The sequence below is a fragment of the Paractinoplanes rishiriensis genome, from assembly GCF_016862375.1.
GTDB lineage: Bacteria > Actinomycetota > Actinomycetes > Mycobacteriales > Micromonosporaceae > Actinoplanes > Actinoplanes rishiriensis.
In genome coordinates this window covers 1-113,359 of the sequence record NZ_BOMV01000061.1, presented here as the reverse complement: position 1 = coordinate 113,359, position 113,359 = coordinate 1, and the positions used below count along the sequence as shown (strand labels likewise).

Annotated in this window: 109 protein-coding genes, 1 tRNA gene and 2 riboswitches (1 of these 112 cut by a window edge); of the genes, 44 read left to right on the top strand and 66 right to left on the bottom strand. The window is 71.0% G+C overall.

Annotation, left to right across the window (positions count from 1 at the left end):
• Positions 1-2,191, top strand: partial view of a putative bifunctional diguanylate cyclase/phosphodiesterase gene (locus Ari01nite_RS29200; RefSeq protein ID WP_239163117.1) — the 3' portion only. The gene continues 20 nt to the left of window position 1, outside the view; the window shows 2,191 of its 2,211 coding nt (coding positions 21-2,211); its start codon lies off the left edge, out of view; its stop codon occupies positions 2,189-2,191.
• A 107-nt stretch (positions 2,192-2,298) separates the two neighbouring features.
• Here Ari01nite_RS29200 and Ari01nite_RS29195 read toward each other — a convergent pair whose 3' ends face one another.
• Positions 2,299-4,593 carry a putative bifunctional diguanylate cyclase/phosphodiesterase gene (locus Ari01nite_RS29195; protein ID WP_203785409.1) on the bottom strand — a complete coding sequence of 765 codons (2,295 nt, stop codon included), beginning with the start codon at positions 4,591-4,593 and terminating at the stop codon, positions 2,299-2,301.
• 135 nt (positions 4,594-4,728) lie between these two features.
• On the opposite strand from Ari01nite_RS29195, the gene Ari01nite_RS29190 reads away from it, so the two are divergent.
• The 3 genes from Ari01nite_RS29190 to pseI are packed head-to-tail and all read left to right on the top strand — an operon-like array spanning position 4,729 to position 7,247.
• Positions 4,729-5,766 (top strand): glycosyltransferase family 2 protein, encoded by a 1,038-nt coding sequence (locus Ari01nite_RS29190; protein ID WP_203785408.1) that lies wholly within the window; start codon positions 4,729-4,731, stop codon positions 5,764-5,766.
• A 4-nt stretch (positions 5,767-5,770) separates the two neighbouring features.
• Positions 5,771-6,226, top strand: a complete 456-nt coding sequence (locus tag Ari01nite_RS29185) for a GNAT family N-acetyltransferase (protein WP_239163116.1) — start codon at positions 5,771-5,773, stop codon at positions 6,224-6,226.
• The gene (pseI, locus tag Ari01nite_RS29180; RefSeq protein ID WP_203785406.1) at positions 6,219-7,247 is read left to right on the top strand and encodes a pseudaminic acid synthase; all 1,029 of its coding nucleotides are present in this window, start codon (positions 6,219-6,221) and stop codon (positions 7,245-7,247) included. The genes Ari01nite_RS29185 and pseI overlap by 8 nt, the downstream gene beginning before the upstream one ends.
• Here the strand turns inward: pseI and Ari01nite_RS29175 are convergent.
• Positions 7,244-9,055 carry a class I SAM-dependent methyltransferase gene (locus tag Ari01nite_RS29175; RefSeq protein ID WP_203785405.1) on the bottom strand — a complete coding sequence of 604 codons (1,812 nt, stop codon included), beginning with the start codon at positions 9,053-9,055 and terminating at the stop codon, positions 7,244-7,246. The two genes, pseI and Ari01nite_RS29175, sit on opposite strands and share 4 nt — an antisense overlap.
• Complete coding sequence (locus tag Ari01nite_RS29170) at positions 9,055-9,888, bottom strand: hypothetical protein (protein ID WP_203785404.1); 834 nt, start codon at positions 9,886-9,888, stop codon at positions 9,055-9,057. The genes Ari01nite_RS29175 and Ari01nite_RS29170 overlap by 1 nt, the downstream gene beginning before the upstream one ends.
• A gap of 330 nt (positions 9,889-10,218) precedes the next feature.
• Here Ari01nite_RS29170 and Ari01nite_RS29165 point away from each other — a divergent pair, with 330 nt between their 5' ends.
• Both Ari01nite_RS29165 and crcB read left to right on the top strand, forming a co-directional pair.
• Positions 10,219-10,596 (top strand): fluoride efflux transporter FluC, encoded by a 378-nt coding sequence (locus Ari01nite_RS29165; RefSeq protein ID WP_203785403.1) that lies wholly within the window; start codon positions 10,219-10,221, stop codon positions 10,594-10,596.
• Positions 10,593-10,946, top strand: coding sequence for a fluoride efflux transporter CrcB (gene crcB, locus Ari01nite_RS29160; RefSeq protein WP_203785402.1), 354 nt, complete (start codon positions 10,593-10,595; stop codon positions 10,944-10,946). Before Ari01nite_RS29165 ends, crcB begins: the two co-directional genes overlap by 4 nt.
• Positions 10,947-10,954: 8 nt before the next feature.
• Here the strand turns inward: crcB and Ari01nite_RS29155 are convergent, their stop codons facing one another.
• The 4 genes from Ari01nite_RS29155 to Ari01nite_RS29140 all read right to left on the bottom strand — a co-directional run bounded on the left by Ari01nite_RS29155 (position 10,955) and on the right by Ari01nite_RS29140 (position 15,763).
• Positions 10,955-13,135 carry an MMPL family transporter gene (locus Ari01nite_RS29155; RefSeq protein WP_203785401.1) on the bottom strand — a complete coding sequence of 727 codons (2,181 nt, stop codon included), beginning with the start codon at positions 13,133-13,135 and terminating at the stop codon, positions 10,955-10,957.
• 72 nt (positions 13,136-13,207) lie between these two features.
• Positions 13,208-13,852 (bottom strand): response regulator, encoded by a 645-nt coding sequence (locus Ari01nite_RS29150; protein ID WP_203785400.1) that lies wholly within the window; start codon positions 13,850-13,852, stop codon positions 13,208-13,210.
• 28 nt (positions 13,853-13,880) lie between these two features.
• The gene (locus Ari01nite_RS29145; RefSeq protein ID WP_203785399.1) at positions 13,881-15,185 is read right to left on the bottom strand and encodes a sensor histidine kinase; all 1,305 of its coding nucleotides are present in this window, start codon (positions 15,183-15,185) and stop codon (positions 13,881-13,883) included.
• Positions 15,186-15,256: 71 nt separating this feature from the next.
• The gene (locus Ari01nite_RS29140) at positions 15,257-15,763 is read right to left on the bottom strand and encodes a MarR family winged helix-turn-helix transcriptional regulator (protein WP_203785398.1); all 507 of its coding nucleotides are present in this window, start codon (positions 15,761-15,763) and stop codon (positions 15,257-15,259) included.
• 82 nt (positions 15,764-15,845) lie between these two features.
• Here Ari01nite_RS29140 and Ari01nite_RS29135 point away from each other — a divergent pair, with 82 nt between their 5' ends.
• Positions 15,846-16,757, top strand: a complete 912-nt coding sequence (locus Ari01nite_RS29135) for an NADP-dependent oxidoreductase (protein ID WP_203785397.1) — start codon at positions 15,846-15,848, stop codon at positions 16,755-16,757.
• Here Ari01nite_RS29135 and Ari01nite_RS29130 read toward each other — a convergent pair.
• The 6 genes from Ari01nite_RS29130 to Ari01nite_RS29105 all read right to left on the bottom strand — a co-directional run bounded on the left by Ari01nite_RS29130 (position 16,742) and on the right by Ari01nite_RS29105 (position 23,467).
• On the bottom strand, positions 16,742-19,057 hold the full coding sequence (locus Ari01nite_RS29130; protein ID WP_203785396.1) for a hypothetical protein: 2,316 nt from the start codon (positions 19,055-19,057) through the stop codon (positions 16,742-16,744). The two genes, Ari01nite_RS29135 and Ari01nite_RS29130, sit on opposite strands and share 16 nt — an antisense overlap.
• Complete coding sequence (locus Ari01nite_RS29125) at positions 19,054-20,241, bottom strand: acyl-CoA reductase (protein WP_203785395.1); 1,188 nt, start codon at positions 20,239-20,241, stop codon at positions 19,054-19,056. The genes Ari01nite_RS29130 and Ari01nite_RS29125 overlap by 4 nt, the downstream gene beginning before the upstream one ends.
• Entirely contained in the window at positions 20,238-21,272 is a 1,035-nt protein-coding gene (locus tag Ari01nite_RS29120; protein ID WP_203785394.1) for a LuxE/PaaK family acyltransferase, read from the bottom strand. The genes Ari01nite_RS29125 and Ari01nite_RS29120 overlap by 4 nt, the downstream gene beginning before the upstream one ends.
• Complete coding sequence (locus Ari01nite_RS29115; protein ID WP_203785441.1) at positions 21,269-22,429, bottom strand: AMP-binding protein; 1,161 nt, start codon at positions 22,427-22,429, stop codon at positions 21,269-21,271. The genes Ari01nite_RS29120 and Ari01nite_RS29115 overlap by 4 nt, the downstream gene beginning before the upstream one ends.
• Positions 22,430-22,491: 62 nt before the next feature.
• Positions 22,492-23,229, bottom strand: coding sequence for an SDR family NAD(P)-dependent oxidoreductase (locus Ari01nite_RS29110; RefSeq protein WP_203785393.1), 738 nt, complete (start codon positions 23,227-23,229; stop codon positions 22,492-22,494).
• Positions 23,222-23,467, bottom strand: a complete 246-nt coding sequence (locus Ari01nite_RS29105) for an acyl carrier protein (RefSeq protein WP_203785392.1) — start codon at positions 23,465-23,467, stop codon at positions 23,222-23,224. Before Ari01nite_RS29105 ends, Ari01nite_RS29110 begins: the two co-directional genes overlap by 8 nt.
• A gap of 199 nt (positions 23,468-23,666) precedes the next feature.
• On the opposite strand from Ari01nite_RS29105, the gene pseB reads away from it, so the two are divergent.
• The 6 genes from pseB (at position 23,667) to Ari01nite_RS29075 (ending at position 29,955) form a co-directional block, all read left to right on the top strand.
• Positions 23,667-24,647, top strand: a complete 981-nt coding sequence (gene pseB, locus Ari01nite_RS29100) for a UDP-N-acetylglucosamine 4,6-dehydratase (inverting) (RefSeq protein WP_203785391.1) — start codon at positions 23,667-23,669, stop codon at positions 24,645-24,647.
• Complete coding sequence (locus tag Ari01nite_RS29095) at positions 24,647-25,771, top strand: DegT/DnrJ/EryC1/StrS family aminotransferase (protein WP_203785390.1); 1,125 nt, start codon at positions 24,647-24,649, stop codon at positions 25,769-25,771. Before pseB ends, Ari01nite_RS29095 begins: the two co-directional genes overlap by 1 nt.
• A gap of 3 nt (positions 25,772-25,774) precedes the next feature.
• Complete coding sequence (locus Ari01nite_RS29090; RefSeq protein ID WP_203785389.1) at positions 25,775-26,605, top strand: hypothetical protein; 831 nt, start codon at positions 25,775-25,777, stop codon at positions 26,603-26,605.
• A complete protein-coding gene (locus tag Ari01nite_RS29085; protein ID WP_203785388.1) occupies positions 26,602-28,149 on the top strand; it encodes a hypothetical protein in 1,548 nt (515 codons plus the stop codon). The genes Ari01nite_RS29090 and Ari01nite_RS29085 overlap by 4 nt, the downstream gene beginning before the upstream one ends.
• Entirely contained in the window at positions 28,146-28,871 is a 726-nt protein-coding gene (locus Ari01nite_RS29080; RefSeq protein ID WP_203785387.1) for a cytidylyltransferase domain-containing protein, read from the top strand. Before Ari01nite_RS29085 ends, Ari01nite_RS29080 begins: the two co-directional genes overlap by 4 nt.
• Positions 28,872-28,935: 64 nt before the next feature.
• Positions 28,936-29,955 (top strand): PseG/SpsG family protein, encoded by a 1,020-nt coding sequence (locus Ari01nite_RS29075; RefSeq protein ID WP_203785386.1) that lies wholly within the window; start codon positions 28,936-28,938, stop codon positions 29,953-29,955.
• Here the strand turns inward: Ari01nite_RS29075 and Ari01nite_RS29070 are convergent.
• A complete protein-coding gene (locus tag Ari01nite_RS29070) occupies positions 29,933-30,949 on the bottom strand; it encodes an NADPH:quinone reductase (RefSeq protein ID WP_203785385.1) in 1,017 nt (338 codons plus the stop codon). The genes Ari01nite_RS29075 and Ari01nite_RS29070 overlap by 23 nt on opposite strands.
• Before the next feature lie 24 nt (positions 30,950-30,973).
• Here Ari01nite_RS29070 and Ari01nite_RS29065 point away from each other — a divergent pair, with 24 nt between their 5' ends.
• Entirely contained in the window at positions 30,974-31,279 is a 306-nt protein-coding gene (locus Ari01nite_RS29065) for a MazG nucleotide pyrophosphohydrolase domain-containing protein (RefSeq protein ID WP_203785384.1), read from the top strand.
• Between the two features lie 33 nt (positions 31,280-31,312).
• On the opposite strand, the gene Ari01nite_RS29060 is transcribed toward Ari01nite_RS29065, so the two are convergent.
• The 3 genes from Ari01nite_RS29060 to Ari01nite_RS29050 are packed head-to-tail and all read right to left on the bottom strand — an operon-like array spanning position 31,313 to position 33,362.
• Positions 31,313-31,813, bottom strand: coding sequence for a GNAT family N-acetyltransferase (locus tag Ari01nite_RS29060; RefSeq protein WP_239163115.1), 501 nt, complete (start codon positions 31,811-31,813; stop codon positions 31,313-31,315).
• Positions 31,810-33,099, bottom strand: coding sequence for a type II toxin-antitoxin system HipA family toxin (locus Ari01nite_RS29055; RefSeq protein WP_203785383.1), 1,290 nt, complete (start codon positions 33,097-33,099; stop codon positions 31,810-31,812). Before Ari01nite_RS29055 ends, Ari01nite_RS29060 begins: the two co-directional genes overlap by 4 nt.
• Complete coding sequence (locus Ari01nite_RS29050; protein ID WP_203785382.1) at positions 33,096-33,362, bottom strand: helix-turn-helix domain-containing protein; 267 nt, start codon at positions 33,360-33,362, stop codon at positions 33,096-33,098. The genes Ari01nite_RS29055 and Ari01nite_RS29050 overlap by 4 nt, the downstream gene beginning before the upstream one ends.
• A gap of 134 nt (positions 33,363-33,496) precedes the next feature.
• Here Ari01nite_RS29050 and Ari01nite_RS29045 point away from each other — a divergent pair, with 134 nt between their 5' ends.
• From Ari01nite_RS29045 to Ari01nite_RS29030, 4 genes are read left to right on the top strand one after another with little or no spacing between them, the layout of a single operon-like run.
• Complete coding sequence (locus Ari01nite_RS29045) at positions 33,497-34,960, top strand: MFS transporter (protein WP_203785381.1); 1,464 nt, start codon at positions 33,497-33,499, stop codon at positions 34,958-34,960.
• Positions 34,961-34,995: 35 nt separating this feature from the next.
• Positions 34,996-35,760: an ABC transporter ATP-binding protein gene (locus Ari01nite_RS29040; RefSeq protein WP_203785380.1), complete on the top strand. Its 765-nt coding sequence runs from the start codon at positions 34,996-34,998 to the stop codon at positions 35,758-35,760.
• Between the two features lie 9 nt (positions 35,761-35,769).
• Positions 35,770-36,531, top strand: coding sequence for an ABC transporter permease (locus tag Ari01nite_RS29035; protein ID WP_203785379.1), 762 nt, complete (start codon positions 35,770-35,772; stop codon positions 36,529-36,531).
• Between the two features lie 20 nt (positions 36,532-36,551).
• A complete protein-coding gene (locus Ari01nite_RS29030) occupies positions 36,552-37,331 on the top strand; it encodes a MerR family transcriptional regulator (RefSeq protein ID WP_203785378.1) in 780 nt (259 codons plus the stop codon).
• Between the two features lie 6 nt (positions 37,332-37,337).
• Here Ari01nite_RS29030 and Ari01nite_RS29025 read toward each other — a convergent pair whose 3' ends face one another.
• Complete coding sequence (locus tag Ari01nite_RS29025) at positions 37,338-38,372, bottom strand: S66 family peptidase (RefSeq protein ID WP_203785377.1); 1,035 nt, start codon at positions 38,370-38,372, stop codon at positions 37,338-37,340.
• A gap of 15 nt (positions 38,373-38,387) precedes the next feature.
• Positions 38,388-39,011, bottom strand: coding sequence for a response regulator transcription factor (locus Ari01nite_RS29020; protein ID WP_203785376.1), 624 nt, complete (start codon positions 39,009-39,011; stop codon positions 38,388-38,390).
• Positions 39,012-39,244: 233 nt separating this feature from the next.
• Between Ari01nite_RS29020 and Ari01nite_RS29015 the strand changes: the two genes are divergently transcribed.
• Positions 39,245-42,565, top strand: coding sequence for an ATP-binding protein (locus Ari01nite_RS29015; RefSeq protein WP_203785375.1), 3,321 nt, complete (start codon positions 39,245-39,247; stop codon positions 42,563-42,565).
• A gap of 91 nt (positions 42,566-42,656) precedes the next feature.
• Entirely contained in the window at positions 42,657-45,413 is a 2,757-nt protein-coding gene (locus Ari01nite_RS29010) for an AbfB domain-containing protein (RefSeq protein ID WP_203785374.1), read from the top strand.
• A gap of 10 nt (positions 45,414-45,423) precedes the next feature.
• On the opposite strand, the gene Ari01nite_RS29005 is transcribed toward Ari01nite_RS29010, so the two are convergent.
• The 3 genes from Ari01nite_RS29005 to Ari01nite_RS28995 form a co-directional block, all read right to left on the bottom strand.
• Positions 45,424-46,134, bottom strand: coding sequence for a zf-HC2 domain-containing protein (locus Ari01nite_RS29005; RefSeq protein ID WP_203785373.1), 711 nt, complete (start codon positions 46,132-46,134; stop codon positions 45,424-45,426).
• Positions 46,131-46,652, bottom strand: a complete 522-nt coding sequence (locus tag Ari01nite_RS29000; protein WP_203785372.1) for a sigma-70 family RNA polymerase sigma factor — start codon at positions 46,650-46,652, stop codon at positions 46,131-46,133. Before Ari01nite_RS29000 ends, Ari01nite_RS29005 begins: the two co-directional genes overlap by 4 nt.
• Before the next feature lie 166 nt (positions 46,653-46,818).
• Positions 46,819-47,883, bottom strand: a complete 1,065-nt coding sequence (locus Ari01nite_RS28995; protein ID WP_239163114.1) for a neprosin family prolyl endopeptidase — start codon at positions 47,881-47,883, stop codon at positions 46,819-46,821.
• 591 nt (positions 47,884-48,474) lie between these two features.
• Here Ari01nite_RS28995 and Ari01nite_RS28990 point away from each other — a divergent pair.
• The 3 genes from Ari01nite_RS28990 (at position 48,475) to Ari01nite_RS28980 (ending at position 50,622) form a co-directional block, all read left to right on the top strand.
• Positions 48,475-49,401 (top strand): serine/threonine-protein kinase, encoded by a 927-nt coding sequence (locus tag Ari01nite_RS28990; RefSeq protein ID WP_203785370.1) that lies wholly within the window; start codon positions 48,475-48,477, stop codon positions 49,399-49,401.
• Positions 49,402-49,642: 241 nt separating this feature from the next.
• Positions 49,643-50,185, top strand: a complete 543-nt coding sequence (locus tag Ari01nite_RS28985) for a cysteine dioxygenase (RefSeq protein WP_203785369.1) — start codon at positions 49,643-49,645, stop codon at positions 50,183-50,185.
• 41 nt (positions 50,186-50,226) lie between these two features.
• Entirely contained in the window at positions 50,227-50,622 is a 396-nt protein-coding gene (locus Ari01nite_RS28980) for a rhodanese-like domain-containing protein (RefSeq protein ID WP_203785439.1), read from the top strand.
• A 32-nt stretch (positions 50,623-50,654) separates the two neighbouring features.
• Here the strand turns inward: Ari01nite_RS28980 and Ari01nite_RS28975 are convergent, their stop codons facing one another.
• From Ari01nite_RS28975 to Ari01nite_RS28955, 5 genes are all read right to left on the bottom strand, one after another.
• On the bottom strand, positions 50,655-51,224 hold the full coding sequence (locus Ari01nite_RS28975; protein WP_203785368.1) for a hypothetical protein: 570 nt from the start codon (positions 51,222-51,224) through the stop codon (positions 50,655-50,657).
• 25 nt (positions 51,225-51,249) lie between these two features.
• Positions 51,250-52,344, bottom strand: a complete 1,095-nt coding sequence (locus Ari01nite_RS28970; RefSeq protein ID WP_203785367.1) for an AAA family ATPase — start codon at positions 52,342-52,344, stop codon at positions 51,250-51,252.
• A complete protein-coding gene (gene pnuC, locus Ari01nite_RS28965; RefSeq protein WP_203785366.1) occupies positions 52,341-52,973 on the bottom strand; it encodes a nicotinamide riboside transporter PnuC in 633 nt (210 codons plus the stop codon). Before pnuC ends, Ari01nite_RS28970 begins: the two co-directional genes overlap by 4 nt.
• Before the next feature lie 42 nt (positions 52,974-53,015).
• A complete protein-coding gene (locus Ari01nite_RS28960) occupies positions 53,016-53,375 on the bottom strand; it encodes an Atu4866 domain-containing protein (RefSeq protein WP_203785365.1) in 360 nt (119 codons plus the stop codon).
• Between the two features lie 93 nt (positions 53,376-53,468).
• Positions 53,469-54,065, bottom strand: a complete 597-nt coding sequence (locus tag Ari01nite_RS28955; RefSeq protein ID WP_239163113.1) for a TetR/AcrR family transcriptional regulator — start codon at positions 54,063-54,065, stop codon at positions 53,469-53,471.
• A 140-nt stretch (positions 54,066-54,205) separates the two neighbouring features.
• Here Ari01nite_RS28955 and Ari01nite_RS28950 point away from each other — a divergent pair, with 140 nt between their 5' ends.
• Together Ari01nite_RS28950 and Ari01nite_RS28945 are read left to right on the top strand one after the other, a co-directional pair.
• Positions 54,206-55,105, top strand: coding sequence for an ABC transporter permease (locus Ari01nite_RS28950; protein ID WP_203785364.1), 900 nt, complete (start codon positions 54,206-54,208; stop codon positions 55,103-55,105).
• The gene (locus Ari01nite_RS28945) at positions 55,062-55,874 is read left to right on the top strand and encodes an ABC transporter ATP-binding protein (protein WP_203785363.1); all 813 of its coding nucleotides are present in this window, start codon (positions 55,062-55,064) and stop codon (positions 55,872-55,874) included. Before Ari01nite_RS28950 ends, Ari01nite_RS28945 begins: the two co-directional genes overlap by 44 nt.
• Positions 55,875-55,896: 22 nt before the next feature.
• On the opposite strand, the gene Ari01nite_RS28940 is transcribed toward Ari01nite_RS28945, so the two are convergent.
• Entirely contained in the window at positions 55,897-56,910 is a 1,014-nt protein-coding gene (locus Ari01nite_RS28940) for a coiled-coil domain-containing protein (protein WP_203785362.1), read from the bottom strand.
• 3 nt (positions 56,911-56,913) lie between these two features.
• A riboswitch (cyclic di-AMP (ydaO/yuaA leader) is annotated at positions 56,914-57,052 on the bottom strand.
• A gap of 248 nt (positions 57,053-57,300) precedes the next feature.
• Positions 57,301-57,433, top strand: a riboswitch (cyclic di-AMP (ydaO/yuaA leader).
• A 5-nt stretch (positions 57,434-57,438) separates the two neighbouring features.
• Here Ari01nite_RS28940 and Ari01nite_RS28935 point away from each other — a divergent pair.
• On the top strand, positions 57,439-58,467 hold the full coding sequence (locus Ari01nite_RS28935) for a coiled-coil domain-containing protein (RefSeq protein WP_203785361.1): 1,029 nt from the start codon (positions 57,439-57,441) through the stop codon (positions 58,465-58,467).
• Positions 58,468-58,517: 50 nt separating this feature from the next.
• On the opposite strand, the gene Ari01nite_RS28930 is transcribed toward Ari01nite_RS28935, so the two are convergent.
• The 7 genes from Ari01nite_RS28930 to Ari01nite_RS28900 form a co-directional block, all read right to left on the bottom strand.
• Entirely contained in the window at positions 58,518-60,884 is a 2,367-nt protein-coding gene (locus Ari01nite_RS28930; protein WP_203785360.1) for a glycoside hydrolase family 65 protein, read from the bottom strand.
• 50 nt (positions 60,885-60,934) lie between these two features.
• A complete protein-coding gene (locus Ari01nite_RS28925) occupies positions 60,935-61,675 on the bottom strand; it encodes an HAD family hydrolase (RefSeq protein ID WP_203785359.1) in 741 nt (246 codons plus the stop codon).
• 91 nt (positions 61,676-61,766) lie between these two features.
• Positions 61,767-62,249: an ATP-binding protein gene (locus tag Ari01nite_RS28920; RefSeq protein ID WP_203785358.1), complete on the bottom strand. Its 483-nt coding sequence runs from the start codon at positions 62,247-62,249 to the stop codon at positions 61,767-61,769.
• 81 nt (positions 62,250-62,330) lie between these two features.
• Positions 62,331-63,302 (bottom strand): hypothetical protein, encoded by a 972-nt coding sequence (locus tag Ari01nite_RS28915; protein ID WP_203785357.1) that lies wholly within the window; start codon positions 63,300-63,302, stop codon positions 62,331-62,333.
• Positions 63,303-63,405: 103 nt separating this feature from the next.
• Positions 63,406-64,707, bottom strand: coding sequence for an ABC transporter ATP-binding protein (locus tag Ari01nite_RS28910; RefSeq protein WP_203785356.1), 1,302 nt, complete (start codon positions 64,705-64,707; stop codon positions 63,406-63,408).
• A 142-nt stretch (positions 64,708-64,849) separates the two neighbouring features.
• On the bottom strand, positions 64,850-67,012 hold the full coding sequence (locus Ari01nite_RS28905; RefSeq protein WP_203785355.1) for a bifunctional glycosyltransferase/CDP-glycerol:glycerophosphate glycerophosphotransferase: 2,163 nt from the start codon (positions 67,010-67,012) through the stop codon (positions 64,850-64,852).
• Positions 67,009-68,877, bottom strand: a complete 1,869-nt coding sequence (locus Ari01nite_RS28900) for a DUF5941 domain-containing protein (protein ID WP_203785354.1) — start codon at positions 68,875-68,877, stop codon at positions 67,009-67,011. Before Ari01nite_RS28900 ends, Ari01nite_RS28905 begins: the two co-directional genes overlap by 4 nt.
• A 186-nt stretch (positions 68,878-69,063) precedes the next feature.
• On the opposite strand from Ari01nite_RS28900, the gene Ari01nite_RS28895 reads away from it, so the two are divergent.
• Positions 69,064-69,252 carry a PspC domain-containing protein gene (locus Ari01nite_RS28895; protein ID WP_203785353.1) on the top strand — a complete coding sequence of 63 codons (189 nt, stop codon included), beginning with the start codon at positions 69,064-69,066 and terminating at the stop codon, positions 69,250-69,252.
• Positions 69,253-69,299: 47 nt separating this feature from the next.
• On the opposite strand, the gene Ari01nite_RS28890 is transcribed toward Ari01nite_RS28895, so the two are convergent.
• From Ari01nite_RS28890 to pdxH, 7 genes are all read right to left on the bottom strand, one after another.
• The gene (locus Ari01nite_RS28890; protein ID WP_203785352.1) at positions 69,300-70,028 is read right to left on the bottom strand and encodes a DUF4230 domain-containing protein; all 729 of its coding nucleotides are present in this window, start codon (positions 70,026-70,028) and stop codon (positions 69,300-69,302) included.
• 42 nt (positions 70,029-70,070) lie between these two features.
• The gene (locus Ari01nite_RS28885; RefSeq protein ID WP_203785351.1) at positions 70,071-71,237 is read right to left on the bottom strand and encodes an acyl-CoA dehydrogenase family protein; all 1,167 of its coding nucleotides are present in this window, start codon (positions 71,235-71,237) and stop codon (positions 70,071-70,073) included.
• Positions 71,238-71,260: 23 nt separating this feature from the next.
• The gene (locus tag Ari01nite_RS28880) at positions 71,261-71,599 is read right to left on the bottom strand and encodes a type II toxin-antitoxin system VapB family antitoxin (RefSeq protein ID WP_203785350.1); all 339 of its coding nucleotides are present in this window, start codon (positions 71,597-71,599) and stop codon (positions 71,261-71,263) included.
• 71 nt (positions 71,600-71,670) lie between these two features.
• On the bottom strand, positions 71,671-72,327 hold the full coding sequence (locus tag Ari01nite_RS28875) for a nitroreductase family protein (RefSeq protein WP_203785349.1): 657 nt from the start codon (positions 72,325-72,327) through the stop codon (positions 71,671-71,673).
• Positions 72,327-73,247: an aldose 1-epimerase family protein gene (locus Ari01nite_RS28870; RefSeq protein WP_203785348.1), complete on the bottom strand. Its 921-nt coding sequence runs from the start codon at positions 73,245-73,247 to the stop codon at positions 72,327-72,329. The genes Ari01nite_RS28875 and Ari01nite_RS28870 overlap by 1 nt, the downstream gene beginning before the upstream one ends.
• Before the next feature lie 10 nt (positions 73,248-73,257).
• A complete protein-coding gene (locus Ari01nite_RS28865; protein WP_275410886.1) occupies positions 73,258-74,526 on the bottom strand; it encodes an MFS transporter in 1,269 nt (422 codons plus the stop codon).
• 39 nt (positions 74,527-74,565) lie between these two features.
• Positions 74,566-75,222, bottom strand: a complete 657-nt coding sequence (gene pdxH, locus Ari01nite_RS28860; RefSeq protein ID WP_239163111.1) for a pyridoxamine 5'-phosphate oxidase — start codon at positions 75,220-75,222, stop codon at positions 74,566-74,568.
• 173 nt (positions 75,223-75,395) lie between these two features.
• On the opposite strand from pdxH, the gene Ari01nite_RS28855 reads away from it, so the two are divergent.
• From Ari01nite_RS28855 to sepH, 4 genes are all read left to right on the top strand, one after another.
• Positions 75,396-76,511, top strand: a complete 1,116-nt coding sequence (locus Ari01nite_RS28855; RefSeq protein WP_203785347.1) for a citrate synthase 2 — start codon at positions 75,396-75,398, stop codon at positions 76,509-76,511.
• A gap of 3 nt (positions 76,512-76,514) precedes the next feature.
• Entirely contained in the window at positions 76,515-77,639 is a 1,125-nt protein-coding gene (gene serC / locus Ari01nite_RS28850) for a phosphoserine transaminase (RefSeq protein ID WP_203785346.1), read from the top strand.
• 527 nt (positions 77,640-78,166) lie between these two features.
• Positions 78,167-79,075 (top strand): dioxygenase family protein, encoded by a 909-nt coding sequence (locus Ari01nite_RS28845; RefSeq protein ID WP_203785345.1) that lies wholly within the window; start codon positions 78,167-78,169, stop codon positions 79,073-79,075.
• Positions 79,076-79,372: 297 nt separating this feature from the next.
• Positions 79,373-80,446, top strand: a complete 1,074-nt coding sequence (gene sepH, locus Ari01nite_RS28840; RefSeq protein WP_203785344.1) for a septation protein SepH — start codon at positions 79,373-79,375, stop codon at positions 80,444-80,446.
• Positions 80,447-80,450: 4 nt separating this feature from the next.
• Here the strand turns inward: sepH and Ari01nite_RS28835 are convergent, their stop codons facing one another.
• From Ari01nite_RS28835 to Ari01nite_RS28820, 4 genes are all read right to left on the bottom strand, one after another.
• A complete protein-coding gene (locus Ari01nite_RS28835) occupies positions 80,451-80,870 on the bottom strand; it encodes a hypothetical protein (protein ID WP_203785343.1) in 420 nt (139 codons plus the stop codon).
• A 9-nt stretch (positions 80,871-80,879) separates the two neighbouring features.
• Positions 80,880-82,202 carry an MFS transporter gene (locus Ari01nite_RS28830; RefSeq protein ID WP_438872240.1) on the bottom strand — a complete coding sequence of 441 codons (1,323 nt, stop codon included), beginning with the start codon at positions 82,200-82,202 and terminating at the stop codon, positions 80,880-80,882.
• Positions 82,203-82,303: 101 nt separating this feature from the next.
• Positions 82,304-82,750 (bottom strand): MarR family winged helix-turn-helix transcriptional regulator, encoded by a 447-nt coding sequence (locus Ari01nite_RS28825; protein WP_203785435.1) that lies wholly within the window; start codon positions 82,748-82,750, stop codon positions 82,304-82,306.
• A 109-nt stretch (positions 82,751-82,859) separates the two neighbouring features.
• Complete coding sequence (locus Ari01nite_RS28820) at positions 82,860-84,305, bottom strand: NCS2 family permease (protein WP_203785341.1); 1,446 nt, start codon at positions 84,303-84,305, stop codon at positions 82,860-82,862.
• Positions 84,306-84,500: 195 nt separating this feature from the next.
• Here Ari01nite_RS28820 and Ari01nite_RS28815 point away from each other — a divergent pair, with 195 nt between their 5' ends.
• A complete protein-coding gene (locus Ari01nite_RS28815; protein WP_203785434.1) occupies positions 84,501-84,725 on the top strand; it encodes a DUF2530 domain-containing protein in 225 nt (74 codons plus the stop codon).
• Positions 84,726-84,729: 4 nt separating this feature from the next.
• Here Ari01nite_RS28815 and Ari01nite_RS28810 read toward each other — a convergent pair whose 3' ends face one another.
• Positions 84,730-85,569, bottom strand: a complete 840-nt coding sequence (locus Ari01nite_RS28810) for a DUF3027 domain-containing protein (RefSeq protein ID WP_203785340.1) — start codon at positions 85,567-85,569, stop codon at positions 84,730-84,732.
• Between the two features lie 86 nt (positions 85,570-85,655).
• On the opposite strand from Ari01nite_RS28810, the gene Ari01nite_RS28805 reads away from it, so the two are divergent.
• The 3 genes from Ari01nite_RS28805 to Ari01nite_RS28795 all read left to right on the top strand — a co-directional run bounded on the left by Ari01nite_RS28805 (position 85,656) and on the right by Ari01nite_RS28795 (position 89,130).
• Positions 85,656-87,554, top strand: coding sequence for an MFS transporter (locus Ari01nite_RS28805; protein WP_203785339.1), 1,899 nt, complete (start codon positions 85,656-85,658; stop codon positions 87,552-87,554).
• Positions 87,555-87,604: 50 nt separating this feature from the next.
• Positions 87,605-88,246, top strand: coding sequence for a futalosine hydrolase (locus Ari01nite_RS28800; RefSeq protein ID WP_203785338.1), 642 nt, complete (start codon positions 87,605-87,607; stop codon positions 88,244-88,246).
• 71 nt (positions 88,247-88,317) lie between these two features.
• On the top strand, positions 88,318-89,130 hold the full coding sequence (locus Ari01nite_RS28795; RefSeq protein ID WP_203785337.1) for a 1,4-dihydroxy-6-naphtoate synthase: 813 nt from the start codon (positions 88,318-88,320) through the stop codon (positions 89,128-89,130).
• A gap of 8 nt (positions 89,131-89,138) precedes the next feature.
• On the opposite strand, the gene Ari01nite_RS28790 is transcribed toward Ari01nite_RS28795, so the two are convergent.
• The 3 genes from Ari01nite_RS28790 to Ari01nite_RS28780 form a co-directional block, all read right to left on the bottom strand.
• Positions 89,139-89,525, bottom strand: a complete 387-nt coding sequence (locus Ari01nite_RS28790) for a cold-shock protein (protein WP_203785336.1) — start codon at positions 89,523-89,525, stop codon at positions 89,139-89,141.
• Positions 89,526-89,587: 62 nt separating this feature from the next.
• On the bottom strand, positions 89,588-90,199 hold the full coding sequence (locus tag Ari01nite_RS28785) for an HAD family hydrolase (protein ID WP_438872239.1): 612 nt from the start codon (positions 90,197-90,199) through the stop codon (positions 89,588-89,590).
• Positions 90,196-90,399: a hypothetical protein gene (locus Ari01nite_RS28780; protein WP_203785334.1), complete on the bottom strand. Its 204-nt coding sequence runs from the start codon at positions 90,397-90,399 to the stop codon at positions 90,196-90,198. Before Ari01nite_RS28780 ends, Ari01nite_RS28785 begins: the two co-directional genes overlap by 4 nt.
• Positions 90,400-90,494: 95 nt before the next feature.
• On the opposite strand from Ari01nite_RS28780, the gene Ari01nite_RS28775 reads away from it, so the two are divergent.
• On the top strand, positions 90,495-92,933 hold the full coding sequence (locus Ari01nite_RS28775) for a helicase-associated domain-containing protein (RefSeq protein WP_203785333.1): 2,439 nt from the start codon (positions 90,495-90,497) through the stop codon (positions 92,931-92,933).
• Between the two features lie 138 nt (positions 92,934-93,071).
• The gene (locus Ari01nite_RS28770) at positions 93,072-94,733 is read left to right on the top strand and encodes a DNA repair helicase XPB (RefSeq protein WP_203785332.1); all 1,662 of its coding nucleotides are present in this window, start codon (positions 93,072-93,074) and stop codon (positions 94,731-94,733) included.
• Positions 94,734-94,740: 7 nt separating this feature from the next.
• On the opposite strand, the gene Ari01nite_RS28765 is transcribed toward Ari01nite_RS28770, so the two are convergent.
• From Ari01nite_RS28765 to ligD (Ari01nite_RS28745), 5 genes are read right to left on the bottom strand one after another with little or no spacing between them, the layout of a single operon-like run.
• Complete coding sequence (locus tag Ari01nite_RS28765) at positions 94,741-95,184, bottom strand: HAAS signaling domain-containing protein (protein ID WP_203785331.1); 444 nt, start codon at positions 95,182-95,184, stop codon at positions 94,741-94,743.
• On the bottom strand, positions 95,181-95,525 hold the full coding sequence (locus Ari01nite_RS28760; protein WP_203785330.1) for a PadR family transcriptional regulator: 345 nt from the start codon (positions 95,523-95,525) through the stop codon (positions 95,181-95,183). Before Ari01nite_RS28760 ends, Ari01nite_RS28765 begins: the two co-directional genes overlap by 4 nt.
• Positions 95,526-95,528: 3 nt before the next feature.
• Positions 95,529-96,026, bottom strand: a complete 498-nt coding sequence (locus tag Ari01nite_RS28755) for a VanZ family protein (protein WP_203785329.1) — start codon at positions 96,024-96,026, stop codon at positions 95,529-95,531.
• A 32-nt stretch (positions 96,027-96,058) separates the two neighbouring features.
• Positions 96,059-96,970 (bottom strand): non-homologous end-joining DNA ligase, encoded by a 912-nt coding sequence (gene ligD / locus Ari01nite_RS28750; RefSeq protein ID WP_203785328.1) that lies wholly within the window; start codon positions 96,968-96,970, stop codon positions 96,059-96,061.
• A complete protein-coding gene (gene ligD, locus Ari01nite_RS28745; RefSeq protein ID WP_203785327.1) occupies positions 96,960-97,910 on the bottom strand; it encodes a non-homologous end-joining DNA ligase in 951 nt (316 codons plus the stop codon). Before ligD (Ari01nite_RS28745) ends, ligD (Ari01nite_RS28750) begins: the two co-directional genes overlap by 11 nt.
• A gap of 85 nt (positions 97,911-97,995) precedes the next feature.
• Here ligD (Ari01nite_RS28745) and ku point away from each other — a divergent pair, with 85 nt between their 5' ends.
• From ku to Ari01nite_RS28730, 3 genes are read left to right on the top strand one after another with little or no spacing between them, the layout of a single operon-like run.
• Positions 97,996-98,892, top strand: coding sequence for a non-homologous end joining protein Ku (gene ku / locus Ari01nite_RS28740; RefSeq protein ID WP_203785326.1), 897 nt, complete (start codon positions 97,996-97,998; stop codon positions 98,890-98,892).
• Positions 98,893-98,905: 13 nt separating this feature from the next.
• The gene (locus Ari01nite_RS28735) at positions 98,906-99,394 is read left to right on the top strand and encodes an NUDIX domain-containing protein (RefSeq protein WP_203785325.1); all 489 of its coding nucleotides are present in this window, start codon (positions 98,906-98,908) and stop codon (positions 99,392-99,394) included.
• 39 nt (positions 99,395-99,433) lie between these two features.
• A complete protein-coding gene (locus Ari01nite_RS28730) occupies positions 99,434-100,741 on the top strand; it encodes an MFS transporter (protein ID WP_307837791.1) in 1,308 nt (435 codons plus the stop codon).
• A 636-nt stretch (positions 100,742-101,377) separates the two neighbouring features.
• Here the strand turns inward: Ari01nite_RS28730 and Ari01nite_RS28725 are convergent.
• From Ari01nite_RS28725 to Ari01nite_RS28715, 3 genes are read right to left on the bottom strand one after another with little or no spacing between them, the layout of a single operon-like run.
• Positions 101,378-102,601 carry an MFS transporter gene (locus tag Ari01nite_RS28725; protein WP_239163109.1) on the bottom strand — a complete coding sequence of 408 codons (1,224 nt, stop codon included), beginning with the start codon at positions 102,599-102,601 and terminating at the stop codon, positions 101,378-101,380.
• Complete coding sequence (locus Ari01nite_RS28720) at positions 102,598-103,167, bottom strand: TetR/AcrR family transcriptional regulator (protein ID WP_203785324.1); 570 nt, start codon at positions 103,165-103,167, stop codon at positions 102,598-102,600. The genes Ari01nite_RS28725 and Ari01nite_RS28720 overlap by 4 nt, the downstream gene beginning before the upstream one ends.
• Positions 103,164-103,715: a sugar O-acetyltransferase gene (locus tag Ari01nite_RS28715; RefSeq protein ID WP_239163108.1), complete on the bottom strand. Its 552-nt coding sequence runs from the start codon at positions 103,713-103,715 to the stop codon at positions 103,164-103,166. The genes Ari01nite_RS28720 and Ari01nite_RS28715 overlap by 4 nt, the downstream gene beginning before the upstream one ends.
• Positions 103,716-103,771: 56 nt before the next feature.
• Here Ari01nite_RS28715 and Ari01nite_RS28710 point away from each other — a divergent pair, with 56 nt between their 5' ends.
• Entirely contained in the window at positions 103,772-104,971 is a 1,200-nt protein-coding gene (locus Ari01nite_RS28710) for a geranylgeranyl reductase family protein (protein ID WP_239163107.1), read from the top strand.
• Here the strand turns inward: Ari01nite_RS28710 and Ari01nite_RS28705 are convergent.
• The 6 genes from Ari01nite_RS28705 to Ari01nite_RS28680 all read right to left on the bottom strand — a co-directional run bounded on the left by Ari01nite_RS28705 (position 104,880) and on the right by Ari01nite_RS28680 (position 108,829).
• The gene (locus Ari01nite_RS28705; RefSeq protein ID WP_203785322.1) at positions 104,880-105,410 is read right to left on the bottom strand and encodes a DUF6226 family protein; all 531 of its coding nucleotides are present in this window, start codon (positions 105,408-105,410) and stop codon (positions 104,880-104,882) included. The two genes, Ari01nite_RS28710 and Ari01nite_RS28705, sit on opposite strands and share 92 nt — an antisense overlap.
• 70 nt (positions 105,411-105,480) lie before the next feature.
• Positions 105,481-105,675 (bottom strand): DUF397 domain-containing protein, encoded by a 195-nt coding sequence (locus Ari01nite_RS28700; RefSeq protein WP_203785321.1) that lies wholly within the window; start codon positions 105,673-105,675, stop codon positions 105,481-105,483.
• Positions 105,676-106,127: 452 nt separating this feature from the next.
• Positions 106,128-106,325 carry a DUF397 domain-containing protein gene (locus Ari01nite_RS28695; protein ID WP_239163106.1) on the bottom strand — a complete coding sequence of 66 codons (198 nt, stop codon included), beginning with the start codon at positions 106,323-106,325 and terminating at the stop codon, positions 106,128-106,130.
• Positions 106,326-106,409: 84 nt separating this feature from the next.
• Positions 106,410-107,333, bottom strand: coding sequence for a Scr1 family TA system antitoxin-like transcriptional regulator (locus tag Ari01nite_RS28690; protein WP_203785320.1), 924 nt, complete (start codon positions 107,331-107,333; stop codon positions 106,410-106,412).
• A 208-nt stretch (positions 107,334-107,541) separates the two neighbouring features.
• Positions 107,542-107,967 (bottom strand): DUF6232 family protein, encoded by a 426-nt coding sequence (locus tag Ari01nite_RS28685; RefSeq protein ID WP_203785319.1) that lies wholly within the window; start codon positions 107,965-107,967, stop codon positions 107,542-107,544.
• Positions 107,968-108,400: 433 nt separating this feature from the next.
• Entirely contained in the window at positions 108,401-108,829 is a 429-nt protein-coding gene (locus Ari01nite_RS28680) for a DUF6232 family protein (protein ID WP_203785318.1), read from the bottom strand.
• A 376-nt stretch (positions 108,830-109,205) separates the two neighbouring features.
• Between Ari01nite_RS28680 and Ari01nite_RS28675 the strand changes: the two genes are divergently transcribed.
• On the top strand, positions 109,206-109,664 hold the full coding sequence (locus Ari01nite_RS28675; protein WP_203785317.1) for a DUF2231 domain-containing protein: 459 nt from the start codon (positions 109,206-109,208) through the stop codon (positions 109,662-109,664).
• Between the two features lie 196 nt (positions 109,665-109,860).
• On the opposite strand, the gene Ari01nite_RS28670 is transcribed toward Ari01nite_RS28675, so the two are convergent.
• Positions 109,861-109,934: transfer RNA gene (locus Ari01nite_RS28670), tRNA-Thr, on the bottom strand.
• A 160-nt stretch (positions 109,935-110,094) separates the two neighbouring features.
• Here Ari01nite_RS28670 and Ari01nite_RS28665 point away from each other — a divergent pair.
• Entirely contained in the window at positions 110,095-111,756 is a 1,662-nt protein-coding gene (locus Ari01nite_RS28665; protein ID WP_239163123.1) for a metallophosphoesterase, read from the top strand.
• An 18-nt stretch (positions 111,757-111,774) separates the two neighbouring features.
• Here Ari01nite_RS28665 and Ari01nite_RS28660 read toward each other — a convergent pair whose 3' ends face one another.
• Positions 111,775-112,614 (bottom strand): PSP1 domain-containing protein, encoded by an 840-nt coding sequence (locus tag Ari01nite_RS28660; RefSeq protein WP_203785315.1) that lies wholly within the window; start codon positions 112,612-112,614, stop codon positions 111,775-111,777.
• Positions 112,615-112,773: 159 nt separating this feature from the next.
• Between Ari01nite_RS28660 and Ari01nite_RS28655 the strand changes: the two genes are divergently transcribed.
• Positions 112,774-113,359, top strand: a 586-nt coding sequence (locus Ari01nite_RS28655; RefSeq protein ID WP_203785314.1) for a hypothetical protein, incomplete at its 3' end; no start/stop codon positions are given.

Sequence of the window (113,359 nt, the reverse complement as noted above, 5' to 3'; positions counted from 1 at the left end):
CGGGCCGGCGGCACACGACGCTGCCGTCGCCTGCGCCGCGCGCGCCCTCGACGCCGACGTGGCGGTACTCATGATCGACAACGGCGTGGTCGCCACCGTCGGGTTGCCGAGCGCCGACGTGCCCGCGTACGCCCTGGCCGAGGTCGCCGCCGGCCGCCGCCACACACTCGACCTCGCCGGCCGGCCGCACGCGGTCACCTACGCCACCATCGGCGGCGCCGAACCCGGCGTGCTGGTGCTCGGCCGCGGTGGCCCGGACGCCGCATTCAGCGCCGAGGAGGTCTGCCTGCTCCGCGGCATGGCCCGGGTGCTCGAATTGAGCCTCAGCTCGCTGCACATGCTCGCCTCCGAGCGCCGCTACGCCGAGGAGAACGACCGCCTGCTCGACTTCCTCCAGCAGCGGCAGCGCCTGTTCGAGCACCTCACCGAGATCCAGCGGGAGATCGCCCTGCGCACCCCACTGGAACAGATCTTCGACCGGGTCACCCGGTCCTGCCGGGAACTGCTCGGCGTCGAGATGTGCACGGTCGGCCTGCTCGAGGCGGACGACCCGGGCCTCGGCAGCCTGGTCGCCGGGAGCGGCATCCCGGCCGAGGTGCTGGCCCAGTGCACCCGCATCCCACTGCCCGCCGCCGGGGTGTCCGGCCTGGCCGTCCTCGGCGACGAACTGGTGATGGTCGAGGACTACACCACCTCGCCGATCGCCGTGCCCGCGATGGCCGCGGCCCGCCTCCAGTCGGTGATGGCCACCCCGATCCACGAGAACGGCCGCCCGGTCGGCAGCCTCACGGTCGGCACGTTCAGCCAGTGCCGGGAGTGGGACAAGTCGGCCCAGGAGATGCTGCGGGCGTTCGCCGAGCACGCGAGCCTCGCGATCACCGACGCACGGACGCTGGAGGCGATGAACCACTCGTTCCTCGACTCGCTCACCGGCCTGGCCGGCCGCGCGCTGTTCCTCACCCGGATGGAGGAGGCACTCGCCACCGCCACCACCGGGGTGGCCGTGCTGATCGTCGACCTGGACCGGTTCAAGGTCGTCAACGACTCGCTCGGGCACCCCGCCGGTGACGCGCTGCTGGTCGGCGCCGCCGAGCGGATCAAGTCCTGCCTGCGCGACGGCGACACAGCGGCCCGGCTCAGCGCCGACGAGTTCGCCGTGCTGCTGCCCGGGATGGCCGACGCCGCCGAGCCGGTGCCGGTAGCCGAGCGGATCCTGGCACTGCTGCACGAGCCGTTCGACCTGGGCTCGGAGGCGTACGTGAGCGCCAGCATCGGCATCGCGTTCAGCGCCCCCGGCGAGGACGACGCGCAGCAGCTGCTGGTCCACGCCGACCTGGCCATGAACCAGGCGAAAAAGCATGGAAAAGACCGGTACGAGGTCTTCGAGCCGGACATGCAGCGTGCGTTCCAGGCGTCCATCGAACTCGAGGCCGACCTGCGACGCGCCGTGGTCCGGCACGAGTTCGAGCTGCGCTACCAGCCGATCGTCAACCTGACCAGCGGCGAGATCACCGGCGTCGAGGCCCTGATCCGGTGGGCCCACCCGACCCGCGGCGAGGTCGCGCCGATGGACTTCATCCCGCTGGCCGAGGAAACCGGCATGATCGTGCCGATCGGCGAGTGGGTGCTGCGCGAAGCTTGCTCCCGGGTCGCAGCCTGGAACGCCCGCCGCTCCGGCCAGCCCATCACGGTCAGCGTCAACCTCTCGGCCGTCCAACTGGAGCAGCCGGCCCTGCCGCTGATCGTGCAGTCCGCGCTGACCTCCAGCGGCCTGCCCGCCGACCGCCTGATCCTGGAGCTCACCGAGTCCCTGCTGGTCGACCACCGCCCGGCCACCCTGACCAGGCTGACAGAGATAAAAGCCTTGGGCGTACGCCTGGCCATCGACGACTTCGGCACGGGCTACTCTTCGCTGGCCTACCTACGCCGTTTCCCGGTTGACATCATCAAAATCGACAAGTCTTTCGTGGACGACGTGGTCGACGAGCCGACGGCCGCCGCCCTGACCCACGGCATAATCCAGCTGGGCCGAGCCCTCCAGCTGTCCACCATCGCCGAGGGCATCGAACACGAGGGCCAGCTGGACTCCTTGGCCGACGGCAATTGCGAGCTGGGCCAGGGCTACTACTTCGCCGAGCCGCTGACCCGGGCAGCCTTGGACGAGCTGCTCTTCCCCGCCGACCCGGCCTGACACCCGCCCCCGCCCCAACCGGCCACTCGCCGCCCGCCCCTCGCGGACCGCTGGCCCGCCTGGGCGCTTTGGCCCGATCTTGGTGATTCGGTCTGTGGGAGCCGGAGTCAGGCCGCTGAGGTCAGCGGGACGCCCGTGAGGAAGGCCGTGAAGTCGGCTGCCGGCATCGGGCGGGCGAAGTGGAAGCCCTGGGCCGCCACGTAGCCCAGTTCGCGCAGGTGGTCGGCCTGGAGCTGGGTTTCTACGCCCTCGGCCACCGCGTGCAGGCCCAGTGAGCCGGCCATCTGGCGGACCGCGGCCGCTACCGGCACCTCGGCCGTGGGGGCTGTCTGGGTGAAGCTGAGGTCGAGCTTCAGCTCGTCCACCGGGACGCCGTGCAGCGTGGTCAGCGTCGAGCTTCCCGTGCCGAAGTCGTCCAGCGCCACCCGGACGCCCAGCGCTCGCAGGCCGCGCACCGTGGCCGCGGCCTCGGCTACGTCCAGCGGGACCGACTCGGTGATCTCCAGGGTGACGCGGCCGGGCTGGATGTCGAACTCGGTCAGCAGCGCGGCCACGGTCTCGATGAGGTCTGGCTCGCGCAGGTCGCGCGCGGACACGTTGACGCTGAGGCCGGGGAGCGCGCCGGCGTCCCAGGTGGCCAACTGGGTCAGCGCCGCGCGCAGCACCCAGCGGGTCAGCGGGACGATCAGGCCGTTGCGCTCGGCGGCCGGCACGAAGACCTGGGGGGACAGCGTGCCGTGGGTGGGGTGGGCCCAGCGCACCAGCGCCTCGGCGCCCAGCAGGCGGCCGTCCTCCAGGGCCACGATCGGCTGGTAGATCAGGAACAGTTCGTCGCGCTCCAGCGCCTGGCTCAGGTCGGCGCCCAGACCGGTCTGGTCGGTGCCGGGCTGGGTCATGTCGGCGGTGTAGTGCAGGTGGGCGGTGCCGGGGATGAGCTTCGCCGCGTACATGGCGATGTCGGCCTGGCGGAGCAGGACGCTGGGGTCGTCGCCGGCGCGGCCGTCGGCGACGCCGATGCTGGCGCGGATCGGCAGTTCGTGGCCGTCGGCCAGGACCGGGGCGGCGAGCGCGGCGATCATGCGCTGGGCGGCCAGGTCGGCGGCGGCCGGGTCGACGCCGTCGAGCACCACCACGAACTCGTCGCCGCCGAGGCGGGCCACCGTGTCCTCGACCCGGATGCAGGCGCCCAGGCGTTCAGCCACCGAGACCAGCAGCTGGTCGCCGACCTCGTGGCCGAGGGTGTCGTTCACGATCTTGAAGTCGTCCAGGTCGATCAGGGCCACGCTGACCCGGCGGTCGCCGGGGGCGGCCAGCGCCTGCTGGAGGCGGTCGTGGAAGAGGACCCGGTTGGGCAGCTGGGTGAGGGCGTCGTGGGTGGCGCCGTGGTCGAGGCGTTTCAGCAGCCGGCCGTTGTCCAGGAACGCGGTGACCTGGCGGATCACCACGACCGCGGTCAGCAGGATGGCGCTGACCACCACCAGCTGGTAGCCGGGCGCCGGTTCGGGGATGGTCACCGCCAGCAGGAGGCCGTCCACCGCGGCCACCGCGACGTACGGCAGCACGCTGAACGACCGCATCCGGGCCGGGCGCTTGCCGCGGCGGGGTCCGTACTCGGCGGCCCGCTGCCGGCGCGACGCCAGTCCCACGATGAAGTAGATGATCGGCAGGTCGATGATGTCCATGTGCAGGCGCGGGTCGCTCTGCACCACAAGCGGGAACATCACCGGGACCAGCGCGCCGATCAGCACCGCGAGGCCGACCAGCCGCAGCGCCGTACGGTCGAGGGCCGACTCGTGCCGGGTGAGCGTCACCTTGGCCACCGCGAAGACCGCGACCATGGCCAGCAGGCTCAGCACCAGCGAGGACCACACGATCTTGGAATCGCCGGTGGCGAACGCGTTCCGGGTGGAGAAATGCCACATGAAGACGGCGCAGCCGAGCATCACCGTGCCGGCGTCGAGCACCACCCGGAACACGCCGCCGCGGGTCTGTCCGCCGAACGGCAGGCGGAACATGGCGTAGACGACCAGGACCACGGCGGCGGCGTGGAAGACCAGTTGGACCGGGGTGGGCGCGGGCCGGGTCGGCATGTCGATCGAGACGAACTGAATGGCCTCGGCCAGAATGCCGCAACCGACCAGGATTGCCACCACACACACATGGCGCCAGAAACGTCTGATCGGTGCCGGCAGGTGCTCGGCCTGTGCGGTCCGCCAGAAATGCACGGTTACCACGCCGGAGCCGATCACGGCCGGCGCCCAGAGCAGCCACCAGGGCAGCACCGGGTCGACCGCGTTGACCGTGAACAGGGCAATCGCCACGACCATGAGGACGCCGGCATGCCGCAACAGGACGTCGGGTCCACCCGTCAAAGCGGACAACCGGGTCCGAAGCGCCCCCATACTTCAGCCTCCTTCTCAGCCTCTGCGCCGCTTCGATCGGTCAGGGGGTCACCGAGGTGAGGAATTGAGCTGTGACGCAGATCCCGGCAAACTTTGGTTCGCCCGTTCTTAACCCTTCTGAAGCACGGTGAGCTGATGCCCGTCGTTTTGAGCGTGGTCGTGCCCGTGTACGCCGTCGAGGACTATCTGACGACCTGCCTGGACTCGATCACGGCCGGGCTGACCGCCGAGGAACGGGCGCAGGTCGAAATCGTCGCGGTCGACGACGCTTCACCCGATGGGTGTGGCGCGCTGCTGGACGCGTACGGCGGCCTGAAGATCTTGCATTTGACCAAGAACGTGGGGCTGGGACCGGCGCGAAACGCGGGGCTGGCCGAGGCGACCGGCGAATACGTCTGGTTCGTGGACAGCGACGACTGGCTGCCCGCCGGGTCGGTGAGCGCGGTGCTTGCCGCACTGCGCGCCGGTCGCCCGGACGTGCTGCTGATCGACCATCTGCGGGTGCACGAGGACGGCCGGGTCCGGGCCGACGCCAGTTCCCACCTGCTCGCCGGTGAAGCGACCCGGGAGCGGATGCTCGGCGTCCAGCACACCGCGTGGAACCGGATCATCAACCGGGACTTCCTGATCCGGCATGGCCTGCGCTTTCGACCAGGGTGGTACGAGGACGTCTCGTTCAGCCACCCGGTGCTGCTCGCGGCCGACCGGATCGCCGCACTCGACCGGGTCTGCTACCACTACCGGATCGGCCGGCCCGGCGCGATCACCGCAACCCGCAGCCACCGGCACTTCGAGGCCTTTTTCCAGTACGACCTGCTGCACGCGTGGATGATCGGACGCGACGTCGACCCGGCGCTGAAGATCCAGATGTTCACCCTCATGATCAACCATCTGCTGGTGGTGGCGGGCAACGAGCACCGGATGCACCCGAACCACCGCCGGCAGTTCTTCCGGCAGATCTCCGCGCTGTACCGGCGGCACCGGCCGGCCGGCTTCCAACCGCAGAGCCTGCGGATGCGGTTGGTGCAGACCAACAACTATCCGCTGTACGCGCTACTCCGGGCCGGCTATCGGGCGACCGTACGGAGGCGCCGGAAAGCCGAACGGACATCATCGGTTTCCCGGGATGTCGCCCCCGCGACACCGCGGGCACCCACCGCGTCCATACTTTGACCCAGTGCTGCGACCCGCTCTCGAATCCGAACGCGACACGGTGCTCACCTGGCGGAATCACCCCGCCGTCCGCGCCGTGAGCATGACCACGCACGAGATCCAGCCCGCCGAGCACGCCGCCTGGTGGGCACGGAACTGGCCGCACGTCCTGATCTACGAGGACGACGGCCGGCCCGCCGGCGTGGTGATCTTCAACGGCGAGACGTGGTCGTTCTACCTGGATGTCGAGGGACTGGGCCGGCGCCTGCTGCCGGCCTGGATGCGGCTGGAGAAAGAGGCCATCGAGTACGCGTTCGACAAGCTGGGGCTCGATCGGCTCGGCGGCGAGACGCTCGAGGAGAACACGCAGGTGCTGGCGTTGCACCGGCGCTTCGGGTTCCGCGAGGTCCGCCGCTACCAGCGCTCCGTCGACGGCGTTCTGAAGACCGTCGTCGTTACCGAAAAGGGCAGAGATGAGTAGTTTCGGTACGGACCGGCGGCCGTTCATCGTCGCCGAGATGTCCGGCAACCACAACGGCTCCCTCGACCGGGCACTGGCCCTGGTCGACGCGGCCGCGGCGGCCGGCGCCGACGCCATCAAGATCCAGACATACACGGCCGACACCATGACCGTGGACGTGAAGCACCCGCGGTTCCAGATCTCCCAGGGCCACGACCTGTGGTCCGGCGAATACCTCTATCAGCTGTTCGAACGGGCGCACACCCCGTGGGACTGGCATCAGGCGATCTTCGACCGGGCCCGCGAGCAGGGCATCACCCCGTTCTCCAGCCCGTTCGACCGCACCGCCGTCGAGCTGCTGGAAAAGCTGGACGCCCCGATGTACAAGATCGCGTCGTCCGAGATCACCGACCTGCCGCTGATCCGGCTCTGCGCCGGCACCGGCAAGCCGCTGATCATCTCGACCGGCATGGCCACGGTGCGGGAGATCGCCGCCGCGGTCGAGGCCGCCCAGGGTGCCGGCTGCCCCGACGTCACGGTGCTCAGCTGCACCGCGTCGTATCCGGCCCCGCCCGAGGAGACCAACCTGCGGCGCATCCCGGTGCTGGCCGGGATGCTCGGCCTGCCGATCGGCCTGAGCGACCACACGCTGGGCATCGGCGTGCCGATCGCCGCGGTCGCGTACGGCGCCTGCCTGATCGAGAAGCATGTGACGCTCTCCCGCCAGGACGGCGGTGTCGACTCGGCGTTCTCGCTGGAGCCGGCCGAGCTCAAGCTGCTGCGCGAGGAGTCGGAGCGGGCTTGGCAGGCGCTCGGCACCACCCGGATCGGCCCGACCGAGGCCGAGAAGGAGAGCCTGCGGTTCCGGCGGTCGCTCTATGTGGTGGCCGACGTCACGGCGGGCGACCAGGTCACCGAGGAGAACGTACGCTCGATCCGCCCGACCGGCGGCCTCGAGCCGGACGCGATCGGGACGGTGCTGGGCCGCACGTTCACGGTCGACACGGCGAAGGGCACGCCGCTGACCTGGGATCTGATCTAGCCGTCGGCCGGGCCGCGGCGCCCGCGCAGCAGCCGGCCGCCGTGCCGGCGGGCGATCCGGAACGCCTCCTTGGCCGCCATGATCGTCTTGCCGGCCGGTCCGCTCCGGTAGAACTGGATCTGCTGGTCCATCTTGCTGAGCGCGTTGTCCCGGGACTGGATGATCTGCTCGGTCCACTCCATCATCGCGAGCAGATGGCTGGCCTCGTACCGCTGCCGCCACAGGGCCTCGGCCAGCTCGCGATACCCCGGGATGTCCACGCTCGCGGTGCCCGGCGTGACGGCCAGCAGGTGCAGCCGCCGGGCCTGCTGCGCACCGAGGCTCAGGTCGTGGTCGGCGGTCTCCCACCGCACATGCAGGTCGACGGCCGCACGCACCTCGGCGTCGTCGATGCCCCGGCCGACCATCCCGAGCAGGACCGCGGTCAGATCGACCGCGCTGGCGGTGACCGGCCACGGATGCGGCTGTCCCGAGACGATCAGCTGAACGGCGAACTGCCAGAAAGCCCGAACCCGCACGACCGCCAGCGGCACCGGCTCGATCGGTTCCCAGCGGGTGGGCAGCAGAGCCGGCCCGTCCCCGGTCACCAAGACGTCGGCCAGCCCGGCGAGCGCAACCGGTCCGCTCACCAGCCCGTCGGTGGCCCGACCGCTCAGCCAGGTGTCGAACTGGGCCAGCTCCATCCGCATCCGGCGCAGGTCGGCGGTGGCGGCCAGGTGCAGCAGATGCTCCTCGAGCACATAACCGGCGTCCGCCCCCGGTGCCGCCGGCTCGGTGATGCGGCGGAGGCCTTGGCGCTCCTCCGGTTCGGCCAACGGGCTCACGACACCGGTCTGCACCACATTCCCGACAACCTTGAGCTCGTACGCGAAAACGCCGTGCACATCCCCGACGAGCAGCGCGTGCCCACCCGCCGCGGCGACGGGCTGCCCCGCGCGCGCGATCACCAGCCACGCCGGTGCCACCGCGCCCTCGGCGCCCGCCCGCAGCGCCCGCCGCACCAGCCGGCGCGGGTCGCTGAGCACCGGCCGGCCGCGATAAGCCGCCGCGAAAGCCTGCGACAACACCGTGCCCAACCGCGCCCGCAGCGGCGACGACACCTCGCCGAGCAGCCCGGGACCGACCAGAACGGTCGGTGCGACCGGCTCCGGAAACACCGCGTACGCCTCTTCCACGGCGAGACCCAGCCGGGCCGCCAACTGCTCGACCGACGCCGGGCGCTGGGTGTCGTGGTCGTCGATCGGATACCACGCCGCGTCGTCGCGCTCCCGGGCGCCGGGCTCCAGCCGTACGGTGTGATGAATTCCCAGGTGATTGTCGTGCAGCAGGATCAGGACGCCGTCCGGCCGCACCGCCGCGGCCAGGCGGTCCAGCAGTTCGGCCGCGGTCGCCTGCTCGCCCTCGACCGCGTTGAGCCGGTGCACGCCGTCGGTCGCCACCACCAGGTCGAACCGGTCGGCCGGGTCGAGCTTGCCCGCCGCACCGGCCAGCACCGTGACGGCCGGGTGGGCGGCCGCCGCCCGTTCCGCGTCGCCGAGCGAACGCAGCAACCAGGTGACCGCCGCGCCGCCGTCGACCAGCGCCCCGATCAGGTCGTCGGTGTGCGGTCCGGCCACCAGCACGGTGCGCTCCGGACCGGCGTGCTGGATGATCAGGTGCCGCAGCACCGCACCGCGCTGCGGCTCGTGATCGGTCCACGCGAACATCTCGCCGCCGATGCGTCGCAGGTTGGTCAGCGGCGGCGCGGCGAGCGCGGCGGCGAAGTCCTTCCCCCGGGTTGGCGGGACCAGCGCAGCGGCGTCGGACATCACACGACCCTCTCGATAAGGACCGGCCAGCCCAGGAGCGCGCGCAACTCGTCGGGCCGGCACAGGTCGTCGGCGCCCAACTGCTCGCGGGCCATCGCGTGGCAGGTGGCGAAGTCGGTCTCGTACCCGTACACCTCGGGCCACTGCCGGCGCAGCCGGGGCTCGCCGCCGAACGTGGGGTCGGCGTTGTCGAGGACCATCGGATCGCCGTAGACGGCGGCCTCGCAGCCGGCGAGCAGGCCGTACCAGACGGCGCTGCACAGCCGGTTCGACACTACTCGGCGGTGCCGGCGCAGCTCGGCCAGCTGGTGGTAGAGAAACTCGCGATTGTGGTCCCGCCACCAGAATCCGCGATACCCGTGACAGATGACGCGAAAGCCCGCCTTCTCGTACCTCTTACGGACATCGCGCATCCGGTACTCGTTCCAGTACAGACATGCCGTCACCGGGCCCGGCTCGTTCGCCTTGACCTCGTCGATGAGCCGCTGGTGGTCGCCGCTGACCTGCTGCCCCTCCCAGCCGTGGAAGGGGTAGAAGATCGTGCCCTCGCCCGGCGTCCCGTCGCCGGGCTCCATGTCGAGGAGGTATGCGAACGGGGCGCCCACCACGATCACGTCGCGCCGCCCCTGCGACCAGGATCGCCGGCGGGTCTCCTCGGACCAGACCAGCACCCGGCTGCCCGCCACGAACGGCGTACCCGGTGCCAGCCCGTCGCCCATGTTCCAGCCGTGCTGGAGGTATCCCTGGATGCGCGGCGGATGCTGGGGCTCGGGCAGGTCGCAGTACCGGGCGAGCAGGTGGGCGTGTCCGTAGTGATAGTTAGCGTGATGCATTCCCTCGTCCATCGCCGGGCTGCACGCCGCGTCAGGGCGACGCGGAAAGCTATCACCCCAGAGTAAATACCCGCAGGTGTACGAGTGAACTTCTAACTTTCGGCAGTGCCCGCCCCCGGAGATCACCAAGTACGCTGCGTGTCCTACAGTGGACGCGCGAAACGCGAGTTTTCTTCGGGAACAACGGCCCGCTCCCCCGGGCTTCGACCGGCCGGGTTGGACGCCGCCACGTCCACCCCGGCCGTCCAAGCCGACCCGGCGCGGCGCCAGGCCCCCCGCCCCGCGCCGGGTCGGCGCCCGGACTCCGTCCCAGCTGATAGCGTCCGGGCAGTGGACAGCGCGTTTCGCATCCTGGCCGCCGTCTCCGCGGGCGGCGTGCTGGGCGCCCTGGCGCGCTACGGCCTCGGCGTCGCCTGGCCGCATCCGCCGCACGGTTTCCCCTGGGCCACCTGGACGATCAACGTCTCCGGCAGCTTCCTCATCGGCGTCCTGATGACGGCCGTCGCCCGCTGGCGCCCGAACCAGCGCTACCTGCGCCCGTTCCTGGGCATCGGCGTCCTCGGCGGCTTCACCACCTTCTCCACGTCGATCGTCGACGTCCAGCACGCCCCGCCCGCGATCGCGCTGCTCTACCTGTTCGCCACCCTGATCGGCGCCCTGCTGGCGGTCTGGCTGGGCAGCACCGTCACCGGCCTGGGCAGCCGGTGACGGTCCTGCTGGTCGCCGTGGGCGCGGCCATCGGTGCCCCGTTGCGCTACCTCACCGACCGAGCCGTGCAGGCCCGGTTCGGCGCCCGTTTCCCCTGGGGCACCCTGACCGTGAACGTGGCGGGCTCGTTCCTGCTCGGCTTCCTGATCGGCCTGCCCGCCGCCCCGGGCTGGACCGCGCTGCTGGGCACCGGTTTCTGCGGCGCCCTGACCACCTACTCCACGTTCAGCTGGGAAACCCTGGCCCTGGCCCGCATCCGCGGCGCGTTGCCGGCGCTGTCCAACATCCTGCTGAGCGTGACCGCCGGCCTGGGCGCCGCCTACCTGGGTCTCCTTCTGGCCCGCCTCTGACCCCGCGGTCAGGGCACCGGGACCAGCCGGCGCGAGTCGTCGGTGCGGGTTCCGGGCAGCGGCGGCGGCTCGTGCGCGACCTGCGGGAGCCAGCCCAACCACCGCGGCAGCCACCAGTTCCGCTCGCCCAGCAGGGCCATCACGGCGGGCAGCAGGACCGCCCGGATGATGGTGGCGTCCAACAGCACCGCCGCCGCCAGGCCGATACCCACCTGCTTCATGGAAGCCAGCGGCAGGGTGGCGAACAGCGCGAACACCGCCACCATCACCACCGCCGCACTCGTGATGACGCCGGCCGTGCGGCCGATGCCCTCGCGCACCGCGTCCCGGGTGGACAGGCCGCGGTCGTGGCCCTCGCGGATCCGGCTCAGCACGAAGACGTGGTAGTCCATCGACAGGCCGAACAGGATGATGAACAGGAACAGCGGCATCCAGTTGGTGATGCCGCTCGACGGCTGGAAGTCGAGCAGGCCGGCGAAGTGGCCGTACTGAAAGACGAAAACCAGCATGCCGTACGCGGCGGCCACCGAGAGCAGGTTGAGGACCACCCCGGTCAGCGCCACCACGACCGAGCGGAACGACACCAGCAGGAGCAGGAACGCCAGCCCCAGCACGAAGCCGAACACCCACGGCAGGCTGGCCTCCAACCGGGCGTTGAAGTCCGCGTTCCCGGCCGCCTCGCCGGTCACCAGGGCGGTCGCGCCGGGCAGGCCGCCGAACGTGGCCGGCACGACGTCCTGGCGCAACGTGGTCAGGGCAGCCGCGTCGGCGAGGCCCACCGAGACGATCGCCACCGTGCCGGCCGGGTTGACCCGCACCTCGACCGGGCCGGTGAGGCGGCCACCGCTGGCCTGCACCGCCTGCTCGAAGGCCGTCCGGGTCCGGGTGAAGCCGGCGTCCTGCACCGAGGATGCCCGCACGACCACGTCGGCCGGCGAGGCCTTGCTGGGGAACGCCTCGTTGACCGCCTTGTACGCCTGCACGATCGGCGCCGACGGCGACAGGTCCTCCAGGCCCTCCGCCTTGGTGCGCAGGTCGAGCACGGGTGCCGCCAGCACGGCCAGCGCACCCACCGCCAGCACCGCGGACAGCAACGGCTTGGCCAGCACCGCACCGAGCAGCGCGTGCCACACCCGCCCGTCACTGCGCCGCCGGTACATACCCGGGATCTTCACGGCGTCGACCCGGTCGCCGAGAGCGGACAGCAGGGCCGGCAGCACGGTGAGCGACCCCAGCACCGCTGTGGCGACCACCAGGATGGTGCCGACCCCGAAGCTGGTGAACGTGGTGTCGAAGGTGAGGAACATGCCGGCCATCGCCACGATCACGGTGAGGCCGGAGATCCAGATCGAGCGGCCGGACGTCTGCGCCGCGATCACCAGGGCGCGGTGCGGATCCGCGCCGTTGCGCCGTTCGTCGCGTTCCCGGCGGATGTAGAAGAGGCAGTAGTCGACACCGACCGCGAGCCCCACCAGCAGCATCACGTGCATGGTGGCGTCCACCGTGGGCGCCAGCCGGCTGGCCGCCGCGAGCAGGCCGATCGCCGCGATCACCGCGGTCACCGCGAGCGCGACCGGCAGCAGTGCCGCCACCACCGCGCCGAACGCAACCAGCAGGATGCCCAGGGTCACCGGGATGGACAGCATCGACAGCCGGTGCATGCCCTCGTTGAGATCGTCGCCGATCAGCTTGTCGCCGCTGGCGTCGCCGCCCTGGGCGATGTAGAGGCCGGGATGCGCGGCCTGCACCCGGGCGACCGTGTCGAGCGAGGCACCGACCCGTTCCTTGGCGGTGTCGTTGTCGCCGGCGATGCTGAAGGTGATCAGCGAGGACCGCTGGTCGGCCGACTCGATGGCCGGCTGCACGTCGAGCACGTCGGCGGTGGCGGTCAGTTGCCGGGTCAGGTCGGCGACGGCGGCCGCGCGATCGGTGCCGGCCCGGTTCTGCACGATGACCATTTCGCCGGCCGGCCGCTCCGGGAACCCGGCCTCCTCGACGATCAGGTCGGCCCGGGCGGAGTCGCCGTGGCCCTGGTCGGCGTAGCCCGCCTCACGGACCCCGATCTGTCCGCTGAGGATCGTCGCGCCGACCACGAAGGCGATCCAGCCGAGGATCGCGAGCGTCCGATGGCGGGCGCTCCAGACCGCGGCCCGCGCCGCGATTCCCTTGATGTGTTCCCCGTTCGTCATGGGCGTTGACGCTAGGGACGACGGCGCGCGAGTTCGATGAGGCTAGGACCCCAATCCGGGGTATGGCTAGCCCTACCCCTGCAGGTAGGCCAGCACCGCCAGGACCCGCCGGTGCTGCTCCTCGTCCTGGTGCAGGGAGAGCTTGGTGAAGATGTTGCGGACGTGTTTCTCCACCGCGCCGTCGGTGACCACCATCTTGCGCGCGATCGCGGTGTTGGTCATCCCCTCGGCCATCAGGCCCAGCACCTCGCGCTCGCGCGGCGTCAACGCCGCCAGCGGATCGTCCCGGCGGCGCCGCACCAGCAACTGGCCGACCACCTCGGGGTCGAGGACGGTGCCGCCGCCGGCCACCCGGCGCAACGCGTCCAGGAACTCGGCCACCACCGAAACCCGGTCCTTCAGCAGATAGCCGACCGCACCCCGGCGGTCGGCCAGCAGGTCGTCGGCGTACGAGACCTCGACGTACTGGGACAGCACCAGGATCGGGCTGCCGGGCACCAGGGAACGCGCCTGGACGGCGGCGCGCAGCCCCTCGTCGGTGTGCGTGGGCGGCATCCGGACGTCCACGATGGACACGTCCGGCCGGTGCTCGGCGATGGCCGAGACGAGGGATGGCCCGTCGCCGACGGCCGCCACCACCGTGTGGCCGTTCTCCTCGACGAGCCGGACCAGGCCCTCACGCAACAGCACCGCATCGTCGGCAATCACCACCCGCATGCCGCCATGCTGTCAGATTCGCCGCCGTTCAGAGGGGCAGCGCCGCGGTGAGCCGGGTGCCGCCGCCGTCCGGGCTGTCGACCGCCAGCACCCCGCCGGCCGCCCGGACCCGGTCGTCGAGCCCGGCCAGGCCGTGGCCCTTGGCCAGGCTGGCACCGCCCACCCCGTCGTCGGCGACGGTGACCAGCAGCCCGGTGGCGATCCGCTGCACGCTCACCTGCACCTCGCTGGCGCTGCTGTGTTTCGCCACGTTGGTGAGCGCCTCGGCCACCACGAAGTACGCGGTCGACTCCACCGCCGGGGCGAGCCGGTCCATCTGCGGCGCGTCCAGGTCGACCGGCACCGTGCACCGGCCGGCCAGCGCGGTGAGCGCCGCCTGCAGCCCGCGGTCGACCAGGATCGGCGGCGCGATGCCCCGGGAGAGCGCGCGCAACTCGTCGAGGGTCTCGCGGGTCTGGCTGAGCGCCTCGGCCACGGTGCGGCGGGCCGCCTCCGGGTCGCTGCCGAACTGCTGCTCGGCGCGGCCCAGATCCATCGCGAGCCGGACCAGCCGCTGCTGCGGGCCGTCGTGGATGTCGCGTTCCAGCTTGCGCAGCGCGGTGGCCTCGGCCGAGACGGCGGCCGCCTTCTGCTCCTGGGCGACCTCGCGGGCGGCGTTGGCCGTGGCGAGTTGCTTGCGCAGGTCGGTCAGGCTGCACAGCAGAACCCGGGCGAACTGGGCCTCGAGCATCGCGGCACCGCGCACCACCCAGTACAGCGTGCCGGCGAAGAACACGCCGGCCGCCAGGTAGAACAGCACCCGGGAGCCGTAGTCGGGGGCGAAGCCGAGCAGTTCGGGCAGGTCCTGGTCGTTCGGCCCGTTCGGCAGCGACCAGCCCCACAGACCCCAGGTGAGGCCGCCCAGCGCACCCGACCACCACGTCACCACCAGGGCGAACGCGATCGTGCTGGGGATGAACCGGAACCAGGCGTGCAGCAGGTCGAGCCAGTACTGGCCGTCGGTGACCGGCGTGAGCAGCCGCCAGAACGGGCCGGGGTGACGCGGGCGGCGGTACTGCGGGTGCTCCATCCGGCGGCCGAACACCGGGCCGATCCGGGCCCGCTCGGCGGTGGCGAACCCGCGCGACGTGTACATGGCGGCCGCCAGGATCGGCAGGCCGAACCACAGGATCAAGGTGCCCACGCCGACCCAGAACAGGGTCATGCAGAGCACGATCGTGAGGAGTCCGAGCGGGAACCCGAGCAGGACGTACTGGGTGTCGATGCCGATCCGGCGCAGGAGGTGCGCGGCCGGAGCGGGCGCGAGGGTGGAATTGGCGTCGGTGGTGGTCATGCTCTCGACGCTAGGCATCGGCGGCCTCCCATCCGATCCCGCTGCCCGCCGGATCGGCGGTAGGGCTAACCCTACGTTCGCGGGGAGCGGCGGTGGGGGCGCGGCGCCGCCGAGCGCGGTGGAGCGGCTCGCATCCGGTCGCGTACCCGGCCCAGAATCTCCCCGACGGCCGCAACATCCTCGCTCGTCAGCACGTCGAACAGGAGCGACTGCACGACGTCGACGTGGCCCGGCATGACCTGCTCCAGCGCGGCCTGTCCGGCCGCGGTGAGCGTGACGGTCACGCTGCGCTCGTCCTCGGCTCCGGGGGTACGCGTGACCAGCCCCGCCTTCTCCAACTGGGCCGCCTGGTAGGTCAGGCCGCTGCGGCTGTAGACCAGCCCGTCGGCCAGGTCGGTCATCCGCAGCGCGTGCCCGGGCGCCGCGTGCAGCCGGGCCAGGATCGTGAACTGCGGGACGGTCAGCCCACCGGCGTCGCGCAACTGCTTCTCCACCGCGTGCTCCAACAGGCCGGCCACCTCTTTCAGGGTCAGGTAGGCGGCGAGCTGCTCCGGGCGCAGCGACGTGGCATCAGTCACGCGTCCATTCTATTTGCTTCGAATTCGAAGCGAGCTACGGTCGGAGTTGCTTCGAGTTCGAAGCAAAATCGGAGGAGGAACGATGAAAGCGATCCGCTACCGCCAGCACGGCGGCCCCGACGTACTCCGCTACGAGGACGTCGACACCCCGGCGCCCGGCCCCGGTCAGGTGCTGATCCGGGTGGCCGGCACGTCGTACAACCCGGCCGACTCCGCCATCCGGGCCGGCTGGCTGCCCGACGTCTTCCCGGTCGAGCTGCCGCACACCCCCGGCGTGGACGTCAGCGGCACCGTCGCCGAGCTGGGCCCCGGCGTCGAGGGACACCGCACCGGCGACCGGGTCATCGCGTTCCTGCCGATGACCGCACCGGGCGCCGCGGCCGAGTTCGTGCTCGCCCCGGCCGGCCTGCTGGCTCCCGCGCCCACCGGGATCCCGCTGACCGACGCCGCCGCGCTGCCCGCCGTCGCACTCACCGCCTGGCAGGCGATCCACGAGCACGCCGCGGTGCGGCCCGGCCAGCAGGTGCTGATCGTCGGCGCCGGCGGCGGGGTCGGCCGGTACGCGGTCCAGTTCGCCAGGCTGGCCGGCGCCACCGTGCTCGGCACCGCCGGACCGGCCAGCGTCGAGGCGGCCCGCTCGGCCGGCGCCGACCGGGTGCTCGACCACACCGCGGACAAGGTCGACGAGCCGGTCGACGTCGTGTTCACCACGGCCCGGCTGGACGACGACGGGATGGCTGGCCTGGCCGCACTGCTGCGGCCGGGCGGCGTGCTGGTCTCGGTCACGAGCCCGGTCCCGGCCGGCGCCCGCGGGCTCAACATGTACGTCCGCAGCGACGCGGCCCAGCTGGCCGAGATCTCCCGGCTGGTCGGCACCGGGCAGGTGTCCGTGCAGGTCACCGAGCGGCACCCGGTCGCCGAGACCGCCGCCGTGCACCGCGCCGCCGAGGAGGGCCGGCTGCACGGCAAGGTCGTGCTCTACCTCAACTCGTAGACGGTGACCGGTCCCGAGGTGAGGCGCAGCGTGGCGACCCGGCTCAACCCGGGCGCCACGCCGCCGGCCGCCCGGCTGTCGGCGAACAGCCAGCGCACGCCGTACCGGTCGCGCAGTTCGGCCACGTCGGCGGCCGAGCCCTCGGCGAAGACCCGCTGGTTGAGCGCGAACCGGTCCGGATACGGCGCGGGCTGCTGCGGGTACCGCTTGCCGTTCACCCCGTCGGCGGCCACCGCCTGGTCGGTGTAGCCCCAGCTCTCCACGAGCATCCGCTGCCCGCTGAGCCCGGCCACCCAGAACGCCCGCGCGTCGCACATGCTGCGCCAGGTGAGGTGCATGCAGTGCACGTTGGTGGCGACCAGGTCGTCCCGGCCGGCGTTGCGGTCCAGCCAGAGGGCCGCGGCGGTCTCGTCCCGGGTGATCATCAGCGGCGATTTCGACACGTCCCGGTGCCGGGTGAGGGCCGCGTGGTTGTCCCGGGCCTGCCGCTCGACGTTGCCGGCCAGGCCGGCGCCGAGGACCGCGGCGATCAGCGCCACCGGCAGTGCGCGCCAGGCCAGCCGCCCGGTGCGCCGCCGCCAGACCAGCAGCCCGATCGCCGCCACCACCAGCGCCACCGCGGCGGTCAGCAGGACCGGTTGGAGCAGCGTCCACGACCAGTTCACCACCGACCGCCGGGCCGGCGCGGTGAACTGCGGCGCGGCGAAAGCCCAGAGGGCACCGGCCAGCAGACCGGCCACCACCGGGCGCCAGCCGCGCGCGCGGTCGGCGAGCAGCCACACGGTCAGCACGGCGGCGAACGGCACCACGCCGATGAAGAAGTAGCCCTGGCTGGCCGACGGGTGCCAGAGCAGGAACATCGCGCCGACCCCGGCCGCGACCATGCCGCCGAGCAGCCAGGCGGCCGGGTCCCGGCGGATCGACCGCACCCCGATGCCGGCCCAGCCGAGCAGCCGCGGCGCCTGCAGGATCGCCCACCACACCAGCAGCCCGGCCAGGAAGGCCAGGCCGCCGGCTGAGGCGTTCGCGACACCGGCCGGGAGCGACAGGTCGCCGTCGATCACGTCCCGGTTGCCGATGGTCTGCCGGTACGGCGTGAACCAGTAGAGGACGGCGAGCGGCTGGATCGCGGTCGTCCCGGCGCCACCACCGGCGAACAGCTTGAGGCCGGCCAGCACCGCGGCCACGATCAGGCCGGCGAGGGCCAGGATCGGGCGCAGCCGGTCGCGGTGCCATCGCAGCGCCACCGCGGCGGCCAGCACCAGCCCGGCCACGATCGGCGGCAGCGCGCTCGACTTGGCCCCGGCGCAGGCCAGCGCCAGCGGGAAGACCAGCAGCCAGCCCCCGCGCAGCGGCTGCCCGCGCAGCACCGGCACGATGAGGGTGAGCAGCAGCCCGGTCAGCGGCAGCGCGTACGTCTGCGACGGGCTGAGGATCATGACGGGGGTGCCGCCCATCGCGCCGGTGGCCGAGCCGAGCAGCAGCGGCAGACCGGCCACCCCGGCCACCCCGCCGAGCGCGCCGGCCCACCACTTCCCGGTCAGGTCGCGAGCCAGAGCCGCGGTCACCAGCACCGCGACCGCGGCGACCGGCACCAGCCAGAGCCGCAGCAGCACGGTGACCGGCGAGATCCCGGTGAGCATGCTGCCGATCGCGATGTCGGCGTCCGAGAGGTAGTGGTAGCGCAGCGCGTCGCCGGCCAGTTGCGGCACCTCGAACGGCATCGACCGGGTCATCTCGTGCACCAGCGCAAGGTGATAGAGCAGGTCCTGGTAGTAGACGGCGTCGGCGGGCGGCAGCGGGTTGGCCCGCCAGATCGGGAAGCCGGCCAGCACCAGCAGCACCAGCGCCCCGGCCACTAGCCACGACCAGGCCAGCGGCAGCGGTCGCGGCTCGGCGATCCGCCAGTGCCGGCGCAGGCCGGGCACCGCGAGGAAGAGCACCAGGATCAGCAGCGGCCAGCCGGGCAGCAGCGCCTGGAGTCCGGTGGCCGCGGCCAGCGCCCAGCCGGCCAGCAGCACCAGCATGCCGGTGGCGGCGCCCAGTCCCAGGTCCTCGGGCAGGTTGCCCCGGCTGCCGCGCAGCGCCCGGTGCACGAGCGTCCCCGGCAGAACCACACCCAGGGCCAGGTACGCCGCATAGCGCGCGACATCCAGGGCCGGGGTCCCGGTGATCAGCAGCCCGGCCACCAGCGGCAGCGCCGGCGCCAGCCACGGCAGCACGGCCAGCGCCGGGTGGTGGCGGGCCGGACCGTCCGGAGGCGCGGCGCGCACCCCGGTCTCGTCGAGCACAGTGGTCACGGGGTGACCGTAGTCAACCGGGTGAACTCCCGGGGGAGGTCGTAGCCGTCCCAGATCGCGCCGAAGGTGAGCGCCGACCCGAACGGGACGATCCGGTCGACCCCGCGACCGGCCAGCGCGGTGGCGAACTCGTGCAGTTCGGCCGGGGCGAACCCGAAGTGGCTGAACGTCTGGTCCTGCCGGTTCATCGCGGGCACCAGGTCGAGCAGCGAGGCGACCTCGGCGAACGGGAACGCGCCCGCCCCGATCCAGCGGCGCGGCGCGTCCGGCACCGCGGCCAGCGACATCGCGGTGACGGTGTTGGCCGGGAACTCCATGGCCGAGACCGCCCCGGTGGCGGCCAGCCCGTACGCGTTGACCCGCTTCTCCACCGCCATGGCCGCGTCGACCGTCCAGCCGCGCTGGTCGACGACCTCGAGCAGCAGCGACAGGAACTCGGCGCGGACGTCGTCGGTGCCGCTGCCGACCAGGAACACCGTTCGCGGCGACGAGCAGGCCGCCTGGTCGAACCAGTAGGCGTCGTTCGCGAACCCGACGACCGCCGCGCGCCGGGCGGCCGGGTCGGCGGCCCGCCAGCCGGCCGCCGAGAGAGCGGCCCAGGACGTCCGGTCCGGGAACGTGAGGTCGCGGGCCGACGGGCGCAGCGGGTGCCGGCGGATGGCGTCCACGGCCGCGTCGCCGCCCCAGATCACCCGCAGGTCGCACCACTGGCTCAGGGCCGCGGTGACGGCGTCGTCCCGGCCGTAGCTGATCATGCGCTGGGTGCGGCCCAGCACCGGGTCGGCGCCGGCGAGCACCTCGTTGAGCGCGCCGAGGATGGTGTCGGCCGCCGCGGCGGCGCGCTCCGAGACGCGTACCACATTGTGGTTTCCGGCCAGCGCGGACAATGCCCAGGAGTACACGAAAATGGTGTCCACATTGGCCGGCGGGATGTGGAACACGTTGCCGCGCGGGAAGATCAGCGCGTCGTCGCGCCGCATCCGGCTCACCGCCCGGTGCAGCTCGGCCGGCCGCAGGAAGTAGCCGAGCGAGCCCAACTCCGGGTGCCGCCGGGCGACCGCCGGGGCGAGCAGCTTGCGGGCCAGCCGGGACAGGAAGTCGACCACCCGCTCGTCGCCGACCGCCAGCCGGTCCTCGACCGGCGCGGTGAGGTCGCCCTCCCGGCCGAACCGGAACGTGATCACGCCGCCTCCCGGTAGGTGTCGGAGCAGCCGCGCGCCTCGGCCCGGGGCAGCCGCCCGAGCACCGAGAACCGCTTGCCCGGCCAGTCGCCGTCGTCGATCCCGTGCACCACGCCGAGGTCCTCGGTGAGCAGCACGTGCCCGGGGTATGAGGTGGGCAGCGTACTGAGCACCTCGATCAGGCCCGGTTCGCCGGGCGGCTGCTCGCGCCAGGTGTGCGGATCGCGGATCACCACGTCGGCGAAGTCCGGGCAGTACAGCGACCCGCCCGACGGCCCCTCCAGGAAGATCGTGCCGATCTGCTCGACCATGCCGTAGAAGTTGTGCGACCGGGTCAGGCCCACCCCGGCCAGGCGGTCCCGGAACTCCGCCGGCGAGACGGCCCGGTCGACCAGCTTCTTCCAGCCGCCGGAGTGGATCAGGATGCCGTTCGACAGGTCGAGCCCGTGCTCCCGGGCCACCTCGTACAGGTGCAGCCAGACCAGGTAGGTGAAGCCGAAGATCAGGAACGGCGCGGACCCGTGCTTGGCCAGGAACGCGCGGATTCCGGCCAGGTCGATCTGGCCCTCGTCGTCGAGCGCCCAGACGTGGTCGCGGCCGAACGTGGCCATCCCGAGCACGCCGGCCCCGCGGGCGCTGAACGAGCGCCGGTCCTTGAGCATCGCCTTGGTGTCGACCAGCAGCATGGGCAGCCGTTTCGGGCCGAGCACGCTCTGCACGGTGGCACCGAGTTGCCGGGTCTGTGCGGCCGCGGCCGCCTTGTCGAGATAGATCCGGCTCACCTCGCCGGTGGTGCCGCTCGAGGTCAGCACCTTGAACACCTCGTCGTCCGGGATGCTCTTGAGCTCGAGGTTCTTGAACAACCGCACCGGCAGCCAGGGCAGGTCCGCGATCGACGACGCCTTGGCAAAGCCCGAGGCGGACAAAATGCGGTCGTACGGGACGCAGTGCGCGCGGTGGTGTTCGACCAGAGCGGACAGCTCCGCGAGGAGAGCGGACTCCTTCTCCGCCTGCGGCAGGGTGAAGACACTCACAGCGACGCCTCCAGGGCGCGGTAGTCGACCTTGCCGTTGGCCAGCAGCGGCAGCGCGGCGACACTCCGCACGACCACCCCGGTGTGGTGCGTGCCGAGCCAGCCGCTGATCTTGGTGCGCAGGCTGCGCGCCTCGTCGTCGGTGACGCCCTCGGCGAAGACGTGCAGCCGGTCGTCGCCCGCCACGGCGGCCACCGGGAAGTTCTTCTCCACGTCGTCCAGATTGATGCGTACCCCGAAGACCTTGCCCATCCGCTTGGTGCGCCCGGTCAGGAACAGGAAACCCTCGTCGTCCAGCCGGCCCAGGTCGCCGGTGCGCAGCACGCCGCCCTGGTCGTCGCCGCGGGCCAGGTCGGCCGCGGTGTCGGCGTACCCCATCATGACGTTGGGGCCGCGATAGACCACCTCGTCGTCCTCGATGGCGAACTCGCCGCCGGGCAGCGCGACGCCCACCGAGCCCAGCTTGTCGGCGAGGCGGTCCGGCGGCAGCGTGGCCATCCGCGGCCCCGCCTCGGTCTGGCCGTACATGACGTAGAGCCGGCCGCCGACCGTGGCCATCCGCTGCGCGAAGTCGGTGACCAGGTCGGTGCGCAGCCGGCCGCCGGCCTGGGTGAGGGAGCGCAGCGCCGGGTATTTCGCCGGGTCGAAGCGCAGCCGGCGGAGCATCTCGTACTGGTAGGGCACGAACGCCATCGAGGTGACCCCGTCGGCCACGGCCAGCCAGAAGTCGCGCTGCATCAGGCCGGTGCGCTCGAGCACCACGGTGGCGCCGCGCAGCAGGTGCGAGTGCAGAACCGACATCCCGTACGAGTAGAAGAGCGGCAGCGTGGTGATCGCGACGTCGTCGGCCGTGATCCCGAGGACGTCGGCGATCTGCCCGGCGTTCGCCAGCACCGCGTCCCGGGACAGGCGTACCAGCTTGGGGTTGCCGGTCGAGCCGCTGGTGGTGAGCAGCAGCGCCAGATCGGGATGCACATTCTCGGTGGCGAACCGCCGGGCCCAGCCGGCGTTGTCGGCGTCCGGGTCGAGCAGCACAACCGGCCGGCCCAGGCGCAGCGCCGCGAGGTAGCGCGCGATGGCCGGCACCGTGGTGGCGATCGGGTGGAACAGGACGCCACCCGGCTCGGCGGCCAGGTCGGCGGCCGCGGCGTCGACCATCGCCTCGGTCAGCGTCTCGCCGGTCGCGGCGTCGATCACGCGGGCTCCGGGGTGGAGCAGGTTCACAGCGTCAGTCCCCCGTCCACCCCGAGCACCTGGCCGGTCACGAACCGGGCCTGCTCCGAGAGGAGGAACACGATCACGTCGGCCACCTCCTCGGGCTCGCCGAGCCGGCCCAGGGCGGTGTCCGCGATCCGCTCGGCGCGGCCCTGCTCGTCGAGCGAGTCGAGCATGTCGGTCGCGATGAAGCCGGGTTCGACCGCGTTCACCCGGATGCCCTGCCGGCCGAACTCCTTGGCGGCCGACCTGGCCAGGGCCGCCACGGCGGCCTTCGACGCGGCGTAGACGGACTGGCCGGCGATGCCGCGACTCGCGGTGATCGACGAGACCAGAACCACTGCGGGGGTACGCCCGCGGGCCAGCAGCCGGGACGCCCCGCGCAGGGTGTACGCGGCGCCGGCGGCGTTCACCGCGAACAGTCGCTGGATCGTCGCGTCGCCGGTCATGCCGAGCATCCCGGCCGCGTGCGTGCCGGCGTTGACCACCAGCGCGTCCAGCCGTTTGAAGTTCTCGAAGGCGACCTTGACGAGGGCCTTGCTGGTCTCGGGGTCGGCGATGTCACCGGCCGCGGAGTGGGCGGTCACCCCGAACTTGCCGGCCAACTCGGCGGCCACCTCGGCGACCGGCCCCGGCCGGTGCGCGTGCAGCACCAGGTCGTAGCCGCGTTCGGCGAGCCGGGTGGCGGTGGCCCGCCCAATACCGCGGGAGGCCCCGGTTATCAAGGCCACCCTTTCACTCATTGCAGTCAACCCCGTATTTACCCAGAATTCGCACAGCTTCCCCGAAGCTCGACATGTTGATCACGTCATCGGTGTCAATCATGATCGAGAACTCGTCCTCGATCGTCGCAACCAGCGACATGTGCGCGAGTGAATCCCACTTCTCATTGTCCTGATAGCGCAGATCGTCCACCGGTGCATCGGCCGGAAGGTCCAGTGCGGTGCGGAACGCGGCCCGCAGTTTTTCCAGCTCAGTCAAGGGATGCTCCTGTTGTGGGGGTGGACAGAGGACTCCTACTTTCTTACAGCGTGACGGTCGCGATCACCAATGTCAGCTGAACTGAAGTTGAACGCGTGGAGGCATTTTCCGTCTACCCTGGAAATGCCCTCGGAGCTGGTTATGCTTCCGGCTCGTACCGCTTCGCGCTGCCTATGTGCCCACCCCCGGGAGCTCAAACGTGTCTGAACTCAGCGGATCCTCGATCCTGGTCACCGGTGCCACCGGCTCCTTCGGGAAGGCGTTCCTGACCCACGCGCTGACCCACCTGGACCCGCAACGGATCGTGGTGTTCTCCCGGGACGAGCTGAAGCAGTACGAGCTCAAGCAGATGTTCGGCGACGACTCCCGGCTCCGCTTGTTCCTCGGCGACATCCGCGACCGGCCGCGCCTCGAGCGCGCCATGCACGGCGTCGACTACCTGGTGCACGCCGCCGCCCTCAAGCAGGTCGACACCGCGGAGTACAACCCCTCCGAGTTCGTGAACACCAACATCAACGGCTCGCAGAACGTGATCGACGCCGCCATCAACGCCGGCGTGCAAAAGGTGGTGGCGCTCTCCACCGACAAGGCGTCCAGCCCGGTCAACCTGTACGGCGCCACCAAACTGGTCGCCGACAAGCTGTTCATCGCCGGCAACCACTACGCGGCCACCCACCCGACCCGCTTCTCGGTGGTCCGCTACGGCAACGTGATGGGCAGCCGCGGCTCGGTGGTTCCGCTGTTCCGCAAGCTGGCCGCCGAGGGCAGGAGCCTGCCGATCACCGACAAGCGGATGACCCGCTTCTGGATCACGCTCGACCAGGCCGTCCGGTTCGTGGTCAACTCGTTCGACGCCATGCAGGGCGGCGAGTTGTTCGTGCCGCGCATCCCGAGCATGCGCATCCTCGACCTGGTCGAGGCCGTCGCGCCGGACGCGGCCACGCACGAGACCGGCATCCGCCCCGGCGAGAAACTGCACGAGGAGATGATCGCCTCGGACGACAGCCGCCGGACCCTGCGCTTCCCGGACCGCTACGTGGTGCAGCCGGTCGTGGCGAGCTGGGGCTACTCCACCCCGCAGGGCGGCGAGGAAGTGGCCGACGGCTTCAACTACCGCTCGGATAACAACGACCTGTGGCTGGGCATCGACGACATGCGCGCCCTGCTCGGAGAGAAATGATGCTGCCGTACGGGCGGCAGTCCATCGACCCCTCCGACGTCGCGGCCGTGGTGGCCGCGCTCGGCAGCGACTGGCTGACCACCGGTCCCCGGGTGGCCCAGTTCGAGGCCGACCTCGAGGCGGTGACCGGCGCGCCCTGCGTGGCGGTCAGCAACGGCAGCACCGCGCTGCACACGGCCTACGCGGCGGCCGGCATCGGACCCGGCGACGAGGTGATCACCACCCCGATGACCTTTGTGGCCACCGCGTCCGGGGCCTGCCTGCGCGGCGCCACCGTGGTCTTCGCCGACGTCGAGGACGACACCGCCAACCTCGACCCGGCCGCGGTCGAGGCCGCCGTGACGCCGCGCACCCGGGCCGTGGCGGCGGTCGACTACGCCGGCCACCCGGCCGAGTACGACGCGCTGCGCAAGATCTCCGAGCGCGCCGGCGCGGTGCTGATCGGCGACGCGGCACACGCCATCGGCTCGACGTACCACGGCCGGCCGGTCGGCACGCTCGCCGACCTCACCACGTACTCCTTCTTCCCGACGAAAAACCTGACCACCGGCGAGGGCGGCGCGGTCGCCAGCCCGCGCCCCGACCTGCTCGACCGGGCCCGCACCTTCCGCACCGTGGGCCTGGTTCGCGACCCGGCCCGGCTGCGCTACCCCGACGAGGGCGCCTGGCACCAGGAGGTGCACGAGTTCGGGCTCAACTACCGGCTGCCGGACGTGCTCTGCGCCCTGGGCAGTGCGCAGTTGCGCCGGCTCGCCGGCTTCAAGCGGCGCCGGGCCGAGCTGACCGTCCGCTACGACGCGCTGCTCGGTGACCTGCCCGGCCTGCGCCTGCCGACCCAGCGCGAGGGCGTCGACCCGATGCGCCACCTCTACCCGGTGCGCATCCTGGACGGCCGGCGGCGCGAGGTGTTCGACCGGATGCGCGCGGCCGGGATCGGCGTCCAGGTCAACTACATCCCGGTCTACTGGCATCCGGTCTTCGAGGACCTGGGTTACCGGCGCGGCATGTGCCCGGTAGCCGAGACGTTCTACGCTGAACAGCTGTCGTTGCCGCTGTTCGTCGACCTCACCGACGCCGACCAGGATCGCGTCGTCGAGGCGTTGCGCCAGATCCTCGGGAGCTAGCGGGTGCACCACGCCAACCACTTCTACGGCCATGCGCACGTGCTCGCCGAGTACTGCGGACTCGACCCGGAGCAACCGCCCCGGATCGAGGGCTTCCTGCAGCACGGCTGGAACGTGGTGGACGGCCTCGGCACGGCGATCACGTACGTGCCCGGCCGCCCGATCTTCGTGTGGTCCGAGCAGGTCCGGCGGCGGGCCTGGTCGATGGGGCGGCGGCATGCCACGGTGACCGGCGCGCCGTTCCTCTACCTGCTCACCTTTGCGCCGCCACCGTCCGAGGAGGATCGGGCCGGCACCATCTGGTACCCGTTCCACGGCTGGGAGGGCCAGCACGTCACCGGCGACCACCGCCGGCTCATCGACGACATCATGGACACCGAGGACGGCCCGGTGACCTTCTGCCTCTACTGGCACGAGTACCGCAACGACCGGATCCGCGCCGAGTACGAAAAAGCCGGCCGGGTGATCTGCCACGGCTACCGCGGCAACAACTATCTGGACACCGACCCGAAGTTCCTGCACCACCAGTTGGCCGAGCTGCGCCGCCACCGGCGGGTGGCGTCCAACCGGCTCAGCAGCGCCGTCTTCTACGGGGTGGCCGCGGGCTGCGAACCGGCGGTCTACGGTGACCCGATGCACCTGGACGCCGAGCACCGGCCGACCGCCGAACGGATCCGCCGGCAGTGGCCCGAGCTGCACGGCAAGCACCCCGACCCGGAGCCGGCGCGCCGGTCCGCGATGGCCGAGCTGGGCGGCGGATACCTGGCCTCGCCGGCCGAGCTGCGCATGATGCTGGGCTGGCACGCCGCGCGGCCCACGGTGAGCGCGGCGTGATCCGGCTGATCGGCGGCGAGATGCCGGCCTGGACCGAGACCCGCCCACCGGCCGGCGGCGCTCTGGGGGCCTACCTGGCCGACCAGCTGCCGGCCGGCCTGAACGTGCTGGTCGCCGGCCCGCACGAGGACGCGCTGATCGACGCGCTGGCCGGGCGCACCGCGGTGACCTGCCTGGTCCGCTCCCAGCCGGAGGCCATCGCGCTGCACGCCCGCGGCCGTGACGTGCTCTGCGGCAGCATCGCCAAGCTCACCGACGCCGACCGCTGGGACGTGGTGGTAGCGCTGGACGGCCTCGACCGGCTCTGCTCGGTGGAGGGGCCGCAGTTCGACTGGGCCGAGAGCCTGCTGGCGCTCAAGCGGGCCCTGCGACCCGGCGGCACCCTGCTGCTGGCGGTCGAGAACGAACTGGGCGTGCACCGCCTGGTCGACCCGGCCGCGGCCACCAGTGCCCAGGACGACAGCGCCTGGCGACCGCTCGGCGAATACGACACCACCCGCCCCGGCAACCCGACCCGCCTGGCCGCCCGCCTGGCGGCCGAGGGACTGGCGGTCGACTGGCTGGCCGCCGCCTGGCCCACCCCGCAGTCCCCCACCATGATCGCCACCCCGAACGCCCTCCAGGACGGCCCGGCCGGCGCCCTGGCCGCCGCGGCCGCGAGCGCGGTAGGCGCCGCCTACGCCGCCCGCAGCGTCCTCAGCGACCCCCGCCGCCTGACCGCCGCGGCGATCCGAGCCGGCGTGGGCCCGGAGTTCGCCGCCTCCTGGCTGGTCGCCGCCCACCTGGCCCCCCGCCCGGCGGCCACCCTGGCCCTGCCACCGGTGCTGCTCAGCACCCGCCCGGCCCCGGCCGGCCCCGGCCGGGCCGGCGGCGAGGCCGTGGTTGAGGTGGCGCCCGGGCCGGACGGCGTGTGGGTCCGGCGGGTGGTCGGGGGCGGCCCGCAGGGTGACGTCCCGGGGCTGGCCGGGCCGCTGCCGCCCGGGCGGCTGCTGGAGGAACTGCTGCTCGGCGCCTGCCTGCGGCACGACCTGCCGGTGCTGCGGCGGCTGCTCACCGGCTGGACCGCGGCGCTGCCCGAGGTCGGCGCCGACAACGTCGTGGTGCACCGCGACGCGTACGCCTGCCTTGATCCCGGTGTTCCGGCGCAGCCGGACGTTTTGCACCGGTTTGCCGGCACACTGATCGACGGTGGCTACCACCATCCCTGGCCGGCGGCGTCCGACGTGCCGGCGCTGACCGACCTGCTGCGAGCCGCCGCGGGCCTGCCCGACGACGCACCGGACGCACCGATGGTCGCCGGCCCTCCGCTGCCGGACTCGCGCCGCGAGCACGAGGAGCAGCTCCGGGCGGTGCAGCGCCGGCTGGCCGACGCCGTCTCCCGCAACGAGTGGTACGAGCGCGAGCTCGACCGCCGCGACCGGGAACTCCGCAAGATGCGGGTGCAGATCGCCGCGTTCAGCGGCAGCCTCGGCTTTCGCCTGGCGAAGCTGGGGTATGGATTGGCCCGTAAGGCACGCAATCGCCTTCGAAAAGGACATAAATGACATCCCTCGGCATAATCCAGGCCCGGATGGGCTCCTCCCGGTTGCCCGGCAAGGTGTTGCGCCGGCTCGGCGGCCGCACCGTGCTGGAACGCGTGGTCCGGGCCGCGCGTGCCGGCGGCGTCCTCGACGAACTGGTCGTGGCGACCACCACCGAGGAGGTCGACGACGCCGTGGTGGCCGAGTGCGAGGCGATCGGCGTGCCCTGCCTGCGCGGCCCGGTCGACGACGTGCTGACCCGCTTCCTGGGTGTGCTGGACGAGCACGAGAGCGACGTCGTGCTGCGCTTCACCGCCGACTGCCCGCTGCTCGACCCGGGCCTGGTCAATCTCGCGCACCGGGTCTTCACCGCGGCCGGGGTCGACTACCTGACCACCTCGATCACCCGCACGCTCCCCCGCGGCCTGGACGTCGAGGTGGTCCGCACGCCGGTGCTGCGGGCCATCGACACGCTGGCCACCGAGCACCACCGCACCCACGTGACGTCGTACATCTACACGCACGCCGAGGACTTCGACGTGATCGGCCTGACCATGCAGCCCGACCTGTCGCACCTGCGGCTCACCCTGGACACCGAGGACGACTGGAAGCTGATCGAGGCGATCGTCGAGCACTTCGGCGACGAGCCGGTCAGCATCCGGGCGGTCGCCGCCTGGCTGGCCGAGCGCCCCGAGCTCACCGAATTGAACGCGAGCGTGCTGCAGAAAGCTCTTGTCGAGGCATGACCGACTGCACCGGAGTGGGCGAAGCGGTCGTAGGGCCAGAAGGGCATGCACAAGGCGGCTCTGCGTGACGGCCGTCGGTATCCGCTGCGACGCCGGTGCGATCACCGGCGTCGGGCATCTGGTTCGTTGCGTCGCGCTCGCCGAGGAGTTGCTGGCCCGCGACGTCGAGGTCCGGTTCCTCGGCGACCTGGGCGGCGTCGAATGGGCGACCGCCCAGCTGACCCGCCGCGGCCTGCCCTGCGACCCGCCGCCGGCCGGCCCGGACGACCTGGTGGCCACGGCCGGCCGGCTCGGGCTGGACGCGCTGGTGATCGACTCGTACACGCTGCCGCCGGCGCACAGCGTGGCGGTCCGCGAGTCCGGGCGCACCGTACTGGCGATCGTGGACGGCGACTTCCGGGGCCAGACCGCCGACATCTACGTCGACCAGAACCTGGACTCGGTGATCACCACCCCGGGCGTGCTGGGCCTGGCCGGGCTCGACTACGCGCTGCTGCGGTCGGCCGTCCGGCAACTGCGCCCGCTCGCGCCGCCGGCTCACGGCGCCGCGCGTACGCCCAAGGTTGTTGCTTTTTTCGGCGGAACCGACGCCTACCGCGCGGCGCCGCAGGTAGCCGCACTCCTCGCGGCGACCGCGGTGCCTTTCGACGCCGTTGTCATCGGGGCCACCGCCGAGTTGCGGGCCGAGCTGAGCGCGATACCGGCCGGACCGCACGGCCGCTTCGAGGTCATCGCGCCCACCGACGACCTGCCGAAACTCCTGGCCGGCGCCGACCTGGCGGTCAGCGCCAGCGGCACCTCGACCTGGGAGCTGCTCTGCCTGGGACTGCCGGCCGCGCTGGTCTGGGTGGTGGACAACCAAATTCTGGGGTACGAGCGGATGATGGCCCGCGGTTACGCGGCCGGGCTCGGGCAGCTCGGCCACTTCGGCCCGGACGCCGTGACCACCCTGCGCACCCTGCTGACCGACCCCGAACTGCGCACCTCGCTGGCCGCCAAGGGCTGGGCCGCGGTGGACGGCCACGGCACCGCCCGGGTCTGCGACGCGCTGCTCGGCCTGGTCAAGGCCCGGTCACCTCGATGACCACCTTGCCGACCGCGTGCTGCTCGACCGCCTCGTGCGCGTCGGCGATCCGCTCGAACGGGTAGCGCAGGATCGGCAGCCCGGCCTCCTCGCCCACCCGGAACACGCCGGCGTTCACCGCCTCGCCCACCGCGTCGACCGCGTTGTCCTTCTCCTCGGTCGTGGTGGTGTAGGTGAGCACGAAATCGAGGCTGGCGTTCTTGAGCATCGCCTTGAAGCTCGGGATGGCCACCTCGCCGGCCACGTAGATCGCGATGTTGCCGCCGGATGCCACCGCACTCAGGTCGGTGCGCAGGTTGTCGGTGTTGACCTCGACGACGACGTGCGCGCCGGCACCGCCGGTCAGCTCCCTGACCCGCGCGGCCACGTCCTCCTCGCGGTAGTTGAGCACCGCGTCGGCACCGGCCGCGGCCGCCAGGTCGGCCTTCTCCTTGGAGCTGACCGTGCTGAGCACCGTGGCGCCGGCCCACTTGGCGAGCTGGATGGCGGCGTTGCCGACCGCTCCGGCACCGCCCGCGACCAGCACGGTCCGGCCGGCCAGCGCGTCCGGGCCGAGCCGCGGCGGACCGTCGCTGGCCAGCGTGAGGCAGCGGTGCGCGGTGAGCGCCGGGATGCCCAGCGCGGCGCCGACCTCGAACGGGACGTCGTCGTTCATCCGCACCACCTGGCGGCGGGGCAACACCACGTACTCCTGGGCGGTGCCGTTCTCCCGGCCGTAGCCGGCGTCCCACACCCACACCCGGTCACCCGGCTCGAGCCCGGTGACGCCCTCGCCGATCGCGTCCACCACGCCGGCCCCGTCCTGGTTGGGCACCCGCGGCGGCGACACCCCGTCCGGCACGCCGCGCCCGGCCCGGGTGCCGGTGTCGGTCGGGTTGACCGCGGACAGCACGATGCGGACCCGCACCTCGTCGGCGCCGGCGGGTGGCATGTCCCGCTCGACGATCCGCAGGACCGAGGCGGGACCGGGCTCTTCGAAGACGGCAGCTCGCATGCCACCCACACTAAGCTCCCGCGGATGGACCTCGGCACGCTCAGCGATGACGTCGAACGGATCTCACAGCGCTACGCGGAGGCGGTGGGCTTCGCCCGCGACGACGCCTGGTACCTGCTCAAGCTGCAGGAGGAGGTGGGCGAGCTGACCGAGGCCTACCTGGCCAAGATCGGCCAGGCCCGGGCCAAGGACCGCACCCTCGACGAGCGCGAGGCCGCGTTCCGCGCCGAACTGGCCGACGTGCTGTGCCACGTCCTGCTGCTGGCCCGCCACCACGACGTCGACCTACCCGCCGAGATCACCGCCAAGTGGCTGCGCTGGCGCCGCTAGCCACGTCCACTCCCGGTCCCTTCGACCGCCGCCCTAGCCCAGTTCGCGGCGCATGCAGAGCCGCGGCCACCGGTCCAGCCCGTGCGCGGCCTCCTCGGCCCGGATCCGGCGCAGCCCGTCGGTGAGCTCGGCGTCGGCCAGCCGCCGGAAGCCGAGCCGCTCGTAGTAGGGCGCGTTCCAGGCCACCTCGGCGTACGTGCTGAGGGTGAGCGCCGGCGCACCCCGCTCCCGCGCCCACGCCGCGAGGTGTTCGACCAGCGCCACCCCGATCCGCCGCCCGGCATACCCCGGGTCGACCGACACCTGCTCCAGGTGCACGTTGCCGTCGACCCAGCGGGCCAGCAGGTAGGCCACCGGCACGTCGGCGCCGTACACCCAGGCCCGGCCGTTGCCGATGTAGTGCCGCAGCATGTCGGCGGCCGGCGGCTCGTCCTCCGCCACGAGGTCCATCCCGATCTCGGCGAACAGCCGCCCGGCCGCCACCTCGACCGCCCGCATGGTGTCGACGTCGTCGTGCCGAGCCGCCCGGATCACGCCGCCGCCAGCGCCGCGCGACAGGCCCGGGTGTGCGCCTCGATACGCGGGATCAGGCGGTCTGGCAGGCCGGAGCCGAGCGCGACCACCGCATCGGCCGCGGACGCCGCGCGGAACGCATCCGGCAGCCGGGCGGCCAGTTCGTCGATCCGGGCCAGCGTGCTGTCCGGGTCGAGATTGTTCTGCTCGGCGAAGGCGCGCCAGTGCCGCCCGGTAATCGCCGCCATCCGGTACTCCGATCCGATCCGCATCGCCAGGCGCAGCTTCGGCCGGAACATGTCGTCATACGGCAGGCTGCTCGCCACGTCGTAAAGCGGCGCGAGCCGGATCTGGCCGCCGCTGAACAGCAGTGAGTAGTTCTTGGCATGCGCATCCGTGCCGGCCACCAGCCAGTTGAGCGCGAGCGCGTCGACGAACCGCTCCGCCTCGCGCTCGCCCACCGGGGCGGCCACCGCGCGGCGCAGCAACGCGATGATCTGCTCGGGCGTGGGACCGCCCTCGCTCTGATACTTGGCGGTCGGCGGCAGGCCGAGCGCCTGGCACATGTCCTCCTGGTGAATCCGCAGCACCCGGCCCGCGCCGGCCGGGAACCGGTCGTACCGCTCGACCACCACAGCCCGTTCGCCGCCGAAGGACCGTACCGAGGAGGACGCCACGCGCAGGCCGATGATCTGGGCGGCCTGAAGGCAGAGGTGCTCGTTGAGATCGTGGTCGTCGAAACCGGCGATGGCCGGCTTGAGGATGTGGGTAGTGGGTACCGCGCCGGACGGATCGCCCCACTGCCCGGTCCCGGCGTCGAAGTGCAGCGCCGTCTTGGCCTGCGCGCCGGCCAGGCTGAACTGGCCGGTGCCGGCCAGATGCCAGGCGGCCGGATCGCGGCGCAGCACGCGCAGTCGCTCTCCGACCTGCTCCTCGGTCAACGGGACGATCGAGCCGGTCTGCGCCAGCAGCGCCTCAACGCGATCCGGGGTTACGAACTGCACCGCGCCCGCACAGTCCTCGCCGACGTGCCCGAGCAGCGCGAACGGGTTTCCGGGCGAAACCTGGAACTCGCGACCCCAGCGGTCCAGCACATTTTCGTTGTCGGGCAACAGCCCCTGGCAGTAAGCGCGAACCACCGCGTTGGGGTGACTCGCCTCGGTCAACGGCATGGACAGCGAGAGCGGCAGCGAGCCCGGCGCATCCCGGTAGGCCTGGTCGTAGTCGAGAGTGAGCGCTCCGCCCCGGCCCTGGGTGAGTGAGCCGGCCAGCCGGCCGCCGAGCAGCACGGCCAGCGTCCGGCTCATGAGCCACCACCGCCGAGCGAGTCGAGGTAGGCGTCCAGGTCGATCTCGGGTTCGGGTTCGGGCCGGGCATCCAGGAACAGGCCCAGCGCGGCGATCACCCGGAAGACCAGGCCGACCTCGGCAGTGGCCTTGCCGGACTCGAGGTCGGACAGCCAGCGCCGGCTCACCCGGGCGCGGGCGGCCAGGTCGGTCTGGCTGAGCCCGGCCGAGCGGCGCCGATCACGCACGTATCGGCCCAGGTCCTGGGCGTCTCGCAGCCGCAAGCCATCCTCCTGTTGAGCAAGTACGCGCACATCCTACCCGATGTGCGCGTACGTTCCCATCCCGAAAGGTGTGCGCGTACGTTCCCATTTGTGGGAGTGTGCGCGTACGCGCACAACCGCGTTATGGTCGCGCCATGAACCTGCGCTATCGCAGTGCCGCCGGCCGCTGGGTACTGCTGGCCACCGTGCTCGGGTCCAGCCTCGCGTTCATCGACGCCACCGTGGTCAACATCGCGCTGCCGGCCATCGGGCGCGAGCTCGACTCGGACGCGGCCGGGCTCCAGTGGACGGTCAACGGGTACGCGCTCAGCCTCGCCGCCCTGATCCTGCTCGGCGGGTCGCTCGGCGACCGGTATGGGCGCAAACGGATCTTCCTGCTCGGCGTCGGCTGGTTCGCGGCCGCCTCGCTGCTCTGCGGCCTGGCGCCGAACGTCGAACTGCTGATCGCCGCGCGGGTGCTCCAGGGCGTCGGCGGGGCGCTGCTCACCCCGGGCGCGCTGGCGATCCTCGAGGCCTCGTTCGCCCGCGAGGACCGGTCCAAGGCGATCGGCGCCTGGTCCGGGCTCGGCGGCATCGGCGGCGCGCTCGGCCCGTTCCTCGGCGGCTGGCTGGTCGAGGCCGGCAGCTGGCGGCTCATCTTCCTGATCAACGTGCCGATCGCGGCGCTGGTGCTCTGGGTGGCTGCCCGGCACGTGCCCGAGTCGCGCAACCCGGCTGCGGCCCGCCGGATCGACCTGGCCGGGGTGCTGACCGGGGCGCTCGGGCTGGCCGGTCTCACCTACGGCTTCACGGCCTGGCCGATGCGCGGCGTGGCCGACCCGGTGGTGCTCGGCTCGCTCGCGGTCGGCGTGCTCGGCCTGGTGGCGTTCGTGCTGGTCGAGCGGTCGATCGCGGAGCCCACCGTGCCCTTGGTGATCTTCCGGAACCGGGCCTTCGCCGGGGCCAACCTGGTCACCCTGCTGGCCTATGCGGCCAACGGCGGCATCTTCTTCCTGTTCGTGGTCAACCTGCAGGTGGTGGCCGGCTACAGCCCGCTGGCCGCCGGCCTCGCCATGCTGCCGGTCACCGTGCTGATGCTGCTGCTCTCGGCCCGCTCGGGCGCGCTGGCCCAGCGGATCGGGCCGCGGATCCCGATGACCGCGGGGCCGGTGGTGTGCGCTGCCGCGCTGCTGCTGATGTCGCGGATCGGGCCGGGCGCCGCCTACCCCACCGACGTGCTGCCCGCGGTGATTCTGTTCGGGCTCGGGCTGACCCTGCTGGTGGCACCGCTCACCGCCACCGCGATGGGCGCGCTGGAGGACGCGTACGCCGGCATCGCCTCGGGGGTCAACAACGCGGTGGCCCGGGCCGCCGGCCTGCTGGCGGTCGCGATCCTGCCGCTGGCGGCCGGGCTGGGCAACGGCAGCCTGACCGAGGCCACCCAGCTCCAGCCGGTGTACCGCAACGCCATGCTGATCTGCGGCGCGCTGATGGCGGTGGGTGGCGTGCTGGCCTTCCTGACGATCCCGAACCGGCTCGCCGAGCACGTCCCGCCGCAGAGTTTCTGCGACCCGTGCGCCCCGCCGGCCCAACCACGAAAAGTCGCGCTGCGGGCTTGACCCTGACGCTACGTCAACCCCCCATGCTGACCGGCATGAGCGTTATCCAAGTGCGGGGCCTGGAGAAGGCCTACCGAGAGCTGCGTGTGCTGCGCGGCGTTGACCTCGAGGTCGAGCGGGGCGCCATCTTCGCCCTGCTCGGCTCGAACGGGGCCGGCAAGACCACGATCGTGCGGATTCTGGCCACGCTGCTGCGGGCCGACGCCGGAACGGCCCGGGTCAACGGCTTCGACGTCGCTGCCCAGGCCGCCGACGTGCGCGAGTCGATCAGTCTCACCGGGCAGTTCGCGGCGGTCGACGAGATCCTCACCGGACGGGAGAACCTCATCCTGATCGCCCGGCTGCGGCACCGGAAGGACCCCGGCGCGATCGCCGACGATCTGCTGAAGCGTTTCTCGCTGACCGAGGCGGGCGCCCGGCGCGTCGGCACCTACTCCGGTGGCATGCGCCGCCGCCTGGACATCGCGATGAGCCTCATCGGGAACCCGCCGGTCGTCTTCCTGGACGAGCCGACCGCCGGGCTGGACCCGGAGGCGCGCCTCGAGGTGTGGCAGGCCGTCAAGCAACTCGCCCAGGGCGGGACCACCGTGCTGCTCACCACCCAGTACCTGAACGAGGCCGAGGAACTCGCCGACCGGATCGCGATCCTGCACCAGGGCCGGATCGTGGTCGACGGCACGCTGGCCGAGCTCAAGGGGCTGCTGCCGCCCGCCAAGGTCGAGTACGTGGAGAAGCAGCCCACCCTCGAAGACGTCTTCCTCGCGGTCGTCGGTGACGCCGCCGCGGCCGACCAGAAGTAGGGAACCCCGATGGCCACCCATTTCCTCAGCGACACCGCCGTGCTCACCGGGCGGACCCTGCGCCACGTCACCCGCAGCATCGACACCATCGTCACGACCGCGATCACCCCGATCGCGATGATGCTGATGTTCGTCTATGTCTTCGGCGGCGCGATCGACACCGGCGACGTCTCGTACGTGAACTACATGCTCCCCGGCATCCTGCTCATCACCATCGCGTCCGGCATCGCGTACACCGCCTTCCGGCTCTTCAGCGACATGCAGGGCGGCATCTTCGACCGTTTCCAGTCCATGCCGATCGCCCGGTCCGGCGTGCTGTGGGCGCACGTGCTGACCTCGCTGCTGGCGAACATGATCTCGCTGGTGGTCGTCGTCGCCGTCGCCCTGCTGATGGGCTTCCGCTCGGGTGCGGGGCTGCCGGCCTGGCTCGCGGTGGCCGGCATCCTCATCCTGTTCACGCTGTCCCTCACCTGGATCGCGGTCATCCCCGGCCTCACCGCCAAGACCGTGGACGGCGCGAGCGCGTTCTCCTATCCCTTGATCTTCCTGCCCTTCATCAGCTCGGCCTTCGTGCCCACCGACACCATGCCGGGTCCGGTGCGGGCCTTCGCCGAGAACCAGCCGGTGACCTCCATCGTCAACTCGATCCGCGACCTGCTCACCGGGCGGCCGGTCGGCAGCGCCGTCTGGGTGGCTCTCGCCTGGTGCGCCGGCATCCTGGTGGTGGCCTACTTCTTCGCTAACCTCACCTACCGCCGCCGGATGGCCTGAGCCGGGGGCAGGATCAGAGCATGCTGACGATCGGGCAACTGGCGGCGTACGCCGGCGTCACGGTGCGCGCGGTACGGCACTACCACCACCTCGGACTGCTGCCCGAGCCGGAGCGGGACGACTCGGGCTACCGGCGGTACAGCGCCCGGGCGGTGGTGGACCTCATCAAGATCCGCACCCTGGCCGGCGCCGGCGTGCCGCTCTCCCAGATCGGCCGGATGCTCGATGCCGGCCCCTCGGGTTTCGCCGAACAGATCCAGCGGATCGATGACCACCTGCGCACCGAGATCGAGCGGCTGGAGAACAGCCGCAAGCAGATCGCGCAGCTTGCCGCCGGGGACGGTCTGGTGGTGCCGCCGGAGGTGGCTCACTACCTCGATCGGCTACGGCAGCTCGGGGTGGCCGAGCCGATCGTGGCCGGCGAGCGGGACGGCTGGATCCTGATGTCCGCCCGCTGGCCCGACGACGTGCGCGAGATCATCCCGGCGAAGCTGGCCTATCTCGACGATCCGCAGCACATCCGGGTCTATCGGATCCTGTCGGATTTGATCGGCCTCGATCCGGCCGACACGCGCAACGACGCCCTGCTGGTGGAACTCGCCGATCTGATGGCCGCCGCGGCCGAACAGGCAGCCGCCGCCGGCGACGCCGACCCCGACGAGATGCAGCAGGACAATCTGACGTTCGACCTGATGGACGCACTGGCCGTCGAGTCCGACCCGCGGGTCGAGCGGCTGTTCGGCCTGATCCGCGAGCGCGGCTGGGCGCGGTGGACCCGGCTGGACCGGATGCCCCAATAGAGGGGCTCAGTAGTGCGCGACGACCCGCCGGGCCGGCCCGTCGATCGTCATGCGGCCACCGTACGGCAGCACCCACTGCGGGACCGTATGTCCGAAATCGACACCGAAGACGGCCATCGCTTCCGGGTGATAGGCGCCGAGTGCGCGCAGCACCGCCGCGCGCTGCTCGTCGCGATACCGGGCGCGCTCCTCATACGTCGGCCGGTCGTCCATGAAGGCGGCCTTCGCGGTCGCCACCAGCACCGCCGGAAACTGCGCGAGCAGCCCGCGCTCGCCGGCGTTGCGCAGCATCCGGAACACCTCGCCGGCCGGCGGCCGCTCCTCCGACGTCTCCAGCAGCAGGATCGACCCGGCGTACGCCTCGTTCGGCGCGATCCACCGGTTCGCGGCCAGGTTCCAGTGCACGATCTCCAGGTTGCCGCCCCAGGTCGGCCCGGTGACCACCCGGTCCGGCCGGTGCCACACCCAGCCCGGGCTGGGGTACGAGGCCGCCGAGGTGGTCAGCGAGGCCGGGTCGGACCAGAGCACCTCCTCGTCGCTGAACTCGTCGACCGGGTGGATCTCGAGGTCGGTCGTCGCGAAGAGGGCGGCCCGCAGCGACGCCAGGTGCTCGGGCCGGACCCCGCCACCGCGGGCGAGGTGCACCATCGTCGAACCACCGTGGTAGCCGGCCACGCCGTGCCGCCAGAGCCAGTTCAGCAGGTTGGTGTTGTCCGAGAAACCGAAGAACGGCTTGGGGTCGGCGCGGAACGGCGCCGGGTCGAGGTGCGGCAGCACGGTGATCTGGTCGTCGCCGCCGATGCTGGCGAAGACCGCCCGGATGGTGGGATCGGCGTACGCGGCGGTGAGGTCGGCGGCCCGGTCGGCCGGCGCGGCGTCCACCCGCCGGGTGGTCGGGAACTCCACCGGTTCCAGGTCGAGCAGCGCGCGGACCCGCTGCAGGGCCAGCTCGTGGGTGGCCGGGTAGACACCCGGCCCGGCCCAGGACGGCGACACGATCGCGACGCGGTCACCGGGCTTAAGTTTCGGGGGCATCTGCATGCCCCCACTTAACGCTCAGATCATCCCGGCGCGCAGGGCATATGCCACGGCGTGGGATCGGTTGCGCAGCTTGAGCCGGTGGGTCACGCCGTAGATCACGTTCTTCACGGTCCGCTCCGAGTAGCAGAGCTTGCCGGCGATCTCGTTGGTGTCGAAGCCGTCGGCCATCAGCCGCAGCACGTCGATCTCGCGCGGGGTCAGCCCGGACGCGTTCAGCCCGTTCGGCGCCAGCACGTCGCGCTGCATCCGCTCGACCTGCTTGAGCAGCTCGCCGATCAGGTTCGGCGGCAGCACCCCACCGCCCGCCGCCGCCGCCCGCACGCTGTGCGCCAGCCGATCGGCGGTCACCGCGCCGCGCGGCAGGATGCCCACCACCCGGCACTCGACCGCGGTCATCAGCTCGGCCTCGGTGACCTCCTGGGCCACCAGCACGACCGGGGCGCTCACCTCGGTGCCGACCCGGCGCAGCACCGCCACCACGTCGGGGGTGAGCCGTTCGGCGGCCGCCACCAGCACCTCGGCCTCCGAGCGCTGGGCCGATCGCAACACCGTCACGTCCCCGCGGTACTGGAGTAGTGCCACCAGCCCGGCATGACTGACCGGATCCATCGCCTGCAACGCGACCCGAACCTGTTCCACGGCGGCTCCTTCCCACGCGGTCCCACGAGAGTGGAGCCAGTGTCGGAGAAGCTTCTTCAGAGAATCTTCAGAGATTCTTCATGCCGGGCCTGAGGGCGATAGGCCAGTTCAGCAGAGGGGCGATTCGGTACGGAAGGGGTACGACGCAGGAGTGCCCGTCCGTGCGGTTTCTGTTATCCATTGACACCCGGCCCGTCTCCCTCGAAGTTACACACACCGACCCGGGAGGAAACGTGCCGGAAAGTCTGCGCGTGTACGTGCTCGGGCCGGTCCGTGCCTGGTTCGGTGAACGGGAGATCGACCTGGGTGCGGCCCGGCAGCGCGCGGTGTTCGCGGTGCTCGCCGCGCACGCCGGCCGGCTGGTCGGCCGGGACGAGCTGATCACCGCGATCTGGGGCGACTCCCCGCCGGCGACCGCGGCCGGCAACGTCTACACCTATGTCTCCGGGCTGCGCCGGGCGCTGCCCGCGGACGTGCTCACCTCGGCCTCCGGCGGCTACCTGCTGCGCCTCGACCCGGCCGCCCTGGACGCCAACCGGTTCCAGCAGCTGCGCGCGGCCGCCGCCGAGGCGCTGGCCGCCGGGCGGGAACGGACCGCCGCCGACCGGCTCGCCGAGGCGCTCGACCTGTGGCGCGGCGACGCGTACGCCACCCTGTCCGGACCGTTCCTCGAGCTGGACCGGCAGCGGCTGGCCGAGCTGCGGCTGGCCGCCGCCGAGCAGCGGGCCCGAGTCCTGGTCGACGCGGGCGGCGACGACGGCCTGATCGCCGAGCTGACCGGCCTGGTGCGGGACAATCCGCTGCACGAGCCGCTGCACGAACTGCTGATGCGGGCCCTGGACAAGGCCGGCCGGCACGCCGAGGCGCTGGAGGTGTTCCGGTCCGCCCGCCGCACGCTGGTGGCCGAGCTGGGCATCGAGCCCGGACCGGCCCTGCGCGACCTGCAACGGCAGGTGCTGACCGGGTCAACCGACGAAAAAGCTGTCGAGGAACCCCAGCCCGAGCCGCGGATCGTGGTGCCGACGCCGATCGCCAAGGCGCTGCGGGACGGATTGGCCAGCCGGGAGACGTTCGGCCGGGAGGCCGAAATCGATCACCTCCGCGGGTTGGTGCGGCAGGTCGCCGACGGCATCGGCGGCGCGGTCTGGATCGAGGGCGAACCGGGGATCGGCAAGACCGAGCTGCTCACCCACGCCTTCGCCGGCGCCGGCCGGTACGGCTGCCGGGTGGCCTGGGGCGCGGCCGACCAGCTCGGCTCGCGCGTACCGCTGCAGGTTTTGTCGCGGGCTCTCGGGCTGGAGTCGGCCTCCCGGCGGCCACGCGGACCGCTCGCCGAACCGGACGTCACCGAGGACCAGCTCGTCGCCTCGGTGCGTGCCGCCTGCGCCACCGCACCGCTGATCCTGGTGGTCGACGACATGCAGTGGGCCGACACCGCCACGGTCCGGGTCTGGGAGCGGCTGCTGACCCTGGTGGGCCGGCTGCCGCTGCTGCTGGTGGCGGCGTCCCGGCCGGCCGAGCGCACCGAGCTGCGCCGCCGGGTGCAGTCCCGCCAGCGGGTGCCGCTGCGGCTCGGGCCGCTGCCCGCCGCCGAGCTGGACCGGCTGGTGACCGCCCTGGTCGGGGCCGCGCCCGGCGGCAACCTCCGAGCCCTGGTGGCCCGCTCCGGCGGCAACCCGCTGTTCGCCCGCGAGCTGGTCGGCGCGCTGGTGCAGCGGGAGGTCATCGAGGTCGCCAGCGATCGCGCCGACGTCGGCCCGGACGTGACCGTCGACCCGCCGCAGACCCTGCTGGACGCTGTGCACGCCACCCTCGACCTGCTCTCCCTCCAGACCCGCGAGGTGCTGCGGCTGGCCGCGCTGCTCGGCTCCGAATTCTCGGTGAGCGAGGTGGTCGCGGTGACCGGCCGGTCGGCGCTCGACCTGGTCGGCGCGCTGGAGGAGGCACTGGCCGCGAGCGTGCTGGTGGACAGCGGCACCGACCTCGCGTTCCGGCACGGCTATCTGCGGCAGGCGCTGGTCGAGAGCGTGCCGGCGGCGCTGCGGGCCGGGCTGCACCGGCACGCGGCCGAGGTCCTGGCGGCCGGCGGCAGCCCGGTGACCCGGGTGGCCGAGCAGCTCAACGCGGAGACCCCGGTGGTCGACACCTGGGTGCTGAACTGGCTGGTGCGGCACCTGCCCGAGGTGGTCCGGCGGGCACCGCAGATCGCCGTCGACCTGATCCGGCGCACCCTCGGCACCGACCTGCCCTCGGCCGCGCAGCGCGGAACCCTGCTGGTCGCGCTGGTCAGGCTGGAGTTCCGCCGGGAGCACTACCCGATGACCGAGGCCGAGGAGGCGATGAGCCTGGCCGCCGACCCGGCGGACCGCTCCGAGATGCGCCACCTGCTGGCCACCATGCGCTACCGCACCGGCGACACCGCGCTGGCCGAGGCGATGCTGCGGGACGCGATCGACGACCCCCGGGTGCCGGCCCTCTGGCAGACCCGGCACCGGGTGTTGCTGGCCAACTTCCGCCGCGGCGACCTGGACGACCTGGACCGGGCCGAGCGCACCGCCCGCGAGGTGCACGCCGAGGCGGTCGCGGCCGGTCAGCCGTACGAGACCGCGTTCGCGCTGCAGACGATCTGGTTGACCAGTTCGATCCGGCGCGACCACGAGCGCGCGCTGGACCACGTCGACCGGGCGCTGGCCGTGGTGGCCGACCGGGCCGAACTGGCCGGCACCTACTTCGACCTGCTCGACAACCGGCTCTTCTCACTGCAAAATCTGGACCGGCTCGACGAGGCCCAGCGCACCCTGCGGGCGGCCGCCATGTTCGCCGCCGAGCACCGGCTCTCGGCCAGCATGCAGGTGGCCACCGCGGTGCAGGACTACTGGCTGGGCCGCTGGGACGAGGCGCTGGCCGAGGTGTCCGCGGTGACCGAGGACGGCCCGGGCATCACCTTCCACGGGCTGCGCGAGCCGGGCGCCGTCACCATGCTGCTGCACGGGGTGGCCGCGCTGATCGCCCTGCACCGGGACGCCCCCGACCTGGCGGCCGCGCACCTGGACGCCGCCGACGCGGTGCCGGCCAGCGAGGCGGAGCGGGAGAACTGCGACTTCCTGCTGGTGGCCCGCGCGCTCGCGGCCGAGCAGCGGGGCCGGCCGGCGGAGGCGCTCGACCTGCTGGCACCGCTGCTCCAGCCGTCCTACGCGCCGATCATGCTGCGCCACCAGTGGCTGCCGGACGTGCTGCGGCTCGCGCTGCGGCAGTCCCGGCCGGACATTGCCGAACGGGCCGCGGCGATCTGCGCCGGCGAGGCCGCCAAGGAGGTGCGCCCGGCCCGCGCGTACGCGGCGCATCTGCGCTGCGAGGCGTTGCGCAGCGGCGATCCGGCACCGGCCCGGCGCGCCGCCGAGCACTACCGCACGGTGGGCCGGCGGGTCGAACTGGCCGCCGCGCTGGAGGACGCCGCCCTGCTCGCCGGCGAGCCGCCGGACGAGGCCCTGCGCATCTACGCGTCGATGTCGGCGCGCTGGGACGTGGCGCGCACCTCGGCCACCGTCCGCTAGGCGTGCCCTTTGGTGCTGCGGCACCTGTCTCGACAGGAACAGTTTGATCGTGCGCGAATCCACGTCGCCCCGTGCGGGTCATTGTGGACGGATGGAGGAACGGAACAGAAACGCACATCCCCGACGGCTTCTCGCACTCGTCTCCGCGGTCCTGGTCGCCACCACCGGCACGCTGGTCGCCAGCACCGCACCGGCCGCCGCATTCGTCCCCAAAACCCCGCCGCTGGCCACGCCGTGGACCGGTCAGGTCTCCACCACCAACCCGCTGCCCGAATACCCCCGGCCGCAGCTGACCCGCGCCGACTGGCAGAGCCTCAATGGCATCTGGCAGTTCGCCGGCGCCTCGAACATCACCACCCCGCCCACCGGGCAGACGCTCGGCGAGGAGATCCTGGTCCCGTACCCGATCGAGAGCGCGCTCTCCGGGATCATGCGGCGCCAGGACTACTCCTTCTACCGGCGCACGTTCACCGTCCCGGCCGGCTGGTCCGGCCGGCGCGTCCAGCTCAACTTCGGCGCCGTCGACTGGCAGTCCCGGGTGTGGGTCAACGGCACGCTGATGGGCACCCACGAGGGCGGGTTCGACAAGTTCTCGTACGACGTCACCGATGCCCTGCGGTCCGGCAGCAACGAGATCATCGTGGGTGTCTGGGACCCGACCGACACCCAGGACATCCCGGTCGGCAAGCAGCGGATCAACCGGGGCGGCATCTGGTACACGCCGTACTCCGGCATCTGGCAGACGGTCTGGCTGGAACCGACCGCCGCGGCCCGGATCACCCGGCTGGACACCACCCCCAACGTCGCGGCCGGCGGTCTCGACCTGGTCGTCCAGGCGACCGGCGCGAGCGGTCAGTCGGTGACCGCGCAGGTCCTCGCCGGCGGCTCGGTGGTCGGCTCGGCCACCGGCACGGCCGGCTCGTCGTTCCGGATTCCGGTGCCCGACGCCCGCCTCTGGTCGCCGGACGACCCGTTCCTCTACGACCTGCGGGTCACGCTGGCCGGCGGAGACACCGTCGGTGGCTACTTCGGCATGCGCTCGCTCGGCAAGGCGATGCTCGGCGGGGTGCTGCGGCCGACCCTGAACGGCCGGTTCGTCTTCCAGCTCGGCACCCTGGACCAGGGCTACTGGCCGGACGGCATCTCGACCGCGCCCACCGACGCCGCCCTGCGATACGACCTGGAACAGCAGAAGCAGCTCGGCTTCACCATGGTCCGCAAGCACATCAAGGTGGAGAGCGACCGCTGGTTCTATCACGCCGACCGGCTCGGCCTGCTGGTCTGGCAGGACATGCCGTCGCTGGCCAGCGGCCGGGAGCCGTCGGCCGCCGGGCGCACCCGCTTCGAGCGGGAACTGCGCGAGATGATCGACGAACACAAGGGCATCACCTCGATCGTGCAGTGGGTGCCGTTCAACGAGGGCTGGGGCCAGTACGACTCGGGCCGGATCGCCGACCTGGTCAAGAGCTGGGACCCGACCCGGATGGTCAACCACAACTCCGGCTCGAACTGCTGCGACTCGGACCCCGACCCGGGCAACGGCGACGTGATCGACGACCACCTCTACGTCGGCCCGGGCATCTCCCGCCCGCCGACCAGCACCCGGTTCGTGGTCAACGGCGAGTACGGCGGCCTCGGCCTGCGGGTGCCCGGGCACGAGTGGCCGACCAGCGGCAAGTTCGCGTACGAGTGGGCGGCCGACTCGACCGCGCTGACCAACCGGTACGTGCAGATCACCGGCCGGCTCGTCGACCTGATCGGCGCGAACGGGCTCTCCGGCTCGGTCTACACCGAACCGTTCGACGTCGAGGAGGAGTTGAACGGCTTCTACACGTACGACCGGCAGGTCCGGAAGATGGACTATGCCCGGGTGCGCGAGGTGAACCTGCGGGTGCTCGGCGCCGCGACCGGCGGCACCCTGTCCACCGGCCGGCTGGCCTCGCTGCGGGTCACCACGGCCGGCTACACCAACCGCTACCTGCGGCACCGGGACGGCGCGGCCCGCACCGACGTGGTCACCACGACCAGTCCCGGCACCGACCGGCAGGACGCCACCTGGTGGGTGCGGCCCGGCCTGTCGAACGGCGCCTGCTACTCCTTCGAGTCGCGCAACTTCCCCGGCCAGTACCTGCGGCACCGCGGCAACCGGGTCTATCGCGAGGCGAACAGCGGCGGGACGTTCACGGCGGACGCCACCTTCTGCGCCCGGCCCGGCCTGTCCGGCGGCGGCACCTCGCTGGAGGCGTCCAGCATGGCCGGCTATTTCCTGCGGCACCGCGCCGAGGAGATCTGGCTGGACCAGAACACCGGCGGGTCGTTCGCCGACGACGCGACCTGGGCGGTGGTCACCCCGCTGTGGCGCAGCGGCGCCGACCTGACCGCCGGGCAGAACCGGTCGTTCCGGGTCACCACGGCCGGGTTCGACAACCGCTACCTGCGGCACCGGGACAGCCTGGCCCGAACCGACGTGATCAGCGCGAGCAGCCCGGCGGCCGATCGGCAGGACGGCACCTTCACGGTCCGCGCCGGACTGGCCGACAACAGCTGCTTCACCTTCGAGTCGGTCAACTTCCCGGGCCGATATCTGCGGCACGCCGGTTACCGGGTGCAGACGGCGGCCAACGACGGCAGCACCGTCTTTGCGCAGGACGCCACGTTCTGCGCCCAGCCCGGGCTGTCCGGCGGCAGCGGCAACGTGTCGCTGGAGTCGTTCAACTACCCCGGTTACCACTGGCGGCACTACGCCGAGGCCGTCTATATCGCCACCAACGGCGGCGGCAACACCTGGGACGCGACCGGTAGCTATGCCGCCGACGCGACCTGGAACAACGCCGCGCCGCTGGGATAGGGAGCGGGGGTCAGGGCAGCTTCGCCGTGCCGAGCAGGTGGCCGTCCTCATCCGCGACGCTCACCGAGCGGACGTTGCGCAGCTGGATCGAGCTGGCGCCGATCACCTTGGCGCTGCCACTCACCGTCGGGCCCCACACCGCGGCCTGCTCCACCTCGCCCTGCGCGCTGCGCACCTGACACTTGAACGGACCCTGGCCGGGCAGCTTGCTGACGTCCAGCGCGATGGACACGCCCCACATCTTGGGCGTCAGCACTGCCTCGCCGGCCAGACCGCTGCCCTCGGCGGGCTCGAACGGCGCGGTCACCAATTGAGGGCTGGGTATCGCTTCGGGTTGCTGGACCGCCCGGTTGCTGCGGATCACGCCGAACCCGATCACCACGGCCAGCAGCACCACGGCGGCGGCGGCCAGCCAGCGCACCCGGGCCATCCGGTTTTCCCGGGAGCGTGCCGCGCGCATCCGGCGCAACAGGCCCTCGATGTTCTCCGGCGTCGGCTTGGCCGACATGCTGACCGGTGGTTGCGCTCCGGCGCCCGGGTTGCGCTGGGCGTCCGGCAGGCGTTGCAGGAGCTCCGGTACGGGTGCCAGCCGCTCCAACTCGTCGCGGCAGTCGTCGCAGTACCGCAGGTGCGCGTCCAGCCGGTCGGTGTCGAGCTCGTCCAGGCCGCCGAGAAGGTATCCGCCGAGCAGACGACGCAGGTCGTCGTGGTCCGCGCTCACCGGAGGACTCCCATCTCCTCGAACGCCGTCCGCAGCGCCCGCACCGCGTAGTACGCGCGGGACTTCACCGTGCCCTCCGGTATCGACAACCGGCGCGCCGCCTCGGCCACGCTCTGCCCCTCGTAGTACATGGCCCGGACCACGGCCTGGTGCTCGGCCGAGAGTCGCTCCAGCGCCTCGGACACCAGCCAGCCCTCGACCAGTTGATCGACGTTGTCGGCCTCCGGCACCGCGTTCACCGCCGCCTCGTCGGCCACCAGCCGGGGCCGGCGCTGCTCGGCGCGCCACGCGTTGGTCACCACGTTGCGGGCGATGGTGAGCAGGTACGAACGGGTGCGGCCGGGCTCGGTGTCCAGGTGGTCGATGTGTTTCCAGGCCCGCAGCAACGTCTCCTGCACCATGTCCTCGGCGCGGTGCCGGTCGTGCACGTAGCGGAGCACAAAGCTGAGCAGAACCGCGTAGTGCTCGGTGTAGAGCGCGGTCATCAACTCCTCGTCGGGGCTCACCCGTCGCCTCATCGCGCTCGCCCCTTCCGACTCCTGCTCCGCCAACCACTTGTACCCCGTCGCGGTGACGCCGGTTCGATCGGGCGGCTGGCGATCCGCTGAGAATTCAGCCGGCCGGGAGAACGGGACGATGCCCGGTCCCCCTCGCCGGGGCCGGGCATCGTGTCACGGAGAAACCTCAGCACACCTCGGGATTGGTGTTACCGGGTCCGCCAAACCGCAGTGTTCGGGCACTCAGCGGATTGACCGTGTAGTGGCTGCTGGTGGAGTACACGTTCATCGCCACCGGCGGACCGTTCAGGTAGGTGATGCTCGCCAGGTGCGCCGCGGTGGTCTCCTTGGACCACTGCCCGTTGCCCATGTCGGTGCACGGTGCGTCGCTGGTCGCGGCGACCTCGCCGAAGACCTGCAGCAGACCGGACCGGTTGAACGTGATGCCCTGGTTGTTCCACAGCTTCTCGGGGAAGTAACCGATCCACTCCGAGTCGTAGGCCACCCACCAGGCGTCCTTGAAGTACTGGATGCCGAACTTCTTGATCACGTCGGACGGCAGCCTGTCACCGGGCTTGATGGTGGAGCTGTACTGCTGGAAGCCGCAGCCGTTGTAGCAGCTCGTCTTGCGGTCGACCCAGTGGTAGACGAACAGGTGCGGCTCGTCGTCGCCGTTCACCAGGCGGTCGACGTTCCAGCCGATCTCGACGATCTGCTTGCCGTCGGCCGACTGCACGGCCAGCTCGGCCAGGGTGTGGTAATCCGCCTTGTCGAGGTAAGGCTTGGCGATCGAGACGTTGGTGTAGAAACCGTCGGTCTCCGCCTCCTGCCTCGCGACGTTGTAGAGATAGGTGACCTTGGAGGTGCCCTCGGCGGTGCCGGGCGGCTCCGGTGGCGCGACGTTGGTTTCCTCGCTCTTGAGGACCGTGTTCTTCGCGCTGCGGCCCTTCGGTCCGTACCGCCCCCGTGGTTTCGTCGAACCGCTCGCGTCGGCTGGCGCTGCGTCCATGCCGGCTGCCTTCAGCGACTTGCTGCTGGTTCCTGGCCGGCCCCTGCGGATCTCGGTGGGGCGCTCGCCCCACGGCAGCAGCGGCGGCGGGGTGAACTCGGCTTCGGTCTGCGGTGCGCTCTCGGCGACCGGCTGACCCGGAACCTGCTCTGCACCCGCGCTGACAGTCGAGGCGACGCCCATGGCGCCGACGACAGCGACGGCAAGGCCGGCGGCAAGAAGACCGCGGCGTGACTTCAACACGTGTCCGTCCTCGTTGATTGTGGCGCCGGAGGTGGTGGGCGAGGCGACCTCCAGTGCCGGTTTCTCGGCGGCGCACGCCACCATATAGCCATCCCGATTGGAGTTGAGCCTGCCGACTGGATTTCCGCCTTAACGGCTGAGGCAGCAAGCCGATCCGGTGATTCAAACCTCAATTTCAACGACAGAGCGTGTCGGCGCGACTGCGGAGGGCTCGTTTTCCCGCACTGTTCAGAAAGAGGCAAACTACTAAGAGCTTCTTTCAGGGGGGTGACAAAAGTCCCTCCATATAGAGGCTCATCACTGCCTGCCGAGCGGGCCGGCGCGCACACGGTAGCCGAGGTAGACACCGAGTTTTCGTGATCATGAAGGGTGCATCGCCGAGACGTTCCGGTGTGCACTTCACCACCCGGTCGATGACCATCCGACGGCAAGATCCGGCGGTGTCCTGATTTATCAGGATCCGAAGCCTTTAGCCCGGAGCAATCTCTCTACCGATCAAGTAATCCCCGGAAATTGCCCGATCCGATCATTCCGAGCTTTTCTGTGAACGTGCTGACCCATCCAAACGGCCGGGTCCGACGAATTGCTGGTATGACCGAGTCGAGCGCGATCACTGCCGCCGAGGACAGCCGGGTGGGCGGCCGCTACCGGCTGATCGAAGAGATCGGCAGCGGTGGCATGGGCCGGGTCTGGCTGGCCGACGACGAGTTGCTCGGCCGGCAGGTGGCGGTAAAGGAGATCACCGCGCCACCCGCCGAACTGCCGGACGCCCGCACCCTGCGCGAGGCCCGCGCCGCGGCCCGCCTCGACCATCCGAACGTGGTACGGATCTTCGACGTGCTGTGGTGGTCGAACCGCTCCTGGATCGTGATGGAGTACGTGGGGCCGCGCTCGCTGCACGACCGGATCCGGCGCGACGGCCCGTTGCCGCACCGGGAGGCCGCCCGGGTGGGTCTGCTCATGTTGGCCGCCCTGAGCTCCGCGCACGCCGCCGGGATCCTGCACCGCGACGTGAAACCGCACAACGTCCTGCTCGGCACCGGCGGCCGGGTGGTGCTCACCGACTTCGGGCTGGCCACCGATCAGCCGGAACTGACCGCCGAGACGGTGGCCGGTTCGCCGTACTTCATGGCGCCGGAGTGTCTCGAGGCCGGCCGGTCCGGTCCGGCGGCCGATCTGTGGTCGCTGGGCGCCACGCTGTACGACGCGACCGAGGGCCGCCCGCCGTTCGCCCGGCCGACCGCGACCCGCACGCTGGTGGCGCTGGCCACCGAGCAGCCCGATCCGCCTCGCCGGACCGGCCCGCTCACCCCGGTGATCCTCGACCTGCTGGCCCGGGACCCGGCCGCCCGGCCCACCGCGGCCACCCTGGAACCGCGGCTGCGCCGGATCGCCGAGGGCGCGGTCGGCGTGGCCCGCACGACGACCCGGGTGGCCCCTCCGCCGGCGGTCGGCAACGGTTGGCGCGGACGGGCCACGGTCCCATCTCCCACATCGCGGAACAGGTTTGACCACTGATCATCGGACCGACAAAAATGGGGCACATGCAGCGGACGGGCATCCCTCTCGTCGCCGACCTGGCGATCGATCTGGCCTACTGCGCCAGCGCCTGCTGTCCTGGCTGACCTGCGTTTTCTTTCTTCTGCGCACTGATCAGCTGACCTACCGCCGCGCGGCCACGCGTACCAGTATCCTGGACCCCACTGTGGCGGTAAACCTATAGGACTGATGGGCAAAGTATGCATATCGAGGAGCTCCCGTGACCGCCGTTGATCTCCGCCTGGACCACCTAGCCGTCGCGACCCGCTACGCGGCCAACCCGGACCAGTGGCCGGTCGCGCCCCGGTTCAACCCGGTCGACCGCTGGTACCAGCGGCTCGAAGTGGCCGACGACCACGAGGTGTGGCTGCTCACCTGGCTGCCGGGCCAGGGCACCGACCTGCACGACCACGGCGGCTCGGCGGGCGCGTTCCACGTCTTCGCCGGCACGCTCACCGAGGACACGGTCTCGGTGCCGGCCGGCTTCCCGGCCGCGGAGGCCGACGGCCTGGACCGGCTCGCTGGCAGAAGGGCCGGCGGGGACACCGGCGGACCGGCCCGGATCACCGCGCGGAAACTCGGCGAGGGCGCCGGCCGCCGGTTCGGCACCCGGCACATCCACCGGATCACCAACCGCTCGGCCCGGCCGGCCGTCAGTATCCACGTCTACGGGCCGGCGCTGAGCACCATGACCCGCTACCGGATCGGCGACACCGGCCGGCTCGAGGTGCGCACCGTCGAGCGGGCGGGGGTGCAGTGGTGACCACAAACACGCTGAACCCAAACACGCTGAACCCAAATACGCTGGCCCCGCCGCCCGGCTCGATCGGCATCGATCAGATCCTGGCCAACGCCCGCGCCCGCCTGCACCGGCTCGGCCCGCACGAGACGGCCGAGGCGGTCCGCCGCGGCGCGGTCCTGGTCGACATCCGGCCGGCCGCCCAGCGTGCCGAGTTCGGCGAGATACCGGGCGCCATCGTGATCGAGCGCAACGTTCTGGAGTGGCGGCTCGACCCGCGCAGCGACGCCCGGCTGTCCTTCGCCGACGGTTACGACCTGGAGGTGATCGTCACCTGCCAGGAGGGCTACACCAGCAGCCTGGCCGCGGCCGCCCTCCAGGACCTGGGTTTGTCCCGGGCCACCGACCTGGCCGGTGGCTACGCCGCCTGGCGGGACGCGGGCCTGCCGGTAACGCGGTAGCGGCCACCCACCAGGAGCAGCAGCGAGTCGGGCTACAGGGGCTTCACCACGCCCGACTTGCCGCTGCGGAGGCTGCTGGTCCCGTCGAGCTTGCGCGGGGAGTTCGGGGCGTCCAGCCAGACGATGTACGGGTCGCCCGAGATCAGGCCGGTGATCGTGGCGGTCACCGTGCAGTTCGCGCCGGCCGTCACGTTCTGCCAGGTGGGCTCGGGCTGGGCACCGGTCACCAGGTCCTGGTGGACGGCGGTGAGCCGGTAGGTGGTGCCGTACGAGGCCGGCCACTCGACCCGGAAACCGCGCGCGACCGGGGTCACGATCATCGGGATCAGCACGATGCCCTCCTGCGGCCAGGCGATCGTGCAGCCCGCCGACTCCGTGGGCAGGTAGGACACCGGCGGCAGCCCGGAGCGCGGTGCGTAGCGCGGGCTCACGCCGGGGGCGGCCGTCGGCTTGCCGGGCTCGACCAGCACCCACGGCTTGCCGCCCTGGTCCTTCTCCGCGGTCTCGCCGCCGCCCTTGCCGGAGGTGTCCGCCGCGGTGCTGCCGCAACCGGCCAGCACGCCGGCCGCGAGCGCCGCCACCGCGACCTTCCCGAGCCGCATCGCCGTTCCTTCCGACCGGAGCTCCCTACCGTCCGATCGGCCCGGCGGCCCCGGCGCTTAGCGGCGGCGCGAACTCCCAACCCTGCGCGAGCAGGGCGTCGGTCGCGCTCACTGCCGCGCGCAGACGCTCACCGAAACTTCCGGTCAATTCCCGCAGCGGTACGCCGAGCGCGTCGAGCTCCGAGCGGAACCGGCCGGTCATCCACCGCCGCAGGTGCTCGCCGTCGCGCAGGCCGTCGTCCTCGAACGGCACCCCCTCGTTGTCGGTGAGCAGATAGAGATCGGGCCGGCGGACCCGGTCGCGGACCGCCGCCGAGGTGCTGCCCAGATAGCGCTCCTCCCAGATCGTGGTGGCGAACGCGTCGGTGTCGGCGAACAGCACCGGCGAGCTGAGCCGGGCCGCGGCGTCCTCGGCCGCGTTCTGCTCCACGGCCACCGTCACGAAGTCGTCCCGGTCCCAGGTCACGTCGAAGACCGTGGCGTCCGGCCGGTCCCGCCGCAGCCCGGCCAGCTTGCGCTCGGTCAGTTCCCGGCCGAACTCGGGCACCCACCGGGTGGCCGCCCACACCCCGCCGCGCAGCCGGTAGTGCCGAGCCAGTGCCCGGGCCATCGTGGTGGTGCCGGTCGACTCGGCGCCGACCACCACGACCCGCTTGGCCAGCCAGCCGCGCACCCCGGGCCCGAGCAGGTGCCAGTGGCCGGCCGGGTCGGCGCGCACCGCGGTACCGGACACCGGCAGCCGGCTGCGGTCCAGGTCGACGATCTCGGGCACCGCGTGGAACCGCTCGGCCAGTTCGTTCCCGTACCTCTCCGACGAGAACACCGCATCCACCCGGTCGGTGCCCACCGCGGCCCGGAACACCGCCATGTGCCGCTCCCAGGCCGCCGGGTCGGCGTAGTCGACCGGATGGTCGTCGTGCACCCCGACGAACCGCACCCGCTCGCCGTGCGCCTCGCGCAGCCACTCCAGTCGCAGGTCCAGCGGCACCGACTCGGTGGACGACGGCGCCACCACCACGGTGACCCGTTCGCAGGCCGCCGCGGCCGCGTCGATGAGCAGGTGATGCCCGGCGTGCGGTGGATAGAACTTGCCGACGATCACCCCGTGCCGGTACTTCACGCGGCCGGCACCGCCGCCGCGGGCTGCCGGTGCAGGGCCTGCCGCCAGGCCCGCAGGCCGAGCACGCAGAGGATCAGGAACGCGACATAGAGGATCGCGGTGAGCCACAGGTCCTTGTAGCCGTAGAGCGGGATGTAGATCAGGTCGGCGGCGATCCAGAGCCACCAGTTCTCCATCAGCTTGCGGGTCTGGCCATAGGTGGCGAGCAGCGACAGCGCCGTGGTGACCGCGTCGGCAAACGGGACCGTGGAGCCGGTGAGCCGGTCCAGGAAGAGCCACAGGCCGGTGGTGAGCAGCACGCCGGCGATGGCCAGGCCGGCCCACTCGGCGCGGGTGGTGCGCCGGACCACGAGGCGGGTGTGCTGGGCGCCACCGTAGAGCCAGGCCCACCAGCCGTACAGGCCGAGGGCCACGTACACGATCTGGAGGGCGGCGTCGGCGTACAGACCGGCGGTCCAGAAGACCACCATGAGCAGCAGCACGTTCAGGATGCCGAGCGGCCAGTTCAGGATGTGCTGCCGCACCAGCAGGCCGACGCACAGCAGGCCGGTGGCGAAACCGAGCAGTTCAGCCCAGGAGGTCGGCACGCCGAACGCGGTGAGCGCGGTGCCGGTCAACCAATCGATCACCGTGCCAGCATTCCGGCTCGGCGCGCCGGCCGGCTACCCGGGTCAGGCGCGGCCGAGGCGGTGGCCGGCCATCTCCAGCCCGCCGTCGAAAACCGTGACCGAGGTGTTCAGACCCGAGTCGTCGCTCAGCATCATCGTCGAGCCGTCGAACAGGTAGGTGCCGTGTGCGCGGCGCTTGCGGCCGGCGACCTGGCCGTCGTACGTGCCATCGGTGCGGATGTCCAGGCGAACGGTGCCGTCGGGGGTACGCCAGGCACCCACCGGGGCGGTCTCCGGGTACGCCGTGGGCGTCCGCCGGAGCGACGCGGCGGTACGCGACAGGCTGTCGCCCATCGCCATGGCGAGCAAGGCGGCGGCGTCCAGGACCGTCGTGTCCACGTGCGGCTCGTGGTGGATTCGCATGTCGCCTCCAAGCTCCGGGGGAAGTGGCCATACCTTCGGAAGCCGGCCCGGAACCGGGAGTGCATTCGGGTTGCAGGTGCGGAGTGCTACCGGTCAGCCGGTCTTGAGAGCCGCGGTCACCACCCTGATCAGCGTCTCCAGGTAGTCGTCGCCGAGCGGGGTGCGGGAGACCGCGAGCCGCCAGTACAGCGGGCCCAGGATGAGGTCGACCGCCACCTCCGGATCGGTGCCCGGTGGCAGTTCGCCGCGGGTCACCGCCTGCCCGATCAGCTTTTCGCCGACCGCCTGCTGGTGGGTGCGCAGCGCCTTCTGGAGGGTCTCGGCGATCTGCGGGTTGCGCGACGCCTCGGCCATCAGGTCCGGGATGATCTGCGACGCGATCCGGTGCTGGAGTGCCCGGCTTACGATCATCATGAGCAGTTGCAGGTCGCCGGCGAAACTGCCGGTGTCGGGCAGCGGCACGGACCGGCCGGCGACGTCGGACACGATCTCGAGAACCATCTCGAGCTTGTTGCTCCAACGGCGGTAGATTGCGGTCTTGCCGACCCCGGCGCGACGCGCCACCGCCTCGATGGACAGCCGGCCATAGCCGACCTCGGCCAGTTCGTGCATCACGGCGTTACGGATCGCTGCGGTGATGTCTCCTCGGAGCACCGCCGCGCCGGCCGGTGCGCGTTTCGCTGTCGCCACACGGTCACTATACGCCAGGACGTAACGGTTGCGTTCCGCCGTTTGGTCGGCTAGCCTCGCAGCACGTCGATACGAACCCGTTCCATCGACAGCGGCTTGTCATGCTTGCGTACGTGTTCTCGCGGAAGGAACCAGGACCCGTGGCTCAGACGGCCGTCGCCGGGCCCGAACCCGGGCTGGCGCTCAAGGAGTACGCCCGCCGTAACGGGCTGACCGCTGCCGGGCGTCTGCCAACCCTCGCCGAGTACTCCCGGCAGCTCTGGAAGTACCGGCACTTCATCTGGGAGTTCGCGAGCGCCAAGGTCACCGCGTCGCTGGGCAAGACCCGGCTCGGCATGGTCTGGCAGGTCCTCACGCCGCTGCTCAACGCCGCGGTGTACTACCTGGTCTTCGGCCTGCTGCTGGGCACCAACCGCGGGATCGAGAACTTCGTCCCGTATCTCTGCATCGGGGTTTTCATCTTTGGTTTCACCCAGGCCACCGTGCAGGCCGGCGTGCAGGCGATCAGCAGCAATCTGGGCCTGATCCGGGCGCTGCACTTCCCCCGGGCCAGCATGCCGGTCGCGGTGGCGCTGATCGAGGCGCGCAACATGATCGCCTCGATGGCCGTGCTGTTCGTCATCGTGCTGGCCTTCGGCGAGCCGATCACGGTCCAGTGGCTGCTACTCATCCCGGCGCTGCTACTGCAGACCGTGTTCAACGGCGGCACCGCGATGCTGGTGTCCCGGCTCGGCGCCAAGCTCAACGACCTGCGCCAGCTGACCCCGTTCATCATGCGGGTGTGGCTGTACGGTTCGGCCGTCATCTACCCGGTCACCGCGTTCGAGGAGCGGGTGCACAACCCGGTGCTGCTGGCGGTGGTCGAGAGCAACCCGCTGCTGATCTTCATCGAGCTGATCCGGCACGCGCTGATGGAGGAGATCCCGCTGGCCAATCCGGCGCCGGTGCTGTGGGCCAAGGCGATCGCCTGGACCGCGGTGGTGGGCCTGGGCGGTTATGTGTACTTCTGGCGCGGAGAGAAGGGATACGGCCGTGGCTGACGAGCAGATTCCCACCGTCATCGCGGACAACGCACACATCATCTACCGCATCCACGGATCCGCCACCCCGGGCCAGAACAACGCGCTGACCAGCTTCAAGCGTCTGGTCACCCGCACCAAGAGCGCGGCGATCCGCGAGGTGCACGCGGTCAAGGGCGTCAGCTTCGTGGCCTACCGCGGCGAGGCGATCGGCCTGATCGGCAGCAACGGCTCGGGCAAGTCGACGCTGCTGCGGGCGATCGCCGGGCTGCTGCCGGTGGAGCGCGGCGGCGCCATCTACGCAGCCGGCCAGCCGTCCCTGCTCGGCGTCAACGCGGCCCTGATGAACGACCTGTCCGGCGAGCGCAACGTGACGCTCGGCTGCCTGGCCATGGGGATGAGCCCGGCCCAGGCCAAGGAGCAGGTCGACGAGATCATCAACTTCTCCGGCATCAACGAGCGGGGTGACTTCAGCTCGCTGCCGATGCGCACCTACTCGTCCGGCATGGCGGCCCGGCTGCGCTTCTCGATCGCCGCGGCCAAGAAGCACGACGTGCTGCTCATCGACGAGGCGCTGGCCACCGGCGACGCGAAATTCCGCAAGCGCAGCGAGCAGCGGGTCCGCGACCTGCGCGCCCAGGCCGGCACGGTGTTCCTGGTCAGCCACAGCGAGCAGTCGATCCGGGACACCTGCGAGCGCAGCATCTGGCTGGAGTCCGGCGTGATCCGGGCGGACGGCCCCACCAACGCGGTGATGAAGGAGTACGAGGCCTTCGTGAAGGCCTCGTAGCTCCCCGATCCATCGCCGCGAGCTAGCGCATCGACAGGTGCACGTGGTTGGTGTGGTCGCTGGACGGGTCGCCGTTCCCCCGGGAGTACGACTTCCAGCCGCTGCTCGGCAGCCAGATCCGTTCGAACCAGATCACGTACAGCACGCCCAGCCGGCTCGCGTTGTTGATGAAGTAGTTCGCCAGCCGGTCGCCGTAGGTCCGGCTGCTGCCGCTCGCCACGCCGCCGAACCCGCTCTTGTCGGCCGCGAAGTCACACGCCTTGCCCAGCGGATGCTCACCGCTGTTCTGCTGCCGGAAGCACTTCACGAACCGGGTGAAGCCGGCGGACTTGGCCTGCTGGAGGGCGTGCAGGGTACGCGGGGTGAGGCAGCCGCCGGTGGTCGGGTCGTCGCGGGAGCAACCCTGGGACGGCAGTGATCCGTCCGAGCTGCGCGGCGCCGCGGAGGCCCGGTCGCTGCCGCCGCCGTCGCTGGGCCGCGGATCGTCCCGGCCGGCGTTGGCGTTGGCCGCCTTCAGCGCGTTCTCGGCCTGCACCTTGCGCTTGGCCATCAGGTTGACCTGCTTCTGCTGGTCCCGGACGGCCGCGTCGATGCCGATCTTCGCCTTCTGCTGCCCGTTGCGGGTGGCGAGCAGTTCGTTGAGCACCGCCCGTTCCTGCACCGCCACGGTTTCCAGCGTCTCGGCCCGGTCCAGGAAGCCGGCCGAGGTGCTGGCCTGCAGCAGCGCCCTCATCGGGCCGAGCCGGCCGGTCCGGTAGGACTGCTGCACCACTTCGTTGAAGGCCTCCTGCCGCGGCCCGAGTTCGGCGTCGAGTTCCTTGAGCTTGGCCGTCAGATCGCTCTGCCGCTTGGTCGACCGGGCCAGCGCCTCCTTGGCCTCGAGATAGCCGCGGGAGGCCGCCTCGAGCTGCTGGACCAGGGACTTCGAACCACCCTCGCCGTCGTCGCCGGTGTCACCCGGCGCCGCGGTGGCCGGCACCCCCAGCGCCACGACCAGTCCGGTAACTGCCAGGATCAGCGCAGTTTTGTACCGCACACGTGTTCCTTCCGTCGGCCGCCGACCGAGTTAGCTGACGGGTTCGGGACGGAAGTTCCCTACCGCATTAGTGCGGATTCACCCCGGAAGTAATACGTGGTTCCCCGGCTCGCCGGAGCGGGCGATTAGGCGGCGACCCCGGGCGGGGCCGCGACCGACGATACCCACGATATCGATTGATCGACACCTTCCGACCGCCCCACCCACCACCCAATGAGGACTAAGGGCAAGTTCTCGCACTCAGCGCATTTCCCCAACCGCATTCCGTCACGGTGTTACGGAAAGTGTTTGGACGATCACAACATTGCGTTTTCTCGAGCGATGAAGGACCGGCCAGTCTCGGGTAAACTGGCGCCGGTTCTGCCACCGTGGCACCGCCCCCGAGGTGCCGGCAGGCCACCGCCTAATCGCCGCAAGGCGAGCCGGGGAACCAGGTCAGTGGGGTGCATCCGCAGTAATGCGGTAGGGATCGCTTCCGTCCCGAACCCGTCAGCTAACTCGGTCGGCGGTAACCCGGAAGGAACGTGAATGACCGTAAGACCCCGCCGGTGGTTGACCGTCGCGCTGGCGCCGCTTGTGGCCGTCGCCTTCCTGACGGTGCCCGCTGCCCCGGCCGCGGCCGAACCGAACGGCTCGTCGGCCCAGCCCGACGAGAAATCGACGGACGACGAGGACGACCTGCTCCTCAACGAGGTCCTCGAGTCGTCCAACCGCAAGTTCGTGGCGGCCAAGTCCGCGGTGGAAAAGTCGACGAAGAAGCAGAAGGAGCTCTCCGTCGCGCTGACCATCGCCGAGGCCCGCCGCAAGGCGCTCGAACCCGAGGTCAACGCGATCGCCGCCCAGCAGTACCAGGTGGGCAACCTGGGCGCCGCCAGCTTCCTGCTCGGCAGCCAGGGCTCCGACGACTTCCTGCGTAAGGCGGTCTCGCTCGAGGAGATCAACGCCCTGCACGACCACAAGCTGCGCGAGCTCAACAAGGCCATCGACAACGTCAACGCGACGAGGGCCGAGCTGGACGCCGAGGTCAAGCAGCAGCAGCAGAACCTCGTGGCGATGAAGAAGCAGAAGGAGGCGGCCGACAAGGCGCTCGCCCTGGTGGGTGGCAAGAGTTTCACCGGCGGCCTGGTGCTGGCGAAATCGCCGTCGGCTGCCCCGGCGCCGCGCAATTCGGACGGCGGTTTCTCCGCGGAACGCTGCAACCAGGACGACCCGACGACCGGCGGCTGCATCACGGCGCGCACCAAACACATGTACCAGCAGGTGCGTAAGGCCGGTTTCAAGCGCTTCGTCGGCTGTCACCGCACCGGCGGCCCGTTCGAGCATCCGAAGGGCCGGGCCTGCGACTGGTCGCTGCAAAGCAGCGGATTCGCGGCTTACCACAACTCGGACATGAAAACGTACGGCAACAACCTGATGGCGTTCCTGGTACGTAATGCGGACCGACTGGGCATCTACTACGTCATCTGGAATGCGCAGATCTGGTTCCCAGCGTCCGGGTGGAGCTCCTACAGCGGCGCCAGCAACCACAAGGACCACGTGCACGTATCGATGCTGTAAGAGAGCGTAAGAAAGGGCCCCCGGCAAACCGGGGGCCCTTTCTTTATGCCCTAATCCTTGGGCGTGCGACGCACCGGTGCGCGGCCGGCCGGCTGGGTGGGCGGCGGGCCCACCGGGGGCGGCGGCGGGATCGGCACCGCCACCGGCTTGACCTGGGTCACCTCGACCTCCTTGCCGTGGTGGATCACCACGAGCCGGGCCGAGCCGCCGCCGTTGCGCAGCGAATAGGTCACCTCGTCGGCGGTCACGTTCACCCGCAGCCGCAGCCCTCGCCACAGCAGCGAGAACTCCAGGTTGTTGATCCGGCTGGGCAGGCGCGGCGCGAACGACAGCTGGCCGTTGTAGTCCCGCATGCCGCCCAGGCCGGCGACGAGCGAGATCCAGGTGCCGGCCAGCGAGGCGATGTGCAGGCCGTCCCGCGAATTCTGGTGCAGGTCGTGCAGGTCCATCAGGGCGGCCTCGCCCAGATAGTCGTGGGCCAGCTCGAGGTGCCCGGTCTCGGCCGCCAGCACCGCCTGGATACAGGCCGAGAGCGACGAGTCCCGCACGGTCCGCGCCTCGTAGTAGGCGAAGTTGCGGGACTTCTCCTCCGGGGTGAACGCGTCGCCCCGGATGTACATCGCCATCACCAGGTCGGCCTGCTTGACCACCTGCTTGCGGTACAGGTCGAAGTACGGGTAGTTGAGCAGCAGCGGGAAGGCCTCGGTCGGGGTGTTCTCGAAATCCCACTCCTGGAGCCGGGTGAAGCCCTCGGACTGCTGGTGCACCCCCAGCTCGCGGTCGTACGGGATGTGCACGGCCGCGGCCGCATCCCGCCAGGACGCCATCTCCTCGTCGTCCACGCCCAGCTTGCGGGCCAGGTCGGGGTGGCGCTTGGCGGCTTCGACGGCGGTGAACATGTTCTGCTGCGCCATCAGGTTGGTGTAGATGTTGTCGTCCACCACCGCGGTGTACTCGTCGGGGCCGGTGACCCCGTCGATGTGGAAGCGGCCGTGCCGATCGTGGTGGCCCAGCGAGCGCCACAGCCGGGCCGTCTCCACCAGCAGTTCGAGGCCGAACTCGCGCTCGAAGTCGTAGTCGCCGGTGGCCTGCACGTAGCGGCGGACCGCGTCGGCGATGTCCGCCCCGATGTGGAAGCCCGCGGTGCCGGCCGGCCAGTACGCCGAGCACTCCTGCCCGCGGATGGTGCGCCACGGGAAGGCGGCACCCTGCAGGCCGAGCGTCTGGGCCCGCTCCCGGGCCAGGTCGAGGGTCGAGTGCCGCCAGCGCAGCACGTCGGCCGCCGCGGAGGGCTGGGTGTAGGTCAGCGCGGGCAGCACGAAGGTCTCGGCGTCCCAGAACGTGTGGCCGTCGTAGCCCGGTCCGGAGAGGCCCTTGGAGCCGATCGGGCGCTGCTCGGCCCGGGCACCGGCCTGGAGCGTGTGGAACAGGCCGAAGCGGACCGCCTGCTGCACCTCGGAGTCGCCCTCGACGCGGACGTCGGAGTGGTCCCAGAACGCGTCCAGGTATTCGCGCTGGGCATCCACCAGGCCCTCCCAGCCGTCCAGCCGGGCACTCGCGAGGGCGGCACCGACCTGATCCCGCACGGCGGGCAGCGACCGGTTGCTGGACCAGCCGTAGGCCACCAGCTTGACCACCCGCAGTTTCTGCCCCGGCTCGAGCTTGGACGCCACGGTGGTGCGCAGCCAGTCGGGGTGGCCCTCGGTGGTGATCGCGTGCTTGCCGGGCGTTTCGACCAGGTGTTCCATGGCCGCGGCCATCCGCAGGTCACTGGCCTTGGTGCGGTGCACCAGCAGACCGCCGGTGCGCTGCTCGAGGAGCTCCTCGGCCTGCAGCGGGTGGTCCAGCACGGCGGCCACCCGCGGGTCCTTGCTCATCGGCGGCAACTGTTCGTTGGCGACCAGCTCGGACTGCAGGATGAGCCGGGCCGACCCGTCCAGCGGCTCGACCTCGTACAGGTACGCCACCACGGCGCGCTGGGTGAACGACACCATGCGAACGGTGCGGACCCGGATGGCCTGACCCGATGGGGAGACCCATTCGACGTTGCGTTCGAGCGTGCCGGCCCGCAGGTCGAGGACCCGCTCGTGCGACCGGAGCTCGCCGTACCGCACGTCGAACGGCTCGTCGTCGACCAGCAGCCGCATGAGCTTGCTGTTGGTCACGTTGATCATGGTCTGACCGGACTCGGGGAAGCCGTAACCGGCCTCGGCGTACGGCAGCGGGCGCAGCTCGTAGAACGAGTTCAGATAGGTGCCCGGCAGGCCGTGGGGCTCGCCCTCGTCCAGGTTTCCGCGTATCCCGATGTGCCCGTTGGCCAGCGCGAACACCGATTCGGACTGGGCCAGCAGGTCCAGGTCGAGCCGGGTCTCCCGGATGTGCCAGGGGTCCACGGGATATGCCCGTTCACGGATCACGGTGGTGCCTCTCGACAATAAAAAAGAGAAAAAGTCTTCAAGGTACGCGCTCAGCGCGTGAGTAGTTCTGACAGATCATTGACAACGATGTCGGCCCCGTGTGCCAACAACTCGTCACGCTGACCCACGCGATCTACACCGATCACGATCCCGAAGCCGCCTGCCCGGCCGGCCTCGACACCGGCCAGGGCGTCCTCAAAGACGGCGCAGCTCTCGGGGGGCAGCCCGAGAAGCTTGGCGCCGAGCAGGAAGGCGTCCGGTGCCGGCTTGCCCGGCAAGTTTTGCTCGCGGGTGGTGATCCCGTCCACGCGAGCTTCGATGAGGTCCGCGATGCCCGCCGCCTCCAGGACGTCCTTGCAGTTGGCGCTCGCCGACACGACGGCGCGGCGCAGACCGGCGTCACGGGCGGCGTGGAGGTAGTCCACGGAGCCCGGGTAGACCTGGACCGCGCCCTCGGCGATCTTCTGCAGGACGAGCACGTTCTTCCGGTTGCCGATGCCGTTCACGGTCTGCTGGTCGGGACCGTCGTCCGCGGTGCCCTCCGGCACGGTGATGCCGCGAGAGGTCAGGAAGGTACGGACGCCATCGGCGCGTGGCCGGCCGTCGACGTATCGGTGGTAGTCGGCGCCGGAATCGAAGGGTACGAACGCTTGACCGTGTTCCTGCGACCACGTCTCCAGGAACGCGTCGAACGTCTGTTTCCACGCAGCATTGTGCACGAGCGCGGTCTGCGTGAGCACGCCATCAAGATCAAATAGGCATGCCGAAACATGCTGAGGTAGTCCGAGCACGCGCCCAATGTAGTCGCATGCGGCACCCCGTGAGTCCCGAAGGGCGCCTTCACATTTGCCCAGCGGTTTACACGACGTTAAAAATGCCGTTTCAGCTGGGTTTCCCTCGGCGCGGCAACGCGATGCGAAGCCCGATCGTGGTACCGATCGGTCCGGTGGCCACCGTCACCTCGTCGCACAACTGGTGCGCCAGCCAGATGCCGCGGCCGCCCACCTCGAACGCGGCCGGCACCTCGGGCGGCCGCAGGAACTGTGCCGGGATGCCCGGGCCCGAGTCGGTCACGGTGCACCACGCCGAGCCGCCGGCCAGCCAGAGCACCGCCCGGCCCTGGCCGCCGGCGTGCAGCACGACGTTGGTGATCACCTCGTTGACCGCGAGGACGAAGCCCTGGTGCCGCTCGCCGGTCAGGCCCACGGCCGCGAGCCGGCCGGCCACCTCGTGGCGCACCACGGCGATCTCGTCCCGGCCGAACCGCCGGTCGAGCAGCGGCGCGCCGGAACTCGTCGGCACGTCGGTGCTGACCGGCTCCGCGGTCGGGGCCGGACGGACGCTCTGGCTCAAGCTCTCCTCCACCGTGGTGCAGCCTACGCGGAGTGCTTGCCCGATGGCAGCAGGCGGCGGCGCCGGATCCGGAAAGACCCGGCCGCCCCGCGGTCAGAACAGGTACGAGATGGTCTTGAAGATCTCCGCATAGAAGTTTCCGTCGATATCCCGGTAAAGGCTGAACTTCATGCCGGGACTGCCGAAGAACGGGCGCAGCGTCCAGGCCAGCTGTGTACCGACGAAGCCGAACAGCAGGATCCAGATGTAGAGCAGGGTCATGCTCGGCGGCGTCGCCTGCTGCTGCGGCAGCGGCCGCGGCTGGCGCAGCGGCTGGAGCGTGTAACCCGGCGGCACCTGCACGGCAGGGACGGCACCCGGGTGCACAGCCGGGACAGCACCCGGGTGCACAGCCGGGACGGCTGCCGGAGCCGCCACGGCCGGGGTGGTGCCGTTCGCGGCACCGTCCGGCGCGGCCGGCGCGCCCACCGGAACCGGGGCCGGCACGACAGCCGGGGCCACGGCGGGCGAGACCGGGGCCGGCACGGCGGGCGAGACCGGCGCCTGGACCGCGGTCGACGGCGGCGCGAGCAGGCCGTGCTCGTTCAGCACCCGCATGCCGCCGGTCAGGAAACGCAGCCCGACCAGGGCGGACAGCGCCAGAATCACCACGTTGAGCAGCTTGAAGAAGCTGTAGTCGGGCGCCGTGATCAGGAAGAACAGGCTGATCGGGGCGAACGCGAGGGCAAGCATGGCGGTCACCGTGAGCGCCACCATGACCAGCGCCAGCGACTGCCGGATCGACAGCCGGGCGCCGAAGACCAGGTTGAACAGATACAGCGTGGGCAGGCAGATGGCCAGCGTGACCAGGAACAGCAGCGGCAGCTTCGCCGCCGACGTCAGGGCCATCAGCACACTGTGGAAGGAACCGAGCACGGCGCCGTAGACGGCCAGCGCCACCACCGAGCTGACCAGCATCTGGCCGGTCAGCTTAGGCAGCTCACGGTCCTCGACCACCTGCTGCCAGATGCCCTGCCGATCGCGCAGGATCCGCTCGATCACGAGCAGTCCGGACGGATTCGCCACGTACCCACCCCCTAAGACGGAGCCGTTACGTCGCTACGCCATCGCACCGACGTGTGGGCGGAACCATAGTTCATGCCGTCAAGGAGGGAAAGAGTCCTGCCAATTACCGCCAGCCGACGTCGATCCGGTCGCCGCGCCCGTCGAAGAAGTGCAGCATGTCCATCCGGACCGCCACCGACAACGGGTGTCCCGGCGAGATGGCCGGGTACGGCGCCAGCCGGACGGCCAGCTCGGCCGGGCGGCGGTGGTGCCGGCCCGGATCGGTGAGCACGCTGGCCGGGTCGCCCTGGTCGCGGGACTGCGGCCCGGAGCCGTTGCTGCTGCGGCCGGCCAGCTTCTGCAGGGCACCGCCGAACCGGCGCAGCGCGTTGCCGCCCTCGCCCTCGGCCTTACCGGCGCCCATCTCGTCGACCACGATCGCGGTGGCGCCGATGTCCAGGAACGCGAGCGACTCGTGCCCGTGGTGCTCGAGATAGCGGATCCGGCCCCGGAGCACGTCGCCCTGCACCTCGGGGGCCACCGGGGTGAGCGCCTCGGCCCGCAGCCCGACCACGATCCGCTCGCCGTGGTAGTGCGCCACCGCGCGGGCCCGGATGTCGCTCCACGGCAGGTAGAGCGACTGGTCCCCGAACTTCAGCACGATGTACTGGTCCAGGTGGACGTAGACGGACGCCTCCAGCAGGTTCATCCGGGGCGAGCCGAGGAACGCGGCCACGTACAGGGTGGCGGGCCGCCCGTACACCTCGGTGGGGGTGCCGACGTCCTGGAGGATGCCCTTGCGCATGATCGCCACGCGGTCGGCCATGGTGAGCGCCTCGGCCTGGTCGTGCGTCACGTACATGGTGGTGACGCCGAGTTCCTTGGTGAGGCCGGTGATCTCGGCGCGCAGTTCGGCGCGCAGGCCGGAATCGAGGTTCGAGAGCGGCTCGTCCATCAGGAAGAGGCCCGGCCGGCGCACGATGGCGCGGCCCATGGCCACCCGCTGGCGCTGACCGCCGGAAAGCTGGCTGGGCTTGCGGCCGAGGACGTCGCCGATGCCGAGGGCGGACGCGACGTCGCCGACCCGGTCGACCCGGGTGGAGGGCTCGACGCCGGACAGGCGGAGCGGGAAGCCGATGTTGTCACTGACCGACATGTGCGGATACAGCGCGAAATCCTGGAAAACCATGGCGATGCTGCGGTCGCGCGGCGCCAGTTCCAGCACCGGGTCCCCGTTGAGCAGGATGTCGCCTTCGGTCGGGTCTTCCAACCCGGCGATCATGCGGAGGATCGTCGATTTACCACAGCCAGACGGGCCGAGCAGCACGAGAAACTCGCCGTCCTGCACGTCAAGGCTGACGTGATTGACCGCGATAGTGCCATCTGGCCACACCTTGGTGACGTCCTTCAGCGAGACGGTCGACACCGTCTACCTCCTGCCGGGAATGTTCGCTGTGATCCCGGTCCCACGGTGTCCGGCGATCTTCCTCACTCTGACTACGAGTATCGATATGCCGCCATCGGGTGAACGTGCCATTCGCGCACGGTAACGAAGTGATTACGGTCTCTTAAGGCTCCGCTAAGAAGACGCGACGCACCACGCGCTCCGCGGCGCCGCCGTCGTCGAGATAACAGAATCGGTCACGGAAGGCCGAGCGCCGGTCGGTCGCCGCGACACCGGCGTACGTTCCGGACCGAAACGTCTCGAAAAGCTCGTCCTCGTCGGTGGCCACCGCGCCCGGCGGTTCGGCCATCAGGTCGAAGTAGACGCCGCGCAACTCCCGGTAGACCGGCCAGTCGGGGGCGTAGATCACCAGCGGCCGGTCCAGCACGGCGAAGTCGAACATTGCCGACGAATAGTCGGTGACCAGCACATCGGCGGCCAGATAGAGATCTTCCAGGACCGGGTAACCGGACACGTCGACGATCCGCCGGCGGCCGGACGGCACCCGGCCCGCCTGCTCCGCCGGAACGTAGAAGTAGTGCGCCCGGACCAGCAGCGTGGTGTCCGGTCCCAGCGCCTCGGCGAACCGCTCCACGTCCAGCACGTGGCTGCCCTTCGGCCGCCATTCGCGATGGGTGGGCAGGTAGAGCACCACCCGGCGGCCGGGGTCCACGCCCAGCCGCGCGCGGGCCGCCGCGGTGTCCCCGGCGGTCGCGGTGGCCAGCCGGTCGTTGCGCGGATAACCCACCTCGAGCGTCTCGTACCGGCACGGATAGGCCCGTTCCCAGGCGATCGTGGTATGTGCATTCGCGGTCACACTGAAGTCCCAGCGATCGGCTCGGCGCATCTGCGCGGCGAAGTCGCCGGCGCCCGCGGCGGCCGGATAGTCGAGCTGATCCATCCCCATCATTTTCAGCGGAGTGCCGTGATGTGTCATCACATGTCGGGTGCCGCGGCGCTTCCGAAGGTGGTTCGGCCAGTTGACGTTGTTGATCAGATACCCGGCCCGGGCGATGGCCCGGTAGTAGCGGGCAGTTCCGGCCACCACGTAGTCGGTGCCCGGCGGCACCGCTCCCACCCGGGCCGGGCCGACCACCCACAGCGGACGGACCTGCGGCACCAGTTCGGCGGCCTTCGCGGCGATCGCGGCCGGGTTGCAGCTCACCCCGCGGTACCAGTACGCGGCGTACAGCGCCAGCGAGCGGTCCACCGGCAGCCGCAGCTGAAGCTGGTAGTAGAGGTAGCCGAGCGCCTGCTTGCCGCGCCGGGCCAGGCGGCGGCGCGGCCGGGCGGACACCCGCTGAGCCCGCCGGACCGTACGCAGCAGCAGGTCGGCGACCCGAAAGGTGCGGTACGCCCCCCGGGCCAGCAGCCGGAAACGGATGCCGTCGCCGCCCCTGGGCAGGGGAAAGCCGCCGGACGGTAGATAGCGGTGGTATTGCTCGGCGGCCTGGCGGAAGAAGCGGCGCCGGGACCCGCGCGGCACCCGGGCGTCGTGACAGAGCACCCGCATGTAGTGCCAGATCATCCGGCGGAACAGCAGGCCGCGCACCTTGGCGCCGGAGCCGGCGCCGGCGCAGAGTGCCATCGTGTGGTCCCAGTGCGCGAAGACCTCGAAATGCCGGTCGCCGACCGTGCGGGTGATCGCGCCGGTCCGCCGCTGCCGGTAGTGCACGCAGGTGCGGGACAGCGTGCTGATCCGCCGGGCGGCCAGCATCAGCGGGAACGTGAACGAGACGTCCTCGTACCAGCCCGGCGCGAACTCGAGACCGAGTTTGAGCAGCAGGTCCCGGCGGATCACCCGGTTCCAGGCCACGTGCAGGGCGTTGAGGATGCGCGGCCACTCCTCGGCCGCGAACACCCGGGGCGCCGCGGCCAGCAGCGACTTGGCCGACCCGGCCTCCACCGGACCGTTCCAGTGCACCCGGTCCCAGCCCACCACCAGCACGTCCGCCTCGGTGGCGCGCAGCCGGGCGACCACCGCGGCCAGGGCGCCGGTGGCCAGCCAGTCGTCGCTGTCGACGAACCAGACGTAGGTGCCGACGGCGTGCTGGAGGCCCAGGTTGCGGGCGCGGCCGAGCCCGACGTTCTCCGGCGCGGTCACCACCCGGACCCGGGGGTCGCGGGCGGCGTACTCGGCCAGGATGTCACCGCTGTAGTCCGGTGAGCAGTCGTCCACGGCCACGATCTCGAAGTCGGTGAACGACTGGCTCAGCAACGAGTCGAGACACTGCCGCAGGTAACCCTGTACCCGGTAGACGGGCAGGACGATGCTCAGCTCGGTCATGGTCGGCCGCCCACCGCCCGCCAGTCGGTGATCGCGTTGACCAGGAACGCCCCGCCGGTGACCACGGCCAGCAGGGCCAGGCCCCAGGTCGCCTGGCCGGCCAGCGCAAAGACCGCGAGCACCAGCACCCGGCCCTCCCAGCCGAGCGGCGCGCCCCGGGTCCGGCCGGCCGGTGCGCCCTTCTCCATCCGGGCGGTCAGGTCGTAGTGCCGCAGGGCAAGCGTGAACAGCAGCAGGAAGACCACCGCGGGCGGCACCGCCCCGGCCAGCCCGACGGCCACCACGAACAGGTACTCGGCGGCCCGCAGGGCGGCCGGCACCAGCCAGTCGAGCGGGCCGCCGTGCCGGGCCGCGGCCGGCAGGCCGGCGGTCAGCACCAGCAGCGCCGCCACCGCGACCGCCGGGGCGGCCGGCGGCGTCAACCAGCCGGCCAGCAGCGCCGCCACCAGGGCCAGGGCGGCCAGCACGGCGAGTGCCGCGAAGGCGAGCGGGAGCGGCAGGCCGGCCTTGGCGAGGACGCCGCGCACCAGCGGGCCGTCGTCGCGGTGGCGGCCGGTGTCCACGGTGTCGAGCACGCCCACCCGCATCGACAGCGAGCGCAACGACCGCAGGGCCAGCGTGTAGCCGAACGCGAGCAGGCCGAACCCGACCACCGCGGCGAGCGCCACCCGGCCGTCGGCCACCATCGCGACCACCGCGATCAGCGCCCAGCGCTCGCCGATCGGAAAGACCACGATCCGCTTGAGCCAGTACGCGACCGAGCCGGTGTCGCCCTGCACCCGGTTGGAGGCGGCGCTCAGCCGGGCGCCCACCCCGCCGGTGGCGACCGGCCGGGGCCGGGCCGCCGCCTCGTCGTGCAGCGCGCCGTACCAGGTGTCGGTCATGTGCCGCACGGTCTGGAGCACGATCGCGGTGATGGCCAGCGGCCAGGCGTACGGCAGGCCGATCCGCTCGGCGCCGGCCGCGAGCCCGGCGTACACCAGATATTCCTTGCCCCGGTCGGCCATCGTGTCGAGCCAGCCGCCGAACGCGCCGAACTGCCGGGTGTACCGGGCCAGCTGACCGTCCACGCAGTCGAGCACGAAGCCGAGGTAGAGCAGGATGCCGCCGGCGATCATCGCGGGCCGGGACGCCTGCCAGAAGGCGAGCGCGGCGACCGCGGCGAACAGCACCGACAGCCAGGTGACCGCGGTCGGCGACAGGCCCAGCCGGGCCGCGGCCCGGGTGACGACCGGCGACCAGGTGCTGACCGCGTACGTGGTGAAGAAGTCGTCCTTCTCCTTGACCGCCAGCCGCAGCCGGGCCGACTCCTCGTCCACCGCGGCGATCGCGCCCCGGGCCTGCACCAGGTCGGACTCGGTGTGCACCTGCTGGGCGTGCAGCAGCCGGACCGGGGTGGCGATCGGCACCAGACCGGCCTCGAGCAGCGCCGGCAGCACGTCCGGCCGGTCCGCAACGGTGTCCAGCAGCGGCAGGTCGGCGGGTGCCAGGCAGAGCGCTCCGGCGAACCGGACGGTGCCGTCGCCGGACCCGGCCGGCAGCACCCGACCGCGGTCGTCGCGCAGGTCGCCGCCCGGGTCGGCGACCACCAGCGCGGTGCTGCGCCCGGCCGGCTCGGTAGCCAGGGTCCACAGCAGACTGGGATGGGCCACCAGGTTGTCGGCGCAGATCAGCAGCGGCTCGTTCGCGTCGTGTGCCTGCCGGGCAAGCTCGCGCAGCCGGCCGTTCGCGGCCGGGCCGTCGAGGCGCTCCACCTCGCGCGCGCCGGCCGAGCGCAGCGCGGAGTCGAGGTCGTCGGCGAGGCGGGCGGCGTCGGCAGGTTCGAGGGCGTAACCGGTGCTGGCATGCAGGACGGCCAGCGTCACCGCGTGCCTCCTCGTGAAGGGTGGGGATCGGCCCTCAGGTTAACAGCGGCTGGCCTGCGGGTACGGGTGACCCTTACGGGGGCCGGACCGTCCATCTCCGCCTGCGGGCCGAGGGAAGCGGGTCGGCCCGCCCCTACCGTCGAAGGTGGTTACGGCGACCGACCGTAGCCGCCAGTGAAGGAGTGAGTGACCGTGGCCCGCCGCCTCGCCCGACCCCGCGACGACCGTTGGATCGCCGGTGTTTGTTCCGGTCTTGGCCGCCGCTTCGGACTTTCGTCCGGCGTGGTTCGCCTGATCTTCGTGCTCTCCTGCCTGCTGCCCGGCCCGCAGTTCCTGCTGTACCTGGTGCTCTGGGTGATGCTGCCCAACGAGTGACTTAGCGACGCCCGGCTCCGCATCCGCGGGGCCGGGCGCTCGCGAACCTACGGCTGGCCGAACGTGACCGACACCGAGGTGTAGCCGAGCCGGGTGAACAGGCTCTCCAGCATGCGCTGGGTGTTTTCCCGGGCGCGCTGGTCAAGCCCGCTGGCCCGGGCCGCCTCGGTGATCCGCTGCTGGGCCAGCTGATAGACCCGCTGCTGCTTGTCGGGGTCGCTGCGGAACGCGTCGCCGATGCTGGTCAGCAGGCCGCGTTTCTCCTCGACCACGTAGCTCTTTTCCATGTCGAGCGCCGCGGTGCCCTGCTGCGGCGGCGGCAGCGTGATGGTGATCGACTTTTTCTCGTTGTCGACCTGGAGCGCGTCCGTCGAGAGGGTGCCGAAGTCGACGTACTCCTCGACGGTGCCGGAGCCGACGAACAGGATGCGCCGGTTGATCAGGAAGTCGGGGATGTTGTCGCGGTTTTCCTCGAGGTCGACGATGACCTGGAAGGTGCCGTCGGCCGCGACGTACCGGCTCAGGTCACGCATGGACTGGAGCAGCACCGGCTGGCTGCGGTCGGTGGTGCTCTCGGCGAACGGGTTGGAGAAGCTGGGCAGCACGTCGACCGCGCGCAGCCCGAGGCAGGCCGCGACGATCACGGCGAACACGATGCCGAAGAAGATCAGGACGCGGGCGATGACGCTGGACCGCGGCGGATCGGCGGCGGGAGGTTCCGTGGGGACTTCCGGATACTCCCTTGTGGGGTCGTCGACATCCGGTTTCTGAGCCATACCCTCACGGTAGGACGGGGGTACGACACTCGCGACTCGTGATCAGGCGAAGGCGCTCAAACCGGTCAATTTTTGTCCGATGACCAGCTGGTGGATCTCCGAGGTTCCCTCGTACGTGAGCACGCTCTCCAGGTTCGCCGCGTGCCGCATGATCGGGTATTCCCCGCTGATCCCGTTGCCGCCCAGGATGGTCCGGCACTGCCGGGCGATCGCGATGGCCTCCCGCACGTTGTTGAGCTTGCCGATGCTGACCTGCTCGGGGCGCAGCGCGCCGGTCTCGTCCCGGCGGCGGCCCAGGTGCAGCGCGAGCAGGAAGCCCTTCTGCAGCTCCAGGGCCATGTCGGCGAACTTCGCCTGGGTCAGCTGGAAACCGGCGATCGGCCGGCCGAACTGCTCCCGGGTGGCGGCGTAGTCGAGCGCGGTCGCGAGGCAGTCCCGGGCGGCGCCCAGCGCGCCCCAGACGATCCCGAACCGGGCCTCGGTGAGACAGGACAGCGGCGCCTTGAGCCCGTGCGCACCGGGCAGCCGGGCCGCGTCCGGTAGGCGTACGTCATCCAGGGAAATCTCGCCCGTGCTGGACGCCCGCAGCGACATCTTGCGCTTGATCTCCCGGGCGGCGAAGCCGGCGGAGTCGGTCGGCACCGCGAAACCCAGCACGCCGTCCTCGGCCCGGGCCCAGATCACCGCCACGTCCGCGACCGGCGCATTGGTGATCCACATCTTGCCACCGGAGAGCACCCAGTCATCGCCGTCCCGGCGGGCACGGGTCGACATGTTGGCCGGGTCGGAACCGTGGTCCGGCTCGGTGAGGCCGAAGCAGCCGATCAGCTCGCCCGCCGCCATGCCCGGCAGCCAGCGCTGTTTCTGCTCCTCGGAGCCGTACCGCCAGATCGCATACATGGCCAGTGAGCCCTGCACGCTGACCAGCGAGCGCACCCCGGAGTCGGCGGCCTCCAGCTCCATGCAGGCGAGGCCGTACGCGACCGCGGAGGCGCCGGCGCAGCCGTACCCGCTCAGGTGCATGCCGAGCAGACCCAGCTTGCCGAACTCGAGCGCCAGCTCACGGACCGGCACCCGGCCGTCCTCGTACCACTCCGCCACGTGCGGCCGGACCCGGTCGTCAGCCACCCGGCGGCAGAGCGCCCGGATGTCGCGCTCCTCGTCGGTCAGCAGCGTGTCGAGATCGAGCAGATCCAGCGGAGCGACCATGAATTCAACCTAACGGGTGAAGCTCAGCCTTCAGACCAATCTGGGGTGGCGGGCGGGGCGGTCGGATTGGTATCCACGACCAGGACTCTCGCGTGGATCTGGTTGCGCTGCTGCAGGGCCGCGCGCAGCGCCCGGTGCAGGCCGTCCTCCAGATAGAGGGCGCCCTGATACTCCACCACGTGCGGGAACAGGTCGCCGTAGAAGGTCGAGTCCTCGGCCAGCAGCTTGTCCAGCGCCAGCTCGCGTTTCGTGGTGATCAGGTCAGCCAGCCGGATCGGCCGGGGCGGAATCTCGGCCCAGGCCTTGAGCGTCGTGTGGTGATCGGGATACGGGGCTCCGTCCCGGACCGCTTTGAAGATCACGGCGGGTTACCCCCTTCCATAGCCCACCCTGCCCCAATGTCGTGCCGCGTGCCAGCCTAGCCGGGTGACCCTCACGGGGTCCCTGCCGACGCTGCGGGCGCGGCCCATCGGCCATGATGCACCACCTCTGCCACCGGGCGGTGCCCGCGCTTCAGGGACGGCGACCTCTTGTCGTCCGCGGTGCGGTAGCCGACCGACAGCGTGCCGATCGGGTTGAACTCGGCCGGCACCCCGAACGCGTCCTTGAAGTTCTGCACGTGGGTCGCCGGCAGGCCGAAGAAGCAGGAGCCGAGATCGGCGTCGACCGCGCTCAGGTGCATCAGCAGTGCGGCGAATCCGGTGTCGATGTCCCAGTACGGCACCGGCCAGTGCTTTTCGTCCCGGTCCGTCCAGCCTTTGTCCGGTTCGGCGTACCGGTTGAGGTACACCGACTTGTTCGCGAGGCAGACGATCAGCACCGGCGCGGTGCGCATCCGGGTGAGCCACTCGCCGCGCCACGCCGTGTCGGCCTGCGCGTCGCCCAGGTCGCCCTCGGTGGTCGACGACCAGTAGCGGTCGCGGTCGGCCGGCTCGGTGAGCACCAGGAAGCCCCAGCCCTGCGAGAAGCCCGCACTCGGCGCCCGCAGCCCGTGCCGGACGATCCGGTCGATCACCTCGGCCGGCACCGGACGGTCCGGGTCGTAGCTGCGGACCATCCGGCGGCGGCGGACCACCTCGTCGAACTCCATCAGGGCCGGATTCCCCAGGTGGCCGTCCAGCGCTCACCCGGCGACAGCACGACCAGGTCGCGCCCGGTGCGGAAGGAGTCGGGCGGGCAGGTCATCGGCTCGATCGCCACCGACCGGCGGAAGCGCTCGCCGCTCAGCGTGTCACCGGAGAAGATCTGCCAGTACTTGAACTTGTCGTCGGCCCAGACCACGACCTTCTTCGACGAGTTCGGGTCGGCGATGGACACCTCGGTGACGCCGGCCGCGTCGTGCTCGATGTCGCCGAACGTGGTGTCCAGGACCAGGTCGCCGATCCGGCGGGCCTCGGTGAAGTCGTACTCGGTGCCGGCCACCGAGACCGAGCCGATCGGCAGCAGCCGCGCGTCGGCCAGGATCCGGGTCTTGCCCGGCACGTGCAGGAGCGTGTCGTCGACCGAGACCCCCGGCAGCTGCACGTAGGGGTGGATGGAGTAGCCCCACGGCGCGTTCGACTCGCTGTTGTTCACCACCTCCTGGTGGCAGTGCAGCCCCTCGGCCGAGACCTGCCAGCGGGTGCGCAGCGTGAGCCACCACGGGTAGCCGATCTGCGGCGGCAGCTCGAACTCCAGGGTGACCGCGTCGGCGGACTGCTCCGCCAGCGTCCACCGGGACCAGTTGGCCAGGCCGTGCAGCGCGGTGTGCTTTGCCGGCTCGGTCAGCGGCAGCTGGTAGTCCTGCCCCTCGAACGTGTACCGCCCGTCCCGGATCCGGTTGGGCCAGGGCGCGAGGACCTGTCCGGCCGAGGCAGGCGCCAACTCGTCCGCATCGAATCCGTCGAGCACCGCGACACCGTCGACGGTGTAGTCGCGCAGCCCGCCGCCGACCTCCACCACGACGGCCCGGTGCCCGTCCGCCTCGATCGACCACTGAGTTCCGGATTTCGCCGGTACGACGCTTGTCATGGCCTGGACACTATCGGTTCGGATCGTCGTCAGGGTCGGCCGGCGGCCGGTAACGCAGCAGCGCGGGGAACGCAAGGGCCAGGACCAGCGCGAGTCCGGCCGCGGTAAATCCGCCGCCGGTCCACGATGTGGTCGGCCCGGCGAGTTCGGCGGTCGAACCGGCCCGCAGATCGCCCAATCGAGGCCCGCCCGCAACGACGACTATGAATACGCCCTGCAGGCGGCCTCGTAGTCGATCAGGCGCGAAGGTCTGCATCATCGACTGCCGGTAGACCGCACTCACCAGATCGGCCGCGCCGCCCACCGCGAGCAACGCCACCATCAACCACAGTTGATGGGCGAGGCCGGCCAGACCCACCGCCACGCCCCAGGCGACCACGGCGACCACCAGGGCCACGCCCTGCCGGCGTACCCGGCCGATCCAGCCCGAGGTGAGGCCGGCCAGCACCGAGCCGATCGCGATCGCCGCGAACAGCCAGCCGACCGCCGCGCCGCCGCCGAACCGGTCCGCGGCCACCTCGGGGAACAGCGCCCGGGGCATGGCGAACACCATGGCGATCAGGTCGATCGCGAAGGACAGCAGCAGCACCGGGCTGGTGGCCAGGAACCGCAGGCCGTCGGCGATGCCGCGCAGGCCCGCGCTCGGCCGGGCCCGGTCCGGGGCCACCTTGGCCGGCGGGATCGCGGGCAGCCGCCAGGTGGCCCAGAAGGAGATGCCGAACAGGGCCACGTCGACCAGGTAGGCCACGGTCACCCCGGTGCCGGTGGTGGCGACCGCGAAGATCAGGCCGGCGGCCAGCGGCCCGAGCACGCCGCCGGCCGTGGTGGTCGTGTGGGTCAGCGTGTTGGCGGACGGGACCAGCGACATCGGCACGATCCGCGGGACGATCGCCTGCCGGGTCGGCGAGCTCACCGCGAACGCGGCCGACTGCACCGCGGTCAGGGCCAGCAGCAGGTAGGCACTGCGCACCCCGGCCAGCGCCTGGGCGAGCAGCCCGGCGGTGGCCAGCCAGGCCAGCAGCGAACTGGCCAGCAGCAGCTTGCGCCGGTCCACCACGTCGGCCACCGCGCCGCCCCACAGGCCGAACACCAGCAGCGGGACCAGTCCGGCGACGCCGAGCAGGCCGACCCAGGCCGACGAATCGGTGACGTCGTACATCTGCACCGGCACGGCCACCGCGGTGAACTGGAAGCCGAAGTACGAGGCGCCGTTGCCGATCCACATCCGGCGGTAGGCCGGAACCTCCAGCGGCCGGGTGTCGATCACCCACGACCTCACGGTGCCAGCCTCACGGTGCCAGCCTCATGGGGGCCAGCCTCATGGGGCCAGCCTCTCCACCACCCAGGGCCCGTCCGGAGTGCGGCGATAGCGGAGCCGGTCGTGCAGCCGGTTGCTGCGGCCCTGCCAGAACTCCACGGTCTCGGGCAGCACCCGCAGGCCACCCCAGTGCGGCGGGGCCGGCACCGGTCCGTCGCCGAACCGGTCCACCGCCGCGGTCAGCCCGGCCTCCACCGCGGCCCGGCCGGTCAGCACCGAGGACTGCGGGCTCGCCCAGGCGCCCAGCTGCGAGCCGCGCGGCCGGGAGGCGAAGTACTCCTCGGTCTCGGCCCGGCCCACCCGCTCAACCGAACCGGCCACGAGCACCTGGCGATGCATGACAAACCAGGGAAAAACCAGGCTCGCGTACGGATTCCCGGCCAGTTCCCGGCCCTTGCGGGACTCGTAGTTGGTGAAGAACACGAAGCCGCGCTCGTCGTACTCCTTGAGCAGCACGGTGCGGGCCGAAGGCCGGCCGGCCGCGTCGGCGGTGGCCACGATCATCGCGTTCGGCTCGGGCAGCCCGAACTCGGTGGCCGCGGTGAACCAGGCCGCGAACTGACCGGTCCAGTCGGCGGCCAGATCCGTCTCGAGCAGCGCCTCGCGCTCGGTGTAGTCGCGCCGCATGCCGGCGGGCGACGGGCGTTCCCCGGTCACCGCTGCTCCCTGGTTACGTGATCTCTTAGCACCGCAAACGACCGTAAGTCGGCCCGCCGGTTCCGTCAGCCCGGTAAGGATGGTTGTCGCGGAGAGCACATCACGCCGGGTCGACCCGCCCGCAACCGGCGGGCAATATGAAACACACACAGCATTTGCCAGCAGGGAGCACCGTGTCCGATTTCAAGCCGGGCCTCGAGGGCGTCGTCGCGTTCGAGACCGAGATCGCCGAGCCTGACAAGGCAGGCGGCGCGCTGCGCTACCGCGGCGTCGACATCGAGGACCTGATCGGTCAGGTTTCGTTCGGCAACGTCTGGGGCCTGCTGGTCGACGGCCGGTTCGGGCCGGGCCTGCCGCCGGCCGAGCCGTTCCCGGTGCCGGTGCACTCCGGCGACATCCGGGTCGACGTGCAGTCGGCGGTGGCCATGCTGGCGCCGTACTGGGGCCTGTCCCAACTGCTCGACATCGAGGACGACCAGGTCCGGAGCGACCTGGCCCGGGTCTCGGTGACCGCGCTGTCGTTCGTGGCCCAGGCGGCCCGCGGGCTGGGCCTGCCGGCCGTGCCGCAGAAAGACATCGACAAGGCCGAGACGATCGTCGAGCGCTTCATGCGCCGGTGGCGGGGCGAACCCGACCCGCGGCACGTCAAGGCCGTCGACGCGTACTTCATCTCGGCCGCCGAGCACGGCCTGAACGCGTCCACCTTCACGGCCCGGATCGTGGCCTCCACCGGCGCCGACGCGGCCGCCTGCATCTCGTCCGGCATCGGCGCCCTCTCCGGCCCACTGCATGGCGGCGCCCCGTCCCGGGTGCTGCACATGATCGAGGCGGTGGAACGCAGCGGCGACGCCGAGGGCTACGTGCGCGGCGTCCTCGACCGCGGCGAGCGCCTGATGGGCTTCGGCCACCGCGTCTACCGCGCCGAAGACCCCCGCGCCCGCGTCCTCCGGCGCACCGCCCGCGAGCTGGGCGCACCCCGGTACGAGGTGGCCGAGGCCCTGGAGCGCGCCGCGCTGGCCGAGTTGCAGGCCCGCAAGCCCGACCGGGTGCTGGCCACCAACGTCGAGTTCTGGTCGGCCGTGGTGCTCGACTTCGCCGAGGTGCCGGCCCACATGTTCACCTCGATGTTCACCTGCGCCCGGGTGGCCGGCTGGAGCGCGCACATCCTGGAGCAGAAGCGCCTGGGCCGGATCGTGCGCCCCAGTGCCCGCTATGTGGGACCGGCGGTCCGCAAGCCGCAGGAGGTCGAGGGCTGGACATTGCTCGCCGAGAATGGGACTCGCGCATAATGTTTGACCGTGACTGACATCCGGATCCCCGACGAAATCAAGCCGGTCGACGCGCGCTTCGGCTCCGGCCCCAGCAAGGTCCGCCCCGAGGGCGTCGAGGCGCTGTCCGCGGTGTCACGCACCTACATGGGCACCTCACACCGCCAGAAAACGGTGAAGGACCAGGTGGCCCGCCTGCGCCGCGGCCTGGCCGAGTTCTTCGCGATGCCCGACGGGTACGAAGTGATCCTCGCCAACGGCGGCACCAGCGCCTTCTGGGAGGTGGCCACCTTCGGCCTGGTACGCGACAAGGCCCAGTTCGCCGAGTTCGGCGAGTTCGGGGCGAAGTTCGCCCAGGCCGTCACCGGCGCCCCGTTCCTGGCCACCCCCACGGTCCACCGGGCCCCCGGCGGCCAGGCCGCGTTCCTGACTGCTGAGCCCGGCGTCGACGTGTACGCCTCGGTCCACAACGAGACGTCAACGGGCGTGGCCGTACCGGTCCGCCGGGTGGAAGGCGCCGACCCGGGCGCCCTGGTCCTGACCGACGCCACCTCGGGCGGCGGCAGCCTGGACGTCGACCTGCGCGAAACAGACGTCTACTACCTGGCCCCGCAGAAGGCCCTGGGCTCCGACGGCGGCATCTGGCTGGCCCTGATGTCTCCCGCCGCCATCGAGCGAGCCTTCGAGATCAAGGGCAGCGGCCGCTACATCCCCCAGTTCCTCGACCTGGTGACCGCGATCGAGCAGTCCCGCCTCGAACAGACCTACAACACGCCGGCCCTGGCCACCGTCTTCCTGGCCGCCGAACAGCTGGACTGGATGAACGCCCAGGGCGGCCTGACCTGGGCGGTAAAGCGAAGCGCCGAGAGCGCCGCCGCGGTCTACGGCTGGGCCGACCGCTCCGCTTACGCCACCCCCTTCGTGACGGACCCGGCCCTGCGCTCAGCCGCCGTAGCGACCATCGACTTCGACGACGCGGTGAACGCCACCACGATCGCCAAAGTCCTGCGAGCCAACGACGTAGTGGACACCGAGCCCTACCGCAAACTGGGCCGCAACCAGCTGCGAATCGCCCTCTACCCCACCGTGGACCCGGCCGACGTAGCCGCCCTGACCACCTGCATCGACTACGTAGCCGAACGCCTCTAGCCCCAGCGCGCGCGGGGCCACAAACCCTGAGGGCCCCGCGCGCCGCGCCCGCCCTCATCCGCGCATCCCTCTGCGTCCGCTATCCCACCGCCGCCCCTCGGCGCGCCAGGCGCCGCCTCACTCCTCGCCCCGGTTCCCACGTTCAAGTCCGACAGCGGCGACATATCGCATTTGTCCCGGCCGGGCGTAGCCAGTAGCTGCCCTCGCTCCGCAGAGATGTGGAATTCGCGTTCGAGCAGAGCAGCAAAGCCGCAAGATCGGCAGCAGGCTGCGCAGGGGCCACGGGCGCGCACGGAGCGCCAGCTCGGAGCACCCCGGCGCGCGCGGAGCATGCGGAACAACAGGCACGCGGACCACCAGGCGCGCGGAACACGAGGCGCGGGCGCGAAGCACGGGGCGCGCCGACCGGCTCGGGAGCCGGGCGCGCGAGCTAGCCGGGATGCAGGAGGTTCGCACAGTGGGGGCACAGGTGGCGCACAGAGCCGGCGGGTTCTCTGGAGGCATCCGACGACGAAAGGTTTGTGGCGATGTCTAAGGCTCACGATCCGGAGAACGCCGCCTACGTGCGCCGCGTGCATGACAAGGGGCTTCAGTTCGACCTTCGGACGATGTCGCGACGACGGCTGCTGGCCGCCCTCGGCGGGGTGGGCGCCGTGGCCGTGCTCGCCGCCTGCGGGGATGACGCCACCAGCACGTCCGGCAGCAGCAGCCCGGCCGGCACAAGTTCGTCGAGCGGGACCCGCACCGAGGTCGCCTCGGAGACCAACGGTCCCTACCCCGCGGACGGGTCCAACGGGCCGGACGTGCGGACCATCGAGGGGATCGTCCGCAAGGACATCCGGACCTCGGTGGGTGGGGCCGGCGGGACGGCCGCGGGCGTCCCGCTGGAGTTCTCGCTGACCGTGACCGACCTCAATGGTGCGCCGCTGACCGGTGCGGCGGTCTACGCCTGGCACTGCGACCGGGACGGCAACTACTCGCTGTACTCCACCGGCGTCACCGAGGAGAACTACCTGCGCGGCATCCAGGAGACCGACAGCAGCGGCACCGCGGCCTTCACCAGCATCTTCCCGGCCTGCTACTCCGGACGGTGGCCGCACATCCACTTCGAGGTGTACTCGTCCCTCGCCAACGCCACCAGCGGTGACGGTCCGATCGTCAAGACCTCGCAGATCGCTCTGCCGGAGGATGTGTCCGATGCGGTCTACGCCACGGACGGGTACAGCCGGAGCGTCCAGAACATGAGTCAAATCACATTGGCCAGCGACAACGTGTTCGGTGAGGACGAGGCGGCTACCGAGATGGCGGCCGTCACGGGCAGCGTGACGGCGGGATACCGGGCCACCTTGAAGATCGCTGTCGATCCGTCCGACACCGAGAGCAACAGCGGTGGAGGCCCTGGTAACGGGCCGGGTGGCCCGCCTCCGACCAACTGACCGCACCCGGTGGCGCGCGGCCGGCCGGACCACCCACTCCAGCCCGGCGGTCGCGCAGCGGCCGGTGCCACCCACCCGGCTCGCGCTGCTCGGCGGGGGCGGCGCCGATGCGGTTGGTGCACGTCGCGGCGCGTACCATATCCGGGTCTTGGGGTTTGAAAGCAGTTGGATACCACACGCAGAAGAGACGGCGTGCCTCCCCCCATTAGGTGACCAAGGCGCGTACCGTGTTCCGAAACGCGCCCGGGTGGCTGACTCTCGGGAGCACAGGCCAACGCGACGGGACGGAGGCAACGCATGCGGCCGGTACGCTTCGTCGCCCTCTCCGAGGACGGTCAGGCCATGGTGCTCGCCGATGAGGTCGGCCGGCTCCTGGCTCTCCCCATCGACGACCGCATCAACAGCGCGATGTCGCACGAGACTCACGGCGCGCCCGCCGGCGCGGCCGTGGCGGTGATGGCCCCCGACGCCATGCCGTCTCTGTCCCCGCGCGACATCCAGGCTCGGATCCGGTCCGGTGAGTCCGCCGAGGACGTGGCCCGCATCGCCGGCGTGCCGGTCGACCGCGTGCTGCGCTACGCGGGTCCGGTGCTGCAGGAGCGCGCCATGCTGGCTCAGCACGCGCGGCGCACCCGGCTCAAGACGTCCGATTCGGGCGCACCGCTGGCCGAGGTGGTCGACGGACGGCTGGCGCAGCACGGCATCGACACCGAAAAGATCTCCTGGGACGCCTACCGCCGCGACGACGGCACCTGGCGCATCGTCGCCACCTGGCCGTCCGGCAAGGCGACCGCGCAGGCCATCTGGGACCTCGACAAGGGACGCCAGGTCGTCACGCCGCACGACGACATGGCGCAATACCTGTGTGCCGAGCGGCCCACCCAGATCCTCGGTCAGGACCCGGTGCCCGAGCGCGGGTTCGCCGCCGAGCGGGGCGGGCACGCTCTGCCCGGTCCGGCCCGGTCGGCCGAGCCGGCGCGCGGCGGGCACGGCCTGCCCGCGGCCGAGACACCCACGCCGCGACCCACCCGCGACCCGATCCGGGCCGGCCGGGACGCCCTGCTCGCCTCGCTCGACCGGCCGCTCACCGGCGGCCGCGGGTTCGAGTCGGCCGGGCCCGAACCGCGTCGCCCGGTGCCCGGTGGCGCCGCCGCGCTGCTCGGCGGTGGTGCGGGTTCCGCCTTCGACGACGACGCCGACCTGCCCAAGGAGGTGCCGGCCGTGCCGTCGCTCGCGGTACTGCGGCCGCGCCGCACGGCCAGCCAGACCGGCGGCCAGGGCGAGACCGACGAGGGCAAGCCGCGCAAGCGCCTCCCGAGCTGGGATGATGTCCTGTTCGGTGGCGGCCCGGCGGCCCGCGAGTCGTCCTGACGGCTTAGCGCAGCGCGAGCCCCGCCGCCTGCAACTGGCTCTCCAGCCGCATCCGCTCGAGGTCGCGATCCATGCCCTCGAGCGGTCCGAGGTGCTCGGGCAGACCGAGGCACTGGCAGGCCAGCGACAACCTCAGGTCATACGCCGACATCACCGCCGACTGCCACTTCACCGACTGCCGGTTGGGGCCGTGGTAGCGCTGGTGGCCGAGCCGGCGCAAGTCGTATGCGATCTGCTCGAAGGACGGCGCGGGCAGGTCGACAGAAACGGCAACCATGTGCCGGTCGAGCCGGCTCAGGGCACGGCCCGTCCACCAGTCCCGCAGGGCCAGCGGATCGTGACCGAGAATGGCGGCGACCACACACGGCAGAGTGAGCAGCGTCAGCAACGCCACGGTCAGCACAACAATGTGCACGATTCCCACGGTTTGACGCTAGGACGGGACCTGCGCGGAGGGAATACCCGTTCGGCCGACTCGGCCTGCCAACTCCCCGACACTTAGCGTCGCGGGGATCTCCCCGTCGGCCACCGCCACCCGCAACCGCAGGCCGGTACGCCGCTCCACCACGATCCGGTCCCCGCTGACCCGCAACTGCCACACCAGCGCCGCCAGACCGGCCACGAAGCACACCAGACCCGCGACCCAGATGCTGGACGGCACTCCGAAGTGCTCACCCCACCAGCCGATCGCCGTCGCCCCGATCGGCGTCGTGCCCAGGAAGACCAGCACGTACAGCGACATCACCCGGCCCCGGAACGCGGAGTCCACGCCCATCTGGACCCGGTGGTTGGCCGCCTGCGCCACGTAGATCGAGAAGAACCCGGTCGGCAGCAACAGCAGCGCCGCCACCGTGAAGTTGGGCGAGAACCCGACCGCGAACTCGAGGGCCGCGAACGCCAGGGTCGCGCCGATCACCAGGTAGGCGCTGGGCCGGCTGCGGCGCCCGCTGCCGGCCAGCGCCCCGCCCAGGGCGCCGACCGCGAGCGCGGTGGTGAGCAGCCCGAACGACGACGGCCCGGCCTGAAAGTCAATCTTGGCGAGGGCGGCCAGGGTGACCGGGAAGTTGAAACCGATCATGCCGACCACGGCCATCAGGCACAGCGGCAGCAGCAGGTCGTGGCGCTTGCGCACGTACCGCAGGCCGTCCAGCACCCGGGCGTCCTTGGCGCTGACCGGGGCCGACCGGTACAGGTCGCCGGTACGCATCGCCAGGTAGGCGAACACCGGTGCCACGGCCAGCACCGTCGACATCAGAAAGACCGGTCCGGTGCCGGCCACCGCGATCGCCACGCCGGCCAGCGCCGGGCCCGAGATCCGGGCGACGTTGAAGGTCGCGGCCGAGAGGGCGAGCGCGTTCGGCAGCAGGCGCAGTTGGACCAGCTCGGAGACGAACGACTGGCGGACCGGGGTCTCCACGGCGTTCGCGATGCCCAGCAGGCCGGCGAACAGGAACACGTGCCACAGCCGCACCACACCGGCCGCGACCAGCACCGCGAACACGACCGCGGTGACCGCGAAGGCGGCGTTCGCGGCGATCAGCAGCTTGCGCTTGTCGTACCGGTCGGCGAGCCGGCCGCTGTAGAGGGTGAGCAGCAGCACCGGCAGGAACTGGATCGCCGTCACCACGCCGAGCGCGCCCGGCGAGTTGTCCGAGAGCTCGAGGACCAGCCAGTCCTGGGCGGTGAACATCATCCACACGCCGACGAGCTTCACCAGTTGCCCGGTGCTGAAGAGCCGGTAGTTACGAACCGTCAAGGACCGGAATGTCTTGCCCACCACTGACCGCACGCGGTTGTGCCTCCTGTTCGGCCGTACGCGTCATCGTCGTGTGATGAAGCGCGACCGAACCGGACCGGTCAGGAGCGGGCGACCTGCTGCAAGATCGCCGCAGCCCGCCCGAGCACGTCCCGTTCCTCGGCGCTGAGCGCGGCCAACTGGGCGGCCAGCCACTCGTGACGCGCCTTCTCGAACTGCGCGTACATGGCCCGGCCCTGCTCGGTGGGCGCCAGGATGACCTGCCGTCCGTCGGTGGGGTGCGGGGTCCGGACCACCAGCCCGCGTTCCTCCAGCTTCCCGACGATCTTGGTCATCGTCGGGGGCTGGACACGTTCGACGTCGGCCAGCTCGCGGGGGGTCAGCGCGCCGGCCAGCTGGAGGCTGGTGAGGGCGGAGAGCTGGCTCGACGTGAGATCGCCGACCGCGCGGGTCTGCCGGACCCGCCGGTTGAGCCGCTGGATGGCCTCGCGCAGCAACTTGGCCAGCTCGTCTGCTGTCCCTCGCTCCGTAGCCACCGGCCACTCCATCACGATTCTTAGCCTAACTAATGAGCTTGGCTAACGACATTGTTCACGCGTATGACTGCCGTCACCGGACGACCTGGACACACCCGGTGACGGCAGTCTAGAGAGGGCCTCAGAGGATCCAGGACTCCAGGGGACCGCGAAGGAAATACAGCACGAAGAGCACCGCGACGCCGTAGAGGATCGGGTGGATCTCGCGGGCCCGGCCGGTGGTGAGCTTCAAAAGCACGTACGCGATGACCCCCGCCCCGATCCCGTTGGAGATCGAGTACGTGAACGGCATGAGCGTGATCGCGAGGAAGGCCGGCACCGCGACCGTGTAGTCGGTCCAGTCGATCTGCCGGACCGCGGTCATCATCAGGAAGCCGACCACCACGAGCGCCACCGAGGCGGCCTCGAACGGCACCACCAGCACCAGCGGCGCCAGGAACGTGGCGAGCAGGAAAAGCCCGCCGGTGACCAGGTTGGCCACCCCGGTCCGGGCACCCTCGGCGACACCCGAGGCGCTCTCGATGTATGACGTGTTGCTGGACACGCTGGCCGCGCCGCCGGCCGCCGCGGCAACCGAGTCGACCAGCAGGATCTCCCTGGTCCGCGGCGGGTTGCCGCCCTCGTCGAGCAGGTCACCCTCCTGCCCGACCGCGACCATCGTGCCCATGGTGTCGAAGAAGTCGGTGATCATCAGGGTGAAGACGAACATCACGCACACCAGCCAGCCGGCCCGCGACCACGAGTCGAGCACGTTGAACTGGCCGATCAGCGAGAAGTCCGGTGTGCTCACCACCGCGTCCGGCCAGGTCGGCACGTTCAGCGACCAGCCGTTCGGGTTCTGCACCGACGAGCCGACCCCGGCGATGGCCTCCACCACGATCGCCAGCACCGTGCTGGCCAGGATGCCGATCAGGATGGCGCCCTTCACCCTGCGGGCGAAGAGGATCAGCGTGAACAACAGGCCCACCACGAACACCAGCGACGGCCAGCTGACCAGCTTGCCGCCGGTGCCCATCTCGACCGGGACGGTGGTGCCGGCCGCGTCCGGGATCCGGTTCACGAAGCCCGCGTCGACCAGCCCGATGATCATTAGGAACAGGCCGATGCCGACCCCGATGGCGGTCTTGAGCTGGGTGGGCACCGCCGTGAAGATCAGCTGCCGGAGCCCGGTGAGCACCAGGATGGCGATCAGCACACCCTCGATCACCACCAGGCCCATCGCGTCGGCCCAGGTCATTTCAGGGGCGATCTCGTACGCGACCAGGGCGTTGACGCCCAGGCCGGCGGCCAGCGCGAGCGGGAAGCGGGCCACCACCCCCATCAGGATGGTCATCACCCCGGCGACCAGCGCGGTGCCGGCGGCCAGCGCCGCGATCGCCAGCTTTCCGCCGTCGGCATCGACGCCGTTGCCGAGGATCAGCGGGTTGAGCACCACGATGTAGGCCATCGTGAAGAACGTGGCAAAGCCACCACGGATCTCGCGCCCGAGGTTCGAACCCCGGGCCGAAATCTCGAAATATCGGTCGAAAGCGTTGCGTGTGCCCGCATCGGTGGCGGCGGTCGACATGCAGACCCTCCCAATGGTCTGACGGACTACGACGCGGGCATGTTCTCAGATGCAGTGACCAGCAGAAAGTCGAGGATGTTACCGACGCACACCATTGATCAGATGCTCGTACCCTTGACTTGATCGACACAGCCGCGGACGTACCCTGTCGAGGTGACTCAGCCGAGACCCCGCGTGGAACCGCTCGACCCGCCGATGGTCCCGTTCGCGGTGGGTGGCCTGGTCGGGTTCGCGATCGCGGCCCTGGTCGTGTGGCTCGCCGACGGGCCGCGACGCTGGCTGGAGATCTGCATCGCCGGTTTCCTGGTGGGCATACCCGGCCTGATCACGATGATCGTCCACGACCGGAACAGGCGTCGCCGCCGGGCACTCACGCACCCGGAGTTCACCGTCGACTCGGAGACGGTGCCCAAGCCCTGAACCCCTAGCTGTGGCCGTAGTCCTCGGCCGGTTCGGCCTCCTCGACCGAGCCGTGGCCGCGGCTCACCGCGACGGTCTCGACCTCACTGTCGTCGTAGACCGTGGGCAGTTCCTCGACCGGCTGCTCGGTGGTGCCCAGCAGCGCCTCGGAGTGCGCGCCGCAGCCGTGGTCGGCGCTCACCGCGCGGCCGTCGTCGGGGGCGTACAGGTTGCCGCAGACGCCGAACATCTGCCGCAGCGAGCCGGCCAGCGGGAGGTAGAAGCCGCAGGAGCCGCAGCGGGCGTTGCGCGGCGCCGCGGTCGAGATCGGCGCCTCCGGGCCGGCGTCGCCGTCGTACCAGCGCTGGGCGGTCTCCATCCGCCCCTCCTTGGACATCACCCGGGACCGGCCGAGGCCGAGCTCCCAGCTGACGTCCTCGACCGCGGCGTCGTCGCTGAGCACGTAGCCCTGCGCGAGCCGCTCGTCGTCGGGCGCGGTCGGCATGAGGTCGCCGACGCCCAGGTCGCCGGGCTGGAGGCGCTCGTTCCACGGCACCCAGCCCGGTGCCATCAGCGCGTCCGGGCCGGGCAGCAGCACCGTCTCGCACACCGTGACATGCCGGCTGCGCGGCACCCGGGTCACCGTGACGGCCCAGCGCCAGCCGCGATAACCGGCCAGGTGGCTCTCGAAGAAGTGGGTCACGACCCGGTCGCCCTCGGCGATGGCCTCGAGATGCTCGCCGATGTCGGCCGCGTCCACATCGGTGATCGCTCCCCGGGCCACTCCGACGGCATCGGCACAAACCTGGTCGAGGCGGGCGGCGCGCGTGGTGGTCCTGGTCGTCACGGATCCATTGTCCCCCACGCGATGCCCCTCGTCACAGCGACTCCCCCGAATTGCACAGTGCCAGGACAGGACGCGGGTCGACCGGATCAGTCAGGATGGGTGCCATGCCGCTGCTTCCCACTCTCGGACGCACCGTCGGCTCCGGCATCAGGGCCGCCCGTCTGCTGGTGCGCGGCTCCGTGCGCGGCGGAGCCTGGGCGACCCGGCGGGTCGGCAGCGCACGGGCCCGGGGCGCCGCCAACGAGATCGGCATGATCCGTCTCTTCGACCTGCACGCGATCTCCTGCGCCGGCGACACGCTCATCGCGATCGGGCTGGCCGGCACGATCTTCTTCAACGTCCCGCTCGGTGAGGCCCGCAGCAAGGTCGCGCTCTACCTGCTCGTCACGATGGTGCCGTTCGCGCTGCTGGCGCCGGTGGTCGGCCCGCTGCTCGACCACTTCCGGCACGGCCGGCGCTACGCGCTCGCCACCACCATGCTCGGCCGGGCCTTCCTGGCCTACGTCATCTCCGACAATTTGTTCGGCTGGGGACTCTATCCGGCGGCTTTCGGGGTGCTTGCGCTTTCCAGGGCGTACGGGGTGGCCCGCTCGGCCGCCGTGCCGAGGCTCCTGCCCGAGGGAGTCGGCCTGTCCCAGGTGGGTGCCCGCGCGAGCGTGTACGGCACGTTCGCCGGCGCCCTGGTGGCACCGGTCGGCCTGCTCGCGTTCAAGTTCGGCCCGCAGTGGCCGCTACGGGTGGCCGCGATCATCTTCGTGGCCGGCATGGTGATCTCGCTGCGCCTGCCCCCGCGCGCCGATTCCGACCCGCCCGAGGCGGTGCCGGTGCCGTGGCGGGCCATGCTGCGACTCAAGGTCGGCGACGACCGCCCGCTCTCCGGCAAGCTGGTGATCGCCACCCTGCTGGGCAGCGCCAGCCTGCGCCTGCTCTACGGCTTCCTGCTGCTCTTCCTGGCCTTCGTGATCATGGCGAACCAGCTGGACACCACGGTCCTCGGCCGGGACATCGGCCGGCAGGGCGCGGTCGGCCTCATCGGTGGCGCGCTGGCGGTCGGCACGTTCCTGTCCACCGCGGTGGGCACCCGGCTGCGCATCCGCCGCCCGCTGGCCCTGCAGTCCGCCGGCCTGACCATCACGGCCGGCGTCGCGGTGCTGTGCGCACTCTTCTACAACCTGTCCATGCTCGCCCTGCTGGCGCTGGTCACCGCCATCTTCAGCGGCATCTCCAAGCTGGCCATCGACGCGAGCATCCAGGAGCGCGTGCCCGAGCGCCTGCGGGCCAGCGCCTTCGCACACTCCGAAACGGTCCTGATGATCGCCTGGGTGGCCGGCGGCGCGATCGGCATCATCCCGCTACCCGGCCGCCTGGGCGTGGCCCTGGCCGCCCTGCTGGCCGTGGCCATGGCCGCCCGCGCCGCATGGGCCGCCGCCCGCCTCCACAATGAACGCCTGAGCGGCCGCGCCGACGGCGAAACCCCACCGGTCGTCGAGCCCACCCCCGACCCGGCCACACCCACCGACCCCTGGCCGGACGCCCCGACGGTCCCGGCCCGCAACCGCCCCCACCCACCCCCACAGCGCGGCACCACGGCCACCCAGACGCGTCCCGCCAGCTCACCCAGCCGCCGCCGCACCGAGCCGTCGAGCGGGTCCCAGGCAAGCGGAACCCAGCCGGGCACCGACCGCCGACGTCGCAAACCTGCGCCGGCAGACCGGACCCGCATCGATCCCGCCGCCGACCGCACGCGTATCGACCCCGCGGCCACGAGGCAACCGGCCGGACCAGCCGACGAGCCGGGCCGCAAGTGGCGGTTCGGCAGGCGCCGCGCGACGCCACCGGCCGATCAGACCCCACCAGCCGCCGACACCCCACCAGCACCAGCCGCACCCGAACCGACCCGCCCCGATCCGGCCCTCGCGCCGCCGGGCTTCCACGTCTACCGCCCCTCCTCCGCGGGCCGCCCGTCCGGCAACGGCGACCCGGCGGAGGAGGACGACAACTGACGCCCGATCGCGCGGCGCCCCGCCCTCGAGCGTCTGGAGGACGCCGCCTGATGCCCGATCCCCTGCTCGTGGTCACCGCGGTGGCCGCCGAGGCGGACGCCGTCCGGGCCGGCGCCGATCCCCGCCACCTCGATGCTCGCCAGATTGTGGTCGCACCGGTCGGCGTCGGGCCCGCGGCGGCCGCGGCCGGCACCGCGCGCCTGCTCGCCACCGCCCGTTACCGGGCCGTGGTCAGCGCCGGCATCGCCGGCGGCTTCGCCGGCCGGGCGCCGGTCGGCGGCACCGTCCTGGCCGCCCGCAGCATCGCCGCCGACCTGGGCGCCGAGTCGCCGGCCGGCTTCCTGGCGATCGAGGAACTGGGCTTCGGCACCAGCGTCCTCCCGGCCGATCCCGACCTGCTCACACGCCTGTCCACGGCGCTGCCCGGGGCGATCGTCGGCGACGTCCTCACCCTCGCCACTGTCACCGGTACCGCGGCCACCGCGACCGCGCTCGCCGAGCGGCACCCGGGCGCCGTGGCCGAGGCGATGGAGGGCTTCGGGGTAGCCGTCGCGGCGGCCGGGCTGCCGTTCGCCGAACTCCGGACGATCTCCAACCCGATCGGCCCGCGCGACCGCGGCTCCTGGCGGCTCAAGGAGGCCCTGGAGGCGTTGTCCACAGCTTCTGCGGCGCTGTGGAAATCTTGTGGATAACCCCACATTGTGGGATGAGAGACAGGTGGCGCGCCGGTCCGGAGGGTTCTGGCGGGGCTACCGTTTCGGACGTGGCGCTTTCACTCGCGGTATCCCCGTGCCCCAATGACACGTTCGTCTTCCACGCCCTGGTGCACGGGCTCATCCCCGGCACGCCCGAGGTCAACCTGACCTTCGCGGACGTGGACGTGACCAACACGGCGGCCGAGCGCGGCGAGTTCGACCTGGTCAAGGTGAGCTACGCGGCGCTGCCCTGGCTTCTCGACGACTACGAACTGCTGCCCACCGGCGGCGCCCTGGGCCGTGGCTGCGGCCCGCTGGTGCTGGCCCGCGACGCCGGCCAGGACGTGGCCGGCGCGACCGTGGCCGTGCCCGGCGACCGCACCACCGCCTATCTGCTGTTCCGCCTCTGGTCCGCCGACCGCGCGCCGGCCCGCGTCCAGGTCGTCCCGTTCCACGAGATCATGCCGGGCGTCGCGGCCGGCACCTGGGACGCCGGTCTGGTGATCCACGAGGCCCGCTTCACCTACCAGCAGCACGGCCTGGTCGCGCTGGCCGACCTCGGCGAGTGGTGGGAGGCCGACACCGGCCTGCCGATCCCGCTCGGCGCGATCCTGGCCAAGCGCGGCGTGGTCGATCCGGCCGAGGCCACCGAGTGGATCCGCAACTCGGTGAGCATGGCCTGGGCCAACCCGGAGGCGAGCCGCGACTTCATCCTGGCCAACGCCCAGGAGATGGATCCCGCGGTGGTGCAGCAGCACATCGCGCTGTACGTGAACGAGTTCACCCTGGAACTGGGCCGAGACGGACTCGCCGCCGCCGACGCCCTCCTGCAGCGTGCGGCGGCGGCGGGTCTGACGCCGTCGGTGAAACCGTTTAACTAGACCTGGACCTAGACCTCGAACTCCCGGGCCACCGCGTGCACGACCTGCGCGATCGTCTGCGCCGTCTTTTTGTCCGGGTAACGGCCCCGGCTCAGGCCCGGCTGCACCTGCTGCTCCAGCACCTTGATCATGTCTTCGATCATGCTGTGCAGCTGGTCGGCCGGGCGGCGGCGCAGCTCGGCCAGGGACGGCGGCGCATCGATCAGTTTGACGCCCATGGCCTGGGCGCCCTTGCGGCTGTCCACCACGCCGAACTCGACGCGCTGGCCGGTTTTCAGTTCCGCCACCCCCGCCGGTAGCGAACCCTTGGGCAGGAAAACGTCACCGCCCTCATCACTGGTGACGAATCCGAATCCCTTCGCCGCGTCGTACCACTTCACTCGACCCGTGGGCACCGCTGACCTCAACTTCACTCAATGGAAACAACCGCTCACCGCAAGGCTACTGAAGGCGCGGGCTACGGCCCAACTGCAATCTGACCCAGCAGACCCGGAAACGCGGTGAGATCCGGGAGCACGTACGCCGCGCCGGCCGCGCTCAATTCATCCGCCGAGCACGGTCCGGACGCCACCCCGATGCCGGGTACGCCTGCCATGCGCGCGGCCACCATGTCCCCGACGTGATCTCCGACATACCACCGCACCCCGTGCTCGGTCAGCGCCGCCGCCTTGCCCTCGGCGAACAGGTCACCGGCAAGTTCGTCGACGGCCAGGCCGAGGTGGTCGAGGTGTAGCCGGGCCAGCCGGCCGATTTTGGAGGTCACCACCACCGTGCGCAGACTCAGCGAGCGCACGGCCTCGAGCGCCGCCACCGCGCCGGGCATCGGCACGGTGGGTGCGATCGCGAAGTCCGGGTAGAGCGCCCGGTAGGTGGTCACCGCCTCCTCGACGTGCGCGGCCGGGAACCAGTGGGCCAGCTCGGCACGCAGCGGCGGACCGAGCCGGCTGACCGCCAGGTCGGCGTCGACGAAGACGCCGGTGCGGGCGGTCAGCGCCCGGTACGCCGCGTGGATCCCCGGCCGGGAGTCGATCAGGGTCATGTCCAGATCGAAACCGACCGCTCCACTCACGCGGGCGTGGACGGGATGTAGGTCAGGCGGTCCACCGGCAGCGGGAAGGTCTGGTCGTCCCCGAACGGCGACGGGGCGGCCGCCCGGTCGGCGAGGAGCTCGGACACCGCCAGGTGGCCCTCGGTCGAGACCGACTGAGTCTGGCGCGAGCCCGCGCCACCCCGCACGTCGGTACCCGGCAACTTGTTCTGAGCGGCCACTGGTCTCCCCTTCAGTGTTACGTCCGGTTCCGTGTGCCCCGAGCGCACGGCCCGGGGACCTCAATATCGTCCCACGGCGGCTAGCGTTGAGAACGATGGCCACCACATTCGCCGATCAACTACGGTCGCTCACCGACGAAGCGCTGGGCGCGCTCATCCAGCTACGCCCGGATCTCGTGGTGCCCGTGCCCGCCGACGTCTCGGCGCTGGCGGTGCGGGCGCAATCCCGCGGGTCGGTCGCCCGCTGCCTGGACGGCCTCGACGAGTTCACCCTCCAGATCCTGGACGCGGCCCGGTTGAGCCGATCCGCCGCGACCGCGCTGAGCTCGCTCGACGCCATCCTCGAGCTGGCCGACGGCGCCGCACCCGACGACGTACGGGTGGCCGTCGACCGGCTCCGGGTCCGGTTCCTGCTGCACGGCCCCGAGGACGCGCTGCACGTGGCCGGCGCCGTCGACGAGGTCACCTCGCCCTACCCGGCCGGCCTGGGCCGGCCCGCCGACTTCCTCGACTCGCAGGCTGCCGCGCTCTGCACCGACCGGGCCAAGCTGCGCCGCACCGTGCTGGCCGCGCCGCCGGCCGCCCGCGCCGTGCTCGACCGGCTGGCCGCCGGGCCGCCGATCGGCGCGCTCGGCCGGGACGCCGTGGCCGAGCCGGTGCGCTGGCTGGTCGAGCAGCACATCCTGGTGCCGATCACCGAGGCCGGCCGGTCCCCGCGGCCGGACGGCGAGCTGGTCGAACTGCCCCGCGAGGTGGGCATGCTGCTGCGCCGGGACAGCGGCCCGCTCGGCGTGCTGCGCCCGTTCCCGCCGATCCCGGAGGGCACCGCGCGCGACCCGAAATCGGTCAACTCGGCCGGTGCCGGGCAGGTGATGGAGGCCGTCCGCAGCACCGAGTCGCTGCTCGAGGCGCTGGGTGCGGAGCCCGCGCCGGTGCTGCGGGCCGGCGGTCTCGGCGTCCGCGAGTTGCGCCGGCTGTCCCGGGCCACCAATCTCGACGAGTCCGGCACCGGCCTGCTTCTGGAGATCGCATACGCGGCCGGGCTGCTCGGCGAGGCGGACGCGAGCGGCTCGTCCCGCTCGGTCACGGTGAGCCGGGCCGGCGGCGCGGTCGACGAGATCTTCCTGCCGACCGGCGCGTTCGACCTGTGGCGGGCGCTCAGCATCGCGCAGCGCTGGCACACCCTGGTGCGGGCCTGGCTGACCATGACCCGGCAGCCGGGCCTGGTCGGCAAGCGCGACGAGCGGGACCGGCCGATCAACGCGCTCGCCCCCGAGGCGGAGCGGGCCGGCGCGCCACAGGCCCGCCGGGACGCCCTGCTGGTGCTCGCCGACCTCGAGCCGGGCACCGCGCCGACCGCCGACGAGGTGCTCGAACTGCTCGCCTGGCAGGCGCCGCGCCGGGCCCGGGGCCGGGAGGCGGCACACCGCGACGCGCTGGCCGGTGCCGCGCTGCTCGGCGTCACCGCGCTGGGCGCGCTCACCTCGTACGCCCGCCTGTTGTTGCCGGACGCCGAGCGGATCGACGCCGACAGCGACGACCCGCTCGGCGTCCGCCCCGGCACCCGGACGCCGACGCACGACGCGGTGCGCACCCTGGACGGCCTGCTGCCCGCGCCGGTCGACCACATCCTGGTGCAGGCCGACCTGTCGGTGGTGGTGCCCGGCCCGCCCGAGCCCGAGTTGGCCGCCGAACTGGACGTGATCGCCGAGCCGGAGTCGGCCGGCGGGGCCAGCGTGTTCCGGGTGACCGCGCCCAGCGTGCGCCGGGCGCTCGACGTCGGCTACACCGCGACCGACCTGCACAACCTGTTCAAGCGCCGGTCCCGCACCCCGGTGCCGCAGACCCTGTCGTACATGATCGACGACGCCGCTCGCCGGCACGGTGGCCTGCGCGCCGGTTCCGCCGGTTCCTACCTGCGCAGCGACGACGAGGCGCTGATCGCCGAGGTGCTGGCCGACAGGCGGCTGTCGGTGCTCAACCTGCGCCAGATCGCGGCCACCGTGCTGGTCAGCCCGGTGCAGGTGGGCCGGCTGCTGGGCGCGCTGCGGGAGGCCGGCTTCGCCCCGGTCGCCGAGGACGCCGGTGGCGCGGCCGTGCTGTCCCGGCCCAAGGTCCGGCGCGCTCCCGCGCGTACCTCCCTCGGAGCTCGGGTGATCGAGCAGGCCGGACCCCCGATGCTGGCCGGACCCCGGCTGGCCGGGGTGGTCGAACAGATCCGGCGCGGCGACATCGCCACTCGCGCGGCCCGGCGTGCCCCGGTCACCGTGCGCGCCGCGAACGGGCAGAGCGTCACCAACCTCACCGCGGTGCAGCGGCACGGCGAGGCCATGGCGGTGCTGCAGCAGGCGGTCCGGGAAAAGGCCCGGGTCTGGGTCGGCTACGTCGACTCGCACGGCGCCACCCTGTCCCGGCTGGTCCGCCCGGTGTCGCTGAGCGCCGGTTACCTGCGGGCCGAGGACGAGCGCACCGAGACGCTGCACACGTTCGCACTGCATCGGATCACCGCGGCCGTCCCGGAGGAGCCCGAATAGGCGGGTCGCACGCCCCCGAAGTCCCCGCCGCGCGACCCGCCTGTGTGTTCGGTTAAACGGAGAAACCGCGGGGCCGGTTGCATGCGAATTCGCGTGGCAAACTGGAGGGTCGGCGTTCGCGGGAAAGGGAGACGACGGGTGAGCTCCGGACCACTGATCGTGCAGTCGGACAAAACACTGCTGCTGGAGGTTGACCACCCCGACGCGCAGGCCTGCCGGATGGCGATCGCGCCGTTCGCCGAGCTGGAGCGCTCCCCCGAGCACGTGCACACCTACCGCCTGACCCCGCTGGGCCTGTGGAACGCGCGGGCCGCCGGCCACGACGCGGAGAGCGTGGTCGACTCGCTGATCAAGTTCTCACGGTACCCGGTACCGCACGCGCTGCTGGTCGACGTGGCCGAGACCATGGACCGGTACGGGCGGCTCCAGCTGGCCAACGATCCGGTGCACGGCCTCGTGCTGCGCGGCCTCGACAAGATCGTGCTGATCGAGGTGGCCAAGTCCAAGAAGCTGGCCGGCATGCTCGGCGCCAGGCTCGACGACGAGACCATCGCGGTGCACCCGTCCGAGCGCGGCCGGCTCAAGCAGGCGCTGCTCAAGCTGGGCTGGCCGGCCGAGGACCTGGCCGGTTACGTGGACGGCGAGGCGCACGAGATCGAGCTCGCGCAGAACGGCTGGACCCTGCGGTCCTACCAGCAGGAGGCGGTCGACGGCTTCTGGGCCGGCGGTTCCGGCGTGGTGGTGCTGCCCTGCGGCGCCGGCAAGACGCTGGTCGGCGCGGCCGCGATGGCCACCGCCAAGGCCACCACCCTGATCCTGGTCACCAACACGGTGGCCGGCCGGCAGTGGAAACGCGAGCTGATCGCCCGCACCTCACTCACCGAGGAGGAGATCGGCGAATACAGCGGCGAGCGCAAGGAGATCCGCCCGGTCACCATCGCGACCTACCAGGTGCTCACCTCGCGCCGCAGCGGCACGTTCACCCACCTCGACCTGTTCGGCGCCCGGGACTGGGGCCTGGTCATCTACGACGAGGTGCACCTGCTGCCGGCGCCGATCTTCCGGTTCACCGCCGACCTGCAGGCCCGCCGCCGGCTCGGGCTGACCGCCACGCTGGTGCGCGAGGACGGCCGGGAGGGCGACGTGTTCTCGCTGATCGGCCCGAAACGCTACGACGCGCCGTGGAAGGACATCGAGGCGCAGGGCTGGATAGCCCCGGCCGAGTGCGTCGAGGTGCGGGTGACGCTCACCGAGGCCGAGCGGATGGCGTACGCGGTGACCGAGGCCGAGGAGCGCTACCGGGTGGCCGCTACCGCGCGCACCAAGCTGCCGGTGGTCAAGGCGCTGCTCAACCGGCACCCCGGCGAGCAGGTTCTGGTCATCGGCGCCTACATCGACCAGTTGCACGAGCTGGGCGAGTTCCTGGACGCGCCGATCGTGCAGGGCGCCACCACCAACAAGGAGCGGGAACGGCTGTTCGACGCGTTCCGGTCGGGCGAGCTGCACACCCTGGTCCTGTCCAAGGTCGGCAACTTCTCGATCGACCTGCCCGAGGCCGCGGTGGCGATCCAGGTGTCCGGCACGTTCGGCTCCCGGCAGGAGGAGGCACAGCGGCTCGGCCGGGTGCTGCGGCCGAAGGGGGACGGCCGGCAGGCGCACTTCTACACCGTGGTCTCCCGCGACACGATCGACACCGAGTACGCCGCGCACCGGCAGCGGTTCCTGGCCGAGCAGGGGTACGCGTACACCATCGTGGACGCGGACGACGTGCTCGGCCCGCCGCTGCCGCAGATCGACTGATCGACTATTAGCCGGTCGGCGTCGGCACCGGTGCCGAGACGCCCGCCTCCGGCTGGGGCGGCGCCGTCACGGCCGGGGCCGGCGCCTGCACCGGCCCGCTGCTCGCCCCCCGGGCCATGAAGAACGCGCCGAAACACAGGAAAAGCACGACCAGCACGCCGCCGGCAAGCGCCACCCACGGCCAGTAGGACCGCTGCGGCGGAGCAACCGGCGCCGGCCGGGTGCCGGCCTCCTCGTGCGCGGCGGCCGCGACCACCTCGGGGCTGCCCAGCCGCTCGAGCACCTCGATCAGCTCGCCCTCGGTGCGCAGGTTGCGCTCGGCCCGCTCGGTCTCGATGTGCGCGCGCAGGTCGGCGAGCAGTTCGCGGCGCTGCAGCACGGGCAACCCGGCCAGGCGCTGGTCGACCTCGTGCAGGTATTCCGCGACGACGTCGGTGTGCTTGGTCTTCATGCGGCCTCACCGGTTCCCACAAGACGGTCGACGGTCTGTCGAAACGAAACCCATTCGGTGCGGAAGTGCTCCAGTGCCGATCGGCCGGCGGTGGTCAGCCCGTAATAGCGCCGCGGCGGCCCGGACGGCGACTCCGCCCACTTGCTGTCCAGCCAGCCGACCCGGCGCAACCGGGACAGCAGCGGATAGATCGTGCCCTCGCCGGCCGCCAGATTTGGCTCCTCGCCGAAGCGGCGGACGATCTCGGTGCCGTAGCGATCCTCGTGCTCCACCATGGCCAGCACGCAGAACTCGAGCGTCCCGCGCCGCAGGCCGGTCGACAACTGCCCGACGTCTGCCATGCGTCACACAGTACCTTGCGACGCAAGGTAGGTCCACCCCCGAGCGATCAGCACCCCGACCAGGGCGCCCACGGTGTTGTGTACGACGTCCACGGCGTCCCCGCTCCGGCCGATCAGACCCTGCCACGCCTCCAGCAGGAAGCTCAGCCCCGCGCAGCCGGCCAGCACGGTGACCGGACGCGCCCACAGCAGCGTGCCGATCAGCCCGAGCGGCAGATAGAGGCCGATGTTCGCGAGCCGCTCGAGGTTGCTGCCGAAGCCGCCGAACAGGTAGCCGGGACTCCCGAAGCCGGCCAGGTAGGGTTCGACGCCGCTGGCCGCCGGATAGGCCGGGGTGGTCGTCGCGGTGGCCGCCAGGATGCCGCCGAACACCAGCACGAAGAGCACTCCGGCGCGGCCACGCCGCCGGCCCAGCGGCCACGCGAGCAGAAGCGTCGCCGCCAGCACGGCCAGGGTGGCCGGTGCGGTGACGACGTTCCAGATGACAACCGTGTCGACCATGCCGACGACGAAAGCAGAGCCGCGCCAGCCGCTCAGGACTCGGGTACCGCCGGGCCGGGCGTCAGCAGGTCCGCCAGCAGGTCGCCGTGCTCCTCGACCCGCGCCAGCACCTCGTCCGCCCGGTAGTGCCGCGGCTCCTCGGCCCCGGTCGCCACCGCCTCCACCTCGTCCCAGGTCAGCGGCGTGGACACGGTCGGGAACTCCTGCGCGCGCAGCGAGTACGGCGTCACCGTGGTCTTGGCCGCCGCGTTCTGGCTCCAGTCGATGAAGATCTTGCCGGGCCGCACCGCCTTGGCCATCCGCGCCGTGATCGAGCCGGGCACCATGGCCTGCAACTCCTCGGCGACCCGTTTCGCGTACCCGGAAACCACCTCGGCACCCTGCGTGCCGGAGATCGGGCAGCACAGCTGCATGCCCTTCTTGCCGGAGGTTTTCGGGTACGCCGCCACGCCGTCCTCGGCCAGCCGGTCGCGCATCAGCACGGCCACCGCGCAGCACTCCCGCAACGCCGCCGGCGCGCCCGGATCCAGGTCGACCACCAGCAGATCCGGGTCGGCACCGATCCGCCACTGCGGGGTGTGCAGTTCCAGCGCGGCCAGGTTGGCGAGCCAGACCAGCGTCGGCAGGTCGTCCACCACTACGAAGTCGATGGTCTCCCGGCTCTTGGTGGATCCCGGCACCGGCAGCGTCTCCAGGTGCACCCAGTTCGGCGTACCCCCGGGTTTGTTCTTTTCGAAGAAATGCGCGCCATCGACCCCGTTGGGATAGCGGATCCGGGTGACGGCCCGGCCCTCCAGGTGTGGCAGGAGCACCGGCGCGATCCGGGTGTAGTAGTCGATGACCTCGCCCTTGGTGAAGCCCGCGGCCGGGTACATCAGCTTGTCGAGGTTGGAAAGCTCCAGGTCGCGGCCGTCGATCGAGACGGCGAAGCGGTCAGGAGCCATCCTCGTCCTCCTCCGCGCACTCCTGCGGCGTCTTGTCGTCCCGCAACCGCAGGAACCGCGGGAAGCGCAGCCTGCCGTCCGGGGTGCGATTGCCGTACTTGACCTCGACCACCAGCGACGGGTCCACCCAGTGGGCGCCCCTGGCATCCTCCCTCGGAACGGCGCCGGGCGCGAACGGAGATTCCCGCCGGGCCAGCGGCTCCAGCCGGGTGAGCAGTTCCTTCTCGGCCACCGCGCCGATGCCGCCGCCCACCCGGCCGCGGAACACCAGCCCGTCCGGCGACGGTACGCCGACCAGCAGGCCGCCGAGCTTGCGCGCGCCCGAGCGCCACCCGCCGATCACGTAGTCGCCGGTGCGGTCGAACTTGACCTTGACCCAGTCCGGCGAGCGGACGCCGGGCAGATAGACCGAGCCGGAGCGTTTGGCGACCAGGCCCTCGAGGTTGTTCTCCCGGGCCGCGGCCGCGGTGGCCGGCCCGTCGCCGAACGACGGCGGCACCATCCAGCGCGGCCCGGCCAGCCCCAGTTCCTCGAGCCGCTCGCGACGGGCCAGATAGGGCAGCCCGGTCAGGTCGTCGCCCTCGTGATAGAGCAAATCAAAGATCATGTACGTGACCGGCAGGCTCACCGCCAGTCGCGCCGCCCGGCCGCGTTCGCGCACGTGCATCCGCTCGGCGAGGGCGGTGAACGAGGGCCGTCCCGCCGCGTCCAGCACCACCATCTCGCCGTCCAGCAGTGTGCCCTCCGGCAGGTGCAAGTCGGCTATTTCCGGGTATGCGGCAGTAACCACCGCTCCGGAGCGCGCGAACAGCTCGGGCGGACCGCCGGCGAACAGGGCGAGAACGCGTACCCCGTCCCACTTGAACTCGTAGCTCCAGTCCGGCCCGACCGGCAGCGCGCCCGCGGTCGCGAGCATCGGGGAGAGCGGCGCACCGGGCACCTGATCACCATAGGCAAGTCCGAACACCTTACGCAGGCGTCTCAGTAATGCCATTCTGATCAGGGATGACGAGGGGATTTTTACCATGCGCGCGATCTGGAAGGGCGCGGTTTCGTTCGGCCTGGTGTCGATCGCCGTGAAGCTCTACTCCGCCACCGAGGAGAAGGACATCCGGTTCCATCAGGTGCACCGCACCGACGGGGGCCGGATCAAGTACCAGCGCACCTGCTCCATCGACGGTGAGGTGGTCAGCTACGACGACATCGCCAAGGGGTACGACATCGGCGGCGGCGAGATGGTGATCCTGACCGACGAGGACTTCGCCGAGCTGCCGCTGACCACGTCCCGGGCGATCGACGTGCTGGAGTTCGTGCCGGCCGACGACATCGACCCGATCCTGTTCGCCAAGACGTACTACCTGGAGCCGGAAGGTCAGGCGGCGAAGCCGTACGTGCTGCTCCGCGACGCGCTCCAGGACGCCGACCGGGTGGCCATCGTCAAGATCGCGATCCGGCAGCGCGAGCAGTTGGCGACGCTGCGGGTGCACGACGACGTCCTGGTGCTGAACACCATGCTGTGGCCGGACGAGGTGCGCACGCCGGAGTTCGCGTTCCTGGACGAGGACATCGAGACCCGGCCGGCCGAGCTGGCCATGGCGAGCTCGCTGATCGACTCGATGGCGGGGAGCTTCAAGCCGGACGAGTTCACCGACAACTACCGGGCCGCCCTCCAGGAGGTAATCGACGCCAAGGTCGAGGGCCGCGAGGTGGTGCAGCCGGAGGAGGCCGAGGAGCCACCGGCCGCGGCGATCGACCTGATGGCGGCGCTCAAGGCGTCGGTCGAACGGGCCAAGCAGGCACGCGGCGAGTCCGCGAAGCCGGCCGCGAAGAAGACGGCCACCGCCAAGAAAGCTCCGGCCAAAAAGGCAGCGCCTGCCAAGAAGGCGGCCCCCGCTAAGAAGGCGGCCAAAAAGTCGGCCTGACTAGAGTTGCCCCGTGGCATTGACGTGGGCTGAGTCTTATCTGGGCAGGGTACGCGCCAGCATCGGCGACACCGACACCATCCTCTTCGTCGGGGCCCGCGGCGTGGTAATCGACGGGCAGGGCCGGCTGCTGCTGATCCAGCGGTCCGACAACCTGCGCTGGGCGATCCCCGCCGGGGCGATGGAGCTCGGCGAGAGCATGGAGGAGTGCGCGATCCGGGAGGTCTGGGAGGAGACCGGCCTGCGGGCGACCGAGCTGACGCCGTTCGCCTTCTACAGCGCGTACACGTACACCAACGACTACGGGCACACGTACCAGCAGATCCTGATGAACTTCCGGATCGACCGCTGGGAGGGCGAGCTGCTGCGCCAGACCGAGGAGTCGGTGGACGCCGGCTTCTTCCCGCTGGACGCCCTGCCCGGCCCCAAGTCGTTCGTGATCGACGAAACCCTCAAAGACCTGGCCGCGTACGAGGCCACGGGTCGCCTGGTCCTGAAATGAGGTGGCCCGCGGCCGTCGGGTAGGGGCAAAGTCCGCTGTGTGAGCGACCGCAAACGCCTGCTGGGGATGGACCTCACCCCGCTGCGTACCTCCCGCGACTACCGCCTGGTCTTCATCGGCGGCACCATCTCGGGCTTCGGCTCGTTCATCACCTACGTCACCATCCCGTTCCAGGTGGCCGCGATCACCGACGACCCGCTGATGGTCGGCCTGCTGGGCGTCTGCGAGCTGGTGCCGCTGCTGGTGATGGCGTTCGTGGGCGGCGCCCTGGCCGACTACCTGGACCGCCGCCTCCTGGTCCGCGGCGGCGAGTTGGCCCTGGCCGCCCTGACCGGCGTGCTGCTGCTCAACGCACTGTCCGACGAACCCCATCTGTGGTTGCTGTACGTGATCGCCGCGCTGACCGCCTGCGTCGACGGCCTGCAGCGCCCGGCCCTGGAGGCGATGGTCCCCCGCCTCGTCAAGCCGGAGGAGTTGCCGGCCACCATGGCGCTGAGCTCCCTGGGCATGCAGATGGGCCAACTGGGTGGTCCGGCTTTGGCGGGTTTGCTGATCTCCGTCTGGGATCTGGCGTGGGTGTACGCGTTCGACCTGCTCACGTTCTCCGCGTCACTGATCTGCCTGACCCTGGTCCGCGCCGTGCCCCCGCCGCCCGCCGCCGACCGCCCCTCGGTCCGGTCGGTCGTCACCGGTCTGCGCTACGCCAAGTCCCGCCCCGAGCTGCTCGGCACCTACCTGGTCGACATCAACGCCATGTTCTTCGGCATGCCACAGGCCCTGTACCCGTTCCTGGCCACCCAGCTGGGCGGCCCCAAGATCTTAGGACTGCTCTACGCCGCCCCCGCGGTAGGTTCCCTGCTGGCCACGGTCGGCTCCGCCTGGACCGGCCGCGTCCACCGCCACGGCCTGATGGTCCTGCTGGCCGCGGCCCTGTGGGGCGTAGGCATCGTCGGCGCGGGCCTGTCCACCACCCTGTGGCTGACCCTGCTCTGCCTGGCCTTCGCCGGCGGCGCCGACATGATCTCCGGCATCTTCCGCTCGATCATCTGGAGCCAGACCATCCCCGACCACCTACGGGGCCGCCTGGCCGGCATCGAGATGCTCTCCTACACCACCGGCCCGCTGCTGGGCCAACTCCGATCCGGCGCCATGGCCCGAACCCGCCTGGGCGTAACCGGCTCCATCTGGGTAGGAGGCGTCCTCTGCATAGTCGGCACCGCCGCCTTGGCCGTAGCCCTACCCCGCTTCTTCCACTACAACGGCAAAGACGGCATAGCCCTGAAAAAGGCAGCCGACGAAGCATGGCAGGCAGCCGCGCACACTCGAGACCTTGACGGCTCCCGATAGCGCGCCACGGCTCCGGCACCCGTCCAGGTCGTGCGCACCCGTCTGCCGGGACCCCGATCCCGCATCGGGGCCGAACTTCCCGCAAGTGGACGATCACCGCAGATCCGGCCCATCCGTTCGGACAAATGCCAACGGCGGATGTCGGGAGGGTTTCTGTTCGCCTGAGAGACTTCTACGTAGATCGGGGGCCACCGCCGTCGCCCGGGCGGTGGTGGCTCCGAGTCGCGATCTTGAAGAGTTGGTGTTCCGGTCGAACTGTTCCGGTCGAGCAGAAACTCGCCACGATCTATCGGTGGCGCAGCCTTATAGGGTGTTACGTGGCTTTTGCTCCGGCCGGCGTCCCGGCCGGTGGAATGATCGCCCGCATTCCAGGACCGGCCCCCGATGCGGCCAGCGGATCCCGGCATGCGGTGGCGGTGCCCGGCGGCAGGAGAAAAGGCGCGACGGTCGTGGAGCGCGGGCCGCAGCGTTCACCACGCATAACCCACGCAAGCGGACAATGGCGAAAGTAGGGAGGGTAGCCAAGCGACCAAGATCCGGGCTGCGGTGGGGCCGGGACAGCCCGGAAGCTGGGCGCGGAGCCGGTGTTGCAGCTAGCGTGCCGTGCGCCACGGGACCGGCGGTCGCCCGTACCCCCTAATGCTTTTGCAGTGGACGCACCGAGCCCGCCAGCGCCACCGCGATCCCCAGCAGGCCGACCACCGCGAGCAGGGCCTTCAGGACCGTGACGTGATCGCCCAGGAAGCCCACCAGGGGCGGGCCGCCCAGGAAGGCGCAATAGCCGATCGTGGCTACGACGCTGACCCGCGGCGCCGCGTGGGCCGGGTCGTCGGCGGCGGCGCTCATGCCGACCGGGAAGCCCAGGGAGGCGCCGAGGCCCCAGAGCAGCACGCCGAGGAAGGCGACCGCAGGCACGGGGCCGAAGACGAACAGGGCCAGGCCCAGGATGCTCACGACGGCCAGCGCGCGGACCACCGGGACCCGGCCGTAGCGGTCCAGCCAGCCGGGGCCGAACCAGCGGCCGATCGTCATGGCGGCCAGGAAGGCGGCGAAGGCCAGGGTGCCGATGGTGGCGTCGACGCCGTAGCCGTCGATCATGGCGACGCTGATCCAGTCGATGCCGGCACCCTCGGTGAAGGCGAAGGCAAGAACGAAAAAACCGATCAGGATGGTACGAGGTTCGCGCCAGGTTGCCAGGGTCCGGCCCAGCCGGCTGGCGGGCGGGGCGGCGTGCGCCGGGTCAATCGGGACCGGCTGGTTTTCCTTCGGATCGGTCGCGTCGTCCGGGACGAAGGTGCGGACCGCGAACATCACGACCAGCGCCACCAGGATGGCCGCCACCAGCAGGTGCACGGTCACCGACAGGTCCAGGGCGACCACGGCGGCGCCGACCAGGGCACCGGCGACCGTGCCGACGCTGTAGCCGGCGTGGAAGCGGGGCATGATCGCCTTGCCGAGGCGGCGTTCGACGATGGCGCCCTGGACGTTCATCGCCACGTCCCAGGCGCCGTTCGCGAAGCCGTAGAAGAACAGGCCGATCACCACGGGCAGCACGCCGAACTGGTAGCCGACCGCGGTGGCGCTCAGCGACACACCGAGCAGCGCGGCCATCGCGGTGACCGTGCGCCGGGAGCCGAAGTGCGCCACGATCTGGCCGGCCAGCACCAGCGAGACGATCGAACCGGCCGCGATCGCCAGCAGCACCAGGCCGAGCCGGGACGGGGTGAGTCCGAGCTGGTCGCGCACCTGCGGGATGCGGGCGGCCCAGCTGGCGCCGGCGAAACCCATCAGGATGAACGCGAGGTAGACGGCGCGGGTGGCGGCGCGAACCTGCGGCGGCGCGGTGACGACAGCGGTCACGACGCGGCCTCGAGCAGGCGGGTCACGATCGCGCGGGTGTCGGCCGGGTCGAACGTCGCGGTGGACAGCGTGAGGTGCATGACCATCCCTTCGATGAGTGCGTCGACACCGCGGGCGGTCACCGGATCGACGAAACGCTCCAGCACACCGCGTGATCGGCGCATCCACGCTTCGGTCACGGTGCGTAGCGCGGGGTTGCGCAGGGCGGCGAGATAGAGCTCGTACGCCACGGCCCAGTCCCGGGCGCCCGAGCCGGCGTCGTTGTGGATCAGGCCGGTGACCGCGTCGATGAAGCTCGCCCGGTCGTGTACGCCGGCGAACTGCGCCTCGTAGGCCGGCGACATCCGCTCGGCATGCCGCTGGAACGCCTGCCCGAGCAGGTCGTCGAGGCCGGCGAAGTGGTAGGTGAGCGAGCCCAGCGGCACGTCCGCGGCGGCCGCGATACGGCGGCTGGTGGCTCCCGCGACCCCGTGGTCGGCGACCACCTCGATGGTCGCGTCGACGATCCGGCTCTTGCGCTCGGGGTCGTGCCGGCGGGGCGAGCGGGTGACCGGGACGGTGGTCACGGCTCGATCGTCCGGATCACCCGGGCCGGGTTGCCGACGGCCACCACGTTCGGTGGCAGGTCGCGGGTGACCACGGCACCGGCACCCACGATCGTGTTGTCACCGATCGTCACGCCGGGCAGCACGATCACGCCGCCACCGAGCCATACGTTGTCACCGACCGTGATCGGGCGAGCGGCCTCCCATTTGTCCCGGCGCGGCCCCGGCTCGATCGGGTGCAGCGCCGTCAACAGCTGCACGTTCGGCCCGATCTGCACGTCGTCGCCGATCCGCACCTCGGCCACGTCCAGGCTGATCAGCCCGAAGTTGGCGAACGTGCGGGCACCGATGAACGTGTGCCGGCCGTAGTCGCAGTGGAACGGCGGCCGGATGTGGCTGTCCTCGCCGAAGGCGCCGAGCAGCTCGGCGAGCACCTCCCTGCGCAGGTCGGAGTGCAGCGGGTCGGCGGTGTTGAGGCGGTGCGTGAGCGTGGCGGCGCGCTTCATCTCGCGGGCCAGGTCGGGGTCGTCGGCGATGTAGAGCTCGCCGGCGAGCATTCGATCGCGCATGGTCCGGGTATCCATATGTACGATCGTACATAACTGGCCGGACTAGACTCCCGATCGTGATCGCAGAGCCACCCTGGGACGTCGCCGTAGTCGGTGGCGGGCCCGCGGGTCTCGCGGCGGCGCACGCCGCGGCCCGGGCCGGTGCCCGCACGATCGTGCTGGAGCGCGCCGAGCATCCGCGTTACAAAACCTGCGGCGGCGGGCTGATCGGCACGTCCCTCGGGATGGCATCGCCGCACCTCACGGTCCCGGGACGGGACACGATCCACGCTGTCACCTTCACCCGCAACGGCCGTCGCCCGTTCACCCGCCGCAGCCACCGGCAGCCCCTCCTCACCATGGTCCGCCGGGATGACTTCGACCGCGCCTGGTTCGACGCGGTGGTCCGGGCAGGTGCAAAGGTCCGGCAAAATTCGCAGGTACGCGCGATCGCGCAGGACGACCGCGCGGCGACCGTCACCCTGGCCGACGGCACCCAGATCGTCGCGGGCACGGTGATCGGCGCCGACGGTTCGGCCGGCGTCAGTTCCCGGTACGCCGGGGTCACCTTCGCCCAGCAGGATCTCGGGCTCGAGGTGGAACTGGCCGCCACCGCCCACGATCGGCAACTCTGGCGCGGCCGCATCCAGCTCGACTGGGGCCAGTTCCCCGGTTCCTACGGCTGGGTCTTCCCCAAGGACGACGAGCTCACGGTCGGCGTGATCATGTCGAAGGGCCACGGCGCCGCCACCAAGCAGTATCTCCAGGACTTCCTCGACGACCTGGGCCTCACCGACCGCAAGGTGGTCCGCGACTCGGGCCATCTCACCCGGTGCCGCGAACCCGGCGCGCCGTTGCGCCGGGGCCGGGTGCTCGTGACCGGGGACGCGGCCGGCCTGCTCGAACCGCTGACCCGCGAGGGGATCAGCTTCGCGCTGCGCTCCGGCGCCTGGGCCGGCGAGGCCGCGGCCACCGGCGACCTGGCCGGCTATGAGCGCCGGGTGGAAGCCGAACTGGGTGCCGAGATGGCGGCGGGTCGCCGGCTGCTGAACATCTACCTGCGGCGGCCCGGCCTGATACAGACCGCCGTGGCCACGCCTCCAGGCTGGCGTGCGTTCGCCTCGTTCTGCCGGGGCGAACTCTCGATCGCCCGGGCCGTCGGGCGGCCCGGCATCCGTCACGCGGTCACCCTGCTGGGCGGCTCCGCGGCCAGGGTGCCCACTGCACGGCAGCCGCGAACCCGCTCCGCCGCGCCTCCCTCGCGTCCCGCGGAGTGAGCGGACCCTCGCGCCGGGCCCGGAGGCCAACGCCGATCAGCCGGGTCTCGAACCAGGAACCGCCGACCCCGCGCCGGACGCGTTCCCACAGCCCACCCTCGATCAAAGCCGAGGTTTGTACGCGTAACGTCTCGACGAGTTCGGCCGGGTCCTCAGCACAGTCGTCACACCCGCAGGCGGGCAGCGCCTCGGCCCACCAACGCCCGAGCCGCACAGCAAGCCCCGGAAAGTCGGTGAAGGCGATGGCGAGTGGCCCCGCCGCCGGCGTGCGCGGCATGAGCCGCACCATCCGCACGAGCGCTTCGTCGGGCCCGAGCAGTTCCTTGGTCTCGCGGCGATCCACCATGTAACGCTCGGCAAGCTCATCGAGCAGGGTGTCAGCCGCGTCGTGCAACATCGCGAAGCGAGCGGTGTCAGTGGCGTGCCTGTCGGCCCTCACCTGCGTCAGTATGCCCCGATCGGGACGGGGCGACTCCATCAACCGCTGAGGTTGGCGGATGGTGCACGCGTCAGAACCGGAAGTCGCCGGCCGCGACGCCCTCAACGAAGGCCTTCCACTCCTGCGCGGTGAAGGACAACACCGTCCCCCCAGGGTCCTTCGAATCCCGAATCAGGTATTCCTCGTCGACCTTTGCCACTTCCACGCAGGCTCCGGTGCCACAGCGTGAGCTCTTGCGCCAATGTGGCGAGTTGACCTTCTTCATCTCCTGCCTCCGATCCCGTTCCGCGTTAACTGCCACGTTCGCGGGGAGCGGCACCGCCGATCGACTGGGATGATCACCAGTCGAGTTCTGCCGCGGAAAGGTAGCCGTCCGTCGCGCCGGCCCGTGGCCTCAGGGCGTCAGGGAAATGCCTGGAAAAGATCACGGCACGCACAGGAAGCGGCAGATGCAACACCTCTCGCCCGGTCATCGCGTGCCTCTCCCGTTAGGCCCAATAGCCTCCACGGTAGGCGATTGGCGCGCGGGGGACCGGATGACAACGTGAATGAACGAGAGTTTGGCATAGTGAAATGGCGGCCTATGGGTCGCCTTGCGACGAAATGTCCGTCGTCAATATTCAGCACACGCGCCGAGCGGGCACGCGCTCGGAAGATCTATAGACGGCCTGCATGCTGACCGGTTGGCGAGAACCGACCCCCATACAGGCCGGTAAGTCACTTTTGGTTGAATTCGCCCGCTCGCACGCCCTGCACAAAAGCGGACCATTCGTCCATTGTGAAAGACAGCGGTTCCACCTGCGGGTTCTTCGAGTCCCGGACGAATACAGCCTGCGGGGTCAGCGCGACCTCGACGCAGGCGCTGCTACCGCAGTAGCTGCTCTTCTGCCACTCCGGCATCTGATTGATGTTCACTTGACGGCCTTGACCTTCCGAGTCGTTTGCTATGTCATGGGGAAAACTTTCCCCGTCTGGAAGAGTTACGGGAGAGCGTTCCGGTCACCCCAACTCGCTGATCCGCCTCCGAATAAAGTCGATCGTGTCAGCTTCACTGTCGGCCGCGTTCCAGAGCTTCTGATAACGATCATAGTGGCGCGCAACGACTCCGGAGGAAGAAGAAGTCAGAGAGCTTGCCCTGATCGGGTCCTCGATTATTTCGTCGCTAAGAGCGCTTTCGCGATACATCACCGCGCGCGACAGATCGCCGTTATCACCGAGGAAGAGGAGTTCGAAGTAGGCGTTGTACGAGACGGCCACTTCCGCATTGAACCTAATCATGCGAACCGACAGCAGGCCGATCTCATAAAGGCGGACCACCTCACGGAGCGCGGCCGCCAGCATCTCCGGGGAACCCATGGTGCGACGGAAGACCGACTCATCGAGGAGGGTCGTGACGTGCAGGTCGCCGACGCGCTCGAGCACTCTCTCGCGCCGCCGGCGCCGGGCTTCGAGCCGGTAGGTGATCTGCTCAGGAGTGAGCTCGTGGCTCCACAGCTCAGTCAGCACGCTGGAATACTCGGGCACCTGGAGTGGGCCCGGCAGATAGAAGACCGAATAGCTGTGAATCCACTTGGCCTCGGCCTCGTACTCGATCTGCTTACGCATCGCGTCGGTCAGGTGCTCCCGGAACTCCGCAGCCTGATACCACGCATGCTGCTTGCTCGGCCGGGAACGGGCCACTTTGGCGGCCTCGATCAGATCGGTGATGACCGCCCGGTCCCGCACCTCGAGATAGGCCAGCAGGGGTCGCAGATCGTTCGGCGCGATGCTGACGTCGCCGTTCTCGATTCTGATGACCTTGCTGAGACTCCACTCCATCTCTTCGGCGACCTCGGCCTGGGTGTAGCCCATCGCCTCACGCGCCTCGCGCAGCGCCAGGCGCACGCGACGTCGCGCAACAGTGGGCGACTCACCCTCGGCCATGAGGTCCTTCAACGTCGAGATGTCGGAGACGGCACGTAACCTGCAACATCGCTGGCTGCCAGCAGGCAGCCAGCGAGGTCGCGCGCAAGCTTACTTACCGTCGTACCAGAAAGGAAATCGGCATACAGGTGATCAAGAAATTTGGTACTGACCTTGAGTGACACTGTCTTGACACCACGCTGTAGCGCCTGCTGAACGGCCCCCCGCCTCAGCTGGCGACCAGCCCGTATGCCTGGCGGGGGCGTCGCTCGATCGTGCGACGCAAGGCTCGGGTCACCTGGTTGAAAATTCGTGGGTCTGTGGACGTATAGATCGTCACCTCCTGAGAGCGGTAGCGGGCTCGGATCTCCCAGCCGTGCGCACCCCGCCGGCGCAGGCTCAGCACGGCGAGCATGAGGGCTGCGGCGAGCAGGGGCAGGGCGGCGAGGACGCCGAACTTGAGGCCGGCCAGCACGGCGACGCCGAACACTCCGAATCCCAGGGCGACGGTCACACCGGACGGTCCACCGGCCACGGAACGAACCAGACGGACGTCGGCGAGGTCGGCGATCGCGAAGATCCGCACGGTCGGGGTCTGCCAGACGAAGTGGGTGTCGGTGATGATGGCGTCGGGCCCACGATAATAGGTACGCATTTCGTCTTCCCCCTCGCAAATTTCGGCACGCTGCGGTGCTTTAGGCGAGGCCAGGAAGAGGCGCACAGGGTCGCGGCTCCGAGAGAATTCCCACCTCGCTGAAATGGGGTGGGTCCAGAGAAGGAGATGGCACCTGGTTGCCGCCAGGTGCCGATCGGTGAACTCCCCCCTCGAAGACTCCGCCCTTCTTTGACTGTCGTGCAATCAGTGAAGCACAGCCAGCAGTCTGGCCGCTACCGTTCAACCTGCCATCTAGCAGATTGCGCATACGCAGATCTCCGTCGATCTACATGTGCCCAGGTCAGGCCGATAGTGCAACGCCGAGGCTGGCACACTCCCCCGCACGTTCAGCCCGAAATCATGATCAAAAGCGGCGGCGACCCGGCTTCAGCTCGCCTTATGCCCTAGACCGCGCATTGACGTCGGTCAGTGCTCAGGCCGCCGCTGGGCGCTCCCAGCGGTGATCCTCGAGCGCCCGGCGCAGCGCTCGGCTCACCTGATTGAAGACCCGCTCGTCGGTCGACGAATACAGGGTCGTCTCGCGCCCGCGATAGGTCGCGCGCAACTCCAAACGGCGCGGCTTACGGCACCGGATCAGTCCCGTAACCCCGCCCGCCACCGAGGCCACGACCAGGATGGTGAGCGCCACCAGCACCCCGCCGGCGGCCGAGACAGCAGCCGCCGCGACCAAGGCGGCCGCGGCGGCAGAGACGATGACTGCGGGTCTGGCGACCTCTTCCGCACCGGGAGCTATGCCGACCTGGCGCAGGTCACCGATCGCGAACCGGCCTGGCGGTGAGCCGCACCGGATGAAGAGTTCGCTGGTCACGATGGCGTCGGGTCCACGGTAATAGATGCGCATGGCGAACTCCCTCCCCGAACTCCTTGCGAGACCGGGATGTGCGAGCCACCATTGGCGCAGAGAGAATTCCCCGCCTCGCTCGTGTCGGCTGCGACGGAGCTCAGAGGTGACAACGGCACCCGGTTGCCGCCGGGTGCCGTTGCGGTGTCTCCCCCTCCAACTCCGCCCTTTCTTGCTCTACTGGTAGTAGAGCACGCCACAAGGCAGTTCGCTACACATCAATCTGCCATGTTGCAGATTGCGTACAAGCTGAGTAGCAGTGTTTGGCGCGTCACTCCGACCGTCTTGTGGCGTTTCATTGATGTACCGACCGGGTAGCCAACCACGCCATGCCACCAACAACCTACGATTTACGCAGGTAGGAGGGCGATACCGCATGGAGAGCCGCCTGAGCATCGCGGGTCAAGCGGTGCAACCCATATTGGTGATGTTTCCCCTGGGCCTGTTCGCCATGGCAGTGATCTTCGACGTGGCGGACCTGCTAGGCGGCTTCAGCCTGCTCGGCACACTCGGCTACTGGAACGTGGTGGCCGGCCTGGTCGGCGGCACTCTGGCCCTGCTGGCCGGCGCGATCGACCTGGCCTTCGTCCGCCGCCCCACGGCGCGACGGATCGGCGTGCTGCGCATCCTGCTCAACATGGGCGTCCTGGTCCTCTTCGCCGTGATCCTCATGGTGCGCGTAGGCGACCCGGCCCGCGGCGTGGGCGTCGGACTGTTCCTGCTCGAAGTGGTCGCCGTCGGCGTCTCCGGCTTCGGCCTCTGGTTCAGCGGCGAACTCGCCAACGGCCGCACGCCCGCCTTCGCCAAGGCCGCAGCCTCCAACCGCGGCTACTGACCCGGAAGCTGCAAGAGGCCCGTCCTTGGATGGACGGGCCTCTGCGTGCGAGATCACGCGTCGAGGTCGTCCAGAATCTCGCGACCCGCAGCCCCGCGCCACGCCATAAGGACTATGCGGACTGTGGGCGCTCCCGGCCCCGTAGTCGACCTTGAAAATAGACGAAGCCCAGGCCGATGACCTGGGCTTCTCTCTGAGCCGCCTGACGGAATCGAACCGTCGACCTACGCATTACGAGTGCGTCGCTCTGACCGACTGAGCTAAGGCGGCAACGATGGATAAGTGTACGGTATCGGGTCGCCGGGTCCCGAGCGGGTTCCCCGGGCGGCCGGGGTTTGTGTCGCAGCCCCCGACTAGTGTGCCTGGCGTGACCGACGATCACCCCCCGAACGCCGAGGCGGAGCGCGTCGTCCCGCCCCGGCCGCGCCGCATGGACCCCCAGGAACTCGGCTTCACGCCTCAGCGCCCAGTCGGCTGGCTGGCGCCGTTATTGCTGCTCAGCACCGGTTTGCGAGCGCTGCTGGCGGTGCTGTTCGGCGCGTATCTGGACAAACGCGAGTTGCAGAACGCGCTGGACGGGGCCTGGTTCGATCATTCGGTCACCGAGGACGGTGAGATCTGGCTGGACTACGTGGCCGACCTGGGCGACGGGTTCCACGCGACCTACACGGTGGCCTGGCTGCTGGCCCAGCGGCGCCTCGAGGTCGGCGGTGCCACGCTGCCCCGGGGCCGGCTGCTGCTGATGGGCGGTGACCAGGTCTATCCGCTGGCCAGCGGAGACGGGTACGAGAGCCGGATGAAGGGGCCCTACCGCGCGGCCCTGCCCGAGCCGCCGGCCGGCGAGCCGCAGCCGACGCTGTTCGTGCTGCCCGGCAACCACGACTGGTATGACGGGCTCACCGCGTTCCTGCGTCTGTTCGCCCGGCGTAAGGACGGCCACATCGGCGGCTGGCGCACCCAGCAGCGCCGGTCCTACTTCGCGGTCAAGCTGCCCGGCGACTGGTGGCTGTTCGCGATGGACGAGCAGTCCGGCGCCTACATCGACGATCCGCAACTGCTCTACTTCGAAAAGGCGGCACAGCACGTCCGGCCGTCCGACCGGATCATCATGATGACCCCGTCGCCGAAGTGGGTAAAGGCCAAAGACGACCCGGAGACGTACGACGCCATCGACTACTTCATCCGCACCATCCTGGCGCCCACCGGGGCTCGGGTGCGGGTGCTGGTCTCCGGCGACCTGCACCATTACGCGCGCTACACCGGCGCCGACCGGGAGCTGATCACGTGCGGCGGCGGCGGCGCCTACCTGCTGGCCACCCACCACCTGCCCGAGCAGATCGTCGTGCCGCCGGAAGCCACGCTGACCCGCAACAAGAGCCGCAGCCGCCGGTACGACCTGGGCGGCCGCTACCCCGACCCGGCGAAGTCGCGACGGATGAGCTGGGGCGTGTTCGGCCGGGTGCCCACCCGCAACCCCGGCTTCGTGACCATGCTGGGCCTGATCCAGACGCTGACGGTGCTGGCCATGGCGGGTGCGGTCAGCCAGGGCGGCAACATCCAGCGCCTGTTCACGATCCCGCTGAGCCTGATGCTCGTGATCATCGTGGGCGGCACGGTCCTGTTCGCCCGCCCGCCACGTGCTACCAAAAACAAACACGCGCGGCATTGGATTCTCGGCCTGATTCACGGCGTCGCCCAGATCGGCGTGGCCGTCGCCGGCACCTGGGTGTGGCAGTTGTTGCCGTTCAAGGACTGGTCGTGGCCGGGGCCGCTGGTCGTGGCCGCGGTCCTCGGCGTACCGGTCATCGGGTTTGTGTCGACTCAGGTGTGCGCGCTGTATCTGCTGGTGGCGAGCTGGTTCGGCGTGAATGTCAACGAGTTGTTCGCGGGGCAGGGCATCGAGGACGCGAAAAGTTTCCTGCGCCTGCACATCTCCCGGGACGGCACCCTGACCATCCATCCCATCGGTGTGGACAAGATCTGCCGCAAGTGGACCGCGGATCCCGGCGCCGCCCCGGACGCGCCGTGGCTGCGCCCCGAGGGGCAGGAGCCGGTCGCCCACCCGATCGAGCCACCCATCGTGGTCCGCTGACGCTCGTGGGTGCGCCAGTCAGGTGGCGTAGCGCTCTTCGTGGCTTTGGCGGGGGCCGCAGACCGAGGCTCGGCTGCAGGAGCATCGGGAGCCGTCGGTGTCCAGGCGGACGACTACCTCATCTCGGGGGACGCTGTGCGCTACTACGCGGCCGTCGCCGGAGGGAGTCGTCACGCGGGTGCCGACGGCGGGGGCCTCGGCCTGGAATTTCTGGTAGAGCGGGTGTTCGTACTTCAGGCAGCACATCAGGCGGCCGCAGGCTCCGGAGATGCGGAGCGGGTTGAGGGGCAGGTCCTGGTCCTTCGCCATCCTGATGGTCACCGGCTCGAAGTCGGTCAGGAACGTGGCGCAGCACAGGTCGCGGCCACAGGATCCGATGCCGCCCTGGACCCGGGCGGAGTCGCGGGCCGAGAGCTGGCGGAGTTCGACCCGGCAGTGCAGGGTGGCGCCGAGGTCGCGTACCAGGGAACGAAAATCCACTCGGTGCGGGGCGGTGAAGTAGATCGTGGTGCGCGGGCCGCCGGTGCCTGGCTGCTCGAGGACGTGGTCGACGGCTACCACCTTCATGGGGAGGTCGTGGGCTTTGATCAGCTTCTTGGCGGCGACCTTGGCCTCGGCCTTGCGCTTTCGGAGCAGCTCGTCACGCCGCAGGTCATCGTCGGTTGCGAGGCCGGCGACCTTGGGGAAGCCCGTCGTGTCCTCGTCCACCCACTGCGCCGCCCAGACGCACTCCGCCACCTCGGGGCCGTCGTCCGTGGGGACGAGCACGCGGTCGCCGACCTGCGGCGAAAAGTCGCCCGGATCGAGGTAGTAGAGGCGGCCGTACCGGTTGAAGCTGACCGCGCACAGCATGCCCATGGCGACAACCCTACGACGCCCGGCACGCCGCACCAAATGCCGGTTTTGAACTACCCGCCGGGGTTGTCGCATCGACGTTGCGCAACCGGGCAGATCGACCTTCGTTGGGCAGACCCGTAGACGCCGCTACATCGCGGAACACTTCGGGAGGGAACCGCCTTGACGCCCGCCAGGTCTGTCGCCGCCAGTGTCGTCGCGCTCGGATTCGCGAGCTCGCTCACCGCGCCGCTGCCCGCTTCCGCCGCGCCCGCACCATGCGAGCGGGCCGAGAACTACGCGGCCCAGTCGGGCGCCGAACTGCTCCGGATCGAACGGCTCGAGGTCCGCACGGCCGGCACGGCCACCGAACGGCCGGAGGTGCCCGAGGGGAAGATCGAGGAGAGCGGGGCGGTGGACGCCACCGACCGCATCCTCGGGCAGCAGGCGTCGCCGCTCGACCCGACGGACACCACGGGTGAGGACAGCGACACCATCAGCGAGGGCATCGGCATGCTCGGCGAGGCGGTGCTCGACTCGGTGGTGCCGGGTGGGACGGCCGCGCTCACCGACCCGGATGCGGGGTTGCTGTCGGAGGTGCCGCCGTCGGTTCGCAACGCCCGGCCCGCCGAGATCATCGAGGGAGCGGCGTCGGCGCTGAGCACGAACCGGACAGCGGGTGCCGGAGCGGGTGCCGGAGCGGGTGCCGGAGCGGGTGCCGGAGCGGGTGCCGGAGCGGGTGCCGGAGCGGGTGCCGGAGCGGGTGCCG

Excerpts from the sequence above, each read along its gene's own strand:
- Ari01nite_RS29040 (WP_203785380.1), top strand. The coding sequence starts at position 34,996 with ATGAGCGTTATCCAAGTGCGGGGCCTGGAGAAGGCCTACCGAGAGCTG.
- Ari01nite_RS28960 (WP_203785365.1), bottom strand. The coding sequence starts at position 53,375 with ATGCGAATCCACCACGAGCCGCACGTGGACACGACGGTCCTGGACGCC.
- Ari01nite_RS28815 (WP_203785434.1), top strand. The coding sequence starts at position 84,501 with ATGGTCCCGTTCGCGGTGGGTGGCCTGGTCGGGTTCGCGATCGCGGCC.
- Ari01nite_RS28805 (WP_203785339.1), top strand. The coding sequence starts at position 85,656 with ATGCCGCTGCTTCCCACTCTCGGACGCACCGTCGGCTCCGGCATCAGG.
- Ari01nite_RS29150 (WP_203785400.1), bottom strand. The coding sequence starts at position 13,852 with ATGCGGGTGGTGATTGCCGACGATGCGGTGCTGTTGCGTGAGGGCCTG.
- Ari01nite_RS28945 (WP_203785363.1), top strand. The coding sequence starts at position 55,062 with ATGTGTACTTCTGGCGCGGAGAGAAGGGATACGGCCGTGGCTGACGAG.
- Ari01nite_RS29035 (WP_203785379.1), top strand. The coding sequence starts at position 35,770 with ATGGCCACCCATTTCCTCAGCGACACCGCCGTGCTCACCGGGCGGACC.
- Ari01nite_RS29195 (WP_203785409.1), bottom strand. The coding sequence starts at position 4,593 with ATGGGGGCGCTTCGGACCCGGTTGTCCGCTTTGACGGGTGGACCCGAC.
- Ari01nite_RS29055 (WP_203785383.1), bottom strand. The coding sequence starts at position 33,099 with ATGAGCCGGACGCTGGCCGTGCTGCTCGGCGGCCGGCTGGCCGGCTCA.
- Ari01nite_RS28665 (WP_239163123.1), top strand. The coding sequence starts at position 110,095 with ATGGACCCCCAGGAACTCGGCTTCACGCCTCAGCGCCCAGTCGGCTGG.
- sepH (WP_203785344.1), top strand. The coding sequence starts at position 79,373 with ATGCGGCCGGTACGCTTCGTCGCCCTCTCCGAGGACGGTCAGGCCATG.
- Ari01nite_RS28690 (WP_203785320.1), bottom strand. The coding sequence starts at position 107,333 with ATGGCCGAGGGTGAGTCGCCCACTGTTGCGCGACGTCGCGTGCGCCTG.
- Ari01nite_RS28935 (WP_203785361.1), top strand. The coding sequence starts at position 57,439 with ATGACCGTAAGACCCCGCCGGTGGTTGACCGTCGCGCTGGCGCCGCTT.
- Ari01nite_RS29065 (WP_203785384.1), top strand. The coding sequence starts at position 30,974 with ATGGACCTCGGCACGCTCAGCGATGACGTCGAACGGATCTCACAGCGC.
- Ari01nite_RS28760 (WP_203785330.1), bottom strand. The coding sequence starts at position 95,525 with ATGGCAGACGTCGGGCAGTTGTCGACCGGCCTGCGGCGCGGGACGCTC.
- Ari01nite_RS29095 (WP_203785390.1), top strand. The coding sequence starts at position 24,647 with ATGCTGCCGTACGGGCGGCAGTCCATCGACCCCTCCGACGTCGCGGCC.
- Ari01nite_RS28700 (WP_203785321.1), bottom strand. The coding sequence starts at position 105,675 with ATGAAGAAGGTCAACTCGCCACATTGGCGCAAGAGCTCACGCTGTGGC.
- Ari01nite_RS28800 (WP_203785338.1), top strand. The coding sequence starts at position 87,605 with ATGCCCGATCCCCTGCTCGTGGTCACCGCGGTGGCCGCCGAGGCGGAC.
- Ari01nite_RS28885 (WP_203785351.1), bottom strand. The coding sequence starts at position 71,237 with ATGGTCGCTCCGCTGGATCTGCTCGATCTCGACACGCTGCTGACCGAC.
- Ari01nite_RS29045 (WP_203785381.1), top strand. The coding sequence starts at position 33,497 with ATGAACCTGCGCTATCGCAGTGCCGCCGGCCGCTGGGTACTGCTGGCC.
- Ari01nite_RS29010 (WP_203785374.1), top strand. The coding sequence starts at position 42,657 with ATGGAGGAACGGAACAGAAACGCACATCCCCGACGGCTTCTCGCACTC.
- Ari01nite_RS28685 (WP_203785319.1), bottom strand. The coding sequence starts at position 107,967 with ATGCGTACCTATTATCGTGGGCCCGACGCCATCATCACCGACACCCAC.
- Ari01nite_RS28890 (WP_203785352.1), bottom strand. The coding sequence starts at position 70,028 with ATGGCTCAGAAACCGGATGTCGACGACCCCACAAGGGAGTATCCGGAA.
- Ari01nite_RS28825 (WP_203785435.1), bottom strand. The coding sequence starts at position 82,750 with ATGGAGTGGCCGGTGGCTACGGAGCGAGGGACAGCAGACGAGCTGGCC.
- Ari01nite_RS29110 (WP_203785393.1), bottom strand. The coding sequence starts at position 23,229 with ATGAGTGAAAGGGTGGCCTTGATAACCGGGGCCTCCCGCGGTATTGGG.
- Ari01nite_RS28680 (WP_203785318.1), bottom strand. The coding sequence starts at position 108,829 with ATGCGCATCTATTACCGTGGACCCGACGCCATCGTGACCAGCGAACTC.
- Ari01nite_RS29025 (WP_203785377.1), bottom strand. The coding sequence starts at position 38,372 with ATGCAGATGCCCCCGAAACTTAAGCCCGGTGACCGCGTCGCGATCGTG.
- Ari01nite_RS28820 (WP_203785341.1), bottom strand. The coding sequence starts at position 84,305 with ATGTCGACCGCCGCCACCGATGCGGGCACACGCAACGCTTTCGACCGA.
- Ari01nite_RS29190 (WP_203785408.1), top strand. The coding sequence starts at position 4,729 with ATGCCCGTCGTTTTGAGCGTGGTCGTGCCCGTGTACGCCGTCGAGGAC.
- Ari01nite_RS28755 (WP_203785329.1), bottom strand. The coding sequence starts at position 96,026 with ATGGTCGACACGGTTGTCATCTGGAACGTCGTCACCGCACCGGCCACC.
- ligD (WP_203785328.1), bottom strand. The coding sequence starts at position 96,970 with ATGGCTCCTGACCGCTTCGCCGTCTCGATCGACGGCCGCGACCTGGAG.
- Ari01nite_RS28870 (WP_203785348.1), bottom strand. The coding sequence starts at position 73,247 with ATGACAAGCGTCGTACCGGCGAAATCCGGAACTCAGTGGTCGATCGAG.
- ku (WP_203785326.1), top strand. The coding sequence starts at position 97,996 with ATGCGCGCGATCTGGAAGGGCGCGGTTTCGTTCGGCCTGGTGTCGATC.
- Ari01nite_RS28715 (WP_239163108.1), bottom strand. The coding sequence starts at position 103,715 with ATGCGCGATCGAATGCTCGCCGGCGAGCTCTACATCGCCGACGACCCC.
- Ari01nite_RS28765 (WP_203785331.1), bottom strand. The coding sequence starts at position 95,184 with ATGAAGACCAAGCACACCGACGTCGTCGCGGAATACCTGCACGAGGTC.
- Ari01nite_RS29135 (WP_203785397.1), top strand. The coding sequence starts at position 15,846 with ATGAAAGCGATCCGCTACCGCCAGCACGGCGGCCCCGACGTACTCCGC.
- Ari01nite_RS28845 (WP_203785345.1), top strand. The coding sequence starts at position 78,167 with ATGTCTAAGGCTCACGATCCGGAGAACGCCGCCTACGTGCGCCGCGTG.
- Ari01nite_RS28990 (WP_203785370.1), top strand. The coding sequence starts at position 48,475 with ATGACCGAGTCGAGCGCGATCACTGCCGCCGAGGACAGCCGGGTGGGC.
- Ari01nite_RS29175 (WP_203785405.1), bottom strand. The coding sequence starts at position 9,055 with ATGTCCGACGCCGCTGCGCTGGTCCCGCCAACCCGGGGGAAGGACTTC.
- Ari01nite_RS29145 (WP_203785399.1), bottom strand. The coding sequence starts at position 15,185 with ATGACCACCACCGACGCCAATTCCACCCTCGCGCCCGCTCCGGCCGCG.
- Ari01nite_RS28775 (WP_203785333.1), top strand. The coding sequence starts at position 90,495 with ATGGCCACCACATTCGCCGATCAACTACGGTCGCTCACCGACGAAGCG.
- Ari01nite_RS28660 (WP_203785315.1), bottom strand. The coding sequence starts at position 112,614 with ATGGGCATGCTGTGCGCGGTCAGCTTCAACCGGTACGGCCGCCTCTAC.
- Ari01nite_RS29155 (WP_203785401.1), bottom strand. The coding sequence starts at position 13,135 with ATGACGAACGGGGAACACATCAAGGGAATCGCGGCGCGGGCCGCGGTC.
- pseI (WP_203785406.1), top strand. The coding sequence starts at position 6,219 with ATGAGTAGTTTCGGTACGGACCGGCGGCCGTTCATCGTCGCCGAGATG.
- Ari01nite_RS28675 (WP_203785317.1), top strand. The coding sequence starts at position 109,206 with ATGGAGAGCCGCCTGAGCATCGCGGGTCAAGCGGTGCAACCCATATTG.
- Ari01nite_RS29080 (WP_203785387.1), top strand. The coding sequence starts at position 28,146 with ATGACATCCCTCGGCATAATCCAGGCCCGGATGGGCTCCTCCCGGTTG.
- Ari01nite_RS28875 (WP_203785349.1), bottom strand. The coding sequence starts at position 72,327 with ATGGAGTTCGACGAGGTGGTCCGCCGCCGCCGGATGGTCCGCAGCTAC.
- Ari01nite_RS29000 (WP_203785372.1), bottom strand. The coding sequence starts at position 46,652 with ATGAGGCGACGGGTGAGCCCCGACGAGGAGTTGATGACCGCGCTCTAC.
- Ari01nite_RS29170 (WP_203785404.1), bottom strand. The coding sequence starts at position 9,888 with ATGCATCACGCTAACTATCACTACGGACACGCCCACCTGCTCGCCCGG.
- Ari01nite_RS28975 (WP_203785368.1), bottom strand. The coding sequence starts at position 51,224 with ATGCGGCTCGGGAAGGTCGCGGTGGCGGCGCTCGCGGCCGGCGTGCTG.
- Ari01nite_RS29070 (WP_203785385.1), bottom strand. The coding sequence starts at position 30,949 with ATGCGAGCTGCCGTCTTCGAAGAGCCCGGTCCCGCCTCGGTCCTGCGG.
- Ari01nite_RS29115 (WP_203785441.1), bottom strand. The coding sequence starts at position 22,429 with ATGGTCGACGCCGCGGCCGCCGACCTGGCCGCCGAGCCGGGTGGCGTC.
- Ari01nite_RS28905 (WP_203785355.1), bottom strand. The coding sequence starts at position 67,012 with ATGACCGAGCTGAGCATCGTCCTGCCCGTCTACCGGGTACAGGGTTAC.
- Ari01nite_RS29030 (WP_203785378.1), top strand. The coding sequence starts at position 36,552 with ATGCTGACGATCGGGCAACTGGCGGCGTACGCCGGCGTCACGGTGCGC.